At 63.5% G+C, this 114,337-nt stretch carries 103 protein-coding genes and 1 pseudogene (2 of these 104 running past the window's edge); 55 read left to right on the top strand and 49 right to left on the bottom strand.

Going from position 1 to position 114,337, the window contains the following annotated elements; all coding sequences use genetic code 11:
* The 3 genes from RN01_RS24685 to RN01_RS24675 form a co-directional block, all read right to left on the bottom strand.
* A protein-coding gene (locus RN01_RS24685; RefSeq protein ID WP_024570285.1) for a glycosyltransferase crosses the window boundary here: on the bottom strand, positions 1-402 show its start. Its footprint begins 1,575 nt before the window's first position; 402 of the gene's 1,977 nt are visible here — the first part of the coding sequence; it begins with the start codon at positions 400-402; its stop codon lies off the left edge, out of view.
* Between the two features lie 8 nt (positions 403-410).
* A complete protein-coding gene (locus RN01_RS24680) occupies positions 411-1,772 on the bottom strand; it encodes a hypothetical protein (protein WP_024570284.1) in 1,362 nt (453 codons plus the stop codon).
* A 70-nt stretch (positions 1,773-1,842) separates the two neighbouring features.
* Positions 1,843-3,174, bottom strand: a complete 1,332-nt coding sequence (locus RN01_RS24675) for an HlyD family secretion protein (protein ID WP_017514482.1) — start codon at positions 3,172-3,174, stop codon at positions 1,843-1,845.
* Between the two features lie 461 nt (positions 3,175-3,635).
* Here RN01_RS24675 and RN01_RS24670 point away from each other — a divergent pair, with 461 nt between their 5' ends.
* From RN01_RS24670 to RN01_RS24660, 3 genes are all read left to right on the top strand, one after another.
* Positions 3,636-4,067 carry a universal stress protein gene (locus RN01_RS24670; protein WP_008644762.1) on the top strand — a complete coding sequence of 144 codons (432 nt, stop codon included), beginning with the start codon at positions 3,636-3,638 and terminating at the stop codon, positions 4,065-4,067.
* A 212-nt stretch (positions 4,068-4,279) separates the two neighbouring features.
* Complete coding sequence (locus tag RN01_RS24665; protein WP_024570283.1) at positions 4,280-5,119, top strand: class II glutamine amidotransferase; 840 nt, start codon at positions 4,280-4,282, stop codon at positions 5,117-5,119.
* Positions 5,119-5,997: an AraC family transcriptional regulator gene (locus RN01_RS24660; RefSeq protein ID WP_024570282.1), complete on the top strand. Its 879-nt coding sequence runs from the start codon at positions 5,119-5,121 to the stop codon at positions 5,995-5,997. The genes RN01_RS24665 and RN01_RS24660 overlap by 1 nt, the downstream gene beginning before the upstream one ends.
* A 12-nt stretch (positions 5,998-6,009) precedes the next feature.
* On the opposite strand, the gene RN01_RS24655 is transcribed toward RN01_RS24660, so the two are convergent.
* On the bottom strand, positions 6,010-7,863 hold the full coding sequence (locus RN01_RS24655; protein ID WP_017512488.1) for an AMP-binding protein: 1,854 nt from the start codon (positions 7,861-7,863) through the stop codon (positions 6,010-6,012).
* Positions 7,864-8,250: 387 nt separating this feature from the next.
* On the opposite strand from RN01_RS24655, the pseudogene RN01_RS24650 reads away from it, so the two are divergent.
* Positions 8,251-8,919 (top strand): annotated as a pseudogene (locus RN01_RS24650) (ISNCY family transposase); the annotation flags it as partial.
* Here the strand turns inward: RN01_RS24650 and RN01_RS24645 are convergent.
* Positions 8,916-9,380: a DUF6882 domain-containing protein gene (locus RN01_RS24645; RefSeq protein WP_017512475.1), complete on the bottom strand. Its 465-nt coding sequence runs from the start codon at positions 9,378-9,380 to the stop codon at positions 8,916-8,918. The pseudogene RN01_RS24650 and the gene RN01_RS24645 sit on opposite strands and share 4 nt — an antisense overlap.
* A 366-nt stretch (positions 9,381-9,746) precedes the next feature.
* On the bottom strand, positions 9,747-10,292 hold the full coding sequence (locus tag RN01_RS24640) for a DUF2726 domain-containing protein (protein WP_024570281.1): 546 nt from the start codon (positions 10,290-10,292) through the stop codon (positions 9,747-9,749).
* 899 nt (positions 10,293-11,191) lie between these two features.
* On the opposite strand from RN01_RS24640, the gene RN01_RS24635 reads away from it, so the two are divergent.
* Together RN01_RS24635 and RN01_RS24630 are read left to right on the top strand one after the other, a co-directional pair.
* A complete protein-coding gene (locus RN01_RS24635) occupies positions 11,192-11,866 on the top strand; it encodes a nuclease-related domain-containing protein (RefSeq protein ID WP_017515290.1) in 675 nt (224 codons plus the stop codon).
* Positions 11,867-11,936: 70 nt separating this feature from the next.
* Positions 11,937-13,184, top strand: coding sequence for a hypothetical protein (locus RN01_RS24630; protein ID WP_017515289.1), 1,248 nt, complete (start codon positions 11,937-11,939; stop codon positions 13,182-13,184).
* 558 nt (positions 13,185-13,742) lie between these two features.
* On the opposite strand, the gene RN01_RS24625 is transcribed toward RN01_RS24630, so the two are convergent.
* The 4 genes from RN01_RS24625 to RN01_RS24610 all read right to left on the bottom strand — a co-directional run bounded on the left by RN01_RS24625 (position 13,743) and on the right by RN01_RS24610 (position 20,361).
* Entirely contained in the window at positions 13,743-14,276 is a 534-nt protein-coding gene (locus RN01_RS24625; protein WP_024570279.1) for an ATP-binding protein, read from the bottom strand.
* Positions 14,277-14,504: 228 nt separating this feature from the next.
* Positions 14,505-15,953, bottom strand: coding sequence for an efflux transporter outer membrane subunit (locus RN01_RS24620; RefSeq protein WP_255354658.1), 1,449 nt, complete (start codon positions 15,951-15,953; stop codon positions 14,505-14,507).
* Between the two features lie 17 nt (positions 15,954-15,970).
* Entirely contained in the window at positions 15,971-17,167 is a 1,197-nt protein-coding gene (locus tag RN01_RS24615; RefSeq protein ID WP_017512501.1) for an efflux RND transporter periplasmic adaptor subunit, read from the bottom strand.
* A complete protein-coding gene (locus RN01_RS24610; protein WP_017512502.1) occupies positions 17,164-20,361 on the bottom strand; it encodes an efflux RND transporter permease subunit in 3,198 nt (1,065 codons plus the stop codon). Before RN01_RS24610 ends, RN01_RS24615 begins: the two co-directional genes overlap by 4 nt.
* A gap of 178 nt (positions 20,362-20,539) precedes the next feature.
* Between RN01_RS24610 and RN01_RS24605 the strand changes: the two genes are divergently transcribed.
* From RN01_RS24605 to RN01_RS34735, 3 genes are all read left to right on the top strand, one after another.
* Positions 20,540-21,214: a heavy metal response regulator transcription factor gene (locus RN01_RS24605; RefSeq protein ID WP_008651349.1), complete on the top strand. Its 675-nt coding sequence runs from the start codon at positions 20,540-20,542 to the stop codon at positions 21,212-21,214.
* Positions 21,214-22,623: a heavy metal sensor histidine kinase gene (locus tag RN01_RS24600; protein ID WP_017512503.1), complete on the top strand. Its 1,410-nt coding sequence runs from the start codon at positions 21,214-21,216 to the stop codon at positions 22,621-22,623. The genes RN01_RS24605 and RN01_RS24600 overlap by 1 nt, the downstream gene beginning before the upstream one ends.
* A gap of 768 nt (positions 22,624-23,391) precedes the next feature.
* The gene (locus RN01_RS34735; protein WP_080672850.1) at positions 23,392-23,628 is read left to right on the top strand and encodes a GDCCVxC domain-containing (seleno)protein; all 237 of its coding nucleotides are present in this window, start codon (positions 23,392-23,394) and stop codon (positions 23,626-23,628) included.
* A 222-nt stretch (positions 23,629-23,850) separates the two neighbouring features.
* Here the strand turns inward: RN01_RS34735 and RN01_RS24595 are convergent, their stop codons facing one another.
* The 3 genes from RN01_RS24595 to RN01_RS24585 form a co-directional block, all read right to left on the bottom strand.
* Positions 23,851-24,378, bottom strand: a complete 528-nt coding sequence (locus tag RN01_RS24595; RefSeq protein WP_024570276.1) for a transporter suffix domain-containing protein — start codon at positions 24,376-24,378, stop codon at positions 23,851-23,853.
* Positions 24,379-24,605: 227 nt separating this feature from the next.
* On the bottom strand, positions 24,606-25,604 hold the full coding sequence (locus RN01_RS24590) for a tripartite tricarboxylate transporter substrate binding protein (protein WP_011516486.1): 999 nt from the start codon (positions 25,602-25,604) through the stop codon (positions 24,606-24,608).
* A gap of 34 nt (positions 25,605-25,638) precedes the next feature.
* The gene (locus tag RN01_RS24585; protein WP_024570275.1) at positions 25,639-26,850 is read right to left on the bottom strand and encodes a CaiB/BaiF CoA-transferase family protein; all 1,212 of its coding nucleotides are present in this window, start codon (positions 26,848-26,850) and stop codon (positions 25,639-25,641) included.
* 136 nt (positions 26,851-26,986) lie between these two features.
* Between RN01_RS24585 and RN01_RS24580 the strand changes: the two genes are divergently transcribed.
* The 5 genes from RN01_RS24580 (at position 26,987) to RN01_RS24555 (ending at position 33,876) form a co-directional block, all read left to right on the top strand.
* A complete protein-coding gene (locus RN01_RS24580) occupies positions 26,987-27,880 on the top strand; it encodes a LysR family transcriptional regulator (protein ID WP_017515557.1) in 894 nt (297 codons plus the stop codon).
* A gap of 538 nt (positions 27,881-28,418) precedes the next feature.
* Complete coding sequence (locus tag RN01_RS24575) at positions 28,419-28,823, top strand: hypothetical protein (RefSeq protein WP_017515558.1); 405 nt, start codon at positions 28,419-28,421, stop codon at positions 28,821-28,823.
* A 491-nt stretch (positions 28,824-29,314) separates the two neighbouring features.
* Complete coding sequence (locus RN01_RS24570; RefSeq protein ID WP_024570274.1) at positions 29,315-30,280, top strand: hypothetical protein; 966 nt, start codon at positions 29,315-29,317, stop codon at positions 30,278-30,280.
* Positions 30,281-30,607: 327 nt separating this feature from the next.
* Entirely contained in the window at positions 30,608-31,492 is an 885-nt protein-coding gene (locus tag RN01_RS24565; protein ID WP_223277327.1) for a transporter, read from the top strand.
* Between the two features lie 719 nt (positions 31,493-32,211).
* The gene (locus tag RN01_RS24555; RefSeq protein WP_024570272.1) at positions 32,212-33,876 is read left to right on the top strand and encodes an ABC-F family ATP-binding cassette domain-containing protein; all 1,665 of its coding nucleotides are present in this window, start codon (positions 32,212-32,214) and stop codon (positions 33,874-33,876) included.
* Positions 33,877-34,166: 290 nt separating this feature from the next.
* Here RN01_RS24555 and RN01_RS24550 read toward each other — a convergent pair whose 3' ends face one another.
* Entirely contained in the window at positions 34,167-35,075 is a 909-nt protein-coding gene (locus tag RN01_RS24550) for an alpha/beta fold hydrolase (protein WP_024570271.1), read from the bottom strand.
* A 283-nt stretch (positions 35,076-35,358) separates the two neighbouring features.
* Here RN01_RS24550 and RN01_RS24545 point away from each other — a divergent pair, with 283 nt between their 5' ends.
* Positions 35,359-36,015, top strand: a complete 657-nt coding sequence (locus RN01_RS24545; protein ID WP_017514328.1) for a hypothetical protein — start codon at positions 35,359-35,361, stop codon at positions 36,013-36,015.
* 45 nt (positions 36,016-36,060) lie between these two features.
* On the opposite strand, the gene RN01_RS24540 is transcribed toward RN01_RS24545, so the two are convergent.
* Positions 36,061-37,653, bottom strand: coding sequence for a TerC family protein (locus RN01_RS24540; protein WP_017514329.1), 1,593 nt, complete (start codon positions 37,651-37,653; stop codon positions 36,061-36,063).
* Between the two features lie 231 nt (positions 37,654-37,884).
* On the opposite strand from RN01_RS24540, the gene RN01_RS24535 reads away from it, so the two are divergent.
* The gene (locus RN01_RS24535; RefSeq protein WP_017514330.1) at positions 37,885-38,319 is read left to right on the top strand and encodes a nuclear transport factor 2 family protein; all 435 of its coding nucleotides are present in this window, start codon (positions 37,885-37,887) and stop codon (positions 38,317-38,319) included.
* A gap of 124 nt (positions 38,320-38,443) precedes the next feature.
* On the top strand, positions 38,444-39,466 hold the full coding sequence (locus RN01_RS24530) for a dienelactone hydrolase (RefSeq protein ID WP_024570270.1): 1,023 nt from the start codon (positions 38,444-38,446) through the stop codon (positions 39,464-39,466).
* A gap of 8 nt (positions 39,467-39,474) precedes the next feature.
* On the opposite strand, the gene RN01_RS24525 is transcribed toward RN01_RS24530, so the two are convergent.
* The gene (locus RN01_RS24525; protein ID WP_017513243.1) at positions 39,475-39,873 is read right to left on the bottom strand and encodes a DUF1801 domain-containing protein; all 399 of its coding nucleotides are present in this window, start codon (positions 39,871-39,873) and stop codon (positions 39,475-39,477) included.
* Positions 39,874-40,248: 375 nt separating this feature from the next.
* Between RN01_RS24525 and RN01_RS24520 the strand changes: the two genes are divergently transcribed.
* Positions 40,249-41,631: a glutamate decarboxylase gene (locus tag RN01_RS24520; RefSeq protein WP_008643921.1), complete on the top strand. Its 1,383-nt coding sequence runs from the start codon at positions 40,249-40,251 to the stop codon at positions 41,629-41,631.
* 67 nt (positions 41,632-41,698) lie between these two features.
* On the opposite strand, the gene RN01_RS24515 is transcribed toward RN01_RS24520, so the two are convergent.
* Positions 41,699-42,583, bottom strand: coding sequence for a LysR family transcriptional regulator (locus tag RN01_RS24515; protein WP_017513242.1), 885 nt, complete (start codon positions 42,581-42,583; stop codon positions 41,699-41,701).
* A gap of 136 nt (positions 42,584-42,719) precedes the next feature.
* Between RN01_RS24515 and argC the strand changes: the two genes are divergently transcribed.
* Positions 42,720-43,649: an N-acetyl-gamma-glutamyl-phosphate reductase gene (gene argC, locus RN01_RS24510; protein ID WP_017513241.1), complete on the top strand. Its 930-nt coding sequence runs from the start codon at positions 42,720-42,722 to the stop codon at positions 43,647-43,649.
* A gap of 141 nt (positions 43,650-43,790) precedes the next feature.
* Here argC and RN01_RS24505 read toward each other — a convergent pair whose 3' ends face one another.
* The 3 genes from RN01_RS24505 to RN01_RS24495 all read right to left on the bottom strand — a co-directional run bounded on the left by RN01_RS24505 (position 43,791) and on the right by RN01_RS24495 (position 46,869).
* The gene (locus tag RN01_RS24505) at positions 43,791-44,783 is read right to left on the bottom strand and encodes a tripartite tricarboxylate transporter substrate binding protein (protein ID WP_017513240.1); all 993 of its coding nucleotides are present in this window, start codon (positions 44,781-44,783) and stop codon (positions 43,791-43,793) included.
* 116 nt (positions 44,784-44,899) lie between these two features.
* Positions 44,900-46,327 carry an amidase gene (locus RN01_RS24500; protein ID WP_024570269.1) on the bottom strand — a complete coding sequence of 476 codons (1,428 nt, stop codon included), beginning with the start codon at positions 46,325-46,327 and terminating at the stop codon, positions 44,900-44,902.
* 95 nt (positions 46,328-46,422) lie between these two features.
* Entirely contained in the window at positions 46,423-46,869 is a 447-nt protein-coding gene (locus tag RN01_RS24495) for a hypothetical protein (RefSeq protein WP_017513239.1), read from the bottom strand.
* A gap of 246 nt (positions 46,870-47,115) precedes the next feature.
* Here RN01_RS24495 and RN01_RS24490 point away from each other — a divergent pair, with 246 nt between their 5' ends.
* Complete coding sequence (locus RN01_RS24490; protein WP_024570268.1) at positions 47,116-47,661, top strand: GNAT family N-acetyltransferase; 546 nt, start codon at positions 47,116-47,118, stop codon at positions 47,659-47,661.
* A 26-nt stretch (positions 47,662-47,687) separates the two neighbouring features.
* A complete protein-coding gene (locus tag RN01_RS24485) occupies positions 47,688-48,119 on the top strand; it encodes a VOC family protein (RefSeq protein WP_024570267.1) in 432 nt (143 codons plus the stop codon).
* Here the strand turns inward: RN01_RS24485 and RN01_RS24480 are convergent.
* Positions 48,116-49,060, bottom strand: coding sequence for a LysR substrate-binding domain-containing protein (locus RN01_RS24480; protein ID WP_024570266.1), 945 nt, complete (start codon positions 49,058-49,060; stop codon positions 48,116-48,118). The two genes, RN01_RS24485 and RN01_RS24480, sit on opposite strands and share 4 nt — an antisense overlap.
* A gap of 112 nt (positions 49,061-49,172) precedes the next feature.
* Here RN01_RS24480 and RN01_RS24475 point away from each other — a divergent pair, with 112 nt between their 5' ends.
* Positions 49,173-50,564 (top strand): FAD-binding oxidoreductase, encoded by a 1,392-nt coding sequence (locus RN01_RS24475; protein WP_024570265.1) that lies wholly within the window; start codon positions 49,173-49,175, stop codon positions 50,562-50,564.
* 33 nt (positions 50,565-50,597) lie between these two features.
* Here the strand turns inward: RN01_RS24475 and ampC are convergent, their stop codons facing one another.
* The gene (gene ampC, locus RN01_RS24470; protein WP_024570264.1) at positions 50,598-51,770 is read right to left on the bottom strand and encodes a class C beta-lactamase; all 1,173 of its coding nucleotides are present in this window, start codon (positions 51,768-51,770) and stop codon (positions 50,598-50,600) included.
* 96 nt (positions 51,771-51,866) lie between these two features.
* On the opposite strand from ampC, the gene RN01_RS24465 reads away from it, so the two are divergent.
* Complete coding sequence (locus tag RN01_RS24465; RefSeq protein ID WP_024570263.1) at positions 51,867-53,597, top strand: Na/Pi cotransporter family protein; 1,731 nt, start codon at positions 51,867-51,869, stop codon at positions 53,595-53,597.
* 44 nt (positions 53,598-53,641) lie between these two features.
* Here RN01_RS24465 and RN01_RS24460 read toward each other — a convergent pair whose 3' ends face one another.
* Positions 53,642-54,007 (bottom strand): glyoxalase superfamily protein, encoded by a 366-nt coding sequence (locus RN01_RS24460; protein ID WP_011516510.1) that lies wholly within the window; start codon positions 54,005-54,007, stop codon positions 53,642-53,644.
* A 161-nt stretch (positions 54,008-54,168) separates the two neighbouring features.
* Here RN01_RS24460 and RN01_RS24455 point away from each other — a divergent pair, with 161 nt between their 5' ends.
* Together RN01_RS24455 and RN01_RS24450 are read left to right on the top strand one after the other, a co-directional pair.
* Positions 54,169-55,332, top strand: coding sequence for an AAA family ATPase (locus RN01_RS24455; protein WP_024570262.1), 1,164 nt, complete (start codon positions 54,169-54,171; stop codon positions 55,330-55,332).
* Positions 55,333-55,334: 2 nt separating this feature from the next.
* Entirely contained in the window at positions 55,335-55,931 is a 597-nt protein-coding gene (locus tag RN01_RS24450) for a bifunctional 2-polyprenyl-6-hydroxyphenol methylase/3-demethylubiquinol 3-O-methyltransferase UbiG (RefSeq protein WP_017513807.1), read from the top strand.
* Positions 55,932-55,999: 68 nt separating this feature from the next.
* On the opposite strand, the gene catA is transcribed toward RN01_RS24450, so the two are convergent.
* The 7 genes from catA to RN01_RS32575 are packed head-to-tail and all read right to left on the bottom strand — an operon-like array spanning position 56,000 to position 61,511.
* On the bottom strand, positions 56,000-56,917 hold the full coding sequence (gene catA / locus RN01_RS24445) for a catechol 1,2-dioxygenase (protein WP_017513808.1): 918 nt from the start codon (positions 56,915-56,917) through the stop codon (positions 56,000-56,002).
* 27 nt (positions 56,918-56,944) lie between these two features.
* Entirely contained in the window at positions 56,945-58,015 is a 1,071-nt protein-coding gene (locus tag RN01_RS24440; protein ID WP_017513809.1) for an NADH:ubiquinone reductase (Na(+)-transporting) subunit F, read from the bottom strand.
* Positions 58,016-58,035: 20 nt separating this feature from the next.
* Positions 58,036-58,398 (bottom strand): phenol hydroxylase subunit P4, encoded by a 363-nt coding sequence (locus RN01_RS24435; protein WP_017513810.1) that lies wholly within the window; start codon positions 58,396-58,398, stop codon positions 58,036-58,038.
* 16 nt (positions 58,399-58,414) lie between these two features.
* A complete protein-coding gene (locus RN01_RS24430) occupies positions 58,415-59,962 on the bottom strand; it encodes an aromatic/alkene/methane monooxygenase hydroxylase/oxygenase subunit alpha (protein ID WP_017513811.1) in 1,548 nt (515 codons plus the stop codon).
* Positions 59,963-59,990: 28 nt separating this feature from the next.
* On the bottom strand, positions 59,991-60,263 hold the full coding sequence (locus tag RN01_RS24425; RefSeq protein WP_008643953.1) for an MmoB/DmpM family protein: 273 nt from the start codon (positions 60,261-60,263) through the stop codon (positions 59,991-59,993).
* Between the two features lie 11 nt (positions 60,264-60,274).
* Positions 60,275-61,270: an aromatic/alkene monooxygenase hydroxylase subunit beta gene (locus RN01_RS24420; protein WP_017513812.1), complete on the bottom strand. Its 996-nt coding sequence runs from the start codon at positions 61,268-61,270 to the stop codon at positions 60,275-60,277.
* A gap of 43 nt (positions 61,271-61,313) precedes the next feature.
* The gene (locus tag RN01_RS32575) at positions 61,314-61,511 is read right to left on the bottom strand and encodes a phenol hydroxylase subunit (protein WP_011516516.1); all 198 of its coding nucleotides are present in this window, start codon (positions 61,509-61,511) and stop codon (positions 61,314-61,316) included.
* Positions 61,512-61,838: 327 nt separating this feature from the next.
* Here RN01_RS32575 and RN01_RS24410 point away from each other — a divergent pair, with 327 nt between their 5' ends.
* From RN01_RS24410 to RN01_RS24380, 7 genes are all read left to right on the top strand, one after another.
* Complete coding sequence (locus RN01_RS24410) at positions 61,839-63,467, top strand: sigma-54-dependent Fis family transcriptional regulator (protein ID WP_024570261.1); 1,629 nt, start codon at positions 61,839-61,841, stop codon at positions 63,465-63,467.
* Positions 63,468-63,570: 103 nt separating this feature from the next.
* Positions 63,571-64,269, top strand: coding sequence for a FadR/GntR family transcriptional regulator (locus RN01_RS24405; RefSeq protein WP_024570260.1), 699 nt, complete (start codon positions 63,571-63,573; stop codon positions 64,267-64,269).
* Between the two features lie 60 nt (positions 64,270-64,329).
* Positions 64,330-65,742 (top strand): FAD-binding oxidoreductase, encoded by a 1,413-nt coding sequence (locus tag RN01_RS24400; protein WP_017515055.1) that lies wholly within the window; start codon positions 64,330-64,332, stop codon positions 65,740-65,742.
* Positions 65,743-65,860: 118 nt separating this feature from the next.
* Complete coding sequence (locus RN01_RS24395) at positions 65,861-67,069, top strand: efflux RND transporter periplasmic adaptor subunit (protein WP_024570259.1); 1,209 nt, start codon at positions 65,861-65,863, stop codon at positions 67,067-67,069.
* Between the two features lie 22 nt (positions 67,070-67,091).
* Positions 67,092-67,796 carry an ABC transporter ATP-binding protein gene (locus RN01_RS24390; protein WP_011516521.1) on the top strand — a complete coding sequence of 235 codons (705 nt, stop codon included), beginning with the start codon at positions 67,092-67,094 and terminating at the stop codon, positions 67,794-67,796.
* A 2-nt stretch (positions 67,797-67,798) separates the two neighbouring features.
* The gene (locus tag RN01_RS24385; protein ID WP_017514825.1) at positions 67,799-68,953 is read left to right on the top strand and encodes an ABC transporter permease; all 1,155 of its coding nucleotides are present in this window, start codon (positions 67,799-67,801) and stop codon (positions 68,951-68,953) included.
* Between the two features lie 5 nt (positions 68,954-68,958).
* Positions 68,959-70,125 (top strand): ABC transporter permease, encoded by a 1,167-nt coding sequence (locus tag RN01_RS24380; RefSeq protein ID WP_011516523.1) that lies wholly within the window; start codon positions 68,959-68,961, stop codon positions 70,123-70,125.
* A gap of 23 nt (positions 70,126-70,148) precedes the next feature.
* Here the strand turns inward: RN01_RS24380 and RN01_RS24375 are convergent, their stop codons facing one another.
* Positions 70,149-71,039, bottom strand: coding sequence for a LysR family transcriptional regulator (locus tag RN01_RS24375; protein ID WP_008651729.1), 891 nt, complete (start codon positions 71,037-71,039; stop codon positions 70,149-70,151).
* A gap of 128 nt (positions 71,040-71,167) precedes the next feature.
* Here RN01_RS24375 and RN01_RS24370 point away from each other — a divergent pair, with 128 nt between their 5' ends.
* A complete protein-coding gene (locus tag RN01_RS24370; protein ID WP_011516525.1) occupies positions 71,168-73,045 on the top strand; it encodes an FUSC family protein in 1,878 nt (625 codons plus the stop codon).
* A 182-nt stretch (positions 73,046-73,227) separates the two neighbouring features.
* Positions 73,228-73,545: a hypothetical protein gene (locus RN01_RS24365; protein ID WP_008651726.1), complete on the top strand. Its 318-nt coding sequence runs from the start codon at positions 73,228-73,230 to the stop codon at positions 73,543-73,545.
* Positions 73,546-73,770: 225 nt separating this feature from the next.
* Here RN01_RS24365 and RN01_RS24360 read toward each other — a convergent pair whose 3' ends face one another.
* The 3 genes from RN01_RS24360 to RN01_RS24350 form a co-directional block, all read right to left on the bottom strand.
* Positions 73,771-74,760, bottom strand: coding sequence for an SRPBCC family protein (locus tag RN01_RS24360; RefSeq protein ID WP_017514542.1), 990 nt, complete (start codon positions 74,758-74,760; stop codon positions 73,771-73,773).
* A complete protein-coding gene (locus RN01_RS24355) occupies positions 74,744-75,109 on the bottom strand; it encodes a helix-turn-helix transcriptional regulator (protein WP_011516528.1) in 366 nt (121 codons plus the stop codon). The genes RN01_RS24360 and RN01_RS24355 overlap by 17 nt, the downstream gene beginning before the upstream one ends.
* A gap of 180 nt (positions 75,110-75,289) precedes the next feature.
* Positions 75,290-75,841: a MarR family winged helix-turn-helix transcriptional regulator gene (locus RN01_RS24350; protein ID WP_017514541.1), complete on the bottom strand. Its 552-nt coding sequence runs from the start codon at positions 75,839-75,841 to the stop codon at positions 75,290-75,292.
* Between the two features lie 150 nt (positions 75,842-75,991).
* Between RN01_RS24350 and RN01_RS24345 the strand changes: the two genes are divergently transcribed.
* The 9 genes from RN01_RS24345 (at position 75,992) to RN01_RS24305 (ending at position 86,063) form a co-directional block, all read left to right on the top strand.
* Complete coding sequence (locus RN01_RS24345; RefSeq protein WP_326998549.1) at positions 75,992-76,969, top strand: Bug family tripartite tricarboxylate transporter substrate binding protein; 978 nt, start codon at positions 75,992-75,994, stop codon at positions 76,967-76,969.
* Between the two features lie 45 nt (positions 76,970-77,014).
* A complete protein-coding gene (locus RN01_RS24340) occupies positions 77,015-78,571 on the top strand; it encodes a sulfatase-like hydrolase/transferase (protein ID WP_024570257.1) in 1,557 nt (518 codons plus the stop codon).
* 159 nt (positions 78,572-78,730) lie between these two features.
* Entirely contained in the window at positions 78,731-79,396 is a 666-nt protein-coding gene (locus tag RN01_RS24335) for a CDP-alcohol phosphatidyltransferase family protein (RefSeq protein WP_008651720.1), read from the top strand.
* 11 nt (positions 79,397-79,407) lie between these two features.
* Positions 79,408-80,211 (top strand): 2OG-Fe(II) oxygenase, encoded by an 804-nt coding sequence (locus RN01_RS24330; RefSeq protein ID WP_024570256.1) that lies wholly within the window; start codon positions 79,408-79,410, stop codon positions 80,209-80,211.
* Between the two features lie 5 nt (positions 80,212-80,216).
* A complete protein-coding gene (locus RN01_RS24325; RefSeq protein ID WP_024570255.1) occupies positions 80,217-81,215 on the top strand; it encodes a flippase-like domain-containing protein in 999 nt (332 codons plus the stop codon).
* A gap of 151 nt (positions 81,216-81,366) precedes the next feature.
* The gene (locus RN01_RS24320; RefSeq protein ID WP_017515546.1) at positions 81,367-82,122 is read left to right on the top strand and encodes an NTP transferase domain-containing protein; all 756 of its coding nucleotides are present in this window, start codon (positions 81,367-81,369) and stop codon (positions 82,120-82,122) included.
* Positions 82,119-83,813, top strand: coding sequence for a phosphoenolpyruvate mutase (gene aepX / locus RN01_RS24315; protein ID WP_011516537.1), 1,695 nt, complete (start codon positions 82,119-82,121; stop codon positions 83,811-83,813). Before RN01_RS24320 ends, aepX begins: the two co-directional genes overlap by 4 nt.
* Positions 83,810-85,009, top strand: a complete 1,200-nt coding sequence (aepY, locus tag RN01_RS24310; RefSeq protein ID WP_024570254.1) for a phosphonopyruvate decarboxylase — start codon at positions 83,810-83,812, stop codon at positions 85,007-85,009. The genes aepX and aepY overlap by 4 nt, the downstream gene beginning before the upstream one ends.
* A complete protein-coding gene (locus RN01_RS24305; RefSeq protein WP_017514374.1) occupies positions 84,996-86,063 on the top strand; it encodes a 2-aminoethylphosphonate aminotransferase in 1,068 nt (355 codons plus the stop codon). Before aepY ends, RN01_RS24305 begins: the two co-directional genes overlap by 14 nt.
* A 73-nt stretch (positions 86,064-86,136) precedes the next feature.
* On the opposite strand, the gene RN01_RS24300 is transcribed toward RN01_RS24305, so the two are convergent.
* From RN01_RS24300 to RN01_RS24275, 6 genes are all read right to left on the bottom strand, one after another.
* Positions 86,137-87,735: a phospholipase D family protein gene (locus RN01_RS24300; protein ID WP_024570253.1), complete on the bottom strand. Its 1,599-nt coding sequence runs from the start codon at positions 87,733-87,735 to the stop codon at positions 86,137-86,139.
* Between the two features lie 70 nt (positions 87,736-87,805).
* On the bottom strand, positions 87,806-88,948 hold the full coding sequence (locus RN01_RS24295; protein WP_017514376.1) for an aromatic ring-hydroxylating dioxygenase subunit alpha: 1,143 nt from the start codon (positions 88,946-88,948) through the stop codon (positions 87,806-87,808).
* 151 nt (positions 88,949-89,099) lie between these two features.
* Complete coding sequence (locus tag RN01_RS24290; protein WP_024570252.1) at positions 89,100-90,320, bottom strand: CaiB/BaiF CoA-transferase family protein; 1,221 nt, start codon at positions 90,318-90,320, stop codon at positions 89,100-89,102.
* A gap of 26 nt (positions 90,321-90,346) precedes the next feature.
* Positions 90,347-91,522: an acyl-CoA dehydrogenase family protein gene (locus tag RN01_RS24285; RefSeq protein ID WP_017515286.1), complete on the bottom strand. Its 1,176-nt coding sequence runs from the start codon at positions 91,520-91,522 to the stop codon at positions 90,347-90,349.
* Entirely contained in the window at positions 91,519-92,508 is a 990-nt protein-coding gene (locus tag RN01_RS24280) for a tripartite tricarboxylate transporter substrate binding protein (RefSeq protein ID WP_017515287.1), read from the bottom strand. Before RN01_RS24280 ends, RN01_RS24285 begins: the two co-directional genes overlap by 4 nt.
* A gap of 42 nt (positions 92,509-92,550) precedes the next feature.
* Positions 92,551-93,711, bottom strand: coding sequence for an acyl-CoA dehydrogenase family protein (locus RN01_RS24275; protein ID WP_024570250.1), 1,161 nt, complete (start codon positions 93,709-93,711; stop codon positions 92,551-92,553).
* Positions 93,712-93,852: 141 nt separating this feature from the next.
* Between RN01_RS24275 and RN01_RS24270 the strand changes: the two genes are divergently transcribed.
* The 4 genes from RN01_RS24270 to purT all read left to right on the top strand — a co-directional run bounded on the left by RN01_RS24270 (position 93,853) and on the right by purT (position 99,127).
* Positions 93,853-94,635 carry an IclR family transcriptional regulator gene (locus RN01_RS24270; RefSeq protein ID WP_017514828.1) on the top strand — a complete coding sequence of 261 codons (783 nt, stop codon included), beginning with the start codon at positions 93,853-93,855 and terminating at the stop codon, positions 94,633-94,635.
* A gap of 2 nt (positions 94,636-94,637) precedes the next feature.
* Positions 94,638-95,432 carry an IclR family transcriptional regulator gene (locus RN01_RS24265; protein ID WP_017514827.1) on the top strand — a complete coding sequence of 265 codons (795 nt, stop codon included), beginning with the start codon at positions 94,638-94,640 and terminating at the stop codon, positions 95,430-95,432.
* 208 nt (positions 95,433-95,640) lie between these two features.
* The gene (locus RN01_RS24260) at positions 95,641-97,833 is read left to right on the top strand and encodes a TonB-dependent siderophore receptor (RefSeq protein ID WP_024570248.1); all 2,193 of its coding nucleotides are present in this window, start codon (positions 95,641-95,643) and stop codon (positions 97,831-97,833) included.
* Positions 97,834-97,924: 91 nt separating this feature from the next.
* Positions 97,925-99,127, top strand: coding sequence for a formate-dependent phosphoribosylglycinamide formyltransferase (gene purT, locus RN01_RS24255; protein WP_024570247.1), 1,203 nt, complete (start codon positions 97,925-97,927; stop codon positions 99,125-99,127).
* Positions 99,128-99,210: 83 nt separating this feature from the next.
* On the opposite strand, the gene RN01_RS24250 is transcribed toward purT, so the two are convergent.
* Together RN01_RS24250 and RN01_RS24245 are read right to left on the bottom strand one after the other, a co-directional pair.
* Positions 99,211-100,554 (bottom strand): mechanosensitive ion channel family protein, encoded by a 1,344-nt coding sequence (locus tag RN01_RS24250; RefSeq protein WP_017513409.1) that lies wholly within the window; start codon positions 100,552-100,554, stop codon positions 99,211-99,213.
* Between the two features lie 130 nt (positions 100,555-100,684).
* Complete coding sequence (locus tag RN01_RS24245; RefSeq protein WP_017513408.1) at positions 100,685-101,872, bottom strand: HD-GYP domain-containing protein; 1,188 nt, start codon at positions 101,870-101,872, stop codon at positions 100,685-100,687.
* Between the two features lie 308 nt (positions 101,873-102,180).
* Between RN01_RS24245 and RN01_RS24240 the strand changes: the two genes are divergently transcribed.
* Positions 102,181-103,218, top strand: a complete 1,038-nt coding sequence (locus RN01_RS24240) for a J domain-containing protein (RefSeq protein WP_017513407.1) — start codon at positions 102,181-102,183, stop codon at positions 103,216-103,218.
* Positions 103,219-103,275: 57 nt separating this feature from the next.
* On the opposite strand, the gene RN01_RS24235 is transcribed toward RN01_RS24240, so the two are convergent.
* The 6 genes from RN01_RS24235 to mltG form a co-directional block, all read right to left on the bottom strand.
* Positions 103,276-103,992 carry an ankyrin repeat domain-containing protein gene (locus RN01_RS24235; protein WP_017513406.1) on the bottom strand — a complete coding sequence of 239 codons (717 nt, stop codon included), beginning with the start codon at positions 103,990-103,992 and terminating at the stop codon, positions 103,276-103,278.
* A complete protein-coding gene (locus RN01_RS24230) occupies positions 103,985-104,782 on the bottom strand; it encodes a TatD family hydrolase (RefSeq protein ID WP_017513405.1) in 798 nt (265 codons plus the stop codon). Before RN01_RS24230 ends, RN01_RS24235 begins: the two co-directional genes overlap by 8 nt.
* A gap of 165 nt (positions 104,783-104,947) precedes the next feature.
* Entirely contained in the window at positions 104,948-105,358 is a 411-nt protein-coding gene (locus tag RN01_RS24225; RefSeq protein WP_011516555.1) for a PilZ domain-containing protein, read from the bottom strand.
* 105 nt (positions 105,359-105,463) lie between these two features.
* Positions 105,464-106,477 carry a DNA polymerase III subunit delta' gene (locus RN01_RS24220; protein ID WP_017515036.1) on the bottom strand — a complete coding sequence of 338 codons (1,014 nt, stop codon included), beginning with the start codon at positions 106,475-106,477 and terminating at the stop codon, positions 105,464-105,466.
* An 86-nt stretch (positions 106,478-106,563) separates the two neighbouring features.
* Entirely contained in the window at positions 106,564-107,166 is a 603-nt protein-coding gene (tmk, locus tag RN01_RS24215) for a dTMP kinase (RefSeq protein ID WP_008650189.1), read from the bottom strand.
* A gap of 4 nt (positions 107,167-107,170) precedes the next feature.
* Entirely contained in the window at positions 107,171-108,169 is a 999-nt protein-coding gene (gene mltG / locus RN01_RS24210) for an endolytic transglycosylase MltG (protein ID WP_017515037.1), read from the bottom strand.
* Between the two features lie 186 nt (positions 108,170-108,355).
* On the opposite strand from mltG, the gene RN01_RS24205 reads away from it, so the two are divergent.
* The 3 genes from RN01_RS24205 to RN01_RS24195 all read left to right on the top strand — a co-directional run bounded on the left by RN01_RS24205 (position 108,356) and on the right by RN01_RS24195 (position 110,609).
* Complete coding sequence (locus tag RN01_RS24205; RefSeq protein ID WP_024570246.1) at positions 108,356-109,366, top strand: folate-binding protein YgfZ; 1,011 nt, start codon at positions 108,356-108,358, stop codon at positions 109,364-109,366.
* Positions 109,367-109,385: 19 nt separating this feature from the next.
* On the top strand, positions 109,386-109,676 hold the full coding sequence (locus RN01_RS24200; protein ID WP_011516560.1) for a DUF4936 family protein: 291 nt from the start codon (positions 109,386-109,388) through the stop codon (positions 109,674-109,676).
* Positions 109,677-109,754: 78 nt separating this feature from the next.
* Positions 109,755-110,609: an NRDE family protein gene (locus RN01_RS24195; protein WP_017515097.1), complete on the top strand. Its 855-nt coding sequence runs from the start codon at positions 109,755-109,757 to the stop codon at positions 110,607-110,609.
* Positions 110,610-110,624: 15 nt separating this feature from the next.
* Here RN01_RS24195 and RN01_RS24190 read toward each other — a convergent pair whose 3' ends face one another.
* Complete coding sequence (locus tag RN01_RS24190; protein WP_008650199.1) at positions 110,625-111,068, bottom strand: GNAT family N-acetyltransferase; 444 nt, start codon at positions 111,066-111,068, stop codon at positions 110,625-110,627.
* 177 nt (positions 111,069-111,245) lie between these two features.
* Between RN01_RS24190 and RN01_RS24185 the strand changes: the two genes are divergently transcribed.
* The 4 genes in view from RN01_RS24185 to RN01_RS24170 are tightly spaced (at most 22 nt apart) and all read left to right on the top strand, a layout consistent with a single transcriptional unit that may run on beyond the window.
* The gene (locus RN01_RS24185) at positions 111,246-111,989 is read left to right on the top strand and encodes a FadR/GntR family transcriptional regulator (protein WP_024569881.1); all 744 of its coding nucleotides are present in this window, start codon (positions 111,246-111,248) and stop codon (positions 111,987-111,989) included.
* A 14-nt stretch (positions 111,990-112,003) separates the two neighbouring features.
* The gene (gene ltnD / locus RN01_RS24180) at positions 112,004-112,915 is read left to right on the top strand and encodes an L-threonate dehydrogenase (RefSeq protein WP_080672789.1); all 912 of its coding nucleotides are present in this window, start codon (positions 112,004-112,006) and stop codon (positions 112,913-112,915) included.
* A gap of 22 nt (positions 112,916-112,937) precedes the next feature.
* Positions 112,938-114,206: a 3-oxo-tetronate kinase gene (otnK, locus tag RN01_RS24175; protein WP_024569879.1), complete on the top strand. Its 1,269-nt coding sequence runs from the start codon at positions 112,938-112,940 to the stop codon at positions 114,204-114,206.
* On the top strand, positions 114,203-114,337 hold the start of the coding sequence (locus tag RN01_RS24170) for an aldolase (protein ID WP_017515737.1). 504 nt of this gene lie beyond the right edge of the window; only the first 135 of its 639 coding nucleotides appear in the window; it begins with the start codon at positions 114,203-114,205; the stop codon falls past the right edge of the window. Before otnK ends, RN01_RS24170 begins: the two co-directional genes overlap by 4 nt.

The raw sequence follows: 114,337 nt of genomic DNA, 5'->3' as shown, positions 1-114,337 counted from the left end.
CTTCTCGAGCACGTCGAGGCCTTCGTTGTACGTGGCGATGAAGATGTCCACCGGCGGCGCTTCCCGCCCGCGTCGCAACGCGGCCTCGCCGGCGTCAGCCTCGGCGCTGTGATCGGACGTGCGGGTCATGATGACGATCGAGATCAGCGTGTACGCGATGGTCAGGCTCTCGAAGCCAAAGAACGCATGCGCCCATAGGCTCGGGAAGTCCATGCGCCATTCCGGTAAGGTGTCGGTGAACCGCCATACGTAATAGACCAGCAGCAGCACGCCGGCCGCGGCGCCGAAAAGCCAGCGGTCCAGGGTGCGCTGCCGGTCGCCGCGCAGGCAGAGCAGTGCGATCAGGAATGCGCCCGCATTGATCTGCATGAGCATACGACCATCGAGATACTCGGCAAACATCGTTACTCCTATCGTGACTCGTTGGGTGCGTTGGCGAGACCATTGCCCGGGCCACTGACGGACGCCGTCGTGGCTGCGCAGTTCGCGCGGCATCCCCCCGGCTGGAACGGATTCCAGCCCGAGGCGGCCAATACGGCCCAGGCCGTGGCGCCAAGGTGGGGCAGGTGGAAGTAGTAAAAGTCCTCGGTCTTCGAATCAGGTCCGATCGACAGCCCCGTTTGAATCCGTTTCTCGGGCGTGGCGAAGAGCATTCCGTCTGGCGCGCGCTGCGACAACAACAGCGGCCAGAGCAGACCCGCGACATCGGCATGGTTGGTGGCCAGCAGCACCAGCGCGGCCTGGCCGGTGCCTTCCGTCCAAACGCCATCGGGATCGGCCTTGAAGCCGAATCCGCCATTGACGGCATGCCGGGTGCGTGCCCAGTCCATCGAGCGCTGCCAGGTGCCGGCCGCATCCGGGATGGCAATCAACGGCCACAGCGATGCATCGAGCGCCGAGGGCCCACCGTTCAGCGTCCGGCCGTCATCGCGGGTGCCGATCGCGAAGCGCCCCTCGCGCGACTGCCACATACTCTCGACGAAGTGCCGCGCCCGCTCCGCGCCCGTGTTCCAGCGCGGATCATTGCTGTATCTGGCCAGCCAGCGGAACGCGGCATAAGCATCGACGTTGTGCTCGGTAGATTTCCACCCCTGGCGCTCGGGATTCGGCTCGTGTCCGAAGTACCCGCCGATATATGCGGCGGGACTGTCCGCGTTGAAGGTTTCCTTGTCGACCCATCCCATCAGCGCCTTGGCCCCGTCTAGATAGGCGGGCGCGCGCGTGGCCTCATATGTAGCCAGCAGAAGCAGGGCGGCCCAGACGACATTGCCCGTGGCGGTGCCCACCTGGTAGCGGTCCTCGAACCAGCGCTTGCTGGCGTCGTCCCACCAGCCAGGCAATGGCACAGGCCCGTTAGGTATCGCGCCCGCCCGGTAGGCATTGCGCAGGCGGCCGTCATGGTAGTGGCGGTCGCGGCTCATCCCCGCCAGCACGCCATCGGCAATACGCCGCGCCGCATCGCGCTGGCCGCAGGCGATCAGTGCGATGCCGGCCAGCGCGTTGTCGTAGACGAAAGCCGATTGACGCAGCGGCGCCGGCAACGGCTCGCCACCGGGCGCTGGCTCGTAGCTGGCCAGCCATATCGGACCCGAGCCCGGAATGGCCGTCACGCGCTGCGCCAACGTCTGGCAACCGCTATCGCGCAGTTGCGTGCGGGCGTCGGCAGACGATGCCGCAAAGGTGGGCGATGTGGCCAAAATGCATGATGTGGCGAGGCAAGTAGCCAGCCGGATGCCCCCGGCTGTCAACCCCTTTGACATATGACGCTGCACGGTTGTCTCCTTCCTGCGGGCGTTGCGTGAGTGGCTTCGCGCCTGCTCGATCAAACCGGATAGGCTCTGGTCAGATCAGGCGGGTGAACCACGGGCGATCGAGGCTGACCTTGGCCCAATGGCCAAGCGCGCACCGATCGGTACTGCCACTGCCGCGGTTGCGCAGGTCGGGCAGTGGCTTATTGAGCTTCGCGATCAGGTAAATCTCGTTCTTCTCGATGGGCGGGAAAGGAACGAAGTAGCGCGCCTGATCGCCTTCCGGGGCACGCGGCATGATCTCTGCGACGGTGCCCGGCTGCGGCGTGGGAACACCATCGACCAGCACGGTCAGCTTCGCGCCCGGCAGCAGATCCTTGCTGAGGCTGCGCGGGAACACGGCCACGACGTTGGGCTGGCTGCAGTTGGTGGTGCGCATCAGCGTGGCGCCGGCGGCAACCCGCGTGCCGGGTGGCGTCAGCACATCCTCGACGATGCCACTCGCGTACGCCTTGATATCGAGGTTGGAGACCCGTTCGAGGCGCTCCTGTTCCGCCGTCACGAGCTTGTCGACCTCGGCGCCGTACTGTTCCAGTTGCGTGATCTCGGCCTGCGTCTGCGTGATCTCGGCCTTCAGCTCATCCTGCTTCTGCGACAGCGCGCCCAGTGCGCCGTCCGCGCTTGAACTGAACACCTTGCTACGCGCTGCTTCGCTGCTGTTGCGCGCGCTGTCGAGCTCCGCCTGGATAGCATCGCGCGAACCGGCCAGCACCGTCAGCTGGTTCCGGGACGCATCGGTATAGGCCTGACTGACCGCGCCCGCCCATTGCATGGCCTGATTGCGATTGACCACGTCCTCCTGCGCGTCGATCTGCTGCTTCGCTACCGCCAGCCGGGCCTCGATGCCACGCACGCGCGAGGCGTGCTCGCGATCCGCCGAGGCCGCGTAGCGCTTGATATCGCCACCCGTCGACGCCATGCGCGTCTGGTCCGCCTCGAGCTTCACCTTCGCGGCCTCCAGGCGCTTCTGGTTATCGAGTTGCTTCCCGGTCAGTTCCACCAGCAGCGCGCGGTCCATATTCGGGTTCTGCAACGCCATCAGTGGATCGCCCGCATTGAAGCTGCCGCCTACCGTCACGACTTGCTTGGTGACCACGCCTTCCACCGGCGTGGTTACGAGGGTGACAGGACTATTTACGATCGCGCGCTCGGACGACCGCGTGAAGATGTACGGGAACATCACCGACAGGACGACCCAGATGATGAACACCACCATCCCATAGCTGGCCAACCGAGGCACCACCCGCCACAAGGGCAGGCCTGGCACGCCCGCGCGCCGTTGCATCAGCGAGTCGTGGTGCGGTGGGTGTTGAGACGGTTTGACCCGTGCGGGTACCGAGTCCTTCTGGTCAACTTTCTTATCCATGCCGCCTCCGGATAAAAGGTGGGCCACCCGAGATAGCCAAAGCCATCGCGGTCAGCAATAGGCAACAAGCTGCCGCCACGCGAGCGAATCCCCACCCGCGCAGTGCGCAGTGCTTCGTCCCCCAGCTTGTTTGTTATGCGCCGTTGCCCCGGGCCGTCACAACGCCGCCGGAACAGGCTTCTGGATCGATACCGCCGACCCGATGAATTCACGCGCCCCGATTGTCTATATGATTGTGGGCACGTGCAGATACAGTGAGGCGCAAGCGCCAGAGAAACTCAGGACACAACATCACTTGATTGATGCGATGCCGCGCAGGAGCGTTTCAAAGCTAGACAAGTTGAGCCCTGCGTGCTGTAAGAATGTGTAAGACCTGCATTGCACGTCGCTTACAACGCGGCAAGTTCGCCGCTTGGCATTACACTTGCGCTGCGACACTCGAGAACGATAAGGAGCTTTGAATGACAGCGATCGTACTGGCGATGGATGGGTCTACCTACAGCCGACATGCGGCAACATGGCTCGCATCGACGACATGCCTGGCCCAGCCTCTGATCGTGCATGTGGTGCACGTGTCGCCGATACTCGGACGCACCGGCTTCAGCGCCGTCGATTTTGAAACCGAGAATCGTGAAGAAGCACGTGTGGTGTTCGAATCGGCCAGAGGTCTGCTGGAAGGGCGAGTGAGCGAATTGCACGAGCACTGGCTACGCGGCAATGCATCGGAGGAGATCCTTCGGTTCTCCACCGAGAATGCCGTGGACCTGATCATTGTGGGCGCCAAGGGCATTGGCGCGCTCCGGTCCTCGATCATTGGCTCGGTGGTATCGAAGATCGCGGCGCAGTCCACGGTGCCCGCGTTGATCGTCAATCCGAACGACCAGGAAGGCTAGGGCGGTTGCTCCCATTCTGCCATGGTGCCTGCATGGGCCTGGAGGTGCTATCAGACTGAAGCGAAGCGGTTCTTGCCAGGGTGACGCAGACGGTACGAGTGGGCGGGCCAACGCCGCCCAACTCCGCCCAACGACGCCAGAATCATTTCGATAGTGCCTGTTACAGATTGGCGCGCGTCGCCTATCCTGATGAGACTGCAAGGAGACGCATCATGTGCCGCTGGCTGGCTTACTCGGGCAATCCCATCCAACTGGAAACGGTGCTGTTCCGGGCCCAGCACTCGTTGATCGATCAAAGCCTGCATTCGCGGCTGGGCCACACCACGACCAACGGCGACGGCTTCGGCATGGGGTGGTATGCCAAGCATTCCGAGGAACCGTTCCGGTACCGTTGCATCCACCCGGCCTGGAACGACATCAACCTGCGCGAGGCGGCGCGCGCCATCCGGGCCGCGAAGTTTGTCGCGCACATCCGCGCGGCAACGGACACCCCGGCCCAGGAAACCAACTGTCATCCGTTCCGATACGGCAGATGGCTGTTTGCCCACAACGGGCTGATCCGTCAGTACCCGGAGGTCCGGCGCGAACTGATGCTTTCGATCGCGCCCGAACTGTTTCGCTGGATCGAAGGCTCCACGGACTCGGAGGTCATGTTCTATCTGGCACTGACTTTTGGGCTGGAGCAGGACCCACGCGAAGCACTGCAAAGAACGGTGGGACTGGTGGAACATGTGGGGCGGCGCCATGGGGTCGATTTTCCCGTGAACATGACCATTTGCGCGACCGACGGCGATCAGATCGTGGCGGTGCGGTATTCCAGCGAAGGGGACTCGCGATCGCTGTTCCACAGCAATTCGTTTAGACATCTCCGCGAGCTATATCCGGAGAATCCAGGGATTGCCGCAGTGGGCGACGACGCCGTGCTGATCCTGTCCGAGCCTCTGGTGGATCTGCCTGGCGCTTGGGCGGAAATCCCGGAAGCCACGCTCATGCAAGCCAGACAGGGGACGGTCGATTACTACCCGTTCATCCCGACGTATTCGGAGCCTTGATGGATCGGCATGACATGAAACTTGGCTTCTCAGGCTTGGATCGAACAGGAAATGCGGCCGCCGCGCCGTACTGTCCGAGCGCACGGATCACAATGTTCGAGCGCAGTATCGCGATCACGACGCAGGATCTTGTGTCCGGGCCTGTGAGGCGCCCGGCAATCAGCGTGCTGCTCTCGCTGGATGACACCCCATTCTCCATTTCAATCAACGACGTGCCGGTGCCCAAAGCGCAGGCGTTCGTCGTGCGAGAGCTTGCGCCGCGCGCCATCCAGGCCTTGAACTGCCAGCTTCTGAGCCTCAGTCTCGATCCGGGGCACCCGCTTTTTCTGTCGACACGCAAGGCATTGGGAGACAAGGAGTTCCTTGCGCTTCCAGACGGACCGCTGCGGGCCTGCCGCGATCCACTGCGCGGAGAACTGCTTGGCGCCGTGCCTCGCCCGCCGGACGACCGGCTCATCGAAGCACTGTTGTCTTCGGCGCCGGATTTCTCCCCCCATTTGCGGGCGAAATCGACTTCGCGCCGAGAGGACCTGCTGGCGGAATTCGAAACGCTATGGACTGAGCCGAATCTCGCGAGCAAGCTGGCGGCAGCGATGGACCTTTCGGTCAGCCGGCTGTCCCATCTTTTCGTGGAAGAGGTAGGCGTGCCGCTTCGGACCTATACCCTCTGGCGGAAGTACCGACACGCATGCGCCAGGCTGCAGTCTCCTGGCAGCCTGAGCACGCTGGCGCAGGATTGCGGCTTCTCGGACGCCGCACATATGACACGAACCTTCGCCAGCTACCTGGGCTTCTCACCGACCACGGTAAGAAGCCTGAGCTATATCCATCGACCAGCCGAAGCCACCGTGCCTGAGGTAGAGCAGCAGGGCGGGTGACTCCACCTGGAATCACTCGCGATGCAGCGCCCAGGTGAACGTATAGCCCTCCAGATGGACCTTCACGGCTTGCTCGATCTCGGCATCTGGTGCCACTAGTCGCACATCGACATGCAGACCGCGCTTTCCGCCCGCGCTCACTTCGACCGCTCTCAGCGCGCTGGACGCAATTGTCTCCAGCGCCGGTCGCAGCAGTAGCTCAGCGGCCTTGACCCGCAAGGCAGGCTTGAACAGCTTGCCGACGGCCGTAGTTGGCAACTGGTCCAGCACGTGGATCGCCTTCGGCCAGGCCGGCCGCTCCGCAATCCGCTCTTTGACAAAGGTATCGAGTTCTTCCAGATTGATGTCGACGCCAGGCTTTGCCACGACAAATACGACCGGCAATTCGCCAGCGTACTTGTCCGGCAGCGAAACGGCCGCTGCCAGGGCGACGGAAGGGTGCATCATCATCGCCTGTTCGATCATCCCCGGATCGATGTTGTGGCCGCTGCGGATGATGAGGTCCTTTGCGCGTCCGGCGATGAAAAGCTTGCCCGCATCGTCGAAGTAGGCGAGGTCTCCGGTGTTCAGCCCACCTTCGATAAACACCCCGGCATTCTGGCTTGGATCACGATAGCCTTGCGAAACATGCGGCCCCTCGACAAACAGGACACCGACTTCATGCGGATCGCAATCGTCCCCCAGACCTTGCTCCGCGTCTTGGCGTCGCACACGCAGCCTCGTGAACGGGAGCCGATAGCCCACGGAACCCACTGTCGGGCGCTGGCCTGCCGCATCCGCCGCCGTCGCACCGCCGGTTTCCGTCATGCCAAGCAGCTCGTGAAGCTCGACACCAGTTACCTCGGCAAAGCGCTTTGTCACGCTGAATGGACACGGCGCCGCCCCGGTCAGGCCGTATCGAATCGATGAAATATCGGCATCGACCGGGACGTTGAGGAGGGCGCCGAGAGCCGTCGGCACAGCGCCAAAAATCGTGATGCCGAACCGTTCGACGATCTTCCAGATCCCCGTCACCATGGCGGGATTCCGGAGTCCTTGAGCCGAGAGCACGATGATATGGCCCCCCGACAACAGGACCGACAAGGTACTCACGATCGTCCCGCCAACGTGGAACAGCGGCATGCCGTTGGTCACCCGGTCATCCTTGCGCATGCCAAGCAGGCTTGCAGCCCCCAGCGCGGCGGCAAGTTGATTCTTGCTGGTATGCGCGACAAGCTTGGGCAGCCCGGTCGTCCCTCCGGTGTGGAAATACGCGACAACCGAGTCGCTGTCGCCCGATGGCTCCCACGTTGCGCCGCCATGCGCGGCGCTGTCCGCCAGGACCGCATTGAAATCGATGGCAAAGTCCGGAGCAGCACCCGGACCGACCGCCACAAGACGAACATCCGGAAGATTCGCCCGGATCGCCGCGACACGCTCCGCGATGCCAGGGATCTCGCCCTTCGGAAACACGAGCACATCGGCAGCCGAATTACGGACAAGATCGACGATCTCGTCTGGCTGAAGGAAGGGGTTGAGCGGCACCGCGAAACCGCAAGCTTCGGCGCCCCAGAGCACATAGTGCGTTTCGACGAAGGACGGCAGGATATAGGCCACCCCACAGCCCGGGCCAGCCAGTTCCGAAAAGAACCGCGCGGCCGCCGTAATGTTGTCCAAAAGCTCCCGATAGCTCACCGTCCGGGCCGGTCCATCGGCCGAATCGATGTAGGTCAGCGCCGGCGCATCGCCATGCCGCTGGGCGCTAGCGCGAATCGCGCCGTAGACCGTGCCACCAATCGCGGCGTTCCATGCCTGAACCGCGACGTCTGAGCGCTCGATCGCTTCAATTTCCGTGAGGCTCGACACGGGAGGTATGCTGAATTCCATTGGCGTCTCCATGCTGTAGGTCGCTATCGTCGTTGTACTTTATGCAACAGGATGCTGACAGACGAGGGCATCGTCGTCTTGAAGATTTCAGCTATGGACGGCCGATCGTAAGCGTGATTTCAGGTGCCTATAGTATTTAACATAAGATAGATTATTGGCATTTAATCTGTAAGGGCTAAGTTGTAATGTCGTACCTGGGCTAGATTGAAATGTCGTACCTCACAGCCTGGCTGGAGCGCGACATGACACGACCGGACGCCATCACCATGGGAATGCGGGAACTGGACCGTTGCAAGGTCATCGAGGCCGTCTTGCACGACGGCCTGATGGTCTGGCGCGCGGCTGAGATTCTCGGCCTAACGAGGCGCCAGATTGGACGCTTGGCGCTGCGCTATCGGCAGCCACGCCAAGGAACGCGTCGAGCGAACCCACCTGACCCTGCAAGACCGCTTGGTCAAGGAACTACGCCTGCGCAAGATCAGCACTATGGAGGCCGCCAACGCCTTCATGGCGGAGTTCATCGCGGACTACAACTCGCGCTTTGCCAAAGTGCCGCGCAACAGCCATAACGCCCATCGTCCGCTGCGATCCGATGAGAACCTGGACCTGATCTTCACCGTGCGTGAGCCACGTTGTGTGTCCAAGAGCCTGACGATTCAGTACGACAAGATGCTCTACCTGCTGGCCGATACGCTGGAACACCGCAAGCTGGCTGGACGCTACATCGATGTCTACCACTACCCGGACGGCACGATTGAGCCGCGGGCAAATGGCGCTGCCCTGCCCTACACGACCTACGATCGTCTTTCGGAAGTCGACCAAGGTGCAATCGTGGACAACAAGCGCCTCGGGCACGTGCTGCAGTTGGCGCAATACGTTCAGGAGAAGCGCGACAATCGGAGGTCCCAATCTGTGCCGCGGACTGACGGGACCCCGCGCAAGCGCGGGCGGCCGCCAGGAACCAAATCCCAGCGTTCGATAAACCATGACGACATGCTGGAAGCGCTGCAGCGCTTGCAGCAAGAGCCTTGGCCCCTTACCGGAACGCAGAGCTAAAAAGCGCTGGCACTTACGCTCTCGATAAGGACGTAGCAGTGGGCAGTTGGATGCGGTATCCGATAAGCCCCTGCCTTTCTCAAGCATTTGCAGGCCAACGCTGCAATCTCCCAAGCCATGGGCTCGTCGCACTCGATGGCCTCCTGGACAAACATATCAAATCCCGTAGCCGAATGAGGTTCCTTCACCGCCATGGAAAGCTGTCGCACTGGCTCCGGAAACACTTCGTTCGCCCAAGCCCAACGAAGACTATTCTGAACGGGCACAAGCGTCGCGATGGGAAGGATCCGTGCAGTTACGCAGTGGCGTTCTCCCTCGAAAAAGGAAAGCGTCAAACTTTCATAGTCCACAACAAATCGCTCGTGGCGGCCAAGTCCGTAAGCATCTGAAAGCAAGGATTGTTTAGCCTCTAGCTCATCCAGAGCGCTTTCCAAGTACGCATCAAAGTCTTCGTCTGTCATCGGTAGTGGGTGCAGATACCCGCAAAATCTCACGATTGATTTTCGGACATTTTAACTTTGCCGAACACCGGACATTTCAACTTAGCTTTGACAGAATCAAGTTTTAAGCAGTCATGGAAAACAAGGGTCAAGCTCCCGTTTACGGGGATTCAAGACGCAAAAGCCAGCCGATAACGTGCTGGCATTTTATTGCCGGAGACGACATGAAGAATCCGTCCAGGCGCTGGGTCAGTGCGATCGAATTTGAGAAGCACGCCTCGGGGCTGCAACGAAAGCACCTAGTCCGTCTATTGCGCAGATGCGACAGAACAGTCCGAGATTGGCAATCCGGTCGTAGGCCCATCCCGGCCTGGACAATCGACGCCCTCAAAGTCCATCGATACGAACGCCAGCAGGTTTTTCAGCAGATGGTTGCCGCAGCTTCGCGCCACCAGCTCCAGCAGCCACTGCCATGATCGCCTCCTGAGAATCCCGCGCCAGCGTTGCTTCGTCGACCTTTACCGACGAGTAACGCTTAATCGGAATTCCTGCTGCCAGAAGAATCTCATTTTTTACCGCGTCGGCTTTCTGTGCTGCTGCGGAGTTGTGGCTCTTGTCGTCCAGCTCGATCACATATAGAACTCGACAATTTGGCGAGCAGACAACGAAATCCACGTACTTTTGGCTAAAGCGCCCCCTCGCGGCCAAGCCTCCGCGCTTCACATCTACGATGGCTGACATGGAGACTTGCGCGAACAAATGCGATTGCGGCAAAGACTCCTTTAGCTTGTGGAAAAAACCGACTTCGCGCTCCGTCATCAACTGACGCCGCGCATAGGCGAAGTTGGTGCCTCTCTGCCGACGGCCGCGCGACGCCGCAGCTACAGCAAGCACGAGCACGCGAGCTAGGATCAGGAAAAAGAGTGGCTTCAAGCGGTCTCCGGTCGATGCGATAACGTAACGACAAGGGTAACGGAAAAGCGGCTTATAGCGAGGGCTGGTTTGCTCGGGGACCTGAGCCTGACGGCAAGAAACTACGCCTGCACAAGATCAGCACCATAGAGGCCGCCAACGCCTTTATGGCTACATCGAGGTGGCCGAGTGCCCCGATCCCCATGCCGAATTGTGGGCGGGCGGTGCTCCCCTGCCCTACACGACCTATACCGGTCCCGGAGTTCGACCAGGTCGCGATCGTGGACAACAAGCGTCTTGGGAGCACGCACTGGCGATTGCGGCCGAAGTGCAGGCACAGCGCGACAACCGGCGGTTCGCAGCGCCTGCCCGCACGCTGCCAGGCGCCCCCCTCGCCCGCACCAGGCGCCGCTGCACGTCAAGCGCCAACGGCAGATCAACCGGCTCGACCCGGAACGGGCGATGCAGCACCATCCGCTCGCGCCGGCACCGGACGATGGTCAGACCGACGGTCAGTCCCCGCCCCCCCGAGTCAGTGGCGGCTATCCTTGGTGGTTCGTCGAGTGGCTCAGATTGGCCGAACTCGACCCGGCCGCCGACCGCCAAGCTGCGGTTGCCCCTGCCAGACCCAGAACAAAAACTCGCGACCACCGCATATATCGTCCCTCTCCCCTCGTGCATGCGTCTTGGACCAGATCAGATACCAAGCGCACTCATCGCCACATGGCACCAAATGTAAACCTAAGGGCAGCCCGGGCAAAGTCACGCCACCGCGTTACGCCTACTTTGGTATCGAGTTCGCCGGATTCTATCGGGCGAATGGATCATCAAACGACCCAATCCGCGCCGCGACTAGTTCACAGCTCGCCCGGCTCGGAGCAGGCGGCTCGAATCTCAATCTTGGTAACGAAGCACCCACCATGAGCAAGACCATCACGGCTATCCTAGGAACCGGCATTCTTACGGCACCGCTACTCTGCGCTCTAGTTGGTCTTGCCATTGGCTTTGCGTTCGGCCGCAGCCGCTCTCATACGCTCTCGTTTCAGAATCGCGGAGAGGCACGACTTTCTCGCGAGATACGAAGGCACTTCACTGCGCCAAACTACCACCTGATGAATCACATCACCCTGCAGGTGCAAGGTGGTACGACCCAGGTTGACCACATCCTAGTTTCAAGGTTCGGTGTATTCGTCATAGAAACTAAGGACTACAAGGGCTGGATTTTCGCCAATGGCAAACACGCAAGATGGACTCAAGTCCTGTTCAAGCGGAAGTTTCAGTTCCAGAACCCAATCTCTCAGAATTATCGGCACGTTCGAGCCGTTCAAGAATTGCTCGACTTTCTTCCTGCCGATTGCATTATGTCGGTTGTGGTTTTCACAGGAGATTCCCAGTTCAAAACTGCAGTCCCTCCTGGTGTTTTTAGTCTCTCTGGGGGTGTCGATCACATCCACCAACAGACCGCCGAGATCATGTCTCTCAATCGCATGCAGTTTTGCATTGGTCGCTTGGAGGCTGCACGTCTCGCAATAACCAATGAGACAGATGTCGAGCACATTGAAAATCTGAAGCGCAAGCATGGGATGACGGTCTAATCCGTAAGCCCCGGCGAGTTTTGGGGTGTTGGGCGTATCATTTCTGTCTCATTTTCCGCTGCCTACCGACATGGCCCTCTTCGAAATATCCAACGACACCCTGACGCCCATCAGCGAGGCGACGTTTGCCAAGCTGGGGCTCCTCGAGCGGGCGAACATCCAGCGGGCGTTGCGCTCGCACATCAACACAGTGACGCCCGGGATTGAGACGATGGTGCTGGCCGAGGAATTTGGCGATTGGGAAGGCGCTAATCGGCGGATCGATCTCCTGTGCCTTGACGAGAACGCGCGCCTCGTCGTCGTGGAGATCAAGCGCGATAGCGGCGCCCACATGGAGCTTCAGGCGATACGTTACGCGGCGATGATCTCCACGATGCGCTTTGACCAGGCCGTGGAAGCGCACAGAAAGTACCTGCGCGCGATCGGCTCGGATGAGGATGCGGAGCAGGCCATCCGCGAGTTCCTCGGGCAGGAAGTGGGGCCCGTCGCGCTCTCGGATACCGTGCGCATCGTCCTCGCATCTGCCACCTTCCCTCAGGAATTGACGACCGCCGTCCTGTGGCTCAACGAGCAGGGGCTGGACATCCGGTGCGTCCAGATGCGACCGCACGTGTTCGATGGGCGCATCCTGCTGGACGTGAACCAGGTCATTCCGCTTCCTGAAGCTGAACAGTATCAGGTGGCTGTCCGCGAGAAGTCGGTCGAGCAGGATATTGTGCGGGCGAGCAGTCGTGACACCACGCGCTACGATCTTTACATCGGCGACGCGTCATACCTCAAGCTACCAAAAGGCAGGCTCATCTACGAAATGGTTGCAGCGGCGATTCGACGCGGCATGCCTGTGCAAAGCATCAAGGACGCGATCCTTGGCAAACCGAATCTTTGCTTTGCCGCCGACGGTTTGCTCAGCCAGGCTGACCTCAAGGCCGTCATCGGGAAGAATGCGGACCGCTATTTCACTTCTGACGCAGACTTGTTCCGCATCGACGGGCGCACCTACGCCCTTTCAAATCAGTGGGGCGGCCAGCCGACGCTGGACGCTGTCGACAGCCTGTGCAAAGCCATGCCGGGTGGTGAGGACATCAGCTACGAGCCGGCGGCAGCGGCGGCCTCCGTGGAGTTCGGAGATTTCGTTATCCGGCGCCTGGCCAGCGGGACCATCGAAGTTGACAAGGACGGCGTCTCTGTGGAGCCGGTAATGCCGGTATTGCGCACTCTTGCGGCCGAGTTGAACGTCAGCCTGAGGAGTTCGACGGGCACAGATTTGAACACGCAGAATCTGGGCGTTCGCGTCATGGCGGCAATCCGGGGGATGTGAGCTGCCTCAGGACCGCCTCACTGTCAAGCCCTGACTTGGGTTGACAGGTATTGCCCGTGCTGCTGGAGCTTATTGATCCGGCATTCATGAACGTGAACCAGGCTGCATACTTCACCGAATGATGCTGAAAGGGCTTTGCATCCGTTGGGGCGTCTCCCAACTACGCAGGTTGGGTGAAACGAAGCTAGCACCGGGTCTCACGCTCCGCGGCATTCGATGGCCATGGTCGCGCTAAAGAGGTGGTGTCGTGCAAGCTAAATACTGGCAGGTTTCGGAGTGCACCGGTCGTTCGAGTGACAGGTGTATTTGGACTGACGAGCGGCAGTAAATGGCCGGGCTGAGGCAGCGCCACCGCCAATTCGCTCACCGGAAACCGGTCGTTGAGCGAGGGCCGACGAGACCTCGGCTATTCAAATTGGACTGCGGGGTCAACCGACCGCTTCATGGCCGATACCGGCCGACCGAAGCCCGATCTTGGGTGTCTATGGCCCGACGTCCGCGATCGGTCAGGAGCGAACCGCCCCCCTCTAACCGGGCACTCGAACGTCGCGAGTCCGCCTAGTAACGGACCTTCCCAGTCTCGTCATAGATGATCAGATTGAAACCTTCGCCGTGCGCCGGGGGCACGAAATAGCTGGTTATCTGATCGAACTGCTCTTCTGATGTCTGGAAAGGATGCTCGCCTGACAGGTTCCTGGCCTTTAGGCGGGTTTTGCAGATCTCGTCGCTCACCTCCAGATAATGGAGTCGATGCTCGCAGCCGGCCGCCCGGAATAATGAGGCGCCCCACGCCCGCGCGCCGACGGTATTGAAAGGGAAGTCCAGAACCACGGATGTACCCGCCGAGAGCAGCGACACGATGTGGTCGGTAAGAAGTGTTCTTATGCGCGCTGTGCGGTTTATGTAATCGGATAGCGTATGGATTTCGTCTGGGTAGAGACATGCTATCCATTTGTCCTCGCTCAGCAGAACACTCCGAGGGGCGGCGGCCAAGCGTGCCGTCAGTGAGGATTTACCCGAGGCGATCTTCCCGCAAACCATATGCAAGGCAGCCGTATCGCTACAGGCGACTACGCTCGTTTCTTGATTCATTTCCAAGCGCTCCGTGTAGCCCGAGAAAGCAAAAAACCCGCCTTCTGGGCGGGTTGTGATTGCGTATTGTCAACTCAATAGCTATCCCGCCGAGATTCTCACGGCGCAAATAATCGAGTTGACGGTCAATTGGGTCATGCGTCTCAGCTTAGTTCAACCGGCGATGCCAGGCAAGCCTTGGCCCCAATGCATAGTCGGCACGGAGGAGCTGCCGGCTTTCAGCGACAACTAACGCTTCGAATGTGGTCCTTCCGGTGTCGCCGGTTCTGACGTCGCCAGAGGGTCGACATTGGTCGTCTGAGCATCAGCCCCATCCTTAGCCTGCCAGCCTCCCCCAAGCGAGCGAAAGAGCGCTACGCTGGAGACTAACTGACGTCGATGAATACTCTCGAGCGTGCGTTCGTTAGTGAGCGTCGTTGCCTCCACCACATTAACGTCGAGGTATGCTGCCGCTCCTTTCTTGTAGCGATCCGTCGCCTGCGCGAGCGCGCGTTGCGACGCCTGGACTGCGGCTTCCTGACTCGATGCAGCCTCCTTCAGGAGGCTCGTGGCCGAGTAGTTGTCCTCCACGTCTTGGACCGCCGTTAGCACGGTCTGCCGGTAATCGGCCGCAGCAGCATCGAATTGCGCCTGGGCACTGTCCACGCCGGCTTGGCGCTTCCCTCCGTCGAAGATTGTCGCAGCCAAGGCAGGCCCCACCGCCCAGAACCGACCTGGGGCCGTAAGGAGTCCGGCCAAGCCTGAGCTCTCGACACCCCCGCTCAGATTGAGCATGAGACTCGGAAAAAACGCGGCCTTGGCAACGCCGATTTGAGAATTGGCCGCCGAAACACGACGTTCTACTGCGGCTATGTCCGGACGTCGCTTCAATAACTCGCTGGGAACTGCTGCAGGTATCTCAGGAAGTTGCGTTCCATAGGCGTCATGTGGTGCGATCGAAAACGTACTGGCAGGCTCGCCCACCAGCGTTGCGAGCGCATGCTGTAGTTGTGTTCGCGCAAGGGTTAAGTCAGCCAATTGAGCTTTAGTACTGTCGCGCTGAGCCTGAGCCTGCGCAACATCGCTCTCAGCCGCAATTCCGCCCTTATATCTGTTAGTGACCATCGAGAGCACCGAAGAATAAGCGTCCACCGTCTGCCTTAGCAGCGATGCCTCGCGGTCAAGCGAGCGGATCGCAAAGTAATCCGTAGCGACTTCCGCCTGCAAGGTCAGCCGAACTGCGGCGACATCATCCGCATTTGCTTGCACCCGAGACGTTGCCGCATCGACAGCATTGCCGATTCGCCCAAAAAGGTCAGGCTCCCAGGTCGCGCTGAATCCGATAAGCCGGTCCGGCGTAGTTTTTCCGGCCAGCGACCGTCCAACTACGTTTGCCGACACATGACTACTGGTAGCGCTGGCATTCGCGCCGGCTGTCGGGAAATACGCTGCGCGTGCCGCATCAGCCTGGGCTCGGGAGTCTTGCAGAAGGGCTATCGATTTCTTGAGCGTTTGATTTGTCACATCGATGCGTCGAATTAACGCATCAAGGTCGTCGTCATGGTAAGACGTCCACCACTCAGCGGGAATCTGACTCAGGACTGGATCGCTCGCTTCTGCATACTTTGCTGGAAGATCCATCTCCGGAATGTGGTAAATCGGTGCGAAAGAGCATCCCGCTAGCCATACACAAACCACACTTATGGCCAGCCTCCTCACGATTCAGCTCCTTGAGACGCGACCTTCTGCGGCGAAGACACTCTGACGCGCGTGCCGCCGACGAGCCCATCCCCCGGGTTCACGATAACCTTGGCACTCGCAGCCAGCCCGCCCAAGACCTCTACGTGCGAACCAAAGTCACGTCCCAACTGGATTTTCTGAATCGCAACCTTCCCGTTTTGGTCGACGATTGCCACCGATGCTCCGCCGGCGGGAAACATCAGAGTACTCGCGGGCAGATCCAATCCCGCCCTATCCGCTTCCGGCACAATATGGACCTCGGCGTAGGCACCTGGGAGGATCTTTCCACCTTGGCTGTCCACATCGAGCTCGACTCGGAGACTACGGGTCACCGGGTCCATTGCCCCCGCCGTCCGCGTAATTGTGGCCGGGAAGTGGTGGTCTGGCGATTGCGGTAGCGCCAACCAAGCCTTGGTGCCTGGCGCAACCGCTGCACTCACTGACTGTGGGACCTGAACATAGACACGAAGACGGCTGCCTGCCGAGATGTGAAACAGTTCGCGCCCCTGGTTAGGCGCACTCCCCGCATCAATAAGCGCGCCGGCGTCCACGTTCCGCGCAGTGATCACACCATCGAACGGCGCCCGAATCTGCGTGTACGAAGCCAGTTGCGCGACGCGCGCCGTATTCGAGCGTGCCGAAGCTAGCAATGCCGCCTTGGCCTGCATGTCAGCGACCTTCTGGTCGGTTTCCTGCTGCGCTACCGAGTTGGTGGACTGCAGATCCTTCCATCTGTCGGCCGTAGTCTTCGCGAGTGCGTAGTTGGCAGAGGCGGTCTCTTCGTCTGCGCGTGCCTGCCGAAGTTGGTCGGCAACTTCCGGAGCGTCGATTTCGGCCAGCAGCTGGCCAGCCTTTACCTCAGTACCGATATCCACATACCACTTTCGAAGGTAGCCATTCACCCGCGCATGGATGGCCGCATCCTGATAGGCGCGCACGTCGGCAGGCAGCGTGATCTCCTGCGAGGATGTCGCCGGCTTCGGGGAAACAATGCTGACAACCGGAGTCTGTGCGTCGATACTGCGCTTCTGCAGGGCAGCCTCACCATGCACTCGAGGGACGATACCCACAATCAGCGCTGCAGCTGCCACGATCCCCACCGCGATTGCTGTCTTGATGTGCCTGCGGGACAACGGCACGCGACTATTGTTCTTTCGTTCGATTTGGGTCATACCGGACTCTGTACTTTCACTGTGTTTTGGCGCGAGTTGGCTCGCTTTTCGAGCCAACCATGCAAGACCGCGAAGAATGTGGGGACGAGCACGAGGGTCGCGACGGTTCCAAAGGCCAGACCGCCAATAACGACGCGGCCCAGCGGTGCGTTTTGCGCGCCCGCACTTCCCGCTCCCAATGCCATGGGAACCATGCCGAACAGCATCGCAAGGGCCGTCATCACGACAGGCCGGAACCGTCCGAACCCTGCCTCATACGCTGCATCGACGGCTCCCTTCCCTTCATTCAATAGCTCCCGGGCACGGCTAACAACGAGAATGCTGTTAGCCGTAGCAATGCCAACGCACATGATTGCCCCCGTCAGCGCAGGGACGCTAATCGTTGTGTAGGTGGCAAATAGCATCCATGCCATCCCGGACAGCGCGACCGGCAACGCGCCGACAATGGCAAGCGGATCCAGCCACGACTGGAAGTTCACGACCATCAGGAGGTAGACCAGCGCAATGGCCGCAGCCAGTCCCGCAAGCAATCCAGCAAACGATGCCTGCATTGTTTGGACCTGGCCGCGAACCACAATGCGAGAGCCAGCCGGCAAGCCTGGACGGACACTGTCGACGACACGCTGCACGTCTGCAGACACTGCTCCCAGGTCACGGCCCCGCACAGAACCAAACAAATCGAGTACCGGTTGTACGTTGTAATGGGAAATCACACCCGGCTGGCTGCTTCGACTTACTGTGCCAAACTGGCCAAGCTGCGCCGCACCGCCCTGCCTAAGCGTCTCCGCACCAATCCCAAGCGGGATATTCGACAGCGTCTGGAGGGAGTCCATTGCGTACTGCGGAACCGAAATCAGCAACGGGTAGCTCACCCCATTCTTGGGGTTCAGCCAGAAGTTTGGAGACGTCTGGCTACTCCCCGATAACGCGATAAGAAGGTTCTGTGCAACGTCACGTTGCTGCATCCCTGCCTGCAACGCACGAGTGCGGTCTACGTTCACCGTCAATGCAGGCTGATCATCCGGTTGCTGCAGATGTAGATCGCTAAGGCCGCGCACGGCCGACAGCTTCCGCAACAAGTCATTTGCGACAGTGCGATTTCCGGCAGCATCATTACCCACGATCTGCACGTCAATCGGTGCAGGGAGGCCAAAGTTCAGGATTTGGCTGACCATATCACCGGGCAAAAATGAGAAGCTCACTCCTGGGAATGCCACCGGCAACTCGGCATCGAGCTTCTCGATGAGCGCCGATGACTTTCCAGCAGAGGGATTCAACGAGATCAGAATCTCGGCATCGCCCGTTCCGATGGGCAGCGCGGAGTCGTAAGTCAAGTTGATGCCGCTGACGGGGAGGCCGATGTTGTCCACAATGCTCGCAACATGAGTGGGACCCACCGTTGCGCGGATCTTCGTCTCAACCTGGTCAACCAGGCGCGCAGTCTCTTCAATCCGCGTACCTGTACGCGCTCGCATATGAAGGCGGATCTCGCCACTGTCCACTGCCGGGAAGAAGTCCTGGCCCAGAAACGGCACTAAAGTCATTGAGCACACGCAGAGCATTGCGGAAAGTGCCATAGCGCGCCGTGGGGATCCCAGCGCAAGCTCCAGAACATTTGCGTAGGACTGGCGGACACGCTCGAAACCCTGCTCGAATTTCGAATGCACGCGAGAAAACCAGCGGGCAAAGCGGCCTTCCGGATGATGCCCGCTAGGCTCTCGGCTGAAGAGATAGTGGGCCAACGTGGGGATCAAGGTGCGCGAGAGAAAGTACGACGCCATCATCGCAAACACCACCGCCTCTGCGAGCGGAACGAACAGGTAACGAGCGACGCCGCTCAGCATGAACATCGGCAAGAACACGATACAAATGCAGAGGGTAGATACGAGCGTCGGCAATGCGATCTGTGCAGACCCATCCAGGATCGCGTCTTCCAGCGGCTTGCCCATCTCCCTGTGGTGCGTAATATTCTCGATCGCTACCGTTGCATCGTCTACTAGCACACCTACTGCAAGAGCCAAGCCGCCCAACGTCATGATGTTCAAAGTTTGGCCCAACGCCGACAAAGCGATGAGGGCAGCCAAGACCGACAGCGGAATGGTGACAGCAATAATGAGAGTGGCGCGCCAGCTTCCAAGGAATAGCAGAATCATCGCCGCAGTCAGGCATGCGGCTATCAATGCTTCATGCAACACGCCGTCAATAGCAGATGTCACGAAGATTGATTGGTCGGAGATGGGTTGCACCACCAGAGATTTCGGCAATCCGGCCGTCACGTCCGGTAGCAGTGCCTTGATTTGCGAGATGATGGAGAGCGTCGACGCGTTCCCGCTCTTCTCGATCTCCAAGAGTGCCGAACGCTTTCCGTCACGCCGAACGACATTCAATTGAGGAGCGTAGCCGTCGCGTACCTGAGCGACGTCACGCACGTAGACCGTGCCTTCCGCCCCACTGCGAATTGGCAAGTCATTGAGTGCCGAGATGGTTTGGGTACTGCCATTCAGGTCCACCCGATATTCAAGCGCGCCAATCTTTGCCGTTCCACCCGGCAAGGTGAGATTCTGGGCGTTGATCGCATTGACCACATCGAGAGGCGACAGACCTCGCGCCTGCAGTGCTTCCGTATTGAGGTCGACAGCCACCTGGCGGACCTTGCCACCGTATGGCAGAGGAATTGATGCCCCTTGCACGGTTGCAAGCTGAGTACGGATAAAGCTGTTCCCCAGATCGTAGAGTTCTTGCTCGGGAAGCGTGTCACTGCCTAGGGCTAGCCGGAGGATTGGGACGGTCGAGGCGTTGTAGCTCAGCACCAGTGGAGCAGTCGTTCCTGGTGGCATCGTCTTCAAAAGCGATTGTGCCCCGGACGTCGTCTGGGCTATAGCGCGATTTATGTCTGCCCCCGGGTGAAAGAACACCTTGATAACGCTTACGCCCGGTAGCGTTTGGGACTCGATATGCTCGATGTCATCCACGCTGTTCGTAAGGGAGCGCTCATATCCTGTCACGATCCGCTGCGACATATCTTGCGCAGAAAGGCCGTTGTAGCTCCACACGACGCTAACAACTGGGATGTCAATGGAAGGAAAAATGTCTGTTGGCGTGCGCAGAATGGCCAACGGCCCGGCCAAAAGCAAAAGTATTGCCAAGACGACAAAAGTATATGGCCGACGTAGCGCAAGCCGCACAATCCACATGGTTCACTCCAGGCGCTGTCGGCGCCGGTCATCCAGAATTAGCGGCGATTCTATGTACGCAACACCCTTTCAAACGGGGACGAAACGATTACAGTCTTGTCATCCAATAGGCGAACCTGCGCCGTTATCATCGGCAGCATCGTTTGAACTGCGGCCCCGTGCAGTTGAGGATGAGAACATGAAGATCTTGGTAATCGAAGATGAACCTAAGACTGGCGAGTACCTCCGGAAGGGCCTCACCGAGTCATCCTTCGTCGTCGATCTTGCGTCGACTGGACGGGATGGCCTGCACCACGCAATCGACGGGGACTACGACCTGGTCATCCTTGATGTCATGCTGCCTGGCATGAACGGATGGGAGGTGCTCAAGGAACTCCGGGAACACAAAGATACGCCCGTGCTCTTCCTGACCGCACGCGATGAAGTCGAGGACAGAGTGAAAGGGCTCGAGCTTGGCGGCGATGACTACCTCGCAAAACCCTTTGCTTTCGTAGAATTGCTAGCGCGTGCCCGGACGCTGCTGCGGCGCGGACCAGCGCGCGAGGCTGAGCGCATCGAAATCGAGGACTTGGAAATCGACCTTTTGCGTCACCGAGTCTCCCGAGGAGGAATACGCATCGACTTATCGCCCAGGGAGTTCGCATTGCTCCACTTCCTCGCGCGACGACACGGCGAAGTCCTTAGTCGCACGCAAATCGCCTCACACGTTTGGGATATGAACTTCGACAGCGACACGAACGTCGTGGACGTGGCGATTCGACGCCTTCGAGCGAAGATGGATGACACTTACGCTCCCAAACTTATCCATAGCGTCCGCGGCATCGGCTACGTCCTTGAGAACCGACAGTCTTGATGCGTAAAAGGTCGCTTACCGCTCGGCTCGCACTTGCATTTGCCCTGATCGCCGGACTAACTTTTTCCGGCGTGGGAATCTATCTGTATGGTTCCCTCGCAAGCCAAATCATCGATCGCGACGACGCTGAACTTCTCCGCAAAGCCGCGCGAGCCCAACAGGAACTAGCTGAGCTTCGAAGCTCCCCCACCGAAAACCGATGGGAGGAGGTACTTGGCGTGGTGAAAGGAAACGAGGAGTTCGGCATCCGCATATTGGATGCGCGCGGCGTGCAGTTGGCGGCGGCCGGTGCAAGGTATGGGATAAAGCCGATTGCTGGCGGCGCTTACGCCAAAGTGCGGGACGCGGCCGGGTCAATTCAGGCCTGGAGCACACCGAGCGACATGCCGGTACGCATGACCACTATCAAGGCTAGCGTCAGCGGTGAGGCATCACCTGTAGTGGTGGAACTGTATCAGGTCGCTAGCAGTCGTGTTTCCCTCCTGCGAGACTATCGCTGGAAACTATTTATCGCAGTCCTCTTGGGCACAGTCGGTGCAGGCGGGCTGGGATACGCGGCGCTTCGGGCTGGCATGGCGCCATTGCGAAGTATCGCAGCCGGCACGGCCTCAGTGACCTTTACAAGTGGAGCGCTACCCGTTGATCCATCCAGGCTGCCTGCGGAATTAGATGATTTGGCGCGCGCCCTGCAGAGAATGATCGACCGTCTCCGCGAACGGTACGATAGGCTTTCGCAGTTTTCAGCGGACCTTGCCCACGACTTCCGTACGCCAATTACCAATCTGCTCGGACAGACCCAAGTCGCACTGAGCAGCGACCGATCTATTGAAGAGTACCAATCGCTGCTGGTCTCGAATGTTGAAGAGTATGAGCGCCTTTCTCGAATGATTGAGAACATGCTCTTCCTGGCAAGAGCCGACAATGCACGGGTAGCCATTCGCGCTACGGAGCTCGACCTTCGCGAGGAACTGCATCGACAGGCAGACTACTTTGAATCATTGGCGGAAGCACGGCAAATAACCATCCAGGTGAATGCGCAAGGGAAGGTTTTCGCAGACCCAACGCTCTTCCGACGCGCGTTAAGTAACTTGCTCTCAAACGCAATCCGCTATGCCAATGAGGGCACCAGAGTAACCGTTCACGGTCGACACACTGGAGGTGTCGCTCAAGTTAAGGTGGAAAACGTCGGACCAGGCATTGCCCCGGAGCATCTATCCCTCCTCTTCGACCGCTTTTTTCGCGCAGACCCCGCGCGCGCCAACTCTGGTGAATCATCGGGAATTGGGCTTGCAATCGTCAAAACCATCATGGACCTTCACCACGGAGCGGTTTCTGTTCGCTCCGTACTGAATGCCACTACGTCCTTCCAACTGGAATTTCCTGACAATAGGACAATCCCGCATACCTAGTGGGCAACATCGTCGCTATCCGTGTAGAAAGCGGCTCCGCTTTCGAATCATCAATACTACTTTCCTTCTCACGATTCTTGATCGCTCTGTCATAAACAGGAGGCGATTATATTTCCATGGAAATGGCCACCTTAACGGCTATCTGTAATTTTCAATCATATTTATCGCATATCTACATTTCAATAACGTAATTGTTTAGCCATCAATCGGTAGCGGACAAGGGCCTAGACTTTTCTCCACGCAGGGGCTTTCTACTGCGCAACTCAAAGGAGAGCATAATGAATACACCCCGTCGACTGATCCTCACCGCCTCGCTTATTGCCACCCTGGCCTCCATTGCGCCATTGGCATCCGCTGCCGATACGTCACCTCAAAACCATGGAACCACCATGGATCAAGTGCATCGCCCACGCGATGTCTTCACTGACGGCGCGAGAAACAGCGCTCGTGACCCCTATCTTGACGGTGCCCACCAAGCTGCAGAGCGATAGGTCGGCACGATAAGCGAATCCGCAAGCGACGAGCGCAACGCTGGCTCGCCGCAGATGGGTGCGCCCTCTCGCCCTCGCCTTTTCCTATATATCAACGTTAGCGTTAGCCCTGCACTAATACAGAAACTATTCACAATTACGTAAGCAGTGCGAACCCACTCCTGCTCGCGGCGAGACCTTGCCACGGTCGGCCGGTATCGGCCAGAAAGCGATGTTCGTCTTGGCGGTAGAATTGTTGACGATTCACAGCCGATTTTTGTGCATGGGAGCAATGAAAATGACGACAACCATGCTTGAGTCCGCGTTGACCTGCCCGCATTGCGGATACGTGTCGGTCGAAGTGATGCCGACTGACGCTTGCATCTATTTCTATGAATGCACGAGGTGCAAAGCCTTGCTTTCCCCGAAGTCTGGCGACTGTTGTGTCTTCTGTTCGTATGGCTCGGTCAAGTGCCCGCCCATTCAAGAAGGACGTGCTTGTTGCGCGGGTTCCGCTACTCCAGCCAAACGTTAAGGAACCTATCCCCTGCACCGGAGGGACTGAAATGCTTCGGGCATACATGCATAGGCCGCTTCATGTCGTGACTGACCCTTGCACCGTCACCCAACCTGCGACCTTCGTAGGCTTATTTTCGTCGCATGTTAGCTTCTACGCACCCTCGCGACCCTGACAGATTTCGACGACCAAATCCCGTCGTCACGCAGGACATTTTCGCCACGTCACCAATATTTCTGGTCACGCGCGAGACCCCGACCCGCCATCATCCAGCGTTCTCGTAGTACGGGTGAACAGCGCCCGAAACTTGTTCCAGAAATCGCCGCCGAGCACGAAGAAGCTTGCGACCAGCATCAGGTCGCCGACCAACTGTGCCTCCCACATCTTTGGCCGAAGCCCGGGCCAGATCGCATCCACGTAGGGTTCGAACATGGCCGAGGCCAGTGGCAGGCAGAACATCACGAGGCCGATGGCGTGACGTGTCGGCCCCACGGTGTCGCCAGGAGGGCTGAGGCGGCGCAACAGCAGAGCCTTCAGCCGCTCGAATCCCGGCTTGCCCATCACTGCGATGCTAGCCAGCAGCATGATCTTATTGACGACCACGATCCCGCCCGTCAGCGTCGCGATACCGGTGGCGGATACGCCCGCAAAGGCTGCGATTGGGACGAGGCCCCAAACCGCGTACGCGAGCACGAAGACACCAATGCCGGCGCGGAACCGCCAGGTGCCCGGAGCGTGGGCTTCAGCCGGTGTGTCGGGAATCGTCATGCGCAGCATCCTGGGTAAGGAGTCCGGCATCAGGCAATCGGGAAGCTTCTCCCGAGGTCATAAATAACGCCGAACTCGGACGAAACTCAGTGTAGCCGACGGTCAGCCAGGAGGGTTGGGCGGTTCGGCTGCGTCGGCGGATGGCCGTTCATGCTGCGGATTCAACCGGTCAATGCAACGGATTGGTGGAACCGTTCATAGAGGCTAACCACCACCGCTAGCGAGCGTCAGCTTGCACTGATGCCCTTGGCCTTGACGATGGCGCTCCAGCGGTCGTAGTCCTTGTTGAGGCGCGCCTGCATCTCCTTGCCGTCCTGGAACGATGCAATCGCCCCTGCGCTGACCAGCTTCTGCTGCAACTCCTTGTCCTTGCCGATGATGTCGCGCGTTTCGCTGGCGATCCGGTCGACGATGGGTTGCGGCGTGTCCAGTGGCGCGATCAGGCCACCCCAAGAGTCGAAGTCGAAGCCCGGGAAGCCTTGCTCCGACACGGTCTTCACGCCAGGCAACAGCACGCGGGCGTTGGGCGAGCTCAGCGCGATGGCCTTGAGCTTGCCGGCGCGGATATGAGGCAGGGCCGCCACGACGTCGGCGAACATGATGCCCACCTGGCCGCCGAGCAGGTCAGCCACGGCGGGCGCGCTACCACGGTAAGGCACGTGCAGCACATCGAAACCGCCTAGGTCCTTCAACTGCTCCATGGCCAGATGGCCGAAGCTGCCGGTGCCGGAGCTGGTGTAGCTCAACGGCGTCTTGCTTGCCTTGGCGAAGCGGATCAGATCAGGCAGCGTTTCGACATGGGGCACCACGGCCGGGTTGATGACGATGGCCATCGGCAGTACGTAGACCGTGGCCACGGACAGAAAGTCCTTCTTCACATCGTAGGCATTGGTCTTGTACATCAGCGGCGCCAGCAAGGCCGGCATGCCGAACATCGACAGGTTGTAGCCGTCGGCGGGGCTGCGGATAAAGCTGGCGGTGCCGATCGAGCCCGATGCGCCGGGCTTGTTTTCGATGATGACCTGCTGGCCGAGCCGTCCCGACAGCTTCTGCGCCACGATGCGCGCGGCGGTATCGGTGGGGCCACCGGCAGGGAATGCGACCACCATCTTGATGAACTTGTCGGGCCAGCCGGTCTTGGCCAGCACCGAGGGCATCACGGCGGCCATCGACGCGGCAGCGCCGGCCTTCAGTACCTGGCGGCGGCTGATTAGCAGCTTGGTCATTGTCTTGTCTCCTGTCGATCGAAAATTCGGGGTGTCAAATCACGCCTCTGGATTGCAGATCCGCGATGGCGCTGTCGTCGAGCTTTAGCAATTCCTTGAACACTTCATGTGTGTGCTCTCCCATGTGGGGCGGCGGCATGCGAACGGGCAGTCGCTGCCCATCGAGCGCATACGGCGGGGCGAGCACCGCCTGGGCACCGGCCTCGCTGTCCTCGAAGCGATGCAGCAGGCCAGCCTGCGCGGTGCGTTCCGATTGCAAGGCATCCAGCATGCCCAGCACCTCGCCGCACGGAATCTGCGCGGCCGTCAGGCGTTGCAGCAGCTCGGCGCGCGTAAAGCGCTGCAGCCGCTCCCGTACCTCCGCGAGGAGTACATCGCGATGGGCCGAGCGCGCCGTGTTGGTGGCAAAGCGTTCGTCATCGGCCCATTCGGGGCAGTCGATGACCTCGCGGCAGAAGCGCTGGAACTGTCCGTTGTTGCCGACCGTGATCACCAGCGGGCCATCGGCGGCCTCGAACACGCCGTACGGCACGATGGACGGATGCGCATTGCCGAACTTGGGTGGATCGCCGGCCTTGAGCAAGGCTTCCATGCCGTAGTAGGACGTGATCATCACGCCGCAGTCGTAGAGCGCCATCTGCACGTGTCGGCCACGGCCGGTGGACTGGCGCGCAAACAGCGCAGCCAGGATCGCCTGGGCCGAATACATGCCCGTGAACATGTCGACCGCTGCCACGCCGAACTTCAGCGGCCCCTGCCCGGCCTCGCCGTTGGTAGCCATCACGCCGGACTCGCCCTGCACGACGAGGTCGTAGCCCGGACGTTCCGCTTCCGGCGTAAAACGCGCATAACCGGAAATCGAGCAGTAGACCAGGCGCGGATTGATTTCGCTGAGCTGCTCGTAACCCAGGCCGAGCTTCTCCGCTCCGCCCACCTTGAAGTTCTGGATGACCACGTCGCACTGCGCGGCCAGTTGGCGTGCCAGCGCCAGACCGGCCTCGCTTTGCAGATCGAGTGTCACGGACCGCTTGTTGCGGTTCGCGCTATTGAAATAGGAGGTATTGCGCGTGCCGATGCGCACGCCCCAGTCTCGGGTGTCGTCGCCACGGGCGGGATGTTCCACCTTGATGACGTCCGCGCCCAGGTCGGCCAGCGCCATCGCGCACATCGGTCCTGCCAGCACACGCGACAGGTCCAGCACCCGCACACCGGCCAGCGGCAGCGATGCCATATTTTCTTGCTTCATTGATTGCGTCTCCCCGCGTCCGGATCTGTGCCTGCAGGGAGGTCCGGTTTTCTTTACCAGCGGTGATTGTCCATATGTTCCGAATGCTTGACAATTGCAACCGGTTTTCAACATATATGAATACTCAAGGTTGACAATGGACCTGAACGCGCTGGCATTGCTGGTCGAAATCATCGACGCCGGAAACCTGAGCCGAGCTGCAAACCAGCTCGGCATGAGCCGCGCCAATGTGAGCAAGCGGCTCAACCATTTCGAGCGGCAGTTGGGCGCCGAACTGCTGAGGCGCAGCACCCGGCAGCTCGAACCCACGGAACTGGGATGGCAGCTCTACGAACATGGCCGCGCGATCCGCCACGAGTTGATGGCGGCCCAGGAGTCGGTGCAGAGCCTGGGCAAGCGCCTGAGCGGCACGGTGCGGCTCAGCGTGCCAAGCGGATTCGGCCAGCACACCATGTCGGCCTGGTTTATCGAATTCATGACGATGTACCCGGCCATCACGCTCAATGTGATTTTCGATAACGACATCGAGGACCTGATCAAGGGCGCGGTGGACTTCTCCATCCGTGTCATGGCGGAAACGCCCGCCAATGCCGTGGCCCATAGCCTGGGCGATGTCGAGTACGTGGCCTGCGCCACGCCGGAGCTGGTAAGCCAATACGGCATGCCGCACACCCTCGACCAGTTTCGAGACCTGCCGCTGATCACGTCGGAACTGACCGGCCAGAAACTTCACGCGGCGGGCTGGGCCGGCGCGGCCGGCGGGACACGGCCTATCCGACCCCGTCTTATGTCGGCCAATTTCTTCTTCCTGCGCGACGCCATCCTTCAGGGCCTGGGCGTCGGCCTGGTGCCCCGCTACATGGTGGAGCGCGACCTGGCGGCCGGCACCTTGTTGCAGTTGCCCCTGCCTCCGCAGGACCTGGCGTTCCTGCGCACCACCATGTACCTGCTGTACATGCCGGCCCGCTACCAGACGCGTGCGTTTACGACTCTTGTCGCCTTCCTGCGCGACAAGGCTGCAGGCCGATGAGCCGAATTATTCACATGAGTGGGAGGGGTGGAACCCGCTACGTTGAGCACGGCACAACTGCCTGCCTTCGTGGAGACGGAAATGCGCACGTGATCCGCGGTGATCAAGCAGTCGAACGCCTGGGTGGATTGATTGCGCGGAAGATATCGTCGCTGACTAACTCGCCAGGCCGGGCCACAGCGCGTGTTCCTCTCTGACCACGATGACACCGACCCACCCCTGGCCGAGCATCGACGAGACATTGGAATTGGCAGTGCCATAGTGGGAGGTCGGACCCACCGCCAGCATGCCGCAGGCACGATGACCAGTATTCGCCGAGATGCGGCCGTTCGCTCCCCACGATTGAACGGCTGAGAAGGGTCGTCTTCCGCCCAACGCGGACCGGTCCAGGAGGAACGCTCGGTTGTGCTCGGCGTCCGGCCGCGCCCGGCCAGAAGCGGCCCGTCGACACGCGCTTCCTAGATCGTCGACAATCTGTCCACGGGCATTGTTGTCCCGCCCGACATCTGCAATTGCCGGATTTTGGCAATTGCATCGAATGGTGATCAACGTAGTAGAACACTGGGCATTTTTAATGAGCCACAGAGACGATATCGATTCAGCGCGGGAGTTGTTTGCGACTTACGCGCAAGACTTCTGGGCGGTGCTGAAAGAGAAAGGCCATAAGCCAGCCAACAAGATATCTGACAAATCCCGAGCAATAATTGAGCACTGGCATAGACGGGGGGAGATAGATGCTCTTCTGCACCCGTTACTCTGGCATGGAGCTGAAGCCGTGCGCTTTGCGGCAGCAGGAGCTCTTCTCGAGCGCACCGAGTCAGTGGAGGCGATAGCAGTGCTTCGGGACGTCTCAAAGAATCCGAAGGGGTTCATAGCCGTCACGGCTCGAATAATGCTTGAGAAGCGAGGTATTGCTGTATCAGTAGATGGGAGTATCCACTAAGCTGTCGGCCTACGCTGTGGCGGGGGTTGCGTGTAGAGAGGGAGCGTTCGCCCGCGGACCTGCGCCTGGCGACGGACGGCGGTGGCCAGATCCGCTACTTGGCCCACCAGCCGCCTAGCCTTAATTTGGCCAGTGTGTCGCCAGAATGTGGTCTATCAAATGACCGTTCGCGGGAATCGCTACCGGCCGCTAAGGGTCGTCTTCCGCCGCCTGTGGCCAGGTTGGGCCGCCAAGGTGATCGGGCGCTTCTCGGCCAGAAGGCGACGCTCTGAGACGAGGCTTCTGAAGGCTGCTTCCGGCCCAGGAGCGGTCATACGGTATGGTCGGAAGCGGACGTCATCTGATGGGAGAGGCCGGCGAATCAATTGGACGTGTCCATAACAACGTGATCTCGTTGGCATCGTAGGCATTGAGCTCGCGACAGGCCGCTGAAGCGGAATCGGATAAAGTCGCACTGTGAATAACGATACTCAATTCTGAACAGGCTCGACATGGAACAATTCCAATGGATTCCCGGAAAGGGCGTCGATACGCTGGCTTTGCGCCGGCTTCGGTCGCAGTTCCGTAGGCCAGACCAGCCCATGGGAGAGGCATGGTTCATGGGGGAACAAAGGAGGATGTTCACTGAGCTGCTTGGCGACCTTGATAAGCTGACTGCCAGCGAACTTCAAGAGCCCCTCGTCGAAATCGCGAGCGGCACGAGCTCGTTCGGCCCGCAAGAGGAATGGCACAAGTGGTATCACTACCTTCTCGGAGAACTCCTTGCGAGAAGCCATGAAGCCTTCGTGTCCTATACGTTGGAATGCTTAATCACAGCGTTCATGGCCGTATATCCCAACGGCATATATCAGGAGCCTTACAAGGGGTTCCGTGATGACGCCCTCCTGACCCTCGGTCGTTGCATGATGGACAGCCAGTGTTGGGACGGCTCGGACATCTCGCTCGGGAACGTCCTGCACCGCTCCAACAACAATCCTAATCGTGTATGGGTGTGGTGGGACGCAAGCGGCGACTTTTCGGCATCGATGTTCTTTTGCCTGAAGTATTTGCCCGAGCCGTTGGTGGTTCCGTGGCTGCGCTCCGTGCTTGCCATACCATCACCGCACTGGCGCGCCCAAATCATTGCGTGGATGGTAGGCGCCAAGGACATCTTGAACGGCAGCGTGAAATGGCCGTCGCAGTTTCCCGAGAATGCGCGACCGTCCGTTGAATGGGATGGGTCGCATTGCCTGCGGCCCGAATTGTCGACTGCCGACGACAGCGGAGCGCCGCCCGCGTCCGCGCTCATCCCGGAAGGGTCACGTCTACAGGCTTTGAGCCTGTTCGAGTCATACTTCGACAATGGGGTGTATTTGAATTGGCTCACGTCCATCTCGACTGTGTCGTATTTGGAGACCGAGCTGGCCGAGATTCCTGCAACGTTTGAGACGCTCTACGTTCGTCCGGCGCGTCGATGAATTTTTTCCATTCCGCAATGCAGCGCGCGCCTCATGCATGAGTTCTCATTTGTGGGGTATCTCGCGAACTTCTGCTTCTAGCCGAAGCAGCCGCTCACCTCGATGCTGTCAGATGTCCCAGATGGGTCGAATACGGCCGGTAGCATCAGACTGGCCAATTGAACGTATCAATAATGCAGGCCGGGCATTCGATGGCGTTTGTGTGCATGGTGATCGCACGAGGCATGTGCTTCGCCGATCCAACGCGCCCCGTGTTAGTCTCATTGCACTTTGATCCGTGAGGCCGTCGGCATGGTCTGCCCTGGACGCACCCTGGTCACCTTGTGGATGTGGCTTGCCCTGTGGTGCTGCACAATGCCGGCCCACGCGCAAGAACTCGAGCCACGCAGCTATTCTGCCGCACCTATCGGGACAAACTTCCTCGCCGCTACCTATACCCGGCTCTCGGGGGACGTGCTCACTGACCCGTCGCTGCCCATCACCGATGTAAGCTCCAGAATCAACATCTTCGGGGCAGGCTATGTGCACGTGTTTGATCTGGCCGGGCGGACTGCCTCGATCGGCCTGCTTGCACCCTTCGCGAGTGGCGACGTCAGTGGCAACGTGCTCGACGCGCCGACCGCGGTCCATCGGGCGGGGATCGGCGATGCCCGCGTGCGCTTGGCCATCAATCTCCTTGGCGGCCCCGCGCTGACACCGGCCGAGTTCATGAAACGGGCGCCGGACACCATGCTCGGTGCGAGCCTCACAGTTGTAGCACCTACCGGCCAGTACGATGCCTCTCGGCTGGTCAACGTTGGGACCCATCGCTGGGCCTTCAAGCCGGAAATCGGCCTGTCTCAGCCGATCGGCAACTGGTTTAGCGAGTTGTCTGCCGGCGTGTGGCTGTTCGGCGACAACAACGCTTTTCTGGGCGACAAGCGGCGCGAGCAGTCGCCGCTCGGCGTGTTGCAGTGGCATGTCGGTTATCAGTTCCGGCCCGCCCTGTGGGTCGCGGCAGACGCCGGCTTCTATAGCGGCGGCCGCACGTCGATAAATGGCATCCCCAATGCAGATCGTCAGCAGAACTCACGCTATGGCGTCACGCTGTCAGTCCCGATCGTGCCTGGCTGGTCGGCCAAGCTGGCGGCATCGAAGGGCCTCATCACCCGGGCGGCAGGTGACTACACGGCAATCACGCTGACGCTCCAATACCAGTGGATCAACCACTGAAGCATCAAACCGGCGAGGAACAGGTCTGTCAGAGACGGCGGCAGCTTCGCCGTGAGCATCTGACCGAGACCGACCAGACTCAGCCATTGCTTTCAGGTCGGTGAGCGCCTGATGTGCAGTCATGAACTGGCGCTGACTCGGGCTGCGGGCATTGAAATCATGGAAGGTATAGCATTTGTTCGATAGAGGAGATTTCGATGCGGAAAACATATGAGCTATGGACCTCCAGAAGTCCCCAAGGAGGGGTAGAGTTTGCCCTTCTCGAACATGGAAAATTTGCTTCCGAGAAGTCAGACTTTGAGGGTGTGCCGGAGTTGCTGACTTCATTCGAGGCAGACAGCTACGAGGAGGCTGCACAAAAACGTAACGACTTTCTCGGTTGGGGCAGATACCACCCGATGCCAGATTAGGGCGCGAGTCCGCGATACTGCCGCTTGAGTGCCAGAGCTTTCGCGAACAGGCATCCAGGATCAATCGTCGGCTGCCGGCCAACCACCAGCCACCCCGGCTGGCTGGGTCGAGCGCCGCAGAAGGGTCGGCAGTTGCATCTGGCACCAACGAGCGCTGGCCTGGGCGGGCCAAGGGCTGAGGCCGGCCAGCACCGTCATTTGCCGCAATGTTCGCGTGCCCCGCCGCCGGAACGCCCAGCGCGGCCAGAAAAGCGGCAGCCCTGCACGCCCAGTCGGCTATCATGCCATTCCTCTCCGAAGTAGCTCCCTATGATTTCCGTCCGTAATGTCACGCTGCGTCGTGGCGTCAATGTCGTACTTGACCGCGCATCCGTCACCTTCAACCCCGGCGAAAAGATCGGTCTTGTCGGCCGCAATGGCGCCGGCAAGTCATCCTTCTTCGGCCTTCTCAACGGCACGCTGCACGAAGACAGCGGCGAGTTCTCGATTCCCGCTGCATGGAAGATGGGCCAGGTCGCGCAGGAGATGCCGGAAACCGAGCAAAGCGCGACCGACTTCGTAGTCGAGGGTGACACCGCGCTGTTGGCCGCGCAGACCGAAGTCGCCGCCGCCGAGGCCAGCGACGACGGCATGCGCATGGCACACGCCTACATGGCCCTGCACGACGCCGGTGCGCACGATGCCCCTGCCCGTGCCCAAGCGCTGATCCTGGGCCTTGGCTTCAGCGCCGCGCAGCTTAGTCAGCCGGTCAACAGTTTCTCAGGCGGCTGGCGCATGCGTCTGCAACTGGCGCGCGCGCTCATGTGCCCGTCCGACCTGCTGCTGCTCGACGAGCCAACGAATCACCTTGACCTCGACGCGCTGGTCTGGCTGGAAGCCTGGCTCAAGCGCTATCAAGGAACCCTCGTAGTGATCAGCCACGACCGCGAGTTTCTCGATGCGGTGACGCAGGTGACGGTGCACGTCGACAACGCCCAACTCGTGCGCTATGGCGGCAACTACAGCAAATTTGAAGACATGCGAGCTGAACAGCTCGTATTGCAGCAGGCCGCGATGGCCAAGCAGGCGGACAAGATCGCCCACCTGCAGAAATTCATCGACCGTTTCAAGGCCAAGGCCTCGAAGGCGAAGCAGGCGCAGAGCCGTGTCAAGGCGCTCGAACGCATGGAGAAGATCGCACCGGTGCTTGCCGACGCAGAGTTCAACTTCGAGTTCAAGGAGCCGCTCAACGTCCCGAACCCGCTGCTGTCGATGCTGGACACGAGCTTCGGCTACCCGGCGCCAGCCGGCGCACTGCCGGGCACGCCGCCCACGGTCATCGTACGAGGCATCAACCGTTCCGTGCTGGCCGGGCAGCGCATCGGCATTCTCGGTGCCAACGGCCAGGGCAAGTCCACGCTGGTGAAGACGGTGGCGCATGCGCTGGCGCCGATCGCTGGCGAAATCAGCGAAGGCAAAGGCCTGAATATCGGCTACTTCGCGCAGCAGGAACTCGACGTGCTGCGCCCGCTCGACACGCCGATGGAACACATGATCCGCCTTGCAAAGGGCACGCCGGCTCACATGCGCGCCCCCGGCCAGAGTGGAACCGAACAATCCCTTCGCACCTTCCTTGGCACCTTCAATTTCAGTGGCGACATGGTCCATCAGGCGGTCAGCACGATGAGCGGCGGCGAAAAGGCGCGGCTCGTGTTGTGCATGATCGTGTGGCAGCGCCCGAACCTGCTGCTGCTCGACGAGCCTACCAACCACCTCGACTTGGCCACACGCGAAGCGCTCGGCATGGCGCTCAACGAATTCGAAGGCACTGTGATGTTGGTCAGTCACGACCGCGCTCTGCTGCGCGCCGTTTGTGACGAGTTCTGGCTGGTCACCAAGGGCGGCGTCGAGCCCTTCGACGGCGATCTGGACGATTACCAGCAGTTCTTGCGCGACGAAGCCCGTCGTATACGCGAGCAGGCTGCCGCAGCGTAGAGGCACATCGGCTGAAGTGGGCCAATGGGAGCGCGTGCCCTTCACAGTATTCGGCGCAAAGGGAACCATTGAGCGCCCCGAGACTGATTCGAACTCGGACGTCGAGATCAATCACGGGGTTCGCTGTTCGAATCCAATAGGGAACGTCTGCGGGGCGCAGTGATTGAGCGACGGCAGTGGGGTTGGAGGTTGCCATTGCCGCCGCCTGACTCGAACGCGGAGAGCGCCGCCGTTCACCCGCCCCACCTCTATTGCAATTCAGCTACATCAGGACGCCAGCGATCTTCAGGCTATTGCCCGAGGAAATCGACGATCGCGCCGACTGTAGCCTGTGGTTGTTCTTCCATCAGCCAATGCCCGGCATTCGGAATGACCAGTTCTTTCACGTTGGTGGCGGCATTGCGCATGACGATCGCTTCGTTCTGGCCGAAGGACTTCTCGCCGCCAATCGCCAGGACCGGCATGGTCAGCTTGGTCGCCAGCGATTTCTGGTTGTCCTCGGCGTCTTGCGGAATTGAGAGGAATTGCGCGAACGCTGAATGCATCGCGCCCGGCTTGGCATAGAGCCGGGCATAGTGAACCCGTGTGGCTTCGTCGATCTTCGAGGGGTCTCCGGCGAACTCGTTCCAGAACCTGTCCAGGTAGATGCGCTCCCGGCCCTTCACCAACCGCTCCGCATCCGGGCCGCCGAAAGAGAAATGCCAGAGCGCTGGCATCCGGACGATCTGTTCCCACGGCGGAATTCCCGGCACTGGCGCGTCCATGACGATCAGCCTTTTCGTCTTGTCCGGGTAGCGCGCCGCATAGGCATAGGCGACCATCGTGCCGATGTCGTGGCCGACCACGTCCGCCTGGTCGATGTTCAGTTGCGCCAGCACCGACCGGATGTCCCCAGCCTGCGTGCGCTTGTCGTAGCCGCCGTCAGGATGCGACGACAGCCCCATTCCGCGCAGGTCTGGCACCACCACCGTATGGGTGCGTGCCAGTTCGGCGGCCAGTGGCGCCCACATGTCCCCCGTATCGCCAAAACCGTGCAGCAGAACCACGGCAGGTCCACTGCCACCCACCCGCACATACAGCGTCGCGCCCTCGGTCTGGATATTCTGGTGCCGGAAACCTGGCGGAAATGGCTTCACCTGTGCTTGCAACGGCTGGACCATGGCAAGCATGAATACGACGGCTGCAAGGAGTCTTCGCATGTTGTTCTCCGGGGGCGGGAGTGGCCGGTGTTGGAAAGTCACGGTTATCGGATCGCCTGTATGGCTGCGCTTCGCACGAGCCCCCTGAAGCGTAGTGCAAGTCGCGCACAACGCAAGGCGCTGCCGCGCCTGATGTTGGATGTCGATGCACGAACCAATCGGCTTCACGCCTGCCTGCTGACGCCCTGCTCCCTGGAGAACCGGCGAGCACTGCTGATACCATGACGACCCGAAGACGCCGACACGTCAGAAGCGTCAAAAGAACAACGCCAATTCCTGTCAGATGCACCTACTTCGATCTGCCGCGCTGGCCACCGCCCTGCTCTCCCTGATGGCCTGCACGACCCGGCCCTTCCAACCGTCGCCGCCCCTGTACACCCTGTGGGCCAAGCCGGGGGTGAACGAAGCCGGCGTGCGCAGCGCCATGCTCGGCTGCGGATTCGTTCATGCAGGCTATGTCGACGGCACCACGATGACTAGCGACGACTATGCGCGCGCGCAGCTTTGCATGATCGACAATGGGTTCGTCTATCAAGACAGGCGCATCGTCTGCACGGACAATCCAGATCTGCCGGCCTGCGCCAATGTGCCGCGTGGCAAAACCTTCGGTACCGACCCGGACTTCGACCCCACGCTGCTCAAACGCCGCCCATCCCGCCCACCCGCATATACGTACTGGAGCCGCCCCGGTACCGATACCGAAGGCGTCAAGCGCGCCATGGCGGCGTGCGGCTACTCAACGGTTATCGAGCCCGTCAACACAATGCTGCTGAACGATATCGCGGCCGCCGAGCTTTGCATGATCGACAAGCAGTTCACCTATGCGCTTCCGGCCAACGCCCTGCTTTGCAAGAACCCGCCGGCGCTGCCTGCCTGCAGGAATCGCGTCATTGATGCCGTGCGCTGCTGCGCGCCACCGAAAGCCGCAGGGCAACGCTGAACTCAGGGCGCCAACCGTGCCGCCGGCGGTATCCGGCAGGTGCGCTCAGGCACCCGAGCCAATCGGCGCGCCCTCGGCATCGGCGGTAGCCCTTCCCACGGCCTGAACGTCGACGCGCTCGATCCGGCGATCGCTCACCTCCGTGACTGTGAAACGATAGCCCTCCAGATCGAGCGTCATCCGTGGTTTGGGCACCATGCCGAAGTGTTCGAGCAGCAAGCCACCCAGCGATGCGGCGCCTTTCGCCGAACTCACCCAGGCGGGGTCCAGGCCGAGTGCCTGCGCCACGCCGTGCAGATCCGCTGCGCCATCCATGAGCCAGTGCCCTTCGTCGATCTTCGTGATCGTGGCGGTCTCGTCCTCGTCGGGAAACTCTCCCGCAATGGCTTCGAGGATGTCGATCGGTGTCACCAGCCCAACGATCGCGCCATACTCATCCGCCACCAGCACCAGACGGCCGCGCGAATGCGAGTCCTTCAGGGTATCGATCAAACGCAGGATATTGATCGACTCGTGGACCACGATCGGCCCGCGCAGGCTCCGTGCCTCGTCGATGGCGCCCTTGTCGAACAGGTCTCCGAGCGCATCCTTGCCGCGCACGACGCCAATCACGTTGTCCAGTTCGCCGCGGCATACCGGGAAGAAACTGTGCGGGTCATCAAGAATCTGTTTGCGCAGCGTTCCGCCATCGGCGTTCACGTCCAGATATGAGATATCGGCGCGCGGCGTCATCAGGGAGTGGACGGACCGTTCGGCCAGGGTCATCACGCCACTCACCATGCTGCGCTCTTCCGGCGCGAACGGTAGCGGTTCATCCCGCTTCACGGCCCCGCCTTCTGGCGTCTCCGACGCATTGGCGCGCCGGTCGCCGAGCAAGCGCAACACGGCATCGGCTGTTCTCTGCCGCATCGGCACCCGCGCCATATGACGCAGAAAGTTGCGCTGCGCGACCTGGTTGAATGCCTCGATCAGCACCGAGAATCCGATCGCCGAATATAGGTAGCCCTTCGGAATATGGAAGCCGAGCCCTTCCGCCACCAGGCTCATGCCGATCATCAGCAAGAAGCTGAGACACAGCACCACCACCGTCGGGTGCGCATTCACGAATCGGGTCAGCGGCTTGGAGGCAATCAGCATGACGCCGATCGCGATCACAACGGCGGCCATCATCACGCCGAGATGGTCGGCCACCCCCACCGCAGTGATCACTGCGTCCAGCGAGAACACCGCGTCGAGAATCACGATCTGGGTCACTACCACCCAGAAGCCGGCGTACTCGGTCTTGCCCCCCTCCATATGTGGCATGCCCTCCAGCCGCTCATGAAGTTCGAGCGTGGCCTTGAGCAACAGGAAGAAGCCGCCCACCGCCAGGATCAGGTCCCGGGCCGACATCGAGAGCGGCCCAATGGAGAACAGCGGCCGGGTGAGCGTGATGAGCCACGACATCACCGACAGCAAGCCGAGCCGCATGAACATCGCCAACGACAAACCAACCACCCGCGCCTTGTCGCGCTGGCTCGGCGGCAGTTTGTCCGCGAGAATCGCCACGAAGATAAGGTTGTCGATGCCGAGGACGATCTCGAGCACGACCAGCGTGACCAGTCCGATCCAGATCGAGGGGTCGGTCAACCATTCCATGACAGGATTTCACGTGGGGAAACGTGCACTGTAGCCGGAAATGACAGGCTGCCACAGCACGGCAGCCGTGAGCCCACGTTGACTCTCGGGCGACTTGACCATCCCTCGATAACCGATGGAAGTATCTAAACCGGACATGGCACCACACTGCGTCGTCGTGTACTATGCAACTAGTTGCATAGTACACGACCGTATCCAACCGGAGACGGCGCCACCACGAGGAGACACGACATGAATGCAGCGGGACTTTCCCCGGCAGCCGCAAAGACGCTGGCAACCTGGCATGACCTTCTGGCACGCAACGCCATGGAGGAGCTCGATCCCCTGCTGTCCGACAGCATCGTGTTTCGCTCGCCGGTCGCACATACACCTTACCCGGGCCGTGCCGCGATCAAGCTGGTCCTGAAAACCGTCAACACGGTATTCAAGAACTTCACCTATCACCGCACGTTCGCCACGGCGGACGGGCTGGGCGTGGTGCTTGAATTCAGCGCCGAGGTCGACGGCAAGGCGCTCAAGGGCATCGACATGCTGCGTTTCGACCAAGCGGGCAAGATCGAGGAATTCGAGGTAATGGTGCGCCCGATGTCGGGCCTGCAGGCGCTCGGCGCGGCCATGGGCGCCAAGCTGGCTAGCCAGAAGCAAGTATTGGCCGGACAAGACTGACAGGTCGCTGGCAATTGCTGAGGCAAGGGGCCCTGCGGCACTGAGTTTCGGCAAGACGCCAGCCACGCCAGCGTTTATGCTTCGGGCACCGGGATGGCGCCTCCCGCCAACGACGAGGATTCGAATGCATAGGTTTCGCTGGGCCGGCCTGCTGCTGGCATTGCTGTGCGGGATTGCTCATGCCTCGATGGGGCTGACCGAATTGCCGGCTAGCGGGGATGACGGCCCGGTGACCGTGTATTACCCATCGAACGATGCGAGCCACCCGGTAAAGCGTGGGCGATTCCTGCTCGATGTCGCGGTGGAAGGCCACCCGGTGGCGGGCAACGGCAGGCTGATTGTGATCTCGCACGGTTCAGGAGGCGCGCCGTGGGTCCACGCCGATCTCGCGCGAAACCTGGTCGACGCGGGATACATCGTTGCCATGCCGCTGCACAAGGCCGACAACTATCTGGATAGCAGTGATCCCGGCCCCGACAGTTGGACCATCCGGCCCGCCGAAGTATCGCGCGCCATCGACACGATGGGCCGGGACGCGCGATTCGCGTCGATGCTTCGGTTGGACAAGGTCGGCATGTTCGGGATATCCGCAGGCGGCCATACCGCGCTGAGCCTGGCGGGAGGACGCTGGTCACCGGCACGCTTCATGCAGCATTGCGACGCCCATATCGCAGAGGATTTCCAGACCTGCGTCGGGTTGATCACAAGACTGACGGGCGGCCCGCTGGACGGCGTGAAAGAGTGGCTGGCCCTGCGCGTGATTCACCACCGTTTTGATGACGACACCCCACGTGCCACCTCCGATCCACGCATCGCGGCAGTAGTGGCCGGCGTGCCCGCCGCTGCGGATTTCGACATGGATTCCCTGGCGCGGCCGGCCGTACCCCTTGGCCTGGTCACAGCCGAGCAGGACCGCTGGCTGATTCCGCGCTTCCACGCGGACCGGGTACTGGCGGTCTGCCAGACCTGCGAGCATGTCGCCGACATGCCCACGGGCGGGCACGGCGCGTTACTGTCGCCCCACCCGCCGGGCCTGACCGGACTCCTGGGCGACCTGCTCAACGATCCCCCCGACTTCGATCGCGCCGAGGTTGCCGAAGTCCATCGCAAGATCGTCGCGTTCTTCGGGCGACACCTGCTGCCATAACGCAGTGACTACTTGCGGGATTTCGACTGGTTGAGCGCAACGGCAGCCTGGATAAGCGCTTTCAGCGAAGGCTCGTCGATCTCCTCGCCTTCATGAAAGTCGATCGCACGCCGCGTGTTGCCTTCGAGACTGGAATTGAAAAGCCCCGCTGGGTCTTCCAGCGACGCCCCTTTGGCAAAGGTCATTTTCACGACGTTCTTGTAGGTCTCACCCGTGCAGAGAATGCCAGCGTGCGACCACACCGGCACGCCCCGCCATTTCCATTCCTCGATCACCTCGGGATCGGCGGCCTTCACCACCGCGCGTAGCCGCGCCAGCATCGCGCCGCGCCAGTCACCCAGTTCCTGGATCCTCCCGTCGATCAATCGGGAAGCCGACTCGCTCTCTCGCGGTTCGCTCTTTGTCATCCAAGTTTCTCCTCGAAAACACGCCTTGGTAATACGGCAGATTCGGGCATGTCAGGCAGTCGAATTACGCACACCGGGTACCTGTCTGACAGCGGAGTCGAGTATAGCTTTCCCATCGCCGCGGGCCACATCACGCGAGAGTGATTTTGTGCGTCCGTATTGGCCTAAAGCACAATGATTTGTCAGGGGCTTCGCTCCTATACTCGTGTCGAGCCGCGTGCCCGGGGTACGTCCACGGAACGCGGCGCCGCAGCCGGCGCCTGCCCTTCCCTCCCGCGCTTTCCGCACCCGTTCGTCTTCCTGTTCGGTGCCTTCGCGCCGTGACCGGGTATCGGGTCGCCGGTTCTCGCCATGTCAACGTTACGAGGGGTATCCATGAGCGACATGCAAGAGCACAAGGTCACACCGTACGACCAGTTCAACTACGAGGTGCCTGAAAACGTCTTCCCGCGCGAAGGCATCTCGGCGAATGCAGCGGCCGCGATCGTGATCAGTGACGAATGGACCGACACCAACCCCATGCTCAACATGTCGTCGTTCGTCACCACGTTCGCGGAACCGGAAGCCCGGGAAGTCGCCGCGCGCAATATCTTCAAGAACTATATCGACCACGACATGTATCCGCGGCTCTTCGCCATGGAAGGCCGCATGGTGCGCTGGCTGCATGAACTGTGGAACGGTCCGAAAGGCGTGGAGCCGTACGGCACGTGTACGGTAGGCTCATCCGAAGCCTGCATGCTCGGGGGCCTGGCACACAAGTGGAACTGGCGCCAGCGCCGGCAGGCCGAAGGCAAGGATGCCACCCGCCCGAACATGGTGACGGGTGGCAACGTGCAGATCGTGTGGAAGAAGTTCCTGCGCTACTTCGACGTCGAGCCGCGCATCGTGCCGCTGAAGCCGGGCAACTACTGCCTGACCGCCGAAGACCTGGACAAGTACGTCGACGAGAACACGATCTGCGTCGTAGCCATCGCCGGGCAGACCTTCACGGGCGAGGATGACGACATCCAGGGCATTCATGACTGGCTCGATGACTACGAGAAGCGTACGGGCATCTCGGTCCCCATGCATATCGACGGCGCCTCCGGCGGCTTCGTCAACCCGTTCCTCTACCCCGACTACAAGTGGGACTTCCGCCTGCCGCGCGTGCAGTCGATCAACGCCTCGGGCCACAAGTACGGGCTGACGCCTCCGGGCCTCGGCTGGGTGGTGTTCCGCGAACGCAAGATCTTCAACGAGGAACTGGTGTTCTACGTGAACTACCTGGGCGGCGAAATGCCCACGGCCACGCTCAACTTCAGCCGCAACGCATTCCAGGTGGCCGTGCAGTACTACCAGTTCCTGCGGCTCGGGTTCGACGGCTACAAACGCGTGATGCAGCATACGCTGGACAACGCGATCTTCCTGCGCCAGCAGCTCGTCGATAGCGGGTACTTCGAGATCATGAACACCACGCAGCGCATTCCGGTGGTGGCAGTGACGCTGAACAAGAAGTACAAGAACTTCAACGAGTTCGATGTCTCCAACAAGGTCCGCGAGAAAGGCTGGGTGCTGTCCGCATACACGATGCCGCCCAACGCCGAATCGGTCACGAGCCTGCGCGTGGTGGTGCGTCCGCATGTGAACCACAACGTGGCGCAACTGCTGGCCACCGATATCATCAACGCCTGCAAGTTCCTCGAGGCCAACGGTGGCAATGCCAAGCCTCCTGCATTGCACAAACATGCCGAAGCGCAATCGACGTCGTTGAAGTGCTGATGAGTGGATGACTGGCCGGCCGAGGGCACGCAATGCCCTCGGCCGGCTTTTTCTTTTTGGGCAACGCCTACGCCAACCGCAGATCCCGCAACATATCAAGCACATGTTGCGTGGAACGCTCCACGTACCCCGCACGATGCGCAATACCGAGCCGACGCCACAACGCCGGGCGCAGCGGACGCATGACAATGCGCTTGTCGGGCGATGGCGCCGTCTCCTCCTGGGGGAGTAGCGAGGCGCCGTAGCCGGCCGCCACCAGACTCTTGATCGCGTCGTTGTAGTTGAGCTGAATGCGGGGCGCGGGATGATACCCCGCAGTCGCGAACCACTCCGTAGTCAGACGTGAAAGTCGCGTGGTCGCGTCATTGAGAATGAGAGGTTGAGCGGCGAGCCATTCAGGCGTGACGCGTGCTGGGCACTCCCAATGCGCCGGCAAGAAAGCCATCACGGGGTCGCGGCGCCAAGGCTTGATCACGAGCCCGGCTACCGGCGGCTGCGGCAGTGCAACCAGCCCAACGTCCAGCGTCCCATCCGCCAGTCGGGACAACGTTTCATGTGAAGTCAGCACCGCCACCTGTATGTCGATCGCGGGATGGTGCTGGCGCAGCCCTTCGAGCGCTTGCGGCAACAGGTGCGCGATCGCGCCCGTCGACGCGCCGAGCCGCACTCGCCCTTCCAGCCCCTGCACCTGGCGTTGAATATCGTCCAGCGCCCGCTCCGCATCGGCCAGCAGCCGGCGTGCGCGCTCCACCAGCACCTCCCCTATTGCCGACGGCCTGACTTGCCCGCGCTTGCGCGACAGGAGTGGAGCGCCAATGCGGGCTTCGAGTTCAGCGATATGGAGGCTGACCGTTGGCGGCGCCAGATGCAACGCACGCGCCGCATCGGCAAACGAGCCGCGGTCTGCAATGGCGACCAGAGTGCGCAAACGGTCCAGGCTGATCTCTCGCATGTCGGCGTCCTGATTCAGAAAAACTGAATGTCTATGTTATGAAATTCAACTTTCTCTATTGTAGCTATCCACGGAATATAGGGGATCGCTCTTCGTCCTACTGCCTCCAACCCAAAGTCATCGGAGTATTTCACCCATGAGCTCTCCTATTGTTTTCATCGACGGCGACCAAGGCACCACTGGGTTGCTCATCCACGAACGGCTGCGTAACCGGACTGATATCAGACTGATCACGCTTGCTGCCACGGAGCGCAAGGATTTGCAGCGACGCGCGGAAGCCATCAACGCCTGCGACATCGCCATCCTCTGCTTGCCGGATGCCGCCGCGCGCGAGGCTGTGGCCACGATTGTCAATCCTGCGGTTCGCGTCATCGACGCAAGCTCCGCGCACCGTACACAGCCGGACTGGACTTACGGGTTTCCTGAGATGGCGCCGGGGCAGGCTGAGAAAATTGCAAACGCGCGCCGGGTCACCAACCCCGGCTGCTATCCGACCGGTGCGATTGGCCTGCTGCGTCCGTTGGTGCAGGCTGGGCTCATCCCGGGCGATTACCCCATCAGCATTCATGCGGTATCCGGCTACTCCGGACGGGGACGCGCCGGCGTGGAGGAATACGAGGGACCGGGAGCCGCCAGCGCGCCTTCCTACCAGGTATATGGCCTGGAACTCGCGCACAAGCACACGCCGGAGATCCAGCAGCACGCCGGGCTCGCGCAAGCGCCTATTTTCGTCCCCGCATACGGCGCATTCCGCCAGGGCATCGTGCTGACTGTGCCGCTGGCGTTGCGGCTGCTGGCACCCGGCGTGGATGGCGCCACGTTACACGCCTGCCTCGCGCGCCACTATGCCGAGGCAGACCACGTGCAGGTCTTGCCACTGTCAGAATCGTCCGCCGTGAAGCACCTGGACCCGCAATTGCTGAATGGCACGAACGACATGCGCCTGAGCGTATTTTCTGGCACGGAGCACGGGCACGTTCTCCTGTCCGCCGTTTTCGACAACCTCGGCAAGGGCGCATCCGGCGCTGCGATTCAAAACCTGAACCTGATGCTCGCGTCGCGATAGTTGTGATTGGATTGAAATGACAGACGGCCACGTCCAGATGCCAGCGCATGGTTGCGCGGATCTGTTCGTGGCCGTCATGCGCGGGACACAAGCAGGCGATGAAACGCCCTAGCGTTCATGGCCCCCAAGCAGTGGCCGGCATCAGTCCTCGGCCACGAACCCGGTCGACTCGACGATTGGCTTCCATGCCGCGCGTTCTGTCTGGATGCGCTTGCGCGCGGCCTCGCCGGATTGGGCGTTCACCTCGAGCCCCAGCGTCTCCAGCTTGGCCGCGCTCGACGCATTGGTCGATGCGTGGAGGAACGCCTTTTCGAGCTTGGCCTGCTCTGCGGCGGGCGTGCCGGCGGGCACGAAGGCGCCGTACCAGCTCGTCGCGAATTCGTACTGGTTGATGCCCTGCTCCTTCATCGTCGGCACTTCCGGCAACGCCTTGGCACGTCGTGTGCCGCTCACGCCCAGAAGCTGAATCTTGCCGCCCTTGTACAGCGACATCATGCTGGCCACCGCATCCCAGCCGATCGACACGTTGCCGCTAATCACGTCCACCAGCATCGGCGATGCGCCACGGTATGGCGTGGGCGTGATGGCCACGCCCGATGCCTTGCCCAGCGCCACCGTGCCAAGGTGGCCCGCGCTGCCGATCGTGGCCAGGCCCAGACTGGCCTTGGACGGATGCTGCTTGGCCCAGTCCAGGAATTCCTTCATGTTCTTGTACGGCTGCTGCACGCCTGCGGCCACGGCGGTCGGCACGTCAGTTAGCACCGCCACGGGCACGAGGTCCTTGTCGGCGTCGTAGCTGAGCTTCTTGTACGTGAGCGGGAAGATCGTGAACAGTGGCGACGGGCCGATGAAGATCGTCTTGCCATCGGGCTTCGACCGCTTGACGTAGTCGAGCGCCAGCCGGGCAGAGGCGCCCGGGCGGTTCTCCACGATCACCGTGCCCTGCCCGTCCTGACGCAGTTGCTCGGCGTAGATCCGGGCCAGACTGTCGGCGGCACCGCCCGGCGCGTAGCCAACGATGATGTGCATCGGCGCATCGTCCGCAGCGGATGCTGGCGCGGCAACGATCATGAGGCCGCTGAACGCGGTGCCAAGCAGCCAAGTCAGGCGGCCGGAATGAAACTTGACGGTCATGAGGAATGTCCTGTGGTGAAAGCGGGAAGCCTGGGAAGGCGCAAGCAAAGGGTGGTGATGTCGGCGTCGATCTCGATATTGAAATCGGTATCGGCATCACGCGGCATCACGTGGTGTCACAGCGACGGCCACCTGTCCAGGAAGCCGTGGGCCGATTCAAACAACGCGGCGGAACGCAGAAGTTCCGCGTCGCGGCGGAACCGTCCAACCAGTTGCAGCCCGATCGGCAGATCGTCACTGCCAAAGCCGCACGGCAGGCTGATCGCGGGATGGCCGGTCATGTTGAACGGCATCGTCCACGGGAACCAGTTCGCGCGCACGTTCTCGTGTACGTGTCCGTCGATCTCGATCGTGCCGAACAGATCCTGGTCGATCGGCAGCGCGGTGCGCATGATGGTCGGCATCGCCAGCAGGTCGGCGCGCTCGAGCAGCGCCTGCACGCGCTGGAACAGCCGCGAACGGTCAAACATCGCCTGCTGGTACGCCACGCCACTGACTTGCGCGGCCGACTCCACCTGACGTACGAACGTTGCGCTCAGTTCGTCGCGATGACGCTCGACGATCTCGACGAAGCGCGTGCGCCAGACGGTGTGGTTGATCGCGCGCCAAAGCGGCTCGATATCGTTAAAGCCGTCGCCATCGAACGGCTCTAGCTCCGCGCCGAGCCCGGCTAGCGCTGCCAGCCCCTGCTCGAACGCGCGTGCCACATCCGCGGCCACTGGGCGGCCCGGCGGCGCCAGGCAATAGAGGATGCGCTTGCCACGCAGATCGCCCTGGGCGCGCGCGGCATCGACATAGTCGGCCTTCGGCACGCCGATCGACCACGGGTCGCAGGCGTGCTCGCCCGCCATCGCCGCCATCATCAGGCCGGTATCGGCCACGGTGCGCGTGGTGGGGGTGACATAGGTCTGGTTGCCGTACAGGTCCTGCGCCTGGCTATGTGGAATCACACCGTTGCTTTGCTTGATGCCGACCACACCGTTACAGGCAGCCGGAATCCGCGTGGATCCGCCGCCGTCGGTGGCGACAGCCAGTGGCGCGATGCCGCTGGCCACCGCCACGGCCGCACCGCCGCTGGAGCCGCCACTGGTCCGTTGCGCGCTCCACGCGTTACGTGTGCGCCCGAACAGCGGCGAATCGGTCAGGCACTTGGAGCCAAACTCCGGCGTGGTGGTCTTGCCGATCAGGATGGCGCCCTGTTCGCGCAGGCGGGCCACCGCGACGGCGTCCTGCTGCGGCACGTTGTCCCGCAACGGCGCCGCGCCGAAAGTCGTGCGGACGCCTTGCGTGTTGACGATGTCCTTGACCGTGAACGGCACGCCGTGGAGCAAGCCGAGTGGCCCGCCCGCCATGACCAATCGTTCTGCCTGGCAGGCCGATTCCATCGCCCGCTCGGCGTCGATCGTGATGAAGCAGTTCAGTTCAGGCTGAAGGCGCTCCGCGCGCGCCAGGACTGCCGAGGTGATGTCTACCGGGGAGACACGTTTGTGCCGGATGGCGTCGGCCAACTCGGTGGCCGACAGAAAGCAGAGGGACTCGCTCATTGTTTCGTGTAAGGCAACGTCAAGAACTGCAGTAACTTCCGCAGTCTGCCATGAGCGATGCGGCTGGAGAAGCCGGGTAACCCCGCTGGCGCGGCTCAGTGATGCATGGCTCCCCCGCCATGGAAGCCGCCGCCCGGCGCCGCGCCGCCATGGAACCCGCCAGGCGCTCCACCGTGCACGACGCGACCGCCCCGCACGATCACGCCGCGACTGGGAAAGAACACATGGTGCATGACGTGCGGGCGATGATGGTGGTCGATGAAAATCACGCCGGCAAACCCCACATACGGCGTCCAGTACCACGGGTCGTAGTAATAGTCCCCGCCGCCATAGCCCACACTGCTGCTATCCACCATCTGCCACGTGCCATCGGGCTGCAGGCAGGCCACCCCCGCGATGGTCTGCATCACGCCGCCGATCTCGGCCTGCCCAACCACCTGCTGGCACATCGTCGACATGTCCTGCGCCCATGCGCCACCAACGCCACCGCCCAGGCCGAGTCCGGCGATTGCCGCTGCCACGGCCGCCAATCTCTTGCCCATGATCCTCACCCCGACTTCAGTGTCCCGACGTCACGACACGCGGTTGCGCATCACCCGGCACATCGGTTTGCCTGCGAGAGCGCGGCGGGACGTCATCGACCGCACGATCTTCCCGCATGATGTAAACCACCCCTAGAACCACTTTATTCCACGCCAGTCGATGTTTGTAGCCGACCCGCAGGATTTGGATTCCCGACGCCGCTTGCCTACCATGAATCAGCCCAAATGGAACCGAGCCATCACCCTATGCAAGCCACGGCCCCGACGTTGCCCACCTGTGTGACCCTGCGGAACGGCAAGCAGGTGCTGATACGAACGATCCGCCCGCAGGACAAAGGCGGCATCCTGACGGCCTTCCATCGCCTCTCCGATGACTCGCGGTATACGCGGTTCATGGCATCCATGCACGACCTGCCGGACGCGTTGCTGGAAACGGCCGTTCACCCGACGCCGGTCCGCGAATGCGCGCTGGTCGCCATGGCGGGGACGGAGGACAAGGGTGACCTGATTGGCGGCGCCCGCTTCACGATCGACCCGCACTCCGGATTCTGCGAATTCGCGGTGACAATCGTCGACGGCTGGCATGGTCTTGGCCTGGCGCGCCATCTCATGGAGATCCTGATCGCGACGGCGCGGGCTGCCGGTTACCACACGATGATTGGCTACGTGCTGGCATCCAATACCGCGATGCGCGGCCTGGCGCATCGGCTGGGTTTCACGGACACGATGTGCCCCGACGACGCCACCTTGCGCGTGGTCTCCCTGGATCTCACCGCATCCCCCGCGCCCTGAACCACCAACCATCCAACCATCCGACCATGCATCCTCGCCTCACGCTTCTCACGCTGGGTGTCGGCAGTCTCGAACGGTCGCTGGCGTTCTATCGCGACGGTCTGGGCTGGCCGACCCGGGGCATCGTCGGCACCGAGTTCGAGCACGGCGCCGTGGTCTTCTTCGATCTGGAGTCAGGACTGCGGCTGGCGCTCTATCCGCGCGAGTTCCTGGCCAAGGATGCCGCAACCGATACGCCCTTGGGCATCCCGTCGATCTCGCTGGGTCACAACGTCCGCTCCCGGGCCGAAGTCGACGCCGTCATCGATCAGGCACGCCGTGCCGGAGCCATCATCCTCAAACCCCCGGTGGATACCTTCTGGGGTGGCTATGCCGGCTACTTCCAGGACCCCGACGGCTATATGTGGGAGGTCGCCTGGAACCCGGACCTGATGCCGCCCGAGATGCCGCCCAACTAGGCCGGATGTTCGCCCACCGGCGTCCCGGCCGTCGACAGCAGCCAGCCCGCAAAGCTCTCCACGGCTGCCAGATCCGGATGGCCGGCGGCATGGGCCACGTAGAAGCCGAAGCCGGGCAACCCCAGCGCGTGCGCCTTGCACAACGCCCCACTGCGCAACAGGCCGTCCACCACCACGTTGCTGCATAGCGCCACCCCCTGGCCGGCCACCACCGCGTCGATGGCGTGTAGTTCCTCTCGAAAACTCAGGTCATGGCGGGCACGCCGAGCCGACGAGTCACCCGCGACGAGACCCGCAGCCGCAAACCACTGCGCCCAGGTCGGGGCGTGCGGATCGCCGCTGCTCCACTCATAGTGGATCAGGGGGATATGCGTGAGATCGCCGATATCGAATGTCGCCTGCCCTTCCCGCCCCGCCCTCGCCAGCAGCACCGGGCTGGCCACGGCGAAGAAGGTATCGCGCGCGAACTCCGCGCTGACCAGCCCCTTGGGCGCGCAACGCGCGTAGCGAATGGCGACGTCAGCCTCGCCCGCAGCCAGATCCAGGACGCGGTCCGTGCCGATGATCTCCAGCGGCCACTCGGGATGCAGCCCCTGCCAGGCAGGAAGGCGCGGAACCAGCCAGCGGCTCGCGAAAGCGTTCGGACTGGTCACGCGCAGCGGGCGTGCCACACCGGGCTGCCCAACGGTCGCCACGGCCTCGGCAAACAGCGCGAAACCACTACGCAGCGCCGGATAGAGCCGCTCCCCCGCCACGGTCAGCCGGAGCGGACGCGGGCGTCGCTGGAGCAGCGCCTTGCCGCAGATCTGCTCGAGCATCCGGATCTGATGGCTGATGGCGGTCGGCGTCACGTTTAGCTCCGCCGCTGCGGCTTTGAAGCTGCGGTGACGCGCAACCGCCTCGAACGCCTGCAATGCGCGCAGGGGCGGCAGTTTTTGCATGGGTCCAGTCTAGGTGAGCTTTTCTCATCTACAAGCTGAGATCTTTGCCTTTGCACCCGACCGCCACGCGCACCACCATGGTCTCGGGGGCGTGACCAACTTGGGGGGCGTGATGCGATCAGATCGGCCAGAGGCATCCGGGGACGGCGGCAATCCAGGGTTCGAGGCGTTCCGGCAGGCGTTGCGTGGCCAACTCGTCCAGCGCGGGGATCCTGACTACGATGTGGCGCGCAAGGTCTGGAATGGCGCAATCGACAAGCATCCGGCGTTGGTCGTCTACTGCGCCGACGCCACCGACGTGGCAGGCGCCGTACGGTTCGCCCGGGCCGCCGGTCTGACCATCGCGGTCCGCAGTGGGGGGCACAATCTCGCCGGACTTTCCACGTGTGACAACGGCATCGTCATTGATCTGTCGCGTATGAAGCGCATCGACGTGGATGTCGCGCGGCGCCGCGCCCGCGCGGAGGCAGGGCTCAATCTCGGTGAGTTCGACCAGGCAACGCTGCGGCATGGCCTGGCCACAACGATGGGGGTCAATAGCGATACGGGTATCGCCGGGCTGACGCTGGGGGGCGGGTTCGGCAAGCTGGGCCGCAAGTACGGGCTGAGCTGCGACAACCTGGAGGCCGTGGAAATCGTCACCGCCGACGGGGAACGGCTGCACGCCAGCACGACCGATCACCCGGACCTGTTCTGGGCGATACGCGGCGGCGGTGGCAATTTCGGCATCGTCACGGCGTTCCATTTCCGTCTGCATCCGATTCCCGCCAGACTGCCGGTATGCGCCGTGGTCTACCCGTGGGATCAGGCTCGGGAGGCGATGCTGCACTACGATGCTTTCGCCCGCGCCGCCCCGGATGACGTTGCGGCCGACGCCGCGCTTGTCACCCAGCCATCGGGCGAGCGATGTCTCAGCATCTCGGCGTGTCATGTCGGGCCAGATGGCACCGAAGAGACAAGGCAGGCAGCGCTGCGCCCGCTGGTCGAGTTCGGCAATCCGGTCGACGCCCAACTCGACTTCGTTCCGTATCTGCAGATGCAGTCGGCCAGCGATGCGCTGTTCGCGCGCGGCCGGCGGTATTACTGGAAGGCCCAGTTCCTCCGCCAGATTCGCGCGGAGGCGGTCGACGCTCTCCTCGCTACCTATGCCCTAGCGCCCTCGCCAGGCTGCCTGGTGGTGTTCCAGCAGGTCGGCGGCGCCATCGCCCGCGTACCCGACGAGGCCACCGCATATGGAAACCGGTCGGCGGACTTCGACTGCTTCCCGCTGGCCATCTGGGATGACCCGGCCGACGACGACAAACACCGGGAATGGGCGCGCGGCCTGTGGGAAGCGGTCCGGCCGTACTCGACGGGCGGGGTGTACGCCAACAACCTCGGCGAGGAAGGCGCCCAACGCACCCGCGCCGCGTATGGCGTCAACCATTCGCGGCTGGTTGCCGTGAAGCGCCAATACGATCCTGACAACGCTTTCAGGCTGAATCAGAACATCGACCCGGCCTGATCCCGACCCGATGCCCGATACCGATACCGGTGCCTACTGCGCGTCCAGCGCCTTCAGGATCTGGTACGCCGCCCGCACGCGCTCGGGGATCGGCAGATTGCGGTTCGCCAGCATCACCACGCCGATCTGACGTGCCGGGACGAACACCACATAGGCGCCGAAGCCGTTGGTGGAGCCAGTCTTATTAATCAGCACGTCGGCCCTGGGCGGCTGCGGCGGCGCCAGCCGTGCGACTTCCTTCGGCTCCAGCATCCCGGCAGCGTTGCCCGTCAGCAGATCCTCGAGCGAGGTTGGCCAGGCGTACATTTCCCAGCCCAGGCCCTGGGTCATGGGGCCAACGCGGAAGTAACCGGTGTGTGTACCGGTAACCGCCCGCTGCAACGTCGGCTCCAGCCGCGCGCCATCCATATTGGCTTCGACGAACCGAATCATGTCGGCCGCCGTGGTCTTTACGCCATAGGCTTCCGAGTCAAACACGCCGGGGTTCACGCGGATCGGCTTGCCGTCCTTGTAGCCATAGGCATAGTCGCCCATGTGGGACTGCGGCACCCGGATGAATGAGTGCTTCAAGCCCAGGCCCGGAAAGATGCGGTGCTCCATCAGGTTGTCGAACGGCTCGCCCAGGCTCCGCGCGGCCAGATAACCGAACAGGCCGATGCTTGGGTTCGAGTACTGCCGATGCGTGCCAGCCGCGTACGTCGGCTTCCAGTCCTTGAAGTACGCCAGCATCTGGTCAGAGGTGGTCACCGCATCGGGGAACTGCAACGGCAGCCCGCCTGCCGTGTACGTCCCGAGTTCCAGCAGGCTGATCGCATCAAGGCTGCTACCCGCCAATCCGGGCAGGTACTGGCTAGCCTTGTCCGAGAACGATATGGCGCCACGCTGCGCCGCGTACGAAGCCAGCGTTGCCGTAAACGTCTTGCTGACCGAACCGATCTCGAACAGCGTGTGTTCGGTGACCGGGGTGGCGTCCGCCTTCGATGCCAGGCCGAAGTTGAAGACCTGGGACTTGCCGCGGACTGTTACAGCCACGGCCATGCCGGGTACCTCGTACTGCGCCATGACGGGTCGGACAGTATCTGCCACCAGCCGCGCCAGACGATCCTCCGCAACGGGCACGCCGTCACCCGCGGCATGGGCGCTGGCCGTGCAAAGCGCCAAGGCGGCGGTAACGGTTAGAAGGCGGTAGGACGCGAAAATTTTCATGGTGGAGGCAAAAAAATCAATGGCGTGAAATGGTATAGGAAACTCGTACAATGGCACGGTCGCTGGCTTGCGTCGACCCATTGCCCGAAGCTGCCCATGCTCAATGGTCTGAACCTGAATCTGATCGAGATCACTGGCCTGCTCGTCGGCGGCCTGGCCCTGTTCCTGTTTGGCCTGGATCTGATGACCCGTGGTCTCAAGGCGATTGCCGGCGCGCGGCTGCAATCGCTGCTGGGCACCCTGACCGCCAACCGCTTTCGCGGCGTGCTGGCCGGCGCGGGCATCACAGCCCTGCTGAATTCCTCGACGATCACCACCGTGCTGCTGGTGGGCTTTGTCTCCGCCGGGCTGATGACGCTTCAGCAATCGATCCCGGTGATCATGGGTGCCAATATTGGCTCGACGCTGACCGCGCAGATCATCGCTTTCAACATTTCGGCGATCACGCCGTTCATGCTGGCTGGCGGCTTCCTGCTGCAAGGCTTCGCCAAGCGCGAGTTGCTGCAGCAGCTTGGCGGCGTGGTGCTCGGGCTCGGCCTGCTGTTCCTTGGGATTGAATTCATGGGCGATGCCACGCGCCCACTGCGTAATTTCCAGCCGTTCATTACGGCGATGCAGGAAATGCGCAACCCGTGGATCGGCATCCTGATCGGCGCGGTCTTCACGGCCATCGTGCAAAGCTCGGCGGCCACGCTGGCTATCGTCATTGCGCTGGGTAGCCAGGGACTGATTCCGCTCGAATCGGGCATTGCGCTGATACTGGGCGCCAACGTGGGCACTTGCGGCACGGCGCTGCTCGCGTCGATCGGCAAGTCGGCCGAGGCGGCCCAGGTGGGCATCGTCCATCTGCTGTTCAACGTGCTCGGCGTGCTGTTCCTCGTCTTCATCATTCCGCAGTTCGCAGACTTCATCCGCGAAATCTCTCCGTCCTCGCCGGAGTTGACCGGCGCCGCCCGTCTGGCCGCCGAAACCCCGCGACAGGCCGCCAACGCCCATACCGTATTTAGCGTGTTGAGCACCGCCGTGCTGATCTGGTTCACCGGACCCATCGGCAAGCTCGCCCAACGGCTGGCGCCACCGGCGCGCGAAGGCTGGCAGGACCCTGGCCTGCCACGATTCCTGGACGACACGCTGGCCGGGATGCCTGCGCTGGCCATCCCCCGTGTGCAGCTTGAACTGGTATCGCTGGGCAAGCAGGTCCAGGAACTGGTCGAACATAGTGCCGCGCTGGTCGTGGAAGGCGATTCGCAGGAGCTCGTCACGCTGACCGACCAGGACAAAGCTGCCGATTCGCTGAGCACGGCCATCCTGACCTATATCGGACACCTGTCGGACGCGGTTCACAACGATGATGAAGGCCATCAGCTTGTGGATCTGGCGCGGATCGCCACGTGCCTCGACGCCATTCGGGAGGTTGCCACCACCAGCATGCTGGCCCTGAGCCAACGACGGCTGTCGCATGGCGCGGATGCCGCATCGCTACGCAATCCGGAGTCGGCGGGCTTCGCGGCGATGGTGTCCGAATACCTGGCGCTGGCTGTGGAGACGATCGCGCATCCGGACACCGAAGTCGCCACGCGCATCGTCAATGCCAAGCCGGAAATCGAAGCGCAGGCCGGTGTCGCGCGGCAGGCCATCATGAGCGCCCTGCCATTGCGGAGCGCCGTGGACGCGATCAACTTCCGGCTTGCCAACGACATGATCGAACAGCTCAATGAAGTGGCACGGCTGTCGCGGGCCATCGCCAAGGCGAGCGGGACACTTAACGAAGTGAAGATGTCCGACACGCCTCCAGAGCCGGCAGCCGTCGGCGCGGCTGTGGCCTAGTCCCTGGCCTAGTCCTTGGCCTGATCCTTGGCCCGATCCCGGTCTTAATCCTTGGCGAACTCGCAGAACCGCAGGCGGTTGCCGAACGGGTCGGCCACCTGCATTTCGCGGCCCCAGCCCACTGCCTCTACGCCGGGCCGCGCGTATCCGTACTGTTTGGCGATCAGTTCGCGCTGCAGCGCGTCGATGTCCTCCACCGGAATGAATACAGCGGACCCGGGCGTGGCATCACCATGATGCTCGCTCAGGTGCAGTGTCAGCCCGGAGCGCCTGACCTGCATGTAAAGCGGAAGGTCCGGCTCGAAGCGGTGCTCCCAGTCGACCTGGAAGCCAAGGAAGTCGAGGTAGAACTCCCTGGCTTTCTCGACCGAGAAGATCCGGAGAATGGGAATGGCTGGCGAAAGTACCATGGGAGGCGCTCCATGCCGATACATTGGCGTGACAGAGAAAGTGGCAATCATGCCACTTTCCATCGCTTTTGCACGCCGGCCTGCCGACTTTTACTGTGGTTTATGAAATCCGTATAATTATTCCATCTGAATAATTCACGCTAATTCACATCAAGCGCCCGATGAGCAACATTTACCAACGGCCGGAACTCGCCAAACAGATGGCCAGGCAACTTCTGCAACCCGGGGTACTGGACGAGGGCCTGCGCTCGGGCCTCTTCCTTTCCGGCCTGCGCCGCACGGGCAAGACCACGTTTTTAATCAACGACCTGATTCCCGCGCTCGAAGACCTTGGCGCAATCGTGATCTATGTGGACCTGTGGAGCGACACGCAGCGCAGCCCCGCCCGGCTGATCCTGGAAGCCGTCAGGAAAACACTGACCGAGCTGGAGTCCCCGTCTTCCACGATCCTTCGCAAGCTCAAGCGTCTGGCCAGCGCCGACATCGCCGCCTTCGGCTTCAAGTTCAGCTTCAAGCTCGACACCCTCGGCGAGGCTGGCGGCGCGACGCTGGCCCAGGCACTGAAAGAAGTCGTCGATCAGGCCGGCGCCGATGTCGTGCTGATCGTCGACGAAGTGCAGCACGCCATCACCTCGGACGAAGGCAATCAAATGTTGCTGGCGCTCAAGGCCGCGCGTGATGCCATCAATCCCCGCCCCGACACCACAGGGCATTTCCTGTTCGTGGGAACCGGCTCGCATCGCGCTCTGGTAGGCGAACTGACCGCGCGGCGCAACCAGGCCTTCGCCGGCGCCACGTCGGTCGCTTACCCGGTGCTCGACCGGGAATATATCGACTATCTGCTGGCGCGCCTGTCCTCAGAGGGCTTTACCGCCCTGCCCTCGCCCGACGTCGCCATCAAGGCGTTCCAGGCGCTTGGCCATCGGCCCGAGGAGATGATCCGGGCGCTGCGGCAATTGCATTTCCACCTGCCCGAGGGCAGCAATCCCGACGAGCACCTGCCGACCATCGCCAACACGCTGCGTTCGGCGGCTGCCGATGTGGAACTGATGAAGCTCGAACAGCTTGGCGGCCTGGCAACCGCGATCTTCGACCGCATTGCCACCACGCAAGGCGACGCACGGGGTTTGTTCTCGGCCGACGCGGCCGCGGCGTACTCCTTGGCCATAGGCCGGGAAGTGAAGGTCGAGGAAGCACAGCCGGTGGTCAACGAACTGATGGCAAGCAACCTGATCATGCGCAAAGGGCACGGCCTGTACGGCATCACCGACCCGTTCGTGCAGGAGATGTGGCGCGAACGGAAGTCGCTTGAAGGAAAACTCTGACCATGCCCAAGACAAGCACGGCCGGTTATGGCGAACAGGCCAGCACCCTCGTCGTCCAGTACGAAAGCATCACGTTCGAGGATGTCCATCGCGACGTGCTCCACCTATTGCCGGCGCCGCCGGCCCGCATTGTCGATGTCGGCGCGGGCACCGGGCGCGATGCCGCCGCCCTGGCACGGCGCGGCCATCACGTCGTGGCGGTGGAACCGACCGCAGAACTACGCGAGGCTGGCCGCAAGCTGCACGCGGATGTGGATATCGACTGGCTTGACGACACCCTGCCCGCGCTGGCCAGGCTGCGCGAACGGCCGACGCGCTTTGACGTGATCATGCTGACCGCCGTGTGGATGCACCTCGATGCCGACGAACGCGCCCAGGCAATGGGTGCCGTCGACGCGCTGCTGGCCGGCCACGGCCTGGTGTTCCTGTCCCTGCGACACGGCCCGGTGCCCGCCGGCCGGCGCATGTTCGACGTATCGGCCGCCGAGACCATCGCGCTGGCGGAGCCATACGGCCTGCGCAGCGCGCATTGCAGCCAGCGCAGCGGCCTGATGGATCGCACCGACGTGCATTGGACCAATCTGGTCCTGCAACGCTAAAGCCAGAGCGCGGCGAGGGCCGCCCCGAAACCCGGGTATCCAGGGCGACCCTCTCCAGACGACGACGCTCAGGCCGCCACCGATGCCCGCTGTCGCGCCACCTCGGCCTGCGGAGCATCTGCCTGGTCCGCGTGAAGCGTGAAGTCGAAGCGGATCGACGCAAACGGCTTGTCCACGCCAAGCGCGGCCATTGCCGCCGCATCGCTCACGCGCGTGATCGGCGGTACCAACCCTTCACGCGTGGCAAAAGCGAAGTCATCCCACAGGTACGGATCGCCATCGATGTTGATCTGCGTGGTCAGCTTGCGATGGCCCGGCGCCGAAATGAAGAAATGGATATGCGCCGGGCGGGTGCCATGGCGGTTGAGCTGCTTGAGCAGACGGTCCGTTGCCCCATTCGGCGGCACGCTGTAGCCCACCGGCATGATGCTGCGGAAGCGGTAGCGGCCCTCGCCATCGGTCACGATACTGCGACGCAGATTGAACGCGCTCTGCGTCGGGTCGAAGTACGAGTAGTTGCCGAGTGCGTTGGCGTGCCAGACCTCGACCACGGCATTGGCCAGCGGCTGCCCCGCGCCATCCTTGACCTGCCCTTCCATCACCAGCACTTCGCCCTCGCCCGTACCGTCGTCCAGGCGCGCCTCGCCCTGCGCCACCGGCGCGCCTGCCACGTAGAGCGGACCTTCGATCGTGCGCGGCGTGCCACCGGCAATGCCTGCCTGGCTTTCGGCCTCGTCCATGCGCAGGTCCAGAAAGTGATCGAACCCGAGCCCCGGCGCGATCAGGCCCAGTTCGCCCGAGCGGCCGGCTTCGGCCAGAAAATTGAGGCCGGACCAGAATTCCTCGGGCTGGATATCCAGGTCCTCGATCATGTGGAACAGGTCGCGCACCATCCGATGCACGATGGCCGCGATGCGTGGGTTGGCGTGCTGGCCGGTGGCTTCCTCGATGCGGTTCAGTACGGTGTCGATCTGGATCTTGTCCATGGTTGTCTCCTTTGTGGTGGAAATACTTCAGAGTGAGCGGAACAGCGGACTGCGGGTGGCCTGGCTGGCGTCTGCCGCCGACAGGAACTTCTCGGTGAAGATGTCTTTCTCGAACAAGCGCCCCTGCATCAGGGCGGCGATGCAAGACTCGATCATCGGCGGTGGCCCGCACAGATAGGCCCGCCAGCCACGGAAGTCGTAGCCGAAATGACTCCCGGCGGCCTCGTGCACGTAGCCGCGCTCGCCGGCCCATGTACTGCCTTGCGCCTCGGCTGACAGCACGGGCACATAGGTGAAATTGTCGTGCTGGGTGGCCAGCGCTTCGAAGGCCTCGCGGTAATACAGTTCGTCAGCGGTCCGTGCGCCATGCACGAGCACGATCTGGCGCTGGTCGCCGGACTCCAGCAGGTCGAGGATCATCGAACGCGGGCTCGACAATCCCGACCCGCCCGCCATGAAAACCAGCGGGCGCGGATCGCTCTTGCGTACGAAGAAGCGCCCGAGCGGCCCCGATAGCTGCAGGCGCTCGCCCACGGCAAGTTGCTCGTGCACGTAGGTCGTGGCGCTACCGCCCGGCACCAGCCGGATATTCAGTTCGATCTCGTCCGCCGATGGCGCCGACGCGATCGAGAACGCGCGCGGCGTGGCTTCCTTGCCGATCCATACGTTGACGTACTGGCCCGGCTGGAAGCGCAGCGCAGCGCCCCCTTCCACACCCTCCACACGCAGAAACACGCCCTTGATGGTGGGCGTCAACGCTTCAATGCGCGTGACTTCGGCGGTGAAGTCCATCAGCGGCAGGAACTGCGCGTCGGGCTCGGGATCGATGTCGGCCTCGATCGTCAGGTCGGACATCGGCGTGGCGCAGCAGGCCAGACACTTGGCCTCCTCGCGCTCGAAGTCCATCAGCGCGAACGGCGATGCTTCGCCGTGTTCGATCTCGCCGTCCACCGTCTGCACCTTGCAGGTCCCGCACAGACCATGCCCGCAGGCATGGGGCAGCCACACGCCGGCGCGCAGGCAGGCGTCAAGCACGGTCTGTCCTTCGGCGATGTCGATGGTCTGGCCGAGCGGTTCGATGGTGAGCTGATAGGTCATGGCAACCTCCTGCAGCAAGTTCAGTTGGCCGAGCCGGCGATGCCCGGCAGGCCGGGGGTACGCAGGCGCAGCAGCGACTTGTGGCCAAGCCCGTTGTCGACCAGGCTTGCGGCCGCATCCGGCGTGAATGGCGTATCGCCGCGCAACCACTGCACCTGCGCCCACTCGATCCGGGCGCCTTCCGGGTGGGCGCCCAGCAGCGGCGCGATGACGTCGGAGACCAACGCGCCGAACGGCATGTCGGGCGGCAACGGCAGCGTGAACGGGCTGCAGAACAGCCGGTGCTGGTCCCATCCGAAGTACACAAGCTGGTTGCCGTGGAAGTTTTCGATCCGGTCGCGGACCTCGCCGGTGTAGCCCGGTTCCAATGCGATGACTGGCATGATCTGGTCTCCTTGTTCACGAACGGTTGTTGCCTTGCCCGGTCCAGCGCTCCCAGTTCGCGCGGTCGGGCGAATCGGCGTAGTCGCCGCGATCCTCGGGCTTCAGGTGGTACCAGTCGAGCACCTCGGGCAGCGTTGGTCCGCCGCAGTTGCCCTGGAAGATCTGATGCACTGGCAGCCATGCCTGCACGTACTTCTCGGGCTCGCCCTGGAATATGTCGCGGCAGCCATCCGAGCAGAAGTGGTAGTGCTCGCCGTTGTGCTCCGCATGGCGATAGCAAATCTGCGTCGGGTCGTCGGGCTCGGTGAAGGCCATCGGGATCTGGCACACCTGGCACAGCATCGGCAGGCCCGGGTTGGTCCAGCGCTGGCCGGCCTCCTGTTGCTGCTTCCAGTAGTCAAAGCGCGGCCGGTAATGCGTGTCGAAGCTGTCGGGATACTTCTGCGCCAGCCAGTCCATTTCGTGCGGCTCGGGCACCCACGTGTGGATGGCCGCGGCGTGGTTGAAGTTGTAGAAGATCGACCATGCGATGTGCGACAGGTGATCCTTTTCCTTGGCGGCCTGCTCGTGATACTTGGGCATCCGGATGCCATAGCGCGCCAGATCGGCAAACAGCGCCCCGCCGTTCTGCTCGAAGTAGATCTCCCACGCCTCTTTCCAGCTCATCACGCGCTTGGGGCACATGTAGTCCATCATCATCGCCACCAGCGTCAGCAGCCGGTAGCCGCGCCAGAACCACTTGTCGATCCACTTCTGGATGATCGGCCGGTTGGCGGGGTCCTGCTCGAGCATGAACTTGACCACTTCCAGGCCCAGCGTCATGTGGCGCGACTCGTCGGACTGCGCCGAGAAGCCGAACGTCACCGTGGCCATGTCCCCGTTGTAGGCGGCACCGGACATGAACGGCATGAACAGCAGGTTGGTCAGCACGTATTCGAACGAGAACGAGATCGCCGTGATGAACTCGAACGGCCCGGCGGTCATCGCATCCTCGAAATACGACTTCGGCACGGACAGGTACCAGAGCCGGTCGTGCAGATGGCGCCAGTCGGCAAACCCGTTGAAGAACTTGTTGTAGTGGCTGATCGTGTGGATCTGGGTCTGGCAGTGCCGCAGTTCGTCGATCGATTGCATCTGGCACGCCACGCGCGCGCCCACGCCGCGCAGATTGCGGCCCGCCATGGCGAAGCCACGGTGCGCCGCGTACTCCAGCGGCGACACCCCGGTCAGGAACAGCTTCAACGCGTTGACGTAGCGTGCGTCGGTCACGTTGAGCTGGCCATTGTTCTGCTGGAACGCGTCGATAATCGCGTAGAGCTTGCGCTCCTTCTCGGACTGGAACTTCCAGTACGCATCCATCGTCAGGCGGAACGGGTCTTCCCAGCCGTCCCAGTCATGGATCACGATGCCTTCGAACTTGTCGTGCGGAAACACCTTGTCCATCGGCTGGTACGTGGTCTCCCAACCGAGGTCGCGGGTCAGTACCGCGTACTTCTCCTTGAGCGAGAGCTTCGGACGGGTCGCCGCGCGGGCGGCGGAGGCGATGGCAGTGGCGGTTGTCATGGTTTGTCTCCTGTCTTGGGGTTCTGGCTCAGCGCCACGCCAGTACGAACTGGTCTTCGGTTTCGTCGATGTTTCCGGCAAGGGAGATCAGGCCAAGCTGCAGCTCCTGCACGTCCCAGGGGCGGCCGATGCGCTCCTCCACGCTGGCGCGGCGGATCTCTAGCCGCCCCGGCGCGTCGATCTTGACCATCGCCGGGTAGTGGTTGACGGTGGCGTGCGGGTTGTCGGCCTCGATCGCCTCGATCACCGGGCGCATGTCGTCGTTGGTCTGGAGGGCGATAAATACGATGGCGTCGCTCATGGTTGTCTCCGTCATTGACGTGCCAGGCCCAGACCGCTCAGGCGCTTGCCCAGCGCTTCGACGGCATTGGCCAGTTCGGACTCGGCATCCTCGCCGAACAGCCGGTGCGCCAGCGGGCGCAGCGCGTGCGTGAAGCGATCGAGCCAGCCGAAGGCATACCCAGCGATAACCGCCGCGTTCTCCGGGCTTTCCTGTGCGGCCGTTTTCACGGTGGCATCGACCCAGCGCGTGGTCTCGGCGTACCAGGCGGACATGAAATCGGTCACGAGCGAAAACGCGGGCCCGGTTGCGGACAGGCGCGCGTCGAACTGCTGGTAGACCAGCGGATAGATCAGGCCATCGAGTACCAGGTTCTGCGCCACGTGCTGCTCGAACCAGTCATCGCGCACCAGCAGGTCCTCCGCCGCGTGCCGCAGCGGCTGCCAGGCCATGTCTTCCATCCAGGCGGCGCGGGCCTGGTCCACGGCGGCCTTGTCGCCGATCAGCAGCCCGATACGGGTCAGGTACTGCGCGATACCCAGGCGGTCCATCGTGTGATACATCGCGGCCTGCGTGATGGCCGATCCGAAACCGTAGGCGGTAATCGACGCGTTGTTCATGTTGGCCGCCCATTCGACGTGGCGCAGCGGCACCACGCCCAGCGTGAGCAGCTCGCGCACATCGTCGGGCAACCGGCTCAGCAGCCCGCGCTTGTCCACGAACTCAAGGTTCTTCTCCATCGTCTCCTGCTGACGGGCGCGCGCATTGACGTAGCCGCCGTAGAAGTACTGGCGCGGGTCCTTCAGCGCATACCAGTCCTGCATGACCACGCGGGTGCGCCGGGCGTCGTACAGCTCGTATTGCGGCTGCCATAGCGGCCGGTAGTGGAAGCTCGTGACCGGCTGCAGGTCGTACATCGCCTCCTGATAGCGCGTGGCCGGCTTGTCGGCGCCGAGCCGGCGCGCGATATGCGCGAAGGTCTGCCGGATCGGAGTGACGCTGGCGTCGGTCCGGATATCGATTTGCATGGTGGTTGTCTCCTCGGATGTCGAGTGGGGGCGTTTTTGGGTATTACTGCAGCAGCTCGGCCCGCTGCTCGGCGCAGAACGACTGGAACTGCTCGGGCGGCATGACCAGTTCCACGTAGATCTGTGGATCGCCGATCGAAAACTCGAACTCCACCCAGCGCTCGCTGCGCCCGGTCACGCGCACGTAGCGCGGGGCATGGTGATGCCAGTGACCTTGAAGTGCCTGAGGGGGATATGTCATGTCTCGCTCCTGGTGCGCCGCACATCGCGGTGCGTGTGCGTTGTCTCGTGATTTCAGGTGGGAGAGCTATAGCGAATGGCGTGCCAGGCGATGCAGACCGTTGTGGCGCAAGGGCTCCCGGTCAATCGGCCGCATTCTGGCCGGCCAACCCGCTTGATGATTTGATGAGGTGATTCAGGCGGATTTGATCAAATGATCAAATCGTCTCGCGCTGCGCCGCAGCACGCGCTCCAGATGCGGGATTTCCGGGCTCCGGCAACGCCGGATGCCGTGCTAGGCTACGCAAAAACGAGGCTCGAAAGCCCGCCGGAATCTGGAGTGACAAGGATGACAACACCCCCCGCGCAGCCGCCGTTCGAGCTGGCTTCGCTACTGACCATCGACGCCAAGGCCGCGCAGATTCGCCTTGGCCAGTCGCGCATGGTGCTGATGCACACCGAGGCGCTGAGCTACCTGCGCAAGGAAATCCTCGATACGCTCGGCGTCGAACGCGGCAAGGGGCTGCTGATCCGCATGGGCTACGCGCAAGGCATGCGCGATGCCGAGATGGTCAAGCGCGAGCGCAGTGAAGAACTGGCCAGTTCGCCCAACGATGCCTTCCTGTGGGGGCCGCAGCTTCACATGCTCGAAGGCGTCACGCGCGTGGACCCGGTTCGCCTGGAGATCGACCGGGACACCGGCCACTTCTATGGCGAGTTTCTCTGGCAGGACTCCTGGGAGGGCGAAGCGCCCGTGATGGAGTCCCTGCCCCGCGAGGAGTCTGGCTGCTGGGTGCAGCTTGGCTACGCATCGGGCTACAGCAGCACGTTCATGGACCGACTGGTCATCTACAAGGAGACCGAATGCGAGCGGCGCGGCGACAGCCTCTGCCGCATCGTCGGCAAGCCGGCCGAGACGTGGAACGATCCCGAGTACCTGAAGTACTTCGAACCCGACTCCGTCATCAGTGACCTGCTCACCCTGCAGCAGGAAGTCAGCACACTGCGCGAAACACTGTGTGGCGCGAACCAGGGCAACCTGATCGGCCAGTCGCCGGCGTTCCGTGAAGCCTTCAACCTGCTGTCCGCCGCGGCAGACAGCCATATCACCGTGCTGCTGACGGGCGAGACCGGTGCCGGCAAGGAAATGTTCGCGCGCTGGCTGCACGATCACGGCCCGCGCGGCGAGCAGCCGTTCGTCGCGGTCAACTGCGCGGCGATCCCGCACGAGTTGATCGAATCCGAGTTGTTCGGCGTGGAAAAAGGCGCCTACACGGGCGCCCAGCAGTCGCGCCCCGGCCGCTTTGAACGCGCGCATGGCGGCACCCTGTTCCTCGACGAAATCGGCGACCTGCCGCCGGCCGCGCAGGTCAAACTGCTGCGCGTGCTGCAGAACAACGAAGTGGAACGGCTCGGTGGCGTGGAGGCGCGCAAGGTCAACGTCCGCCTGATCGCCGCCACCAACGTCAATCTGGCGCAGGCGATCAAGCACGGCCAGTTTCGTGCTGACCTGTTCTACCGGATCAGCACCTATCCAATCTCGATCCCCGCCCTGCGCGAGCGCAGGGAAGACATCCCCGAGCTCGCCCAGTCATTCATCCAGCGCTTCAACGCGCTGTATCAGAAGCAGGTGCGCGGCCTGACCACGCGGGCGCGCGATGCGCTGGTGCAATACCCGTGGCCCGGTAATATCCGCGAACTCGAAAACATGATCGAGCGTGGCGTCTTGCTGGCGCCTGCCACCGGGATGATCGACGTCGCTCATCTGTTCGCGAGCCAGCAGGCTGCCGGCAGCGAGGAGCCCAGCCAGGACGCCGACGCGCTGATCGAAAAACTGCTCAACCAGCAGGTGTCTCTGCCGCAAATCGAGGCCAAGCTGATGCAACTGGCGATGACGACGACGCGTGGCAACCTGTCGTCGGCGGCGCGAATGCTGGGGATCACGCGGCCGCAGTTGGCGTATCGGTTGAAAAAGTAGCGTTGGGGCAGTTGGGGCAGTTGGCCCAGCCCGCTCGACACCTGAGCGTTTAAGTATTTACCCTAGGTTTTCATATAACCAGAAAAGGGTAAGGTGTCGTCCCATGCAGACCCGACCCATCACCCTGACCGAGCGCGTCATCCAGCAATTGCGTGGCGAGATTGCCGACGGCACGTTTCCCGTTGGCGCCCGGCTGCCGACCGGCAAGCAACTGGCCGAGCGCTACGGTGTCAGCGCCGCCGTGATTCGCGAGGTGACCGAGCATCTACGGTCGCTTGGGATGGTCGAAAGCCGCCAGGGTCTGGGCAGCACTGTGCGTTCCCGTGTCAGTGACAGCGGTTTCCGTCTGAGCGGCGGCGCCGACAGCACCGATCTGGCCGATATCTTCGAGCTGCGTCTTGATCTGGAAAGCGCCGCTGCCGCCATGGCCGCGTTGCACCGGACGGAGCAGGACATTGCCCGCATGGGCGCCCTGCTCGACGCGCTGGCGGCCCAGCTTGATGATGCCGATCACGGCGTGGAACCCGATATCCAGTTCCATATCGCCATCGCCACGGCCACGCACAACAAGTACTACCTGCAGCTACTGCAGTACATGACGCTGCAACTGCATCAGGCAGTGCGCACCGCGCGCCTGAATTCCAGCCGGCAGCCGGGCCTGCCCGAGCAGGTCCATGCCGAGCACGTGGCGATCTTCGATGCGATCCGCGCCCGCGATGCCGCGCAGGCCCGCCTGCACGCCGCCGCGCACCTGCGCAACGCCGCCGCCCGGCTTGGCCTGCCCATGCGCCAGCCTCGCTGACGATTTCGCCCGATGCCCGCTTAACTTCTACTTATCTCCGCCTTTTCCCGACCGCAGATCATGTCCGATACGAACTTCGCGCAACGCCTGACCGAATCCCTGGGCCCCGACGTCGTGACCACCGCACCCGACGACGTGGCACCCTGGCTCTCCGACTGGCGTGGACTCTACAAGGGCCAGGCGCAGGCGGTAATCCGTCCGCGCACAACCGAACAGGTGGCGCAGGCGCTGGCGCTGTGCCAGCAGGCTGGTGTGCCCGTGGTGCCGCGCGGTGGCAATACCGGCCTGTGTGGCGGCGCCGCTCCGGACGGCAACCAGACCAACGTCGTGCTCAGCCTCGATCGCATGGACAAGATCCGCTCGATCGACACGATCGCCAACACGATGGTGGTCGAGGCCGGCTGCATTCTCGGCAACCTGCGCCGTGCCGCCGAGGACGCCGACCGCCTGTTCCCGCTGTCGCTGGCCGCCGAGGACTCCTGCCAGATCGGTGGCAACCTGGCCACCAACGCTGGCGGCGTCAACGTGGTGCGCTATGGCATGACGCGCGAACTGGTGCTCGGCGTGGAGGCTGTGCTGCCAAACGGCGAGATCTTTCACGGCCTGCGCACGCTGCGCAAGGACAACACCGGATACGACCTCAAGCAGTTGCTGATCGGCTCGGAAGGCACGCTCGGCATCATTACCGCCGCCGCGCTGCGCCTGCTGCCGCGCGCCGATTCCCGCGCCGTGGTGCTGGCCGCGGTGGAATCGCCCAAGCAAGCGCTGGAACTGTTCTCGCTGCTGTTCGCGCGCTGCGGCGCACGGTTGCAGGCCTATGAGTTCTTTACCGGCGCCTGCCTGGATCTGGTGCTGACGCATGTCGAGGGTATTCATGCCCCGTTTGCAGAACGTTATCCGGCCTACGTGCTGGTCGAGATCGCGGACACCGCGCCCGAGGATGTGCTCAACGCCCTGCTCGAATCGGTCATCGGCGATGCGCTCGAACAGGGCCTGTGCCTGGATGCCGCCGTCTCGGCCTCGCTGGCGCAGTTGCAGAGCCTGTGGCGCCTGCGCGAGGAAATCTCCGAGGCCCAGCGTGCCGACGGGCTGCACCTGAAGCACGACGTATCCCTGCCGATCGAAGCCATTCCGGACTTCATGGCATCGATGGAAACCCGTCTGGCCGCGCGTCACCCGGGCGTCCGGCCCTTTATCTTCGGCCACTTCGGCGATGGCAACCTGCACTACAACCTGTCCCGTCCGCTTGGCGCCGATCCGAAATGGGCGCTCAATGAGGGCAAGGCCGTCAGCGAGGACGTGCTGGAAGAGGTGGCCCGCTACGATGGCAGCATCAGCGCCGAGCACGGCATCGGCCAGCTCAAGCGGGAGTCGTTCCTGGCGCTCAAGGACCCGCTCGAATTGCGCCTGATGCGTGCCATCAAGCAGGTGTTCGATCCTAGCGGGATCATGAATCCGGGCAAGCTGCTCTAAATTTGGGCCAGTCATCGGCCATTTTGCGCCCCTTGTAACGAGCCGCCTGCCGGCCACTGCCACTCGCTATACTGGGGGCCTTTCTCGGCATTCGTCCGTTTTCACGACGCATCTTAAATTGGCTGATCCAGACCTGAGCAAGCTGAAAATCGATCGTAGCGCCATGGCGCCCGCCCAGCGCCGCCGCCGTCCCTGGCTGCGCTACGCGATCATTGCGGTGGTGATCCTCGTGCTGGCCGGCATCGGCCTGAAGCTGGCCGGGCCCCAGACCGTGGAAACGGCGACGGTCACTTCGGCATACCCGTCGCAAAACTTCACGCTGCTCAACGCCACCGGTTACGTGGTGCCACAGCGCAAGGCGGCGGTAGCATCCAAGGCGCAGGGCCGGCTGGAGTGGCTTGGTGTGCTGGAAGGCTCCCGCGTCAAGAAGGACGAGATCATCGCGCGGATCGAAAGCCGCGACGTCGAGGCGTCCGCCGCGCAGGCGCGCGCCCAGGTCCAGGTAGCCGAAGCCAATCTGGCATTGCAACAGGCCGAACTGCGTGACGCCGATGTCAATCTGCGCCGCTCGAAGGAACTGCTTGCGCCGGCTGCGATTTCCCAACAGCAATACGATTCCGATCTGGCGCGCTACAACAAGGCGCGCGCGTCGATCAGCAATTCGGAGGCGTCGATCACCTCGGCCAAGGCCAATGCCCGCGCCGCCGAAGTGGCGGTGGAGCAGACCGTGGTCCGCGCGCCGTTCGACGGCGTGGTGCTGATCAAGCACGCCAACGTCGGCGACAACATTACCCCGTTCTCGGCGGCCGCCGACACCAAGGGCGCGATCGTGACCATCGCCGACATGTCCACGCTCGAAGTCGAAGCGGACGTAGCGGAATCCAATATCGCGAAGATCACGGTCGAGCAGCCCTGCGAGGTTCTGCTCGATGCCCTGCCGAACCTGCGCCAGGAGGGCCGCGTGTCGCGCATTGTCCCGACCGTTGATCGGTCAAAGGCGACCGTGCTGGTCAAGATCCGCTTCGTCGATCGCGACCCGCGCGTGCTGCCGGACATGAGCGCCAAGATCGCCTTCCTTTCCAAGCCGGTGGCACCCGCCGAAAACAAGCCCCAGACGGCCATCCAGCCATCGGCTGTGGTCGAGCGCGACGGCAAGCCCGTGGTGTTCCTGGTGCAGGACGGCAGGGCAAAACAGGTGCCCGTGACGCGCGGCGCCAAGATCGGCGAACTGCTGTCCGTTCAGGGCGTGAAGCCGGGCGATGTGGTGGTGCTGGCGCCGTCCGAGAAGCTGGGCGACGGCAGCAAGATCTCCGTGGCGAAGAAGTGACCGGAAGGAAGTGACCGCCATCATGTCCGCCGCTCCCCTTGTTTCGATCCGCCATCTGGCCAAGTCGTATCAGCGCGGCGCTCAGACCGTGCCGGTGCTGTCCGATATCTCGCTAGATATTGCCGAGGGCGACTTTATCGCGCTGATGGGGCCGTCCGGTTCCGGCAAGAGCACGCTGCTGAACCTGATCGCCGGCATCGACCGGCCCGACAGCGGCGAGCTGATCGTGGGCGGCGTCGATATCTCCGACCTGCCCGAGTCCGCGCTGGCCGACTGGCGGGCGGCTCATGTCGGCTTCATCTTCCAGTTCTATAACCTGATGCCGGTGCTGACTGCGTTCGAGAACGTGGAACTGCCGCTGATGCTGACCCGGCTGTCGCGCGCCGAACGGCGCGAGCGTGTGGAACTGGTGCTGCGCATGGTCAATCTGGCCGACCGGATGGATCACTACCCCTCCGAGCTATCCGGCGGCCAGCAGCAACGCGTGGCAATCGCGCGGGCGCTGATCACCGACCCGACGCTGATCGTCGCGGACGAACCCACCGGCGACCTCGACCGCACCTCGGCCACCGAGATCCTGACGATGCTCCAGCGGCTCAATGCTGACGTCGGCAAGACCATCATCATGGTCACGCACGATGCCCATGCCGCCGAGGCAGCCAAATCGCTCGTCCATCTGGAAAAAGGCGAGCTGACCAACAGCGTCGCCACCACGGCATCGCGCTGATCATGTACCTGGCCAAGCTGATCACCCGCAATGCCATGCGCCACAAGCTGCGCACGGCGCTGACCGTGCTCGGCCTGGTGATCGCCGTACTGGCGTACGGGCTGCTGCAAACCGTGGTCGATGCGTGGTATGCAGGCGCGTCGGCCGCATCGAATGCCCGACTGGTGACGCGCAACGCGATCTCGCTGACCTTCACCCTGCCGCTGAGCTATGAGAACCGCATCAAGGGCGTGGACGGCGTGACCATGGTGGCGCGGTCCAACTGGTTTGGCGGGGTCTATCGCGACCCGAAGAACTTCTTCGCGCAGTTCGCCGTTTCCGACAACTACCTCGATCTTTACCCCGAATTCATCGTGCCGCCTACCCAACGCGCCGATTACGAGCGCGACCGCCGGGGCGCGCTGATCGGCCGGCAGTTGGCCGACCAGTATGGCTTCAAGATCGGCGACGTCATTCCGATCAAGGGCACGATCTACCCCGGCACCTGGGACTTCGTCGTGCGCGGCATCATGGAAGGCCGCGACGAAAGCACGATCACGCGCCAGATGGTGTTCCACTGGGACTACCTGAACGAGACCGTACGCAAGAAGACCGCCCGCCAGGCTGACCAGGTGGGTGTTTACGTGATCGGCGTCGACAATCCGGACAACGCGGCGGCCATCTCGCGCACCGTGGACAACGTATTCAAGAACTCCCTGGCGGAGACACTGACCGAAACCGAGCAGGCCTTCCAGCTTGGCTTTGTGGCGATGTCGAACCAGATCATCGCCGCGATCCGGGTGGTGTCCTACGTGGTGATCGTGATCGTCATGGCGGTGATGGCCAATGCCATGGCGATGAGCGCGCGCGAACGGATCACCGAATACGCCACACTCAAGGCGCTCGGCTTTGGGCCGGGCTTTCTGTCGATGCTGGTATTTGGCGAGTCGCTGATCATCAGCGCTTTTGGTGGCGGGCTGGGGATGCTGCTGACACCACCAGCGGCGCGATTCTTCAAGCAGGCCGTGGGCGGCGTATTTCCGGTCTTCACCGTGTCACACGACACCATGGCCATGCAGGCCGCGTGCGCACTGGTGGTCGGCCTGGCGGCCGCCATCGTCCCCGCGGTGCAGGCGGCGCGCGTGCGCATCGTCGAGGGCCTGCGGGCCATCGGGTAATTCGGATGGTCATCCCGCTCCACTACATCGCACGCAACGTCTGGGCACGGCGCCTGACCACCACGCTGACCGCAGGCGGGCTGGCGCTGGTCGTGTTCGTATTCGCGACCATGTTGATGCTCGACGCCGGCCTCAAGCGGACGCTGGTGACGACTGGCGAACGTGACAACGTCGTGCTGATTCGCAAGGGTGCCGAAACCGAGATCCAGAGCGCGATATCGCGCGATCAGGCGGCGGCCATGGAGATGCATTCGGCCGTGGCGTTGACCCCGGAAGGCAGGCCGATGTCGTCACGCGAGGCCGTGGTGCTGATCTCGCTGACCAAGACCGGCTACACCACGCCTTCCAATGTGGTGATTCGCGGCATTACCCCGCTGGGGGTGGAGATGCGGCCGCAGGTCAGGCTGACCCGGGGACGCATGTTCAAGCCGGGTTCATCGGAAATCATTGTCGGGAGCAGCATCGCCAAGGGTTATGACAACGTCAGCATCGGCGACCATCTGCGATTTGCCCAGCGGGACTGGACCGTGGTTGGCCACTTCGACGCTGGCGGCAGCGGGTTCGATTCCGAGATATGGGGCGATGTGGACCAGTTGATGCAGTCGTTCCGGCGCACGAGCTATTCATCTATGGCGGTCCGGCTGGCCGACTCCGACGCGTTCGACCGTTTCCGCGCCGATATCGACGTCGACCCGCGCCTGGCCAATGAAGCCAAGCGCGAGCAGCAGTTCTACAGCGACCAGTCGAAGGCGCTATCGGCGTTCATCAACATCCTGGGGCTGACGCTGACCACGATCTTCTCGGTCGCCGCGATGATCGGCGCGATGATTACGATGTATGCGTCGGTGGCCAACCGCGTCGGCGAGATCGGCACCCTGCGCGCGTTGGGCTTCCAGCGCATCAACGTGCTCGCGGCCTTCCTGATCGAGGCCGTGCTGCTCGGTCTGGTTGGTGGGGTCGCCGGTCTGCTCTGCGCCTCGCTGATGCAATTCGCGTCGTTCTCGACCACGAACTTCCAGACCTTCGCCGATCTGTCGTTCCGCTTCGTGCTGACACCCGGGATCGTGATCAAGACACTGCTGTTCTCGATGACGATGGGCCTGATCGGCGGCTTCCTGCCGGCGCTCAGGGCGTCGCGGCTGAATATCGTGGATGCGCTGCGGGCGCGTTGAGCGGACCCGCTGCCTTCTCCCCCTTACCCCATCACCTCTTCGCAAACCTCCAGCCACGCCCGCGCGGCGTGCGACAGGTAGCGCCCCGGGGACCAGATATGGGCCAGTGCCCAGTCCACGGTCGGCTCGGTCAGCCGGGCGACGGCAAGCTTGTCGCGGGACTCCAGGCGCGAGAGCAACGGTTCAGGCAGAAAGGTCGTGCCGAGCCCCGCCGCAGCCATGGATGCCAGGAAGTCCCAGTGCCCACTCTGCGCCACCACATGGGGCTCGAAGCGTGCATCGGCGAATGCCTGCCGCAGCATCCGGGTCAGCGAGAACTCGTCGGTCAGCATGACCAGCGGTTCGTCGCGCAGCGCCGCCAACGTGACCGTGCGGCCACTTGCCCAGGCCGCGCGATGCGGGCCCACCGCCCAGATCGGGTACTTGGCGAACTGGCGCGTCTCCAGATTGAGCCCGCTGTCTCCGGGCAGCACCGTGGCCCCGACTTCGAGTTCGCCATGCGCCACCTGCTGCTCCACGATCTGCCCGCCATGCTCGGAGAGATTCAGTTGCAGATTGGGATATCGTCGTCGAAACGCGCTGACGGCCGGGGAAAAGAACAGATTGACCATTGGCGGTACGCCGACCGTCAACTGGCCGCGCCCAAGTGACGAAAGATCCGCCACCTCGAGCGTCAGCCGATGCACCACGCCGAGCGCTTCCTGGCCACGGTCATAGACCACCTTGCCAACGTCGGTCAGCCGCACGGTCTTGCCCTCGCGAATCAGCAGTGGCTGCCCCACTTCGTCCTCGAGCTGCTTGACCATCTTGCTGATGGTCGATTGCGTGACGAAGAGCGAAGATGCGGCCTGCGTGAAGCTTCTCAGGCGCGCGGTCTCCACGAAGTAACGCAGCGCACGAATGTCGATCGGCATGATCCGTTCCCATGAAAATTCCGACTACAGACCGGAATTTTAAATCATGTTTGGAATGTTCGCAGGGCCGTTACACTTCCGCACCTACGCCCCCACCGAGGTCCGGTCGCACCGGCCCCACACAAATCATGGCTAGCTGGCCGAATGCCCGACAGTGGCTGTTTTCGCTGAAGGCATTCGCTGCCGCGATGCTGGCGCTCTACATCGCACTGTATTTCGGCCTGCCGCGCCCCTACTGGGCCATGGCCACGGTCTATTTTGTCTCCCATCCGCTGACGGGCGCGACGCGCTCGAAGGCCGCCTATCGCGTGGCCGGTACCGTGCTGGGCGCGACCGCGGCAGTGGCGACGGTGCCGCAACTGGTCAATATGCCGATCGTGCTGATGGGCGCGATCTCCCTCTGGATCATGGTGCTGGTCTACCTGTCGCTGCTGCAACGGTCACCGCGCAGCTACGTGTTCCTGCTGGCCGCCTACACGCTGCCGATCGTCGCGCTGCCGGCGGTGATGCACCCGGGCGACATTTTCGACATCGCGGTGGCCCGGATCGAGGAGATCGTGATCGGGATCGTCTGCGCGGGGCTGGTCGGGTCGATCGTCTTTCCCGCGAAAGTGGCGCCAGCGCTGCGAGACCGCATCCGCATCTGGCTGCACGACGCGGCCGCATGGGCCAACGATATCGTCAATGCCAGCCCCCGTGCCGATGCCAGCCGTCACCGCCTGGCCGCCGATATGCTGGCGCTCGACCAGTTGATCGCGCAGCTTTCGTTCGATACCGACAGCCAGCAGACGCTGCACCATGCCCGCGCGCTCCGTGCGCGGATGTCGGGGTTGATGCCGATCCTGTCGGCGCTGGAAAGCGTGCTGCATGCGCTGCGCACGACGCCCGAAGGCAGCGAGCGCGAAGCCCTGACCCGTACCGCCACCCATCTGCAGGCGCAGTTCAACCGGCTGATGCGGACCTGCGAGAGGCTGCAGCACGGCATCAGCGACCACCCGCCCGACCTGCCTCCCGAGGAACCGGCAGGCGCCGAGCAGGCCGCGGACGAGGCGGCCGCGTATCACGACCACGCCATGTTGCTGTTCGGCGCGGTGTCGGCCGGACTGGCGGTGTTCTGCGTCGGGCTGCTCTGGATCTTTTCGGGCTGGGAGGATGGCGGCGGCCCCGTAGCCGTGGCATCGATCGCAAGCTGCTTTTTCGCGACCATCGACGAGCCCCGTCCGGTGGCGCGCATGTTCCTGCGCTGGAGCGCCGCGTGCCTGCTGATTGCATCGTTCTACCTGTTCATGGTGATTCCGCACGCGCAGACGTTCGAGACCCTGGTGGGGATGTTGTCCGTGCCCTACCTTGGCATTGGCATGTTGATCCAGAGGCCAGGATTCAATCTGATCGCGATGCTGCTATCAGTGAATACCGCGTCGTTCGCCAACGTGCAGAGCGTCTACGACACAAATTTCCTCGGCATCTTCAATACGAGCCTGGCCAATGCGGCGGCCATGCTGTTCGCGCCGGTCTGGGCGATGCTGGCGCGGCCTTTCGGCGCCCATGTGGCCGCGCACCGGCTGCTGCGCGCGAGCTGGCAGGACCTGGCGCACGCCGCCACGTGGCGGGCTGCGGACATCCATACGCAGCTTGGCGCCCGGATGCTCGACCGGCTGGGCCAGTTGATGCCACGCCTGGGCGCCAGCCGGGGGCGGCTGGCATCCGATGGGTTTACGGAGTTGCAGATCGGCTACTGCACGCTGGCGCTGCAGCGCGCGCTGCCGTCATTGCCGCCAGCGGCGCGCAAACCCATCAGGCGGGTGTTGAGCATCGTGGCACGCCACTTCCGGGCGCGCGCTCGCGCCGGGCATGTGGTACCCGTGCCGATGCCACTGCGGCAGTGGCTCGATACCTCGATCGGACAGGTCATGGCGGCGCGTGGCGATAACCAGCAGATGGCGGCTGTACTGAGCGCGCTCGTGGTGCTTCGCCTCACGATGCAAACTCATGAAAAAAACGACTGATCCGGAGATTTTTAAATCATCACCGGAATACTTATGACTCACTACACTTCATCCCGTGCCGCACCTCCCCCCAAGTACGGCACCGCTCACAAGGCGTACCGGACGGCGCGTCTCGACAACACCCCCATCCATCCTGCCCGACGCGTCGTCCACCTTCAGTTGAAGTTCACCAGCACAAGAAAATGTTGAAAGCCCTGATTGCCACGACCATCACAACGACTCTTCTCGGCGCCAGCGCGCTGGCCGTGGCACAACCCCCGCAAGGCCTGCAAGACCGAGGCGTACCCGCCGACCGTTATGGCTATGAAATGCACATCGGCAAGCGTGACCCGTACACCGATGGCGCCCACGGCATCCGTCAGCGCGACCCGTACACCGACGGCGCACACGGCATCCGTGAACGCGACCCCTATACCGATGGCGCCCATGGCTCGGCCGGCATGAATCTGGCCGGACTGGACCGCACCGGCGTATCCGCCCCGCCGGCGCACAGCGCCTGAAGTTGAAGCAGCAAGAAGTAGAAGCAGAGCAGTAGAAGAAGCAGAAGCACGCAGTAGCAGTAGCAGTAGCAGTAGCAGTAGCAGTAGCAGTAGCAGTAGCAGTAGCAGTAGCAGTAGCAGTAGCAGTAGCAGTAGCAGTAGCAGTAGCAGTACGTAGTTCTTGTGGTCAGTCTTTTCCGGCGTCGCGCCTCCTCGTTCGACGCCGGAACCTCTCCTCTCGAAGCCTCAGCGCTTCGTCATCGCCTTCAGCCATTCCCCGATCGCATCGAGCAGCAGTCCGGAGCCATGCTCGCGCGATCCTGCATCGTCATAGCCATCGAGAAACGCACCCTGCTCGGTCATGACGAGCCGAGTACCCTGCCCCGCCCGCTTCAGTTCGAAGGTGGCCAGCGAGACCGAGATCTTGCGTTCACCCATATGCATCTCGTAGCTGTAGACCAGCCGCTCGTTGGGGATCACGTCGAAGTACACCGCGTCGAACGTGGACACCAGGCCATTCTCCCAGCGCCCCTGCAGATGCTCGCGGCCACCGGGCCGCACGTCCATCGTGCGCTTGACCTCGGTATAGCCCGGGCCACCGTTGAACCACTGGGCCTTGGCGACGGGATCGCTCAGCGCGCGGAATACCAGCTCGGGACTTGCGTCGTAGGTGCGCTCGATCGTGAAAACGCCATGCGCCACCGACCGTGCCGGCGTGGCGGCCGCGATCCGCGCCACCTCCTTTTCCAACCGGTCCAGCGTCTGCGCCCAGCCTTCCTCCGCGCCGCGTGTGAAATTGCCGGCTGACGGGTCCAGCGCCGTGTAGCGCTGGGTCACCGACATCTCCGTGCCTCCGCACACGGTCTCGAACGTGACCGAGGTATTGGCATTGAACAGCGCCACGCCCGCTTCGGTTACCACGGTCATGTCCAGCACCAGACGCGAATGAGGAATGATCTCGACGTAGTGGCCGCGAATCCAGTGCGAATAGTTGCCATCGAGCGATCGCATCCAGAGATCGAACTTGCCGCCCGGCCGGAATTCGACTTCGCACTCGGGAATCGTGAAGCCCTGCGGACAGAACCAGTGCTTCAGGTGTTCGGCGGCGCTCCACGCCTGGAAGACGAGGTCGCGCGGCGCGTTGAACGCCCGCGAGACGGTCAGCGATTCGCGATCCGCCACGGCAGATGCCTGGGTCTTCGCAGTCGCCTTGGATGTTTCAGTTGCCGTTGCCATCGGATGCTGCCTCCTTTTTCATGGTTTCGAGGTACTCGCCCAACCGGTCGAAATGTCCTTCCCATTCAGCGCGACGCGCGTTGATCCACTGCTCTGCCTCACTGAGCGCTTTCGGCGCCATGGTGCAGGTGCGTACTCGCCCGACCTTCTCGGTCCGGACCAGACCGGCCTGCTCCAGCACGGACAGGTGCTGCATCACCGCCGGCAGCGACATCGCCAGGGGCCGCGCCAGTTCCGTCACCGAAAGCGGCCCGCGCGCAAGCTGCGCGAGCATGGTGCGCCGCGTGGTATCGGCCAGAGCCTGGAATGTGGCGTCCAGGGCGACGTGGGGATCGGAATAGTTAAGCATGAGCTTTAGTATAGAGAGCCGCGATAGTTAAGCAAGGACTTTAGTGATTAAGCGGCAAAAAAGGCGGGACGCCGTATCCCGCCTTGATGACTGACCAACTGAACACGTCCGGCCCCATTTATCCGGCCCGTTTGTTCGGCACGTTTGTCCGGCCCATTTGATTACCGTCTTGCCTTGGCCTTAGCGCTTCCGCCATACGCTCAGCGGATCTTCGAACGCCGGCGCATCGGCGGCATCGGACCTGTCCGCCAGTGGTTTCGCCGCCAGCAGCATCGTCATGGCCTGCCCGTGAAGTTTGTCCAGGCAGCGCGAGAACATCTCTGCTTCATCCTCATTCAGGCAGCCCGCCAATTCCCGATTGAAATCGCGCGCCCGCGCGAAGGCCGCCGCGTACACCGACTCGCCCGCTTCGGTCAGCCTGAAGGCTGCCGCGCGCCGGTCGCCCTCGCGCGAATCCCGGCGCACCAATCCCTTGTCAATCAGACCATGCACCGCGCGGCTGGCCAGCACCTTGTCGAGCCCCGCGCTGGCTGCCAGTTCGGTCAGCCGGGTGCCCGGCTGTTCACCGAGGAATGCCAGCATCCGCCACTCGCGCCGACTGACGCCCGCCGCGGCCCGCAGATGCAGGCCGCTCGCGGCCATCGCCACGCGGCTCAGGTGATAGAGACGGTAATTGATGAAGTCGACCAGCCGGCCCGGCGCCTGCAAGGTGCCCGAAGTTTCCTGCGCCATGAATTGTCGAGAGTTCCGAGATAGTTGATTTTGTTAACTAATACCCTCGATGCTAGCTTTCGGGGCATACCGAGAACAATCACCACTTCCCCTGAGGAGACAAAAGTGAGCCTGTCCCAGCCCCTGCATCTACCGGCCCTGCTGCGCCGCCTGTGCGCGACGATCGGCGCCGCCACCCTCGTGACTGCCGTTTGCACCCTGACCCTGCCCGCCGCCCACGCCCAAAGCGACAAACCGATCCGCATCCTGGTGGGATACCCGGCGGGTGGCACGGCCGATCTGGCGGCACGGCTGGTCGGCGACAAGCTGCGCGAGGAGCTAAAGCAGACCGTGGTCATTGAGAACAAGCCCGGCGCGGGTGGCCGGCTGGTCATGGACTACGCGAAATCACAGGCCGGTGACGGCAACACCATCGTACTGGCCAACTCCGCGGTGATGACCATCGCGCCGCTCGTCTACCGCAAGCTCAACTACGATATCGCGCGCGATTTCACGCCAGTGGCGCAGGTGGCCAATTTCCAGCTTGCGCTGGCAACCGGACCGGGCACGCCGGCCAAGTCCCTCAAGGACTATGTGGCCTGGCTCAAGACCAATTCGGCCGATTCGACCCACGCGGCCTACGCCTCGCCCGCACTCGGCAGCATTCCCCACTTCTTCGGGCTGATGATCGGCAAGCAGGTCGGCGTGTCGATGCTGCACGTGCCGTTCAACGGTTCCGCGCCGCTGATGACGGCGCTGATCGGCGGTCAGGTGCCGGCATCGGTGGATACGCTGGCCGATCTGACCGAAATGCATCGCGCCGGCAAGATCCACGTACTGGCCACCTCGGGCACGCGCCGCTCGGCCGCCCTGCCCGACGTGCCGACGTTTACCGAGCTCGGCTACAAGGACATCGAAGGCGTGGGCCGCTACGGCTTCATCGCTCCGGCGGGCACCTCGCGCGCCACGATCGACCGGCTCAATGCCGCCGTCGCGCACGCCATTGCGTCGCCCGACCTGCAGCAGAAATTCCTCAAGCTCGGGCTCGAGCCGCAGAGCGGCAGCGCCGACGCCTTCGCTTCCGTGCTGGCCGGCGACGCCAGTCGCTGGGGTCCGGTGGTCAAGGCGTCGGGCTACGTCGGCGACTGAAGATGACCGGCAACGGCGAACCCAATCCGTATCAGAGCCACAAACATGTCAGTCCGTAACGTCCTGTTCATCATGTGCGACCAGCTACGCCGCGACCACCTCGGCTGCTACGGTCATCCCACGCTGCGCACACGCAATATCGACGCACTGGCCGCGCGCGGCGTGCGTTTCGACAACGCCTTTGTCACGTCTGGTGTCTGCGGCCCCAGCCGCATGAGCTTCTATACCGGGCGCTACGTCAGCAGCCACGGGGCCACCTGGAACCGCGTGCCGCTCTCGATCGGCGAAATCACACTGGGCGAGTACCTGAAGGATGGCGGTCTGGCGCTGGCCCTGGCGGGAAAGACCCACGTGATGCCAGACAGCGCCAACCTGAAGCGCCTGCACCTGGATGGCGGCGCGGAGCTGGAGACGCTGCTGCGCAGCGGGCACTTCGTCGAAGTGGACCGGCACGACGGCCACCACGCCGAACCACGCAGCCCCTACGCGGACTGGCTGCGCGCGCAAGGCTACGACAGCGCCGATCCGTGGACCGACTACGTCATCAGCGCCCAGAAGCCGGATGGCGAGGTGGTATCGGGCTGGCACATGCGCAACGCCGGGTTGCCCGCCCGCGTGGCCGAGCCCCACTCCGAAACGGCCTATACCGTCGATCGCGCGATGGACTACATCGGCGCGCGGGGCGATGAGCCGTGGGTGCTGCACCTGTCGCTGGTCAAGCCGCATTGGCCATACATCGCCCCGGCCCCTTACCACGCCGCCTACTCGCTCGACGACTGCCTCCCGCTCAACCGGGACGATGTTGAACTCGAGCATCCTCACCCGGTGCTCGACGCATACCGGACCCAGGAGGAATGCGCCAACTTCATGCGCAAGGAGGTGTCGGATACGGTTCGGCCGGCCTACCAGGGCTTGATCCAGCAGATTGACGACCGCCTTGGCCAACTCTGGGAACTGCTCGAACGCACTGGCCGCTGGCAGGACACGCTGATCGTCTTCACCGCCGATCACGGGGATTTCCTCGGCGATCACTGGCTGGGCGAGAAGGAGCAGTTCTACGACACCGTGCAGAACGTCCCGCTGATTGTCTACGACCCGTCAGCCCAGGCCGATGCCACCCGGGGCACGGCCGACGCTCGCATGGTGTCCGCCGTGGACGTGGTACCGACCGTGCTCGACAGCCTCGGCATGCCGGCTTTCGATCACCGCGTGGAAGGCCGATCGCTGCTGGACCTCACGCGCGCCCGCACCGATGTCTGGCGCGGCTTCGTGGTTTCCGAACTCGACTACGGCTATCGCGGCGCGCGCGTGGCGCTGGGCCGGCATCCCGGCGAGTGCCGCGCCTGGATGGTGCGCGATACGCGCTGGAAGTACGTCCACTGGCAGGGATTCCGCCCCCAATTGTTCGATCTGCTGAACGATCCGAACGAAATTCACGACCTCGGCGAGGACGCCGGGCACGAATCGGTCCGGGCGCAGATGCGCGGCAACCTGCTCGACTGGTTTTGCACGCTGAAGCCCCGCGTGACCGTCACCAACGAGGAAGTGGCGGCCAAGACCAACGTCTACAAACAGGCTGGCGTGTTCTTCGGCGTATGGTGAATCGGCCACACGGCGCGGGTCAGGAAATGACCCCGCGCCGTGCATCGGCTTGTAAATCGGCGTATTCTGGCAAACTTGTCATTCGCGCGTGGCAGGCGTAGTGTTGCGCATCCTCGCGCGCCAAATTGTGGCGCCCCCGCCCCATCTGATTGTTGACGGATGAACCAGAAGACCCATAAATTCCCGGATGAACCACCGCTGCCGTCCACCTGGGACGCGCGCCTTGCCCGCCATCTGGTGCGGCCCCTTAAAGACACCCGCGTTACCCCGAATCACCTGACCACGTTGCGGCTGATCATCGGCCTGGCAGGTATCGCCTGCATCGCCCAGGGCAGCTACGGCTGGACCAACTTCGGCGCGCTGCTGGTCGTGATCTCGAATTTCGTTGACCATACCGATGGCGAATTAGCCAGAATTAGCGGCAAATCGAGCAAGATCGGACACTTTTACGATCTGGCGAGCGATGCGCTGATCACCGTGCTGCTGTTCGTCAGCTTCGGCATGGCAGTGGCCGCGCAGGGCGCGGGCGATGGGCTCGGTTCGGTCTGGCGCGGTACCGTGGCAGGCCTTGCGGTGGCGCTGATCTTCTTCCTGCGGATGCGTATAGAATCGCGGGTTGGCAAAAGTGGAACGAAGCAGGCATCGGCCGGCGGTTTCGAGACCGAGGATGTGCTGTACCTGCTGCCTCTGGTCACACTCGCGGACGGCATTGAACCGTTCCTGACCGCGGCCTCGATCGGCGCTCCACTGTTTGCCGTCCTTGTCATCATCGATTACTGGCGAGTCATGCGGCGCCCCCAGCCAGTCGCGACAACCACGGAATAACGAGCACGCCCATGAGTGAGCACGCCTCAAGCGACATCGCCCTCGCCCCGCCGCCAGCCAGACCGGCAGCCAGCCAGCCCGACGCCGCCGTCGCGCACGCGATCGAGCAACTCGACACCCCGGCCCTGCGCGCCGACTTCGAACGCCAGGGCGCGTTCCTGTACCTGGACAAGTTTCTCGCGCCGGACGAATGCGCCCAGCTCGTGGCGCTGACTCGCGCCATGCAGCCCGGCCTGAACCGCAACTACCTACCCGGCCACAAGCAGGGCGGCAGCGTCAGCCGGCACACCATCGACGAGCAGGCGCCGTTCATCGCCGACCTGTATCGTTCGAAGGCCCTGATCGGCTGGCTCGAAAAGGTTACCGGCGACAAGCTCCAGGTCTGCCCCGACACCGATCCGCACGCCTACGCGCTCTATTACTACACGCGCCAGGGCGACCATATCGGCTGGCACTACGACACCTCCTATTACGACGGTCGCCGCTACACGCTGCTGATCGGCGTGCTGGACGATTCGTCGTGCCTGCTCGAGTACGAACTGCATACGCGCACGCCGGAGATTCCCGACGAGCCCGGCGCGGTGCAGATTCCGCCGGGCGGCATCGTGCTGTTCGACGGCGACAAGCTGCGCCACCGCGTCACGCCGGCCGGCCCGAATGAAACCCGCGTCTCGCTGACGTTTGAATACGTGACCGATCCCGGCATGCGCCCGTGGCTGCGCTTCATCTCGAACATGAAGGACGCCGTGGCGTACTTCGGCTTCCGGCAGGTCTTCCGGCGTCTGCTTGGCGGCGCGAACTCCAGTGGAAAGTAATTCGCGTGAGTCGTGCAGCATTCCTCCTGTTCTCGATCGGCGCGGCACTGTTCGTCGGTCTGCTTGCCTGGCAAGGCTTTGACGCGGTCACGACCACGTTGATGTCCGCTGGGTGGGGCCTGGCCGTGGTGGCCGCGTTCCATCTGCTTCCCCTGTTGCTCGATGCCGGCGCCATCGCCGTGCTGCTGGACCGCAAGACCCGTCACGGTACGTTCTGCAGCGCGCTGCGCGCCCGCTGGACCGGCGAGTCGGTCAACAGCCTGTTGCCGGCGGGCCAGATCGGCGGGCCGGTACTGATGGTGCGCTACCTGTCCCATCGCGGTGCGCGGATGCGCGACGCGGCGGCCGCCATCACCGTCAGCACCACCACCCAGGCGCTTTCCCAGATGGTCTTCGCCTTGCTCGGCATTCTGCTGTTCGGCGCGCAGGGCAACCTGTCGGACCAGCGCACCCCGATCATCGTCGTCACCGTTGTCCTGGCTGTCTGCGTGCTGGTGTTCTGTGTGCTGCAGCGGCGCGGCATGTTCGGCCGCGTGCTGCGCATGGCGGCCAAGGTCTTCGGCAAGCAGAACTGGGATGGCCTGGCCCTTCGCGCCGATGCCGTGGACCATGCGATCCGCGAGATGTATCGCGACCGCCGCAAGGTAGCAGTCAGCTTCCTGCTGAACCTGGCGGGCTGGATCGTCGGTACCGGCGAGGTCTGGCTGATCCTGTACTTCCTGGGGCACCCAGTGGGCTGGCATGAAGCCCTTCTGCTGGAAAGCGTGGGCCAGGCAATCCGGGGCGCGGCATTTGCCATCCCCGGCTCGCTCGGCGCACAGGAAGGTGGCTATCTGCTGCTGGCGCCACTGGTGGGCCTGCCGCCCGATGCCGCGCTGGCGCTGTCCCTGGCCAAGCGCGTGCGCGAGCTGGTGCTTGGCATCCCGGGGTTGATTTATCTGCATTTCAGCGAACGCAAGTTCCAGCGCCGCCGCGCCAGGGCGGCGCTCCAAGGCACCGACTAAGAAGCTGTTTCAAAATGAAGCGAAGCGGTTCTGGCTAGGCGGGGGGCCGCAGACAGTACAAGTCGTACGGCAGGGCCCCGCAACGACGCCAGAATCTTTTTGAAACGGCTTTTAAGCCCCCAGCAGTTTCTTTGCATGTGAGAACAAGTCAATGCGAGCAATCATTCTTGCCGCGGGCCTTGGCCTGCGACTTCAGCAACAGCCGGGCAAGCAGTTCCCGAAGTGCCTGTTGCGTTTTGACGGCGTCACGCTGCTCGAGCGTCATCTGCGTATGCTCGATGCCGCCGGCGTGACCGAAGTCGTGCTCGCGCTCGGCTTCGAGCCGGAACAGGTGCAGGCCGAACTGGCCCGCCTGAACCGCTCGGCCGAAATCGTGATCAATCCCCGCTACGACCTGGGCAGCGTGCTGACCGTGCACACCGTGGCGGATGCCATGACGCGCGGTGGCGACGTGCTGCTGATGGACGCCGACGTGCTCTATGACGAGCGCATCATGAGCAAGCTCGTGGCCGGCGAGACCGTCAACCGTCTGCTGATCGACCGCGATTTCGAGGCCGGCGACGAGCCCGTCAAGCTGTGTCTGAAGGATGGCGTGCCCGTGGAACTGCGCAAGCAGCTCATGGCCGATCTCTCGTATGACACGATCGGCGAATCGGTCGGCTTCTTCCGTTTCAAGCAGGACTGCGCCCAGCGTCTGGCCGAAATCGTCAAGGGCTACGTCGATGGCGGCCGCGCCAACATGCCGCACGAAGAAGCGGTGCGCGACCTGCTGCTGGAACACTCCCACACATTCGATACCGCTGACGTCACCGGCGCGCCCTGGATCGAGATCGATTTCCCGGGCGATGTGGCCCGTGCCGCCGAAGAAGTCCTGCCCCAACTGCAGCCCGTAGGAATCGCCCAATGAACGCCCACGACCCGAACCTCCTCGCCACCTCGCGCAGCGCCCGCCTGCGCCAGATGCTGCGCTCGAACGAACTCGAATTCATCATGGAAGCCCATAACGGCCTGTCCGCGCGCATCGTGCGCGAGGCCGGCTTCAAGGGCATCTGGGCCTCGGGCCTGGCCATCTCCGCCCAGTTCGGCGTGCGCGACAACAACGAGGCAAGCTGGACCCAGGTGGTCGACAACCTCGAATTCATGGCCGATGCCAGCGATCTGCCGATCCTGCTGGACGGCGACACCGGCTACGGCAACTTCAACAACGTGCGCCGCCTGGTGCGCAAGCTCGAGCAGCGCGGCATCGCCGGCGTCTGCATCGAAGACAAGATCTTCCCGAAGACCAACAGCTTCATCGGCGGCGAGCAGCAGCCGCTGGCCGATATCGACGAGTTCTGCGGCAAGATCAAGGCCGGTAAGGATTCGCAGGCCGACGACGACTTCTCGATCGTCGCGCGTGTCGAAGCGCTGATCGCCGGCTGGGGCATGGAAGAAGCCCTGCGCCGCGCCGAGGCGTACCGTCAGGCCGGCGCCGACGCCATCCTGATCCACAGCAAGCTTTCGAAGGCCGACGAGATCGTGACCTTCGCGCGCGAATGGGCCGGGCGCGCGCCGCTGGTGATCGTTCCCACCAAGTACTACAGCACGCCGACCGACGTGTTCCGCAAGGCCGGCATCAGCCTCGTGATCTGGGCCAACCACCTGATCCGCGTGGCAGCATCGTCGATGCAGGCCGTGGCCCGGGAAATCCACGACAGCCAGACGCTGGTCAACGTGGAAGACCGCATCGCCACCGTCAACGAAATTTTCCGCCTGCAGGATGCCGACGAATACTCGGCCGCCGAGAAGATCTACCTGACCGGTGGCCAGGCGCCCAGCTCCGCCGTGGTGCTTGCGGCCGGACGCGGCAAGGGCCTGGAGGCCCTGACCGAAGACAAGCCCAAGATCATGCTGCCGGTAGCCGGCAAGCCGCTGCTGCGCTGGCTGGTCGACGGCTTCAAGAACCAGGGCATCAACGACATCACCGTGGTGGGTGGCTACAAGGCCGAGGCGATCGACGCGGCCGGCATCAAGCTGGTGCGCAACGAGCGCCACGCCGCCACCGGCGAGCTGGCTTCGCTGGCGTGCGCCGCCGATTCGCTCGAGACCGACACCGTCGTCTCCTATGGCGACCTGATGTTCCGCAGCTACATCCTGCGCGACCTGCTGGAAACCGATGCGCCGTTCAGCGTGGTGGTCGACTCATCCGAGTCAGCCCCGTCGAACCAGAGCGTGCGCGATTTCGCGTGGTGCTCGGCCGCCGACGACCGCGACCTGTTCGGCCAGAAGGTGCTGCTGCGCAAGATCTCCGACACGCCGGCCGCTACCGACGGAGAGCCGCATGGCCGCTGGATCGGTCTGCTCAACGTGCGGGGCGAAGGCCGCGCGCGCCTGCAGAAGCTGCTGGCCGAACTGCGCCAGCGGCCCGACTTCGACTCGCTCGACATGCCCGACCTGATCAACGCGCTGGTCGAAGCCGGCGAGAAGGTCGAGGTGCGTTACGTACATGGCCACTGGCGCGGCGTGAACGACCTGGAGGACTTCCGCCGGGCCGGAGACTTCGCGCACACGCAAACGCCGTACGCGCTGGGCAACAACGACGGAGAGACTGCCCGATGATCGAGGCCGTCCAGTTTGTGGAAGCCGCGCGCGAGCGCGGTTTCGAGTGGTACGCGGGCGTACCGTGCTCGTACCTGACGCCGTTCATCAATTACGTGGTGCAGGACCCTTCCCTGCATTACGTGTCGGCCGCCAATGAAGGCGATGCCGTGGCCTTTATCGCTGGCGTGACGCAGGGCGCGCGCAATGGCGTGCGCGGCATCACGATGATGCAGAACTCGGGCCTCGGCAACGCGGTGAGCCCGCTCACATCGCTGACGTGGACGTTCCGCCTGCCGCAGTTGCTGATCGTCACGTGGCGCGGGCAACCCGGCGGCGCGTCGGACGAGCCCCAGCACGCGCTGATGGGCCCGGTCACGCCTGCCATGCTCGACACGATGGAGATCCCGTGGGAGTTGTTCCCGACCGAGCCCGATGCCGTCGGCCCGGCGCTGGATCGCGCCATCGCCCATATGGATGCCACCGGCCGTCCGTACGCGCTGATCATGCAGAAGGGCAGCGTGGCGCCCTACCCGCTCAAGGCGCAGACGCCACCCGTGGCGCGCGCGAAGGCAACGCCACAAGTGTCGCGTTCCGGCGCCACGCCGCTGCCAAGCCGCCAGGAAGCGCTGCAACGCGTGATCGCCCACACGCCGGTGGATTCCACCGTTGTGCTGGCCTCCACCGGCTTCTGCGGTCGTGAACTGTACGCGCTGGACGATCGTCCCAACCAGCTTTACATGGTTGGCTCGATGGGCTGCCTGACGCCGTTCGCGCTGGGGCTGGCCATGGCGCGTCCGGACCTGAAGGTCGTGGCCATCGACGGCGACGGCGCGGCGCTGATGCGCATGGGCGTGTTCGCCACGCTTGGCGCGTATGGCCCGGCCAATCTGACGCACGTGCTGCTGGACAACAACGCACACGATTCGACCGGCGGCCAGGCCACGGTATCGCACAACGTCTCGTTCGCAGGTGTTGCCGCGGCGTGCGGCTATGCCTCGGCGATAGAGGGCGACAATCTCGACATGCTCGACCGCGTGCTGGCCAGCGCCGCCACGGCGACATCGGGCCCGAATTTCGTCTGCCTGCAGACCCGCGCCGGCACGCCTGACGGGCTGCCGCGTCCGTCGGTGACGCCGGTGGAAGTCAAGACGCGCCTTGGCCGCCAGATCGGCGCCGACCAGGGCCATGCCGGAGAGAAGCATGCTGCTGCTTAACCCGGGCCCCGTCACGCTTTCGGAACGCGTGCGGCGGAGCCTGCTGCAAACCGACCTGTGCCATCGCGAAAGCGAGTTCTTCGACCTGCAGGACGAAGCGCGCGATCGGCTGCTCGACATCTACGGGCTCGACCCTGCGGCATGGACGGCGGTACTGATGACCGGCTCCGGCACGGCTGCGCTGGAAAGCATGATCGCGGCGATGGTGCCCGCCAACGGCAAGCTGCTGATCGTGCAGAACGGCGTGTACGGCGAGCGCATCGCGCAGATCGCCGCGCAGTACCAGATCGCGCATGCGCTGGTGAAGCACGAATGGATGGAAGCACCCGACCTGAGCCGCATCGACGCGGCGCTGGCCGAAGACCCCGCCATCACCCACGTGGCCGTGATCCATCACGAAACCACCACGGGCCGGCTGAATGATCTGCCGGCGATCGACCGTCTGTGCCAGGCACGCGGTGTGCGTCTGCTGGTGGACACGGTGAGCAGCTTCGGCGCGGAAGCGATCGACTTCAGCGGCAATATCGACGCGGTATGCTCCACGGCGAACAAGTGCCTGCACGGCGTGCCGGGCGCGGCTTTTGTGATTGCGCGCCGCGCCGCGCTGACCCATGCGGCAACCCGTACGTACTACCTGGATCTCGTTCGCCTGGCAAAGCTGCAGGACCAGCGCAACACGCCGTTCACGCCGTCCGTCCATGCGTACTACGCGCTGGCGGAAGCGCTGCGCGAGCATCAGGAAGAAGGCGGCTGGAAAGGTCGTCACCAGCGCTATGCGGCGCTGGCCGAACAGGCGCGCGCCGGTCTGGCCGCGCTAGGCATCGAGGCACTCTGGCCCGCCGAGCAGTCCTCGGTGGTCCTGCGCGCCTACCGCCTGCCCAACGGCGTCGCGTACGAGCAGCTTCACGACGGCCTGAAGGCCCGTGGATTCGTGATCTACGCTGGCCAGGGCGGCCTGTCTTCGCAACTGTTCCGCATCTCGACGATGGGCGCGATCACGGCAGCCGATATCGACCGATTGATCGAGGGTTTCAAGGCGCTGGTGCAGCGCTGAGCCCGAGGTGGTTTTTCTCCCCCCTCTCACGCCATGCGGGAGAGGGGGAGAAAACGAGACGCAAAGTCGTTCGCTACAACTGCGATTCCACCGGCAGCATCCGCAACACGCCCTGCTTGAAATGGTCCCAGGCGTTCATGTCCGGCTCGCTGCGATACGTGCGCAGGACGCCGTCCTCCTGGGTCACCCACACCATCTGCTCCTTGCCGGTCGCGGGATCGGTCTCGAGCACGACCTGATAGGCGACATCGAGCAACGCGGCGTCGATCACTTTGCCGAACATCTCGCATAGCGGCGCGCTGTCGACCACGATGCCCATCTCGGTATTGAGCCGTGCCGAACGCGGATCCAGGTTCAGGGATCCGATAAACAACTGGTGTCGATCCACCATGTAGGTCTTGGCGTGCAGGCTGGCGCGGCTGCTGCCGCCCGGGCCGCTGCGGTGGGACTTTCTTTCCTTGGCCAGTTCGGCGTAGGCCGATGGCTTCAGTTCGTACAGGATCACCCCTGCCCTCAGCAAGGCCTCGCGCTTCGGCGCATAGCCTGCGTGCACCGCCGTCACGTCCGTCGCGCCATACGAATTGGTCAGGATGCGCACCTGGACACCCCGCTTCTGCATTCCGGTCAGCCAGTCCATGGCGTCGTCGGGCGGCACGAAGTACGGGGATATCAGCGTCAGGTCATGCTTGGCGCTGTCGAGAATCTTGCCTAGCTGCGGGATGGCATGCGTGGAATCGTCGTCGGGCGGCAACTGGATCTTGGCCGCCTTGTCGGCGATGACCGTCGCCCGGCCCCAGAACGATGGCAGCGTGCCCTGGTGAATCGCGTGCACGACCCCGGACTCCAGCACGGATTTGCCATACGGCGTCGCGCTCACGGCGATGGCGCGATCGTCGACGGCGTTGCGCAGCTTCTCCTGCTGCTCGGCGGCCTCCTTGCCCGTGAGCGGCTTTTCCAGGGTCGAGATCGGGTAAGCGGCTTCATTGTTCCAGTAATCGTCGAACACGGCCGACACCTCTGGCACCACCGGCCCGGCCGCCAGAAGATCCAGGTCGCTGAAATCGGTTTGCGCCGCGCCGTAGTACTCGTCGCCGACGTTGCGCCCGCCGACGATGGTGAGCTGGTTGTCGGCAGTCATCGACTTGTTGTGCATCCGCCGGTTGATCCGGCTGAAAGCGGTGACGTACTCGAGCAGGCGCACATTTCGGCTGGCGAACGGATTGAACACCCGCACCTCGATGTTCGGATGCGCGTCGATCACCTGCAGCATCTTGTCCTGTCCGGCCAGATGGATGTCATCGAGCAGCAGCCGCACCCGCACGCCACGGTCTGCCGCGGCCATGATGGCGGCCAGCAGCGTCAGGCCGGTATCGTCCGTTTCGTAGATGTAGTACTGGATATCGAGCGAGCGCTGCGCCACGCGAGCCAGTGCGATACGCATGGCGAACGCATCCGTGCCTGCGGCCAGCGGATAGAACACGGACTCGCCCGGATGGGCGGCCAGTTGTGGCGCCAGTTCTCTGGCTATCACCGTATCGCTGGTATCGCGCAGCGCCACTTCGGGCTGCAGTTCCGGCCGCTGCGGCAAGCCCGCGCAGGCGGTCAGGAACGCCGCGATCATGACGACCAGGAAACGACCAAACAGACCCGCCAATCGACGCGTGTCTCCCATTCGCCCCTCTCACCCGTAAATGTTGTGAATATGTCGCGCCGCGTTACGCGTACCTTGCCGGTCGACCGCCTCAAACCTGGGTCTCCAGCCGCTGGATCGGAATGACCGTTCGGCCGCCGCACTCGCGCAGCAGATCGCGCAGATCGCGGATGACCGGGAATACCTCGTGATTCCAGTCCTCACCCTGGCGGTCATGGGCCTCCTGCTCGCGCTCGACGATCCAGCGGTCTTCCTTGAAGATCCGCTCGGTGAACCAGACCAGTAGCGGCCAGGCCAGGTCCAGCGCGAAAGGAATGCCGGGGCGGCGGATCGACAGCATACCGAACGTGCGGTTGGTGCGTTGCGCTGCGTCCAGCGGCACATAGGCGATCCAGAGATCCATCACGAGCGTCCCACTGCCTGAACGGATTTTCAGCGTCTGGTACGGGTAGCCGGTGCGGACGGTCATCACGTCCTTGTTGCCTTCGCCGCCTTCCTTGCTGAAGACAAGCGCCTCGCCCATCGGCTGCTTGCCGCCTTCGCGCGAGAAGGTGTAGTCCACCTCCACGAAGTCGGCGCCACGGCGGCGGCCTAGCGACCGCGCGCGCATCATGCCCATCTGCCGCCGATGCAGGAACTGATGGTTCATGTCCATCAGGTTTTCGTGCATGAAGGAATAGTGACACTTGACCTCCCGGCCAAAGCGTCGTGTCTTGTAGTGCTTGTCCGCCACCGAGGCGAATTCGGGCAGCGGCTGCTGTCCGGCCAGCGCCGGATTGCCCGGAAAGACAAAAATCAGGCCCGCGCGCTCTTCGCACGGATAGGCGCGCACGCCGTTCGGCAGGCGCTCCTTGCCCAGGTAAGGCACGTCGATGCAGCGTCCCGAACAATCGTATGTCCAGCCGTGATAGCAGCAACGAATCGACTCGCCATCCACCACGCCCGCGTGGAGCGGCACCTGCCGATGAGCGCAGCGATCCTCCAGCGCGAAAATCTTTCCGGTTGCGGTGCGCACGAGCACGATCGGGTCGCCGGCGAACTGGACGCCATGTGCCTGGCCGGCCTTGACCTCGCGGGACCAGGCCAGTGGATACCAGTGATCGGGGTGAATCGGCACGCGGCGAAGGTCCCGTGTGGCGGCCTCCGTCCGGGTTTCCGCTGGCGCGGCGGCCGGCGCGCCAGAAGGCGCGGGATCGGCGGTACGGTGGTCAAGCGCGGACTCTGCTGCGTACATGCGTGGCATCTCCTTGCGTCCTGGAACCCGAGCCACCGGGATTCGGGTATCGGACTCGCCGAGTCTACCTGATTGCGACACCACCAGTCTGTCGGCATTTCTCTGACCGGCCGCCCAGGTGCCGCAACGCAACAACCATGCCGCCGCCCGCCTAGATCACCCCGCCCTCGCGCAGCCCGGTCAGGTCGGCGGCCGTCAGTCCCAGCGCGCCGTAGACTTCCGCATTGTGCTCGCCGACCCCCGGCCCGCTCCTGGCTGGCGGTGGGGTGTGTCCGGCGAACCTCGGCACCACGCAGGGTGCCGGGATCGAGCCCAGGTCCGGATCGGGCAGCCTGACGATCGCCTGCCGTTCCTGAAAGTGCGGATCGTCGACGATATCGGCGATCGAGAAGATCTTGCTGAACGGAATCTCATGCGCCTCGAGTGTGCTTGCCACATCCGCATAGGCATGGCTGCCGAACCACCCGGCGACGACTTCATCGAGCGCGTCCAGATGGCGCACACGCGACGGGTTGGTGGCGAAGCGTGGGTCGTCGGCCATGCCCGGCTGCCCGATCGCCTGACACAGGCGCCGGAAAATCGGGCCCGACGATGCCACCAGCGATACCCACTGGCCATCGGCCGTGGCATACATGTTCGACGGCGCGGTATACGTGGCGCGATTGCCCGCGCGCTGGCGGACCTGGCCAAGCTGCTCGTACTCGACCGCCAGCGGCTCCAGCAACCGGAACAGCGCCTCGGTGGCGGCCAGGTCGATTTCCTGGCCCGGCATGGCCTCGTTGCCAGGCCGGCGACGTTCGGCGATGGCGCTGGCAATCGCGAACGCGCCGAACAGGCCCGCCACCATGTCGCCCATCGGGTAGTTCATATGCAGCGGCGCCCCGCCCGTCTCGCCGGTCAGGTTCGTGAAACCGCTCATCGCCTCGAAGATGCGCGCAAACCCGGCGCGCTGCGCGTACGGGCCGGTCTGTCCGAAGCCGGTCAGGCGCAGCACCACCAGGCGCGGATTGGCCCGCCGCAGCGTGTCGATATCCAGCCCCCAGCGATCAAGCGTACCGGTCCGGAAGTTCTCCACAAGCACGTCGAAGTCCGGCAGCATCCGCAGGAACAATGCGCGCCCGGCTGGCTTGCGCACGTCCAGCGTGATGCCGCGTTTGCCGCGATTGGTCACCTTCCAGTACAGCGCCAGATCGCCCTTGACCGGCGCCAGCCCGCGCAGCGGGTCGCTGCCGTCGGGCAGTTCGAGCTTGACGACGTCGGCGCCCATGTCCGCGCACAGCGTGCTGGAGAACGGCGCGGCGATGACGGTGGCCATGTCGAGGATGCGCACCCCGGCCAGCGGGCCACCGGGTTGTTCTGCTTCGGGATTCATGCGATTGCTTGCGGTTGACTGCGGATTCACGGGCGCAGCCCGTGCTGGAAGATGCGACGTGCCAGCGTGGCACGATGCAGTTCGGACGCGCCGTCGTAGATGCGGAACGGGCGTAGTTCGCGCTGGATCATCGAGACCGGGGTGTCATCGGAAATGCCGAGCGCGCCCATGATCTGCACCGCGCGGTCAGCCACGCGCCAGACGGCTTCGGACACGAAGATCTTGGTCATCGCGGAGTCGTGCTTGACCGATTCCCCGGCGTCCATCTTGCGCGCGCAATCGCGCACCATCAGCCGGCTGGCGTGCAGGTCGATATGCGAATCGGCCACCATCGCCTGCACCTGCTGCAGATCGGCCAGCCGTTGCCCGAACGACTCGCGCTGCGCGGCGTACTGCTGGGCGATCTCCATCGCACGCGACGCGCGGCCGATGAAACGCATGCAGTGCGACAGCCGGGCGGGCTCCAGCCGCGCCTGGGCATAGGCAAAGCCCTGCCCGACCTGGCCAAGCACCGCGTCGTCATCGACCACGCAATGCTCGAATACGATCTCGCCGTGACCACCCACCTGATAGCCGTCCATCCCCGCGATGTTCCGCACGAGGCGGTAGCCGGGGTTGTCGGTATCGACGATGAACATCGTGGCGCCGGTACCGGCCGCCTCATCGGTGCGCGCCAGCACGATCGCGAACGCCGCATCCACGGCCCCGCTGATGAACCACTTGTGGCCGTTGATGACCCATTTGCCGTCCTGACGCGTGGCGGTGGTACGCAGCATCGACGGATCGGAGCCCGCGCCGGGGGCCGGTTCGGTCATGGCGAAGCACGAGCGGATCTGCCCCTGCACCAGCGGCTGCAGGTATCGCGCCTGCTGCGCGGCGTTGCCGTGGCGCATCAGGTTGATCATGTTCGGCTGGTCGGGCGGCGCGCAGTTCAGCGCCGGAGCGCCAAGGAAGCTGCGGCCGGCTTCCTCCAGAATCTCGGCACGCGCCTGCCAGTCGAGCCCGAGCCCGCCGTGCTCGGGCGGCAGATGGGGGGCGTAGATGCCCGCCTCCCGGGCCAGACCCTGCAGCCGCCGGACCACGACGTCAAGGCGCTGCACGTCGTGCGCCAGTACAGGGTCTTCGCTCGGGATCGCGTGCTGTTCGACGAACTGCCGCACCTTGCCGCGCAGTTCCGCTATATTGATTCCCATGGTCATCATTCCAGCGTGGTGCCGGTGGACTTGACCAGTGCGGCCCACCACGCCGCATCGGCACGAATCTGTTGTCCGAACTGCTCGGGCGTATCGCCCACCGGCTCCGCGCCCAGTTCCACCAGCTTCTTGCGCAGTTCAGGCCGCGCCAGGATCTTCACCATCGCCTGGTTGAGCTTGTCGACGACCGGACGCGGGGTATGAGCAGGCACCATCAGGCCTTTCCACGCGGTCACCACATAGCCCTTGAGCCCGGCTTCCTGTGCCGTCGGCAAGCCCGGCGCCGCCGTGGCGCGCTTCTCGCTGGTCACGGCCAGCGCACGCAGCTTGCCCGACTGAACGTGCGGCCAAAGCGCCGGCATGTTGTCGATCAGCAGTGTGATATGGCCGGCGATCAGGTCTGCCACGGCCGGGCCGCTACCCTTGTATGGCACGTGCTGGAGCTTGATGCCCGCGGTCTGGTTCAACAGTTCCCCGGCCAGTTGCGCGGGGCTGCCGTTGCCCGGCGATCCGAACGAAAGCTGGTTCGGGTGCGATTTGGCGTAGGCAATGAACTCCTGCACATTCTTGACCGGCAGCGACGCATTGACCGCCATCACGTTGTGCTCGCGCTCGATCATCGTTACCGGCGCCAGATCGCGCACCGGATCGTAGGACATCTTCGGGTAGAGGCTCGGATTGATGACGGTCGGCCCGGCGGCGGCCAGCAGCAGCGTGTAGCCGTCCGGCGCCGCCTTGGCAACGATGTCGCCGCCGATATTGCCACCCGCGCCCGGCCGGTTGTCGACGATTACCGTCTGGCCCAGTTCGTCGCGCAGCGGTTCGGAAATCAGCCGGGCGACGATATCGGTGGACCCGCCCGGCGCGAACGGCACCACCAGCCTGATCACCTTGTTCGGATAAGGGGCCTCGGCGTGTGCCGGGGCCATGCCGAGAAGCAGGCCGAAAGACATGCCGAACGACATGCCGGCCGCCGCGATCAGGGGCTTGATCATGATTCTCTCCGTGGATCTGGGTCTGGGTTCTGGATGGCCCGCTCAGCGCTGGCCGCCGGCCTGGGCAAAGGTCCGCTTGGCGATGTTGAGCTGGTGAATCTGGCTGGTGCCTTCGTACAGGCGGAACAGGCGCACATCGCGATAGAAGCGCTCGATGCCGTAATCGGCGATGTAGCCGTAGCCACCGAACAACTGCACACAGCGGTCGGCCACGCGGCCGCACATCTCGGACGCGAAGTACTTGCAGATCGACGCCTGCATCGTCACGTCCTCGCCCAGATCGCGCTTGCGCGCCGTTTCCAGAATCAGCGCCCGCGCCGCATGGATATCGGTCTGGCAGTCGGCGATCATGGCCTGCACCAGCTGGAAATCGGCCAGCACCTGTCCGAACTGCTTGCGTTCGGTGACGAAGCGCACCGCGTCGTCGAGCATCCGGATCGCGGGCCCGGTGCACAGCGCGGCCAGATGGATACGCTGCTTGTTGAGCACCTTCATCGCGGTGCGGAAGCCCTTGCCTTCCTCTCCGCCGATCAGGTTGGCCGCCGGCACGCGGCAGTTGTCGAAATGCACCTCGGACACCGGCGATCCGGCCTGGCCCATCTTCTGGTACGGCCGGCCTGTGCTCAGCCCCGGTGTTTCGCGCGGCACGATAAAGGCCGAGATACCGCCTGCGCCCAGGTTGGCGGGATCGGTACGCGCCATGACCGTGAACAGGCCAGCGATCGGCGCATTGGTAATGAAGCACTTGGTACCGTTGAGGATGTAGGCGTCGCCATCGCGCACGGCCGTGGTCTGCAGCGCGGTGGCGTCGGAGCCGGCCTCGGGCTCGGTCAGCGCAAACGATCCGGTGAGCTGCCCGCTGGCCAGCAACGGCAGATAGTGCTGCTTCTGCGCGGCCGTGCCATCGGCCACCAGCGCTTCTGAGCCGATGCCGGTATTGGTGCCGACCCGCGCCCGAAACGCCACCGAGCACTGCGACAACTCCATCGCCGCCAGCACCAGTTCCTCGGTGGTCATGCCGGCGCCGCCGTACTGCTCGGGAATCGAGTAGCCGAACATGCCCTGCGCGGCCATGGCGTCGACCAGATCCTGCGCCACCTCGTCACGTTCGGCCACCTCGGCCTCGCGCGGCACGAGCTTCTCGCGCACGAAGCGCCGCAGGGTCTGCAGAAAGGCATCGAAAGCTTCGGGGTCCCGGATCATCGTCTCGCTCCACCATGATTTTTGATGTCGAGGAGCGTACGCGCGCCTCCCGAATGTCGGCACCGTTGTTTCGCTATCTTGAACAACCATTGCGCAATCGGCACATCGCTTCGGTAAGATGAACGCCAAACCAAACGCCAGATGCCAACGCGCCCCCATCACCCCGATCCCGCCTTTGCCACCACGCTGGCCCACGGCCTGGCGTTGCTGCAGTGCTTTCGCGTGGGCGAGACCGTGCTCGGCAATAAGGAACTGGCCGATCGCACCGGTCTGTCGAAAGCGACCATCAGCCGGCTGACCTACACGCTGGCGGCGCGGGGACTGCTGCTCTACGACACCCATCTGCGCCGCTACCGGCTGGGCTCGACCGCGCTCTCGCTTGGCTATCCACTGCTGGCCAGCCTGCGCGTGCGGCAACTGGCCCGGCCGCTCATGAAAGCGCTGGCCGATCAGGTTGGCGGCTCCGTATCGCTGGGGCTGCGCGACCGGCTGCGCATGGTCTACGTCGAAACCAGCCGGGGTCACGACGCGATCGCGTTTCGTCCGGACATCGGCGCATCCCTGCCGATGCTGGCCACGGCGATGGGCCGGGCATGGCTGGCACGAGCGCCGGAAGACGTGCGCCACCGCCTGCTCAACGCGCTGCGAGAGGCCGAGCCGGACGACTACCACCGGCTGGTGGGTGCCGTGGATACGGCCATCGAGGAACTAGCGACGCTGGGCTTTACCCGGTCGCGTGGCGACTGGCAGCGCGACGTTCACGCCGTGGCTGTGCCGATGCGTACTCCCATCGACGGCGAGATCCTGGTCTTCAACTGCGGCGTGCCCGCGGTACGCATGACGCCCCGGAAGCTCGAACGCGAGATGGGGCCGCGCCTGCTGAAGCTGGTGGCGCAGGTGGAAACACTGGTGGCCTGGGAGTGACGATGGGCGCCACCGACATCCCTCCCGACGACGCCCGCGACCGCCAGTTCGCCACCACGCTGGCCAACGGGCTGGACATCCTGCTGGCCTATCGGGCAGGCGAATCGCTGCTGGGCAACAAGGACTTTGTGCAGCGCACCGGGCTGTCGAAGTCGACCGTGGCACGGCTCACGCACACGCTCAGCGCGCTCGGCTATCTGCGCCACGACACCGCGCTCGGCAAATACCGGCTGGGCGCACCCGTGCTGGCGCCGGGCTACCCGCTGCTGGCCAGTATGCCGATTCGCCAGATTGCGCGGCCGCTGATGAAAGCGCTGGCCGACGAGGTCGGCGGCGCGGTCTCGCTTGGCATCCGCGACCGGACGCAGATGATCTACGTCGAGACGGCACGCTCGACGGACAACCTCGTGGTGCCGCCCGATATCGGTGCCGCGCTGCCGATGCTGACGACGGCCATCGGCAAGGCCTGGCTTTGCCGCGCGCCGGCCGAACTGCGCGACCCGGTGCTGAACCGCCTGCGCCTGCAAGACCCCGACGCTTTCGCACGGGGAGCGCCGGGACTGTCCCAGGCACGCAAGGACCTCGAGCGGCTGGGCTACTGCACGAACCGCGCCGAGTGGCGCCATGATGTGTTCGGCTTCGCCGTGCCTCTGTGCAAGCCCGTTGACTCGCAGTGGTTCGTGATCAACAGCGGCATCCGGGCGCAGCCGGGCAGATTCCATGCCGTCGAGCAGTTTGTCGGCCCCCGGCTGGTGACGCTGGCCCACAACCTCGAAGTGCAGCTGGGGCTACGCTGATTCCCGCTCCGGTGCCTCGCCGGAACGCGAAAACGCGACAGACAAGACGGCTAAAGCGGCTAAGGCAGCCAAGGCGGCAAATGCCGCTTCGGCAACAAGGACTTGCTTGACGACTCAATAGATCACTCGGCATGATTCGGCCTTCCGCAATGTAAATACGAATTGTTCGTATTTACATTGCCAACAAGAACCGAACGAGCCAGCTCCAATGTCATCCCGCCAGTTCCCGGCCGCCAGCCCCGTCCATCGGCAGCCCGTCCCGTCGCGCCTGCGCGCCACAGTCTTCATCGCCCGCGTGGTGGTCATCGCGGGCCTGCCGCTTGGCGCATTCGCCCAGACCGGCCAGACCACACAATCCGCACAATCCGCCCCGGAACAGGCGCTGCCGACCGTAACGGTGAGCGCCGCGCAGGAAATCGACGTCGGGCCACACCTGGACAAGCCCATGACCAGTGGCGCGCTCGGTTCCCGGAAACAGCTCGATACACCGTTTTCGACCACGGTCATCACCGGCGACGACCTGGCCGAACGCCAGGTCACCAAGCTCGGCGACGTGTTCTTCACCGATGCATCGGTCTCCGACAACAGCAACGCGAACAATGCATGGTCGTCCTACCTGACCGTGCGCGGGCTGCAGCTCGATTGGCAGAACGGCTTCAAGATCAACGGCATGCCGTTCGTGAGCTACGGCATCACGCTGCCCTACGAACAGCTCGAACAGGTGGAACTGCTTAAGGGCGCATCGGGCTTCATGTACGGCTTCGGCAACCCGGGCGGCACGGTCAACTACATCACGAAGAAGCCGACCGACGTCTTCACGGCCAGCGCGGAACTGGGCTATCGCTCGTCCCACCTGTGGAGCGAGCATGTCGACGTCGGTGGCCGGGCCGGCCCGGACAACATGTTCGGCTACCGACTGAACCTGACGCACGAGGAAGGCAAGCCGTCGAACGCGGTCGGGCTGAACCGCAACTCCGTATCGCTGGGCCTGGACGCCCGCATCACGCGCGACCTGACCTGGACCTTCGACGGCATCTACCAGGACCGCAGCACCTTCGGCCAGACGCCCACCTTCACCACGTACAGCCTTGCTCCCGGCAGCCAGTTGCCGGGCGTGGTCAGCGGCCGGGGCGGCCTGTTCGCGGGCCCGGACCAGCACTTCTACTCCAATCTGCAGTTCTACTCCACGGGCCTGCGTTACAACCTCAACGCCGACTGGACGGTCAGCACGATCTACAGCTTCAGCAAGCAGTCGCGCAGCCGCAACGAGTCGAGCCTGAGCCTGATCGACGGCAGCGGCAACTACACCGACCTGCGCTACGACGGTGCCGAGGGACACCAGTTCAATCAGTGGTCGACCATGGTCGAAGGCCGCTTTCGTACCGGCCCGTTCTCGCACCAGTTCGTCGGCGGCGTGACGTGGCAAAACCAGATCAACCGCTACAGCAGCAACCCGGTGTCGCTGAGTCTGGACCCAGGCAACCTGTCGCAGCCGTACACCGGCGTTTACTACAGCCAGGTTGCGTTCAACAAGTACCGTGCCAGCGACATCACGCAAAAGGCGCTGTTCATGAGCGACACGATCCAGTTGACCGAGCGCTGGTCGGTGCTGGGCGGGCTGCGCTTCACCAACTACGAGCAGAACAGCTATGGGACCGACGGCACGCGCACCACCCACTATGACAAGACCGGCCTGCTGACGCCGACCGTCGCGCTGATGTTCAAGCCGATGCCGAGCACCACGCTGTACGCCAGCTACGTGGAAGCGTTCGACGGCGGCACCACGGTCGGCACGACGTTCGCGAACGCGGGCGCGCAACTGAATCCGGTCAAGAGCAAGCAATACGAAATCGGCGCGAAGACGGATCAGGGCATCTGGACCGGCACGGCGGCGCTGTTCCGCATCGAGCGCGGTGCCGAGTACACCAACTCGCAGAACGTGCTGGTGCAGGATGGCCTGTCGATCTACCAGGGCGCGGAGCTGGCCGGCGCCGCCCGCATCGGCTCCCAATGGGAAGTGGGCGGCAGCGCGATGTATCTGGACAGCTACTACGACAAGGGCCAGACCTACAACGGCAACCGCGTGGCGGGCGCGCCCAGCTTCATCCTGACCGGCCGGCTGGCGTACCGCATTCCGTACGTGCCGGGCCTGAAGGTGGGCATCGACGGCAAGTACACGGGCACGACCAAGCTGCGCCCGGCCGGCGACCTCACGCTGGGTGGTTACACGATCTTCAACCTCGGCGCGACCTACAGCACACGCGTGGCGGGCAAGGAACTGACGCTGCGGGCAGCGCTGACCAACCTGACCAACAAGCGCTACTGGGGCTTCCAGTACGCGGAGTACATCCAGCCGGGCGATCCGCCTGCGATCAGCGTCAGCGCGAAGATCTCGTACTGAGGGGCATACGCGACGTCAGGGAACCGGGATGTCGCGCCGGGCATCGCCCGCGTATACAATCCCGGTTTTTCTGACCTGATCGAGCCGCCCCATGACCACCCTTGGAACGCCCCTCTCCCCGTCCGCCACCAAAGTCATGCTGCTAGGCTCAGGCGAGCTGGGCAAGGAAGTGCTGATCGCGCTGCAGCGCCTGGGCGTGGAGACGATCGCCGTCGACCGCTACGAGAACGCGCCGGGCCAGCAGGTGGCCCACCATGCGCGTACGATCACGATGAGCGACGGCGAACAGCTCAAGGCACTGATCGAAGCCGAGCGGCCGGATCTGGTGGTGCCCGAGATCGAAGCCATCGCCACGCCAATGCTCGAAGCCCTGGAAGCGGCCGGCGTGGTTCGCGTGATCCCCACGGCTCGCGCCGCCCGCCTGACGATGGACCGCGAAGGCATCCGCCGCCTGGCCGCCGAGACCCTGGGCCTGCCCACCAGCCCGTACAAATTCTGCGATTCGCTCGAGGAACTGCAAGCCGCGATCGACGGCGGCATCGGCTACCCGTGCGTGGTCAAGCCCGTGATGAGCAGTTCCGGCAAGGGCCAGAGCAAGATCGACGGTCCCGCGGACGTCAAGGCCGCGTGGGACTACGCCATGGCCGGCGGCCGCGTCAGCCACGGCCGCGTGATCGTGGAAGGCTTTATCGACTTCGACTACGAAATCACGCTGCTGACCGTACGCGCCGTGGGTGCCAGCGGCGAAGTGGAAACGCATTTCTGCGAGCCGATCGGCCACGTGCAGGTCGCCGGCGACTACGTGGAAAGCTGGCAACCGCACCCGATGCACCCGAAGGCACTGGAAACCTCGCAGCATATCGCGCGTGCCGTGACCGCCGACCTCGGCGGCCAGGGTCTGTTCGGCGTGGAACTGTTCGTCAAGGGCGAGCAGGTCTGGTTCAGCGAAGTCAGCCCACGTCCGCACGACACCGGCATGGTGACGATGATCACACAGTGGCAGAACGAGTTCGAACTCCACGCCCGCGCCATCCTCGGCCTGCCCGTCAGCACCGCGCTGCGCGCGCCCGGCGCGAGCGCCGTGATCTACGGCGGCGTTGAAGCTGAAGGCATTGTTTTCGATGGCGTCGACGAGGCGCTGCGCGTGCCGCAGACGGAACTGCGCCTGTTCGGCAAGCCGGAGTCGTTCACGAAGCGCCGCATGGGCGTGGCGCTGGCCTACGCCGAAGACGTGGATACGGCACGCGAGCGCGCCAAGGAAGCGGCAGGTAAGGTCAAGCCGCGGAAGGCGTAAGCACCGCGCCTGGTTGACTCCCCTCTCCCGACTACGGGGGAAGGGAGAAGGTAGAAGGTAGAAGGCAGAGGGAGAAATCCCCCCTACGCCACCCTGTCGGCCCGATCCGTCGGGGCCGATGGCGGCTGACGCCCCCCCGAGTCCGCGGCGGCCACGGCCAGCGCGGCGTGCTGGTCGGCCATCGTCGCACCGCTGCGCAGCCCGCTCAGGTCCGCGCCTGACGGCGCCTGATACACCCGCAAACCCAGCTCCGGCAGAATCGCGAACAGGTGGTCGAAGATATCGCCCTGGATACGTTCGTAGTCCGTCCAGTTCGTAAGCGTGGTGAAGCAGTAAACCTCGATCGGAATGCCCTGCGAGTCGGCTTCCATCATCCGCAGGTTCAGCAGCAGATCGTGATGAATTTCCGGATGCGCGCGCAGGAAGGCGATGCCATAGGCGCGGAACGTGCCCAGGTTGGTCAGCCGACGGCGGTTGACCGGGTCTGTGTCAGCACGCAGGATCTCCCGGTTGGCCCGATCGACCTCCTCCTGCTTGACCTCGAGATAGTCATGCAGCAGCTTGAACCGCATCAGCGCCCTGACCTCCTCCTCGTCCAGGAACCGCACGCTGGTGGCATCGATCCGGAGCGTCCGCTTGATGCGGCGCGCGCCGGACTCGAACATGTGCCGGTAGTTGCGGTAGCTCTCCGAGAACAGCTTGTAGGTTGGCACCGTCGTCACGGTGTTGTCCCAATTCTTGACCTTGACCGTATGCAGCGCCACGTCCATGACGAAACCATCGGCATTGGACTGGGGCATTTCGATCCAGTCGCCAATGCGCAGCATGTCGTTCGAGGTGAGCTGCGTGCTGGCCACCAGGGACAGCAGTGTGTCCTTGAACACGAGCAGCAGCACCGCCGATAGCGCGCCGATACCGGACAGCATCCAGAGCGGCGAGCGGTCGATCAGGATCGACAGCACCAGCACACCGCAGACCAGCCACAGCGCGAGCTGGGCCACCTGGATGTAGCCCTTGATCGAATGCGTCTGCGCGCTGCGGCTGCCGGAAAACACGGTCTGCCACGCATCGAGCACGCCAGACAGCATCAGGAACACGCTGATCCAGGTGCCCGCATGAGCCAGCCGCTCGATGGCCGCCGAGAACTTGCCCAGGTTCGGCACCTGGCTGATGCCGACCGTGACCACGGCCAGAAACACCGCGTAGCCCAGCCGGCGATAGGTCCGGTGGCGCAGCAGCGCCCCAGCCCAATTGCCGTGGCCGGAAAGACTCAATACGCGATAGACCACCCGGCCGACCACGCGCGCCACGAGCCATTGCGCGATGCCGGCCAGCAGGACCAGCGCCAGGACGTACAAGGTGATCTGAGCCCACGGGTGGGCCGGGATGCGTTGCTCGAACAGTTCAAGCAGGGCGTCGAAGGTCATGTGTGGTGAAGCGGTACGGGCTGATAAATACGGGCTGACAAGCGCCAAGTCTACTATTTCTGCCCGCCCCGCCCACACTTGGCGTTCGACGTCCGCCGCGTCCGCCGCGTTCAGCGCACGCGCTTTCTGTCTATTTCACGTGTGGCGCGTACATTGCCATCAGTTGCTCGTCGGTGAAGCCCCACTGCCGGGCATCCTCGAAGGCAATGACGGAATCCTCGCTCTGAGTCAGGTCGAGAACCTCATGCGGCAGCGGCGCCGACTGTGACACCGAATAGAACGTCATCACGCGGGGCCGCAGCGGTTCGTTCGCGTTCTGCCCGCAGACCACCGCCAGGCGTCCCGAGCGCAGCCGCAGCACGGTGCCCAGCGGGTAGATGCCGACCGTCCGTGTAAACGCCTTGAACACGCGGCGATCGAACAGTGTGTCGACGCGCACGGCGATGTACTCCATCGCACGCGCCGGCGACCAGGCCAGGTGGTTGGGCCGCGGCGATGTCAGCGAGTCGTAGGTATCGCAGATCGCCGCGATCTTGGCGTGCACGCTGATTTCATTCTCGAACAGACCGAAGGGATAGCCCTTGCCATCCACCCGTTCGTGGTGATGCACGCACACGTCGAGCGGAATGTTCGTATACAGCCGCGCCTCGTTCAGGATACGGTACCCGGCCGATGGGTGCCGCCGCATCTGCTCGTACTCGGCCGGCGACAGATCCCCCGCCTTCATCAGCAGTGACTCGGGCAGCGTCAGCTTGCCGATATCGTGGACCAGCCCGGCCAGGCCAAGCTCGCGCACTTCACCGTCGGGCAGTTTCAGCGTACGGCCCACGGCGATCATCAGCGCACAGACCGAGTACGAATGCAGGTACGTGTAGTCGTCCTTGGCCTTGAGCCGTGCCATGGCCAGCAACGCCTGCGAATGACGCGAAAGCGATGTCGATGCCGAATCCACCAGCAGCAGCGCGCCGTTGGTCTCGAGCGCGTGCCCCATCCGCACGTCGTTGAAAATCGACCCGATCACCGCCCGGCCCGACTTGATCAGCTCGCGCGCATGTTCGAGTTCGTCCTCGAATCCCGACTCGGGCTGTGCATCCACCTCCGAATCGGCAACTTCCGGCGTGCTCTGCATCGGCAGGTTGCGCCCCTTCAGGATGTCGATCCAGACGTCCTGCACATTGGCCGCCAGGATCTGCTCGATCTGTTCGTCGCTACTGACCAGAAAGCGCGAGCGCCAGAATGGATGGTTAATCCATGGCCCGCCCAGCCTGGACACAAACATGCCCACCTGAAGCTGTTCCGCCTTGATTCTTCTCAGCATGTCCTTGCCCCCCATGAACTGCGGCGGAGCAGATGCCCCGCCATCCCGGAACTTTGGGCTCTTGTCAGGCCCTCGTCATTTGCCGCCTATATCGGCAGATTGCGGCGGAACTTTAGCCCGACGATCGGAGGCCTCCATCTGGTGGGCACGTCAAAGAACAGCGACAATGCTGAGCAGATCATCGCGGACATGTCTGTATTTGTTGGCTAGCCCGCATACCCGCCCGCCAATTCGCGTGAATACTTGAGAATCGCGGCGCCCTGCCGTTATTTGTCGTCGAACACCGATATTGCGTCCTTCTTTGCCTGATGCATACCCATTACGACAACCTCAAGGTCTCCCGCGATGCGCCCGCCGAAGTCATTCGGGCCGCATATAAATCGCTTAGCCAAAAGTACCACCCGGACAGGCACGCCGATAGCGAACAGGCCAATCGCATCATGCGGCTGCTGAACGCCGCGTACGACGTGCTGAGCGACCCGGCCAAGCGCGCCGAGCACGACCAGTGGATCGCATCGCAGGAAAAGCTGGACGCCGAACGCAGGCAGCGCCAGGCCCAACAGGCGGCAGCATCCCGCGCCGCCGCGCCGCCTCCACGGCCACAGGGGCGCCCCGCGCGTCCGGCACAGTCGGCGCAGGCATCGGCACGGGCCACCGGAGCCGCCGCACCCGGACAGTCCGCTGGCGACTCCGCCCAGAAGAAGAAGCGACGCAAACCCCGACAGGACGGCCAGCGCCCGGGCGAGCCGCTGGCCAGGAAATGGTCGCTCCTGCTCTATGCGGGCATCGGGGCCGCCATTGTCGTGCTGCTGGGAGACTGGGCCACGCCAACTCAGCCGGCCGTCGACAAGCCAGGCGCGGCGCTCGTCCAGCCGGCCGCGGCGGCGTCGATCGTCACCCCCGTCCCGGCCGACCTGCCGCGCGAGGCCCAATATTTGCGTCCGAGCCTGACTCCGCGCGGCCTGCCCTGGCCAACCAATTCGGGCTACCTGCCCGGCTATCCGGTGCTGAATACAAGCGGCCTGTCGACGCTGACCGTCGACAACTCACGCGGTCCGTCCGACGTGCTGCTCAAGCTCGTGGCCGTCAACGGCGGCATCCCGGTGCCGGTACGGACGACTTTCATCCCTGTCGGGTCTTCGTTCACGATGGACGCGATCACGCAGGGCAGCTATGACGTGCGCTACCAGAGCCTGGACACCGGGGAGATCTACCGGTCGGAGCGCTTCGTGTTCGAGGAAATGCGGGAGGCAGGCAGCACCAGCGCTGGCCGCAACGTGCTGACGCTGTATGCGGCACCCGGAAAGTCGCGGTCGGTCACGATCACCGAACGCGAATTCCCGTAATGAAAACGCCGCCCGGATGGGCGGCGTTTGGAAACGACTGCGTACCTGACAGCCTGGCTACTTCGCCTGACCGGCAGGCGGCGTCCAGGGCTTCGGCTTCGGTGCCGGCGGCGGCACCGCGCCATACAACTTCTGCCAGCGCGACTTGAGGCCGTCGGCAATCTCTTTCTGGTTGTACTGCTCGGCAAAGTCGATCACGGTCATGTTCTGCTGGTTCTTCAGGCGCATGTCCGCGCCTTCGTCGAGCAGCAGCTTGACGGTATCGATATGCCCACCGCGCGCAGCCATCATCAGCGGCGTGGTGCCGTTCGGGCTTTCCGCATCGATGTAGGCCGCATGGTCGACCAGATACTTCACGACATCGTTGTGCCCATTCGTGGCCGCGTAGTGCAGCGGCGCCCAGCCCTTCTTGTTGACCTCGGCCTCCATGCCGTCGACCATCAGCTTGACCATGTCCAGTTCGCCCTGCAGGCTGGCCATCATCAGCGGGTTCTCACCCGCCGGATTGGTCTTGTCAAAGTCAATGTTCTTGGCCTTGATCAGCGCCGTTGCCGCCTTGGTCGATTTCTCGCGCAGCGCCACCACCAGCATCGGATCGCCCCGGTTATCGACCAGATTCGGATCCACGCCACGCGCCAGCAGCTTCTGCACGGTGTTGGCGTCATCGAACTCGACGGCCTTGCGCATATCGTCGGCCGGAGCGGCCACGCTCGCGCAAGCCGCGCAGATCAGGGCCATTGCGGCGACCCCACGTCTGATCTTAAAGTCAAGCATGAGCATTCCTGTCTATGTGCTTGAATAAGCGGAAAAAATTATCCGTAGTTTGTTCTGCGATCATCTCCACGGGAACATCGCGCAGCTTGGCGATGAACTCGCCCACGTGACGTACCCAGGCCGGCTCGTTCGTCTTGCCGCGGTACGGCACCGGGGCAAGATAAGGCGAATCGGTTTCGATCAGCATGCGGTCGAGCGGGACCTTCTTCGCGGTTTCTTGCAGGTCGGCCGCGCTCTTGAACGTGACGATACCCGAGAACGAAATATGGAAGCCTTCGTCCAGCGCCTGCCGGGCGATGTCCCAGGTCTCCGTGAAGCAGTGCATGACGCCGCCAACCTCACCCGCGTTTTCCTCGCGCATCAGCCGCAGCGTGTCGTCCGCCGAGGATCGCGTATGGATGATCAGGGGCTTGCCAGTCTGCCGGGCGGCGCGGATATGGGTGCGGAACCGCTCGCGCTGCCACTCCATGTCCGCAATGCTGCGGCCGTTGAGACGGTAGTAGTCCAGCCCGGTTTCGCCGGTACCAACCACGCGCGGATGCGCCGACAGCGTGACCAGCCGCTCGAGTGTCGGTTCTTCGGCGCCTTCCTCGTAGTCAGGATGCACGCCGACTGAGGCATACAGGTTCGGATGCTGTTCGGCCAGCGCCAGCACGCGCGGAAAGTCCTCGAGCGTCACCGAGATGCAGAGGGCGTGCGACACCTGATTGGTCCGCATGTTCTCGAGCAACTGCGGCAGCCTTTCGGCCAGCTCGGGAAAATCGATATGGCAGTGGGAATCAACAAACATGGGGATATCTCAATCGAGCCGACGCCGGGCGATCATCAGGTCTCGCTCGACGCCACGGTCACCGGCCCGGCATCGAACGACGATACCCGCGGCAAAACCAAAAACATTCATAAATTACAACAAGTTGCGACTAATACTTCGCGCAAGACAGCAACTCCAGATGGATTACAGGGTCTGGGTCGGTCGCCCGGATTCAATCGTCTTGCCAAGAATCTCTTCCACCGCGCGCTTCAGCGAACGGCCAATATCGTCGTCCGGGAGATGCACCCCCACGCCGGGCGTCTTCATCGGCGTGCCGACCGGCGTGATCCACGCGACAGTACCTTGCACCTGATACTTCTGCGGGCGATCCAGCAGCGACAGCACCAGAAATACCTGCTCCCCAAGCCTGAACGGCCGGTTCGAAGGCACGAAAATCCCGCCGCGCGCCAGGAACGGCATATAGGCCGCATACAGCCCTGCCTGGTCCTTGATCGACAGTGACAACACGTTCGGGCGGCCGGTCGTCGCAGGATTGGGAATCGTGGCGGGACCGACCGCTGGTCGTGTCGGCGCCGCTATGGCTGGTGTGTTCATCTTGACCCCTTATTGCAGCGTTGCCCGCTTTGTGCGGGCTATTTGAAATTCGCTTTGTTCGACTTGTACCACGTGTGCGGCACGATTCCTACCGCGAGACGCACGCTAGCGGAACAATTGTCGGTAATCGAGCAACACCGACTCCATCACGAGGCGCGCGGCCAACGGATGGTTCTCATTGCGGCGATGTCCGACCAGCCGCGCGGCGAACGCCTGCAGCCGATGCGCGTCGGTTGCGCTGGCACAGCGGGCCAGTGCCGTCTGCTCCTTCGGGAAGTAACGTGCGGCACCCGTGCCCAGGCAGAGCGCCAGCAGATCGTAAGTCCAGCGTTGCAGGATGCCGAGCACGGCGGGAACCGGCAGCTTCTGCAATTGCTCCGCGGCGGCCAGGGCATCGAGCGCAGCCGCGCTACCGAGTTGGCCGACCAGCCAGCGCTGCAAGGGCTGTTCCTCGGCCTCGGCCGCGTGCAGCGCCGTCAGCGGCGCCCCCCCAGCCAGCGCCAGTTGCGCCTCCACATCGGCCACCCCTTGCCCGCGCAGCCAATCAAGCGCATCCGCGCCGGTCGGCCGCGTCATCGAGAACTGGCGGCAACGGGACAGGATCGTCGGCAGCACACGATCGAGGCGGTCCGTGACCAGCAGGAACACCGTGGATGGCGGCGGCTCCTCGAGCGTCTTGAGCAGCGCGTTGGCGCCTTCAGTCTGCAGCGCGTCGAGCGGATAGACCACCACCACGCGCAAACCCGCGCGGTGCGTGCCAACGCCCACCGCCTCGATCAGCGCCCGCACCTGCTCCATGCGGATAATCTTGCTGGGCGCCTTCTTCTTGCTGCTGCTCTCGCCATCGCCTTCGGCCTCTCCGGCACCGGCTTCCAGTGCCTCGGGTCGAACCACCGTGAAATCGGGATGGTTGCCCTGACCAAACCAGTGGCAGGCGCTGCAGGTATTGCAGGGCTGGCCATCGGGCAGCGCGCTTTCGCAAAGCAGGCCCTGCGCGAAGTGCAACGCCAGATCGCGCTTGCCGATGCCTTGCTGGCCGTGAAGCAGCAGCGCGTGCGGCAACCGGTCGCGTAGCGCGGTCAGCCGATGCCAGTCATCTCGTTGCCAGGGATAAAGCATTCAGGTTCAATCAGTTAGCGCAGCCATGTCATGTATTGTCGGAGTCATCGGTATCGACATCACAATACGAATATAGCTACTAGAAATCAAAGCGTTGCGAGGATTTCCTCGAGCGTCACACGAATCTCGTCGATCGAGCGCGTTGCGTCGATGACTCGAAAGCGTTGTGGCGCTTCCGCCGCACGACGCAGATATTCCGTGCGGGTGCGCTCGAAGAAGGCGCGGGACTCGGCCTCGAACTTGTCTGGCTCGCGGGCCCCGGCCAGACGCGCGCTTGCGGTTTCCAGCGGAACGTCGAATAACAGCGTCAGGTCGGGCTGAAGACCGCCCTGCACCCACTGCTCGAGCGCGGCCAGCCGATCGAGCGCCAGCCCGCGCCCACCGCCCTGATAGGCAAACGTGGCATCGGTGAAACGGTCCGAGATGACCCAGTCGCCGCGCGCCAGCGCGGGTTCGATGACTTCGGCGATGTGCTCGCGGCGCGCCGCGAACATCAGCAGCGCCTCGGTTTCAAGATGCATCTTCCGGTGCAGCAGCAACTGGCGCAGGTCTTCGCCCAGCGGCGTGCCGCCCGGCTCCCGGGTAGTGACGACATTTGCGCGCGCGCGCAGGCGCTCGGCCACCCACTCGATATGGGTGCTCTTGCCCGCGCCATCGATGCCCTCGAAGGTGATGAATTTTCCGCGCATGACCTTATGGTTTGCCGCGCTGGTACTTGTCGACCGCGCGATTGTGTTCGGGTAGTGAATTGGAGAAATGGCTGCTGCCGTCGCCGCGTGCCACGAAATACAAGGCGTCCGATGGCGCCGGCGTCGTGGCTGCGGCCAGCGACGCCAGACTCGGCAAGGCAATCGGTGTCGGCGGCAGGCCGGTACGGGTGTACGTATTGTACGGGGTGTCCGTCAGCAGATCCCTCTTGCGCAGGTTGCCGTCGAATTGCTCGCCCAGGCCGTAGATCACGGTCGGATCGGTCTGCAGCATCATGTTCTTGCGCAGACGGTTGACGAACACGGCCGCGATCATCGGGCGCTCCGCCGCCTGCCCCGTCTCCTTCTCGATGATGGATGCCATCACCAGCGCCTCGTACGGCGTCTTGTACGGCAGGTCGGGCGCGCGTGCGTTCCAGGCCTCGTTCAGGCGCCGCTGCATGGCGCGATACGCGTGCTTGTAGAGCTCGACATCGCTGCTGCCGCGCGCGAACAGATAGGTATCGGGAAAGAACAGCCCTTCCGGCGCGGATTCGGCCGCGCCGATCGCGTGCATCAAATCGGCGTCGGACATGCCCTGCGTATCGTGCTTCAACGCAGGGTTGGCATCCACGACCGCGCGCATCTTGCGGAATTCCCAACCCTCGATGACGGTCACGACGTAGTGCGTGACCTCGCCCCGGGCCAGTTTGCCGATCACGTCCAGCGGCGTGGCGCCAGTCTTGAACTGGTAGCCCCCGGCCTTGAGGTCCGGGCCGTGGCCGGTGATGCGGACCAGTATCTGGAACAGGCGCGGGTCCATGCCCACGCCACCGCGCTGGATCTGCCGACCCACGCTGAGGACGCCGGAATTCGGCTTGATGACGACTTCGATGGGGGATGTGGTCAGGCCGAGCGGCTGGTGAGCCCACCAGGCAAAGCCACCGGCAGCGGCCATGGCGAAGACCACCAGAACCCCGACCAGGCGCAGGAACAGACGTTTCATGTAGTAGCAAGCAAAGACCGGCCGCGATGTCCCCGCCGGCGGGTCGGGATCATGGTGGCAGCCGGCCGGAATGGCGACAGGCCCATATAATACCGGGAGCCTTGTGGCCGATGTGTCACCGCAAGTTACGAGAACGCGCCGCGCACGGCGCCGCCCCTAATTCATACGCCATTCAGGACCGTCTGCATGTCCTCCACCGAATTTCCGTCCCTCGACCAAAGCCTGAAATCCCTGCGCGCCGCCGGTATCGTCACCGCGCCGGGCGGACTTGGCCTGATCCGCGTGGCTGGCGATGATGCCGCCACTTTCCTGCACAGCCAGCTCACCAACGCCGTTGAAGACCTGACCGCGAGCACGGCCCGCCTGGCCGGCTACTGCTCGCCCAAGGGCCGGCTGATAGCCAGCTTCCTGATGTGGCGCGACGCCGATGGCATCGTGCTGCAACTCTCCGCCGACATCCAGCCGCCAATCCAGAAGCGCCTGACCATGTTCGTGCTGCGGGCCAAGGCGAAGCTGTCGGACTTGTCCGCCACGCACGGCATCCTCGGCATTGCCGGTGCAGGCGCGGAAGCCGCGCTACAACAGGCTGGCCTGCCCACTCCCCAGGCACCGCTGGCCACGGCATCCAACGACGACGTGACCGTGATTCGCCTGGCCGATGCCGACGGCGAGCCGCGCTGGCAGATCGTCGCGCCGGACGCGCGCATCGAAGCCCTGCAGCAATCGCTCGGTGCTACGCTGGCCGTCGCCTCGCCCGCTTTCTGGGACTGGCTCGATGTCGCCTCGGGCATCCCCCGCATCGCCGCGGCCACGCAGGAGCAGTTCGTGCCGCAGATGATCAACTTCGAACTGATTGGCGGCGTGAATTTCCGCAAGGGCTGCTATCCGGGCCAGGAAGTCGTAGCGCGTAGCCAGTATCGCGGCACGCTCAAGCGCCGCATGTGGCGCGTGCGTGGCACGGGCGATGTCCCGGCTGCGGCGACGGAGATTTTCCGCCCCGAGGATCCGGAGCAGCCGTGCGGTATGCTGGTCAACGCCGCGCCGGCACCCCAGGGCGGTTGGGAAGGACTGGCCGAATTGAAGATCGACGCCGCCAATGGTGCGCTGCATCTCGGCGCCGCAAGCGGACCTTCCGTGTCCACGGGTGCGCTGCCGTACGAAGTGCCACTGCCAAACGAGGCGGAAGCGGCCGGGTGACCGCCACGGGAGCATCGTCATGAGCGATCATCTCTACGTCTATTTCAAGGTGCCGGATGACCGGGCCGCAGAGGCTCTGCCGCATTGGCATCGCTGGATGGAAACGGTCGCCGAGGCGACCGGGGTTGGTGGTACGCTGATGCGCAGGCCGGAAACTCGCGCCGGCCTGCAGACATGGATGGAGTGTTACGCCGACGTCCCCCCTGCATTCGACGCCGCGCTCGATGGGCTCTGGCGGCAAAGCGGGCTGACGCAGTGGATTAGCGGCGAGCGGATGAGCGAGCGGTTCGTCGATCTCGACGTACTCTGATTTCGCGCCCGCGCCACCGCGCGAGTCACACGGCTTACGTGATTCGCGCGATGCCGAACCAGCTGTAAAGGAAGGAATATGTGTCTCATTCTGGTTGCCTGGCAATCTCACCCGGACTATCCCCTGGTGGTTGCCGCCAACCGCGACGAATTCTATGCCCGCCCTGCCGCGCCCGCGGACTGGTGGCGGGATGCCCCCGGAGTGCTGGGCGGCCGCGACCTCGCTGAGGTCATCGGTGACGCCGGCACATGGATGGGTATTGCCGGTGCCCAGCACGGGCAGGACACCCCTGTCGGCGCAAGGTTCGCCGCCCTGACCAACTATCGCGCGCCTTCGGAAAAACGAACCGATGCCCGCTCACGCGGCGAGCTGGTGGCGCATTTCCTGCGCGGCGATCAACCGCCGGCCGACTATCTGCACGACCTGGCCGGAGCCCACGGCGCCTACAACGGCTTCAACCTGCTGGCCAGCGATCTGCATGACCTCTGGTGGTACAGCAACCGTTCGAAGTCCCGCGTGCCACAGCGGCTCAAGCCGGGCCTGTATGGCTTGTCAAATGCGCTGCTCGACACGCCCTGGCCCAAGGTGCGCAGCCGCGTGGGCGCGATGTGCGAAGTCCTGGCAGCCGATCGCGGCCAGATCGGATCGAACGTGGAGTCGTACCTGCAGTTGCTTGCGGAGGATCGGCAGGCGCCCGACTGGGAACTGCCGAGCACGGGCGTAGCACCCGAATGGGAAAAGCTGCTGTCGTCGGCATTTATCCGTTCGCCGAACTACGGCACGCGTGCCAGCACCGTGCTGCGCGTCATGCACGACGGCCGCTTCGACTTCGTCGAGCGCAGCTTCGATGCCGATGGCCAGACCGGTGAGGTCTCCTATCGCGGACGACTCAATCTGGCACGCGACACGGGCACAGTACCCGCGCCGCGCTGACTGTCTCCGAGCGGATCAGCGGATCCGCTTGCGCATCTCGATGTGCGGGATGCCGGCTTCCTCGAACTCGTCACCCACCTGCTCGAAACCTACCCTCGCGTAGAACGGCGCTGCATGGGTCTGGGCGTTGAGGATCAGTTCGGGATAGCCCAGTTCGGTGGCCTTGGCCATCAGCGCATCGAGCACCTTCGCGCCCACGCCGGTGCCGCGCGCGGACTTGAGTACCGCCATGCGGCCAATGTGGCCATCCGGCAGCAGGCGGCCAGTGGCCACCGGCACGCCATCCACGGCGAATGCCAGCGCGTGCCAGCTCGGCGCATCCATCTCATCCCACTCCAGTTCTACCGGCACACCCTGCTCCTCGACGAAGACGGCGTAGCGGATTGCCCGGGCGCGCTCGCGGGCTTCTTCCCAGAGGCAGACCAGTACGGGGGCGGCGGTTGGCGTGGATGCGGACATGGTAAGGAGCGGTTCGAAGAGCCTGAAAGGAGGCGCAATGATACGCCCGGTGGCATCAAGGCGCCGCGCTGCGTTGTGCGATTACCGGTCATACGACGCACCACCATAGGGATTACCCTCCTGCCATCCTTCTGTGAAATTTGTATGATGACATGACTACCCGATGACGTGATGACGATGTTCCAAAAGATTCCTGCCCGCGCGCTGACCGACAGCGTTGCCGAACAACTGCTCGAGAAGATCGAGGACGGCATGTTTCCGCGCGGCGCCAAGCTGCCCACCGAGGCTGTGCTGTCCGAGGAGTTTGGCGTGAGCCGTACCGTGATCCGCGAGGCCATCGCGCGACTCAAGTACGAAGGCCTCGTGGAATCGCGCCAGGGTAGCGGCGTGTTCGTGACCGAGCAGGCCGGCATCCGACCGCTGCGCATCGACTACACCGACGTGGGCACGCTCGAATCGGTGCTGCAGATCGTCGAACTGCGGCGCTCGATCGAAGCCGAAGTGGCCGCGCAGGCCGCCCGGCGCCGTACCGACGCGACCATGGCCAATATCGACGCCGCGCTGGCACGCATCGACGCAGAAGTGGCCGCTGGCGGCGATGGCGTCGATGCCGACGTCGGCTTTCATCGCGCCATCGCCGAAGCCACCGGCAATCCGTATTTCCTCAAGACACTGGCATTCCTGAGCCAGTACCTGGAAACGGCCACCCGCGTTACGCGAACCAACGAAGCGCGGCGCGAGGATTTTTCGCGCCAGGTACGGGAGGAGCACCAGGCCATCGTCGCCGCCATCCGCGCCGGCGACCCCGATGCCGCGCGCAACGCGGCCCAGAACCACATGTACAACGCGGCGCGCCGGCTCTCCCAACTGGGCGAGGACGATTCCGCCGCTGGCCAGCAGCCGGCAGGCCCGTCGCACTAACGCACCAAACACGCATTCAGGAGTTATCCATGTCCAGGAATATTGGCGTCATCGGCTTGGGCGCGATGGGCTACGGCGTGGCGCAATCGCTGCTGCGCGCCGGTTTCAACGTTCATGCATTTGATTTGCGCGACGAGGTGCTGCGCCGCTTCGCGGAAGCCGGTGGCACGCCCTGCGGCAGCCCGGCCGAGCTCGGCGAGCGTTGCGACGTGGTGATCACGCTCGTCGTCAACGCCGCGCAGACGGAAACGGTGCTGTTCGGCGAGCAAGGCGCCGTGTCGAAAATGGCGGCAGGCAAGCTCGTCATTGCCAGTGCCACCGTGCCGCCCGGATTTGCCGAAGCGCTCGGCAAGCGCCTGGGCGAACGTGGCCTGGTGATGCTCGATGCCCCCGTATCGGGCGGCGCGGCGCGCGCGGCCAGCGGCGAGATGACGATGATGACCTCCGGTCCCGCCGAGGCCTACGCCATGGCCGAGGACGTGCTGGCCGCGATGGCCGGCAAGGTCTATCGCCTGGGCGACGCGCATGGCGCGGGCTCGAAGGTCAAGATCATCAACCAGTTGCTGGCGGGCGTGCATATCGCCGCAGCAGCCGAAGCGATGGCCCTGGGCCTGCGCGAAGGCGTGAACCCCGACGCGCTCTACGACGTGATCACGCATAGCGCCGGCAACTCGTGGATGTTCGAGAACCGGGTGCCACACATCCTGGATGGCGACTACACCCCGCTGTCCGCTGTCGACATCTTCGTCAAGGACCTGGGCATGGTGCTCGATACCGCGCGTACCAGCAAATTCCCGCTGCCGCTCTCGGCCGCCGCGCACCAGATGTTCATGATGGCATCCACCGCCGGACATGGCAGCGAAGACGATTCGGCCGTGATCAAGATCTTCCCGGGCATCGACCTGCCCGGCCCGAAGGCCAGGTAACCCAAGGCAAAGGAGTCAGACGATGAATCGTCCTCTGCTCGGCTGTATCGCCGACGATTTCACCGGCGCCACGGATCTGGCCAACACGCTCGTCCGCAATGGCATGCGGACCGTGCAGACAATCGGCGTGCCGGCGTCCGCGGTGGAAGCCGATGCCATCGTCGTGGCACTGAAATCGCGCACGATCCCGGCCAGCAACGCGGTGGCGCAGTCGCTCGCCGCACTGCACTGGCTGCGCGAACAAGGCTGCCGCCAGTTCGTGTTCAAGTACTGCTCGACGTTCGACTCCACCGACGCCGGCAATATCGGCCCCGTGGCCGAAGCCCTGCTCGACGCACTGGGCAGCGACTTTACGATTGCCTGCCCGGCCTTTCCGGAGAACGGCCGCACGATTTTCCGCGGCCATCTGTTCGTGGCGGACGCGCTGCTCAACGAATCGGGCATGGAGCACCATCCGCTTACGCCAATGACCGACGCCAACCTCGTGCGGGTGTTGCAGGGCCAGAGTCAGGCCAAGGTCGGTCTGTTGCGCTACGACACCGTCGCCCAGGGCGCGAACGCCGTGCGCGCGCGCATTGACGCGTTGCGTGGCGAGGGCGTGAAGCTGGCGATCGCCGATGCCATTTCCGATGCCGACCTGTTGGCGCTGGGCGAAGGTTGCGCCGCGCTGCCGCTGATCACGGGCGGCTCGGGCATCGCGCTGGGCCTGCCCGAGAACTTCCGTCGCACCGGACTGCTGCCTGCGCGCACCGACGCCGCAGAAGTCCCGCCCGTGCATGGTCATGGCGTGGTGCTGGCGGGCAGCGCATCGCGTGCCACGAACGGCCAGGTGGCGCACTGGATCGCGCAGAAGCGCCCCGCCCTGCGGATCGATCCTCTGCGTCTGGCGCGTGGAGACACGGTCATGGAGAACGCACTGGCCTTCGCGGGCAATCACGGCGAGCCGGTGCTGATCTATGCCACCGCCCAACCCGATGAAGTCAAGGCCGTGCAGGCCGAACTTGGCGTCGCCCGCGCAGGCGAGTTGGTCGAGCACGCGCTGGCGAGCATCGCCGCTAGCCTCAAGGCACGCGGCACGCGGCGCTTCGTGGTGGCCGGCGGCGAAACCTCCGGTGCCGTGGTGCAGGCGCTGGGCGTGCAGTCGTTGCGCATCGGTCCGCAGATCGCGCCAGGCGTGCCGGCGACGGTCACGCTGGACGATGCGCCGCTGGGACTGGCACTGAAATCCGGCAACTTCGGCGGCGAGAACTTCTTCGACGAAGCGCTGCAAGCACTGGGGGCACCGCAATGAGCAACGAGAGCGCACTGCGCGAAGAGATCTGCCGCGTCGGCGCCAGCCTGTTCCAGCGTGGCTACACGGTGGGCACGGCGGGCAATATCAGCGCACGGCTCGACGATGGCTGGCTGATCACGCCCACTGAC

Source organism: Cupriavidus sp. SHE (genome assembly GCF_000812445.1).
Lineage (GTDB): Bacteria > Pseudomonadota > Gammaproteobacteria > Burkholderiales > Burkholderiaceae > Cupriavidus > Cupriavidus metallidurans.
This window is presented reverse-complemented; position numbering and strand designations above follow the sequence as displayed.

What these genes read in the sequence shown, in the direction of transcription:
- RN01_RS24385 (WP_017514825.1), top strand. Translation starts at nt 67,799, where the DNA reads ATGTACCTGGCCAAGCTGATCACCCGCAATGCCATGCGCCACAAGCTG.
- RN01_RS24425 (WP_008643953.1), bottom strand. Translation starts at nt 60,263, where the DNA reads ATGAGCGACGCCATCGTATTTATCGCCCTCCAGACCAACGACGACATG.
- RN01_RS24500 (WP_024570269.1), bottom strand. Translation starts at nt 46,327, where the DNA reads ATGAGCGAGTCCCTCTGCTTTCTGTCGGCCACCGAGTTGGCCGACGCC.
- RN01_RS24625 (WP_024570279.1), bottom strand. Translation starts at nt 14,276, where the DNA reads ATGAATCAAGAAACGAGCGTAGTCGCCTGTAGCGATACGGCTGCCTTG.
- RN01_RS24515 (WP_017513242.1), bottom strand. Translation starts at nt 42,583, where the DNA reads ATGCGAGAGATCAGCCTGGACCGTTTGCGCACTCTGGTCGCCATTGCA.
- RN01_RS24400 (WP_017515055.1), top strand. Translation starts at nt 64,330, where the DNA reads ATGTCCGATACGAACTTCGCGCAACGCCTGACCGAATCCCTGGGCCCC.
- RN01_RS24610 (WP_017512502.1), bottom strand. Translation starts at nt 20,361, where the DNA reads ATGTGGATTGTGCGGCTTGCGCTACGTCGGCCATATACTTTTGTCGTC.
- RN01_RS24350 (WP_017514541.1), bottom strand. Translation starts at nt 75,841, where the DNA reads ATGGCGCAGGAAACTTCGGGCACCTTGCAGGCGCCGGGCCGGCTGGTC.
- RN01_RS24365 (WP_008651726.1), top strand. Translation starts at nt 73,228, where the DNA reads ATGTTGAAAGCCCTGATTGCCACGACCATCACAACGACTCTTCTCGGC.
- RN01_RS24460 (WP_011516510.1), bottom strand. Translation starts at nt 54,007, where the DNA reads ATGGTACTTTCGCCAGCCATTCCCATTCTCCGGATCTTCTCGGTCGAG.
- RN01_RS24535 (WP_017514330.1), top strand. Translation starts at nt 37,885, where the DNA reads ATGAATGCAGCGGGACTTTCCCCGGCAGCCGCAAAGACGCTGGCAACC.
- RN01_RS24190 (WP_008650199.1), bottom strand. Translation starts at nt 111,068, where the DNA reads ATGTCCGCATCCACGCCAACCGCCGCCCCCGTACTGGTCTGCCTCTGG.
- otnK (WP_024569879.1), top strand. Translation starts at nt 112,938, where the DNA reads ATGAATCGTCCTCTGCTCGGCTGTATCGCCGACGATTTCACCGGCGCC.
- RN01_RS34735 (WP_080672850.1), top strand. Translation starts at nt 23,392, where the DNA reads ATGACGACAACCATGCTTGAGTCCGCGTTGACCTGCCCGCATTGCGGA.
- RN01_RS24420 (WP_017513812.1), bottom strand. Translation starts at nt 61,270, where the DNA reads ATGCAAATCGATATCCGGACCGACGCCAGCGTCACTCCGATCCGGCAG.
- RN01_RS24290 (WP_024570252.1), bottom strand. Translation starts at nt 90,320, where the DNA reads ATGAATCCCGAAGCAGAACAACCCGGTGGCCCGCTGGCCGGGGTGCGC.
- RN01_RS24280 (WP_017515287.1), bottom strand. Translation starts at nt 92,508, where the DNA reads ATGATCAAGCCCCTGATCGCGGCGGCCGGCATGTCGTTCGGCATGTCT.
- RN01_RS24475 (WP_024570265.1), top strand. Translation starts at nt 49,173, where the DNA reads ATGCGATCAGATCGGCCAGAGGCATCCGGGGACGGCGGCAATCCAGGG.
- RN01_RS24550 (WP_024570271.1), bottom strand. Translation starts at nt 35,075, where the DNA reads ATGCGAAGACTCCTTGCAGCCGTCGTATTCATGCTTGCCATGGTCCAG.
- RN01_RS24660 (WP_024570282.1), top strand. Translation starts at nt 5,119, where the DNA reads ATGGATCGGCATGACATGAAACTTGGCTTCTCAGGCTTGGATCGAACA.
- RN01_RS24285 (WP_017515286.1), bottom strand. Translation starts at nt 91,522, where the DNA reads ATGATGACCATGGGAATCAATATAGCGGAACTGCGCGGCAAGGTGCGG.
- RN01_RS24670 (WP_008644762.1), top strand. Translation starts at nt 3,636, where the DNA reads ATGACAGCGATCGTACTGGCGATGGATGGGTCTACCTACAGCCGACAT.
- RN01_RS24450 (WP_017513807.1), top strand. Translation starts at nt 55,335, where the DNA reads ATGCCCAAGACAAGCACGGCCGGTTATGGCGAACAGGCCAGCACCCTC.
- RN01_RS24185 (WP_024569881.1), top strand. Translation starts at nt 111,246, where the DNA reads ATGTTCCAAAAGATTCCTGCCCGCGCGCTGACCGACAGCGTTGCCGAA.
- RN01_RS24455 (WP_024570262.1), top strand. Translation starts at nt 54,169, where the DNA reads ATGAGCAACATTTACCAACGGCCGGAACTCGCCAAACAGATGGCCAGG.
- RN01_RS24355 (WP_011516528.1), bottom strand. Translation starts at nt 75,109, where the DNA reads ATGCTTAACTATTCCGATCCCCACGTCGCCCTGGACGCCACATTCCAG.
- RN01_RS24665 (WP_024570283.1), top strand. Translation starts at nt 4,280, where the DNA reads ATGTGCCGCTGGCTGGCTTACTCGGGCAATCCCATCCAACTGGAAACG.
- RN01_RS24370 (WP_011516525.1), top strand. Translation starts at nt 71,168, where the DNA reads ATGGCTAGCTGGCCGAATGCCCGACAGTGGCTGTTTTCGCTGAAGGCA.
- RN01_RS24405 (WP_024570260.1), top strand. Translation starts at nt 63,571, where the DNA reads ATGCAGACCCGACCCATCACCCTGACCGAGCGCGTCATCCAGCAATTG.
- RN01_RS24505 (WP_017513240.1), bottom strand. Translation starts at nt 44,783, where the DNA reads ATGACCGTCAAGTTTCATTCCGGCCGCCTGACTTGGCTGCTTGGCACC.
- RN01_RS24230 (WP_017513405.1), bottom strand. Translation starts at nt 104,782, where the DNA reads ATGTTTGTTGATTCCCACTGCCATATCGATTTTCCCGAGCTGGCCGAA.
- RN01_RS24545 (WP_017514328.1), top strand. Translation starts at nt 35,359, where the DNA reads ATGCACCTACTTCGATCTGCCGCGCTGGCCACCGCCCTGCTCTCCCTG.
- RN01_RS24205 (WP_024570246.1), top strand. Translation starts at nt 108,356, where the DNA reads ATGTCCTCCACCGAATTTCCGTCCCTCGACCAAAGCCTGAAATCCCTG.
- RN01_RS24390 (WP_011516521.1), top strand. Translation starts at nt 67,092, where the DNA reads ATGTCCGCCGCTCCCCTTGTTTCGATCCGCCATCTGGCCAAGTCGTAT.
- RN01_RS24335 (WP_008651720.1), top strand. Translation starts at nt 78,731, where the DNA reads ATGAACCAGAAGACCCATAAATTCCCGGATGAACCACCGCTGCCGTCC.
- RN01_RS24490 (WP_024570268.1), top strand. Translation starts at nt 47,116, where the DNA reads ATGCAAGCCACGGCCCCGACGTTGCCCACCTGTGTGACCCTGCGGAAC.
- argC (WP_017513241.1), top strand. Translation starts at nt 42,720, where the DNA reads ATGAGCTCTCCTATTGTTTTCATCGACGGCGACCAAGGCACCACTGGG.
- RN01_RS24270 (WP_017514828.1), top strand. Translation starts at nt 93,853, where the DNA reads ATGCCAACGCGCCCCCATCACCCCGATCCCGCCTTTGCCACCACGCTG.
- RN01_RS24260 (WP_024570248.1), top strand. Translation starts at nt 95,641, where the DNA reads ATGTCATCCCGCCAGTTCCCGGCCGCCAGCCCCGTCCATCGGCAGCCC.
- RN01_RS24540 (WP_017514329.1), bottom strand. Translation starts at nt 37,653, where the DNA reads ATGGAATGGTTGACCGACCCCTCGATCTGGATCGGACTGGTCACGCTG.
- RN01_RS24195 (WP_017515097.1), top strand. Translation starts at nt 109,755, where the DNA reads ATGTGTCTCATTCTGGTTGCCTGGCAATCTCACCCGGACTATCCCCTG.
- RN01_RS24240 (WP_017513407.1), top strand. Translation starts at nt 102,181, where the DNA reads ATGCATACCCATTACGACAACCTCAAGGTCTCCCGCGATGCGCCCGCC.
- RN01_RS24575 (WP_017515558.1), top strand. Translation starts at nt 28,419, where the DNA reads ATGGTGATCAACGTAGTAGAACACTGGGCATTTTTAATGAGCCACAGA.
- RN01_RS24435 (WP_017513810.1), bottom strand. Translation starts at nt 58,398, where the DNA reads ATGCCAGTCATCGCATTGGAACCGGGCTACACCGGCGAGGTCCGCGAC.
- RN01_RS32575 (WP_011516516.1), bottom strand. Translation starts at nt 61,511, where the DNA reads ATGACATATCCCCCTCAGGCACTTCAAGGTCACTGGCATCACCATGCC.
- RN01_RS24440 (WP_017513809.1), bottom strand. Translation starts at nt 58,015, where the DNA reads ATGACCTATCAGCTCACCATCGAACCGCTCGGCCAGACCATCGACATC.
- mltG (WP_017515037.1), bottom strand. Translation starts at nt 108,169, where the DNA reads ATGAAACGTCTGTTCCTGCGCCTGGTCGGGGTTCTGGTGGTCTTCGCC.
- RN01_RS24580 (WP_017515557.1), top strand. Translation starts at nt 26,987, where the DNA reads ATGGACCTGAACGCGCTGGCATTGCTGGTCGAAATCATCGACGCCGGA.
- RN01_RS24605 (WP_008651349.1), top strand. Translation starts at nt 20,540, where the DNA reads ATGAAGATCTTGGTAATCGAAGATGAACCTAAGACTGGCGAGTACCTC.
- RN01_RS24590 (WP_011516486.1), bottom strand. Translation starts at nt 25,604, where the DNA reads ATGACCAAGCTGCTAATCAGCCGCCGCCAGGTACTGAAGGCCGGCGCT.
- RN01_RS24225 (WP_011516555.1), bottom strand. Translation starts at nt 105,358, where the DNA reads ATGAACACACCAGCCATAGCGGCGCCGACACGACCAGCGGTCGGTCCC.
- RN01_RS24525 (WP_017513243.1), bottom strand. Translation starts at nt 39,873, where the DNA reads ATGACAAAGAGCGAACCGCGAGAGAGCGAGTCGGCTTCCCGATTGATC.
- RN01_RS24305 (WP_017514374.1), top strand. Translation starts at nt 84,996, where the DNA reads ATGCTGCTGCTTAACCCGGGCCCCGTCACGCTTTCGGAACGCGTGCGG.
- RN01_RS24275 (WP_024570250.1), bottom strand. Translation starts at nt 93,711, where the DNA reads ATGATCCGGGACCCCGAAGCTTTCGATGCCTTTCTGCAGACCCTGCGG.
- RN01_RS24565 (WP_223277327.1), top strand. Translation starts at nt 30,608, where the DNA reads ATGTGGCTTGCCCTGTGGTGCTGCACAATGCCGGCCCACGCGCAAGAA.
- RN01_RS24430 (WP_017513811.1), bottom strand. Translation starts at nt 59,962, where the DNA reads ATGACAACCGCCACTGCCATCGCCTCCGCCGCCCGCGCGGCGACCCGT.
- RN01_RS24630 (WP_017515289.1), top strand. Translation starts at nt 11,937, where the DNA reads ATGGCCCTCTTCGAAATATCCAACGACACCCTGACGCCCATCAGCGAG.
- RN01_RS24600 (WP_017512503.1), top strand. Translation starts at nt 21,214, where the DNA reads ATGCGTAAAAGGTCGCTTACCGCTCGGCTCGCACTTGCATTTGCCCTG.
- RN01_RS24520 (WP_008643921.1), top strand. Translation starts at nt 40,249, where the DNA reads ATGAGCGACATGCAAGAGCACAAGGTCACACCGTACGACCAGTTCAAC.
- catA (WP_017513808.1), bottom strand. Translation starts at nt 56,917, where the DNA reads ATGGACAAGATCCAGATCGACACCGTACTGAACCGCATCGAGGAAGCC.
- RN01_RS24330 (WP_024570256.1), top strand. Translation starts at nt 79,408, where the DNA reads ATGAGTGAGCACGCCTCAAGCGACATCGCCCTCGCCCCGCCGCCAGCC.
- RN01_RS24250 (WP_017513409.1), bottom strand. Translation starts at nt 100,554, where the DNA reads ATGACCTTCGACGCCCTGCTTGAACTGTTCGAGCAACGCATCCCGGCC.
- tmk (WP_008650189.1), bottom strand. Translation starts at nt 107,166, where the DNA reads ATGCGCGGAAAATTCATCACCTTCGAGGGCATCGATGGCGCGGGCAAG.
- aepX (WP_011516537.1), top strand. Translation starts at nt 82,119, where the DNA reads ATGAACGCCCACGACCCGAACCTCCTCGCCACCTCGCGCAGCGCCCGC.
- RN01_RS24480 (WP_024570266.1), bottom strand. Translation starts at nt 49,060, where the DNA reads ATGCAAAAACTGCCGCCCCTGCGCGCATTGCAGGCGTTCGAGGCGGTT.
- RN01_RS24410 (WP_024570261.1), top strand. Translation starts at nt 61,839, where the DNA reads ATGACAACACCCCCCGCGCAGCCGCCGTTCGAGCTGGCTTCGCTACTG.
- purT (WP_024570247.1), top strand. Translation starts at nt 97,925, where the DNA reads ATGACCACCCTTGGAACGCCCCTCTCCCCGTCCGCCACCAAAGTCATG.
- RN01_RS24465 (WP_024570263.1), top strand. Translation starts at nt 51,867, where the DNA reads ATGCTCAATGGTCTGAACCTGAATCTGATCGAGATCACTGGCCTGCTC.
- RN01_RS24495 (WP_017513239.1), bottom strand. Translation starts at nt 46,869, where the DNA reads ATGGGCAAGAGATTGGCGGCCGTGGCAGCGGCAATCGCCGGACTCGGC.
- RN01_RS24530 (WP_024570270.1), top strand. Translation starts at nt 38,444, where the DNA reads ATGCATAGGTTTCGCTGGGCCGGCCTGCTGCTGGCATTGCTGTGCGGG.
- RN01_RS24645 (WP_017512475.1), bottom strand. Translation starts at nt 9,380, where the DNA reads ATGACAGACGAAGACTTTGATGCGTACTTGGAAAGCGCTCTGGATGAG.
- RN01_RS24360 (WP_017514542.1), bottom strand. Translation starts at nt 74,760, where the DNA reads ATGGCAACGGCAACTGAAACATCCAAGGCGACTGCGAAGACCCAGGCA.
- RN01_RS24615 (WP_017512501.1), bottom strand. Translation starts at nt 17,167, where the DNA reads ATGACCCAAATCGAACGAAAGAACAATAGTCGCGTGCCGTTGTCCCGC.
- RN01_RS24320 (WP_017515546.1), top strand. Translation starts at nt 81,367, where the DNA reads ATGCGAGCAATCATTCTTGCCGCGGGCCTTGGCCTGCGACTTCAGCAA.
- RN01_RS24585 (WP_024570275.1), bottom strand. Translation starts at nt 26,850, where the DNA reads ATGAAGCAAGAAAATATGGCATCGCTGCCGCTGGCCGGTGTGCGGGTG.
- RN01_RS24635 (WP_017515290.1), top strand. Translation starts at nt 11,192, where the DNA reads ATGAGCAAGACCATCACGGCTATCCTAGGAACCGGCATTCTTACGGCA.
- RN01_RS24220 (WP_017515036.1), bottom strand. Translation starts at nt 106,477, where the DNA reads ATGCTTTATCCCTGGCAACGAGATGACTGGCATCGGCTGACCGCGCTA.
- RN01_RS24380 (WP_011516523.1), top strand. Translation starts at nt 68,959, where the DNA reads ATGGTCATCCCGCTCCACTACATCGCACGCAACGTCTGGGCACGGCGC.
- aepY (WP_024570254.1), top strand. Translation starts at nt 83,810, where the DNA reads ATGATCGAGGCCGTCCAGTTTGTGGAAGCCGCGCGCGAGCGCGGTTTC.
- RN01_RS24375 (WP_008651729.1), bottom strand. Translation starts at nt 71,039, where the DNA reads ATGCCGATCGACATTCGTGCGCTGCGTTACTTCGTGGAGACCGCGCGC.
- RN01_RS24265 (WP_017514827.1), top strand. Translation starts at nt 94,638, where the DNA reads ATGGGCGCCACCGACATCCCTCCCGACGACGCCCGCGACCGCCAGTTC.
- ampC (WP_024570264.1), bottom strand. Translation starts at nt 51,770, where the DNA reads ATGAAAATTTTCGCGTCCTACCGCCTTCTAACCGTTACCGCCGCCTTG.
- RN01_RS24245 (WP_017513408.1), bottom strand. Translation starts at nt 101,872, where the DNA reads ATGCTGAGAAGAATCAAGGCGGAACAGCTTCAGGTGGGCATGTTTGTG.
- RN01_RS24555 (WP_024570272.1), top strand. Translation starts at nt 32,212, where the DNA reads ATGATTTCCGTCCGTAATGTCACGCTGCGTCGTGGCGTCAATGTCGTA.
- RN01_RS24485 (WP_024570267.1), top strand. Translation starts at nt 47,688, where the DNA reads ATGCATCCTCGCCTCACGCTTCTCACGCTGGGTGTCGGCAGTCTCGAA.
- RN01_RS24655 (WP_017512488.1), bottom strand. Translation starts at nt 7,863, where the DNA reads ATGGAATTCAGCATACCTCCCGTGTCGAGCCTCACGGAAATTGAAGCG.
- RN01_RS24300 (WP_024570253.1), bottom strand. Translation starts at nt 87,735, where the DNA reads ATGGGAGACACGCGTCGATTGGCGGGTCTGTTTGGTCGTTTCCTGGTC.
- RN01_RS24200 (WP_011516560.1), top strand. Translation starts at nt 109,386, where the DNA reads ATGAGCGATCATCTCTACGTCTATTTCAAGGTGCCGGATGACCGGGCC.
- RN01_RS24570 (WP_024570274.1), top strand. Translation starts at nt 29,315, where the DNA reads ATGGAACAATTCCAATGGATTCCCGGAAAGGGCGTCGATACGCTGGCT.
- RN01_RS24295 (WP_017514376.1), bottom strand. Translation starts at nt 88,948, where the DNA reads ATGTACGCAGCAGAGTCCGCGCTTGACCACCGTACCGCCGATCCCGCG.
- RN01_RS24340 (WP_024570257.1), top strand. Translation starts at nt 77,015, where the DNA reads ATGTCAGTCCGTAACGTCCTGTTCATCATGTGCGACCAGCTACGCCGC.
- RN01_RS24675 (WP_017514482.1), bottom strand. Translation starts at nt 3,174, where the DNA reads ATGGATAAGAAAGTTGACCAGAAGGACTCGGTACCCGCACGGGTCAAA.
- RN01_RS24595 (WP_024570276.1), bottom strand. Translation starts at nt 24,378, where the DNA reads ATGACGATTCCCGACACACCGGCTGAAGCCCACGCTCCGGGCACCTGG.
- RN01_RS24235 (WP_017513406.1), bottom strand. Translation starts at nt 103,992, where the DNA reads ATGCTTGACTTTAAGATCAGACGTGGGGTCGCCGCAATGGCCCTGATC.